This window comes from Pseudomonas sp. IT-P294 (assembly GCF_949767865.1).
GTDB lineage: Bacteria > Pseudomonadota > Gammaproteobacteria > Pseudomonadales > Pseudomonadaceae > Aquipseudomonas.
The window spans coordinates 171,280-276,510 of record NZ_CATKQW010000001.1; the positions used below are offsets into that span (position 1 = coordinate 171,280).

At 58.5% G+C, this 105,231-nt stretch carries 97 protein-coding genes, 4 tRNA genes, 3 pseudogenes and 1 riboswitch (1 of these 105 only partly in view); of the genes and pseudogenes, 63 read left to right on the top strand and 41 right to left on the bottom strand.

Going from position 1 to position 105,231, the window contains the following annotated elements; all coding sequences use genetic code 11:
• The 3 genes and pseudogenes from ACM6I0_RS00745 to ACM6I0_RS00755 form a co-directional block, all read left to right on the top strand.
• Positions 1–596, top strand: the 3' portion of a protein-coding gene (locus ACM6I0_RS00745; protein ID WP_414921260.1) for a LysR family transcriptional regulator. The gene continues 301 nt to the left of window position 1, outside the view; 596 of the gene's 897 nt are visible here — the last part of the coding sequence; the start codon falls outside the window, past its left edge; the stop codon is at positions 594–596.
• A 464-nt stretch (positions 597–1,060) separates the two neighbouring features.
• Positions 1,061–1,732 (top strand): annotated as a pseudogene (locus ACM6I0_RS00750) (PAS domain-containing protein); the annotation flags it as partial.
• A 123-nt stretch (positions 1,733–1,855) separates the two neighbouring features.
• Positions 1,856–2,275, top strand: a pseudogene (locus ACM6I0_RS00755) (methyl-accepting chemotaxis protein); the annotation flags it as partial.
• 60 nt (positions 2,276–2,335) lie between these two features.
• Here the strand turns inward: ACM6I0_RS00755 and ACM6I0_RS00760 are convergent.
• From ACM6I0_RS00760 to ACM6I0_RS00780, 5 genes are all read right to left on the bottom strand, one after another.
• Complete coding sequence (locus ACM6I0_RS00760; protein ID WP_285433748.1) at positions 2,336–2,893, bottom strand: hypothetical protein; 558 nt, start codon at positions 2,891–2,893, stop codon at positions 2,336–2,338.
• 154 nt (positions 2,894–3,047) lie between these two features.
• Positions 3,048–4,472, bottom strand: a complete 1,425-nt coding sequence (locus tag ACM6I0_RS00765; protein ID WP_285433749.1) for an MFS transporter — start codon at positions 4,470–4,472, stop codon at positions 3,048–3,050.
• Between the two features lie 142 nt (positions 4,473–4,614).
• On the bottom strand, positions 4,615–5,247 hold the full coding sequence (locus tag ACM6I0_RS00770; protein ID WP_285433750.1) for a glutathione S-transferase family protein: 633 nt from the start codon (positions 5,245–5,247) through the stop codon (positions 4,615–4,617).
• 161 nt (positions 5,248–5,408) lie between these two features.
• A complete protein-coding gene (locus ACM6I0_RS00775; RefSeq protein WP_285433752.1) occupies positions 5,409–5,894 on the bottom strand; it encodes a hypothetical protein in 486 nt (161 codons plus the stop codon).
• A 113-nt stretch (positions 5,895–6,007) separates the two neighbouring features.
• Positions 6,008–7,039: a LacI family DNA-binding transcriptional regulator gene (locus ACM6I0_RS00780; protein WP_285433754.1), complete on the bottom strand. Its 1,032-nt coding sequence runs from the start codon at positions 7,037–7,039 to the stop codon at positions 6,008–6,010.
• Positions 7,040–7,254: 215 nt separating this feature from the next.
• Here ACM6I0_RS00780 and ACM6I0_RS00785 point away from each other — a divergent pair, with 215 nt between their 5' ends.
• On the top strand, positions 7,255–7,788 hold the full coding sequence (locus ACM6I0_RS00785) for a gluconokinase (protein ID WP_285433756.1): 534 nt from the start codon (positions 7,255–7,257) through the stop codon (positions 7,786–7,788).
• A gap of 82 nt (positions 7,789–7,870) precedes the next feature.
• Positions 7,871–9,223, top strand: coding sequence for a GntP family permease (locus ACM6I0_RS00790; RefSeq protein WP_259153066.1), 1,353 nt, complete (start codon positions 7,871–7,873; stop codon positions 9,221–9,223).
• A 169-nt stretch (positions 9,224–9,392) separates the two neighbouring features.
• On the opposite strand, the gene alaC is transcribed toward ACM6I0_RS00790, so the two are convergent.
• Positions 9,393–10,610 carry an alanine transaminase gene (gene alaC, locus ACM6I0_RS00795; protein ID WP_259153065.1) on the bottom strand — a complete coding sequence of 406 codons (1,218 nt, stop codon included), beginning with the start codon at positions 10,608–10,610 and terminating at the stop codon, positions 9,393–9,395.
• A 139-nt stretch (positions 10,611–10,749) separates the two neighbouring features.
• Between alaC and ACM6I0_RS00800 the strand changes: the two genes are divergently transcribed.
• The 3 genes from ACM6I0_RS00800 (at position 10,750) to ACM6I0_RS00810 (ending at position 12,772) form a co-directional block, all read left to right on the top strand.
• Complete coding sequence (locus ACM6I0_RS00800; RefSeq protein WP_414921261.1) at positions 10,750–11,412, top strand: LysE family translocator; 663 nt, start codon at positions 10,750–10,752, stop codon at positions 11,410–11,412.
• A gap of 68 nt (positions 11,413–11,480) precedes the next feature.
• A complete protein-coding gene (locus tag ACM6I0_RS00805; RefSeq protein WP_285433762.1) occupies positions 11,481–11,969 on the top strand; it encodes a GyrI-like domain-containing protein in 489 nt (162 codons plus the stop codon).
• Between the two features lie 314 nt (positions 11,970–12,283).
• Positions 12,284–12,772 carry a GNAT family N-acetyltransferase gene (locus ACM6I0_RS00810; RefSeq protein WP_285433764.1) on the top strand — a complete coding sequence of 163 codons (489 nt, stop codon included), beginning with the start codon at positions 12,284–12,286 and terminating at the stop codon, positions 12,770–12,772.
• A gap of 184 nt (positions 12,773–12,956) precedes the next feature.
• Here the strand turns inward: ACM6I0_RS00810 and ACM6I0_RS00815 are convergent, their stop codons facing one another.
• Positions 12,957–13,442 (bottom strand): GNAT family N-acetyltransferase, encoded by a 486-nt coding sequence (locus tag ACM6I0_RS00815; RefSeq protein ID WP_414921262.1) that lies wholly within the window; start codon positions 13,440–13,442, stop codon positions 12,957–12,959.
• A gap of 142 nt (positions 13,443–13,584) precedes the next feature.
• Between ACM6I0_RS00815 and ACM6I0_RS00820 the strand changes: the two genes are divergently transcribed.
• From ACM6I0_RS00820 to ACM6I0_RS00835, 4 genes are all read left to right on the top strand, one after another.
• Positions 13,585–14,010: a YybH family protein gene (locus tag ACM6I0_RS00820; RefSeq protein ID WP_285433768.1), complete on the top strand. Its 426-nt coding sequence runs from the start codon at positions 13,585–13,587 to the stop codon at positions 14,008–14,010.
• A gap of 81 nt (positions 14,011–14,091) precedes the next feature.
• The gene (locus tag ACM6I0_RS00825) at positions 14,092–14,436 is read left to right on the top strand and encodes a YciI family protein (protein ID WP_285433769.1); all 345 of its coding nucleotides are present in this window, start codon (positions 14,092–14,094) and stop codon (positions 14,434–14,436) included.
• 28 nt (positions 14,437–14,464) lie between these two features.
• A complete protein-coding gene (locus ACM6I0_RS00830) occupies positions 14,465–14,956 on the top strand; it encodes an SRPBCC family protein (protein WP_414921263.1) in 492 nt (163 codons plus the stop codon).
• Entirely contained in the window at positions 14,956–16,191 is a 1,236-nt protein-coding gene (locus ACM6I0_RS00835) for an RNA polymerase sigma factor (protein WP_414921264.1), read from the top strand. Before ACM6I0_RS00830 ends, ACM6I0_RS00835 begins: the two co-directional genes overlap by 1 nt.
• 125 nt (positions 16,192–16,316) lie before the next feature.
• Here the strand turns inward: ACM6I0_RS00835 and ACM6I0_RS00840 are convergent, their stop codons facing one another.
• Complete coding sequence (locus ACM6I0_RS00840; protein WP_414921265.1) at positions 16,317–17,171, bottom strand: LysR family transcriptional regulator; 855 nt, start codon at positions 17,169–17,171, stop codon at positions 16,317–16,319.
• Positions 17,172–17,261: 90 nt separating this feature from the next.
• Between ACM6I0_RS00840 and ACM6I0_RS00845 the strand changes: the two genes are divergently transcribed.
• Positions 17,262–17,708 carry a multidrug/biocide efflux PACE transporter gene (locus ACM6I0_RS00845; protein WP_414921293.1) on the top strand — a complete coding sequence of 149 codons (447 nt, stop codon included), beginning with the start codon at positions 17,262–17,264 and terminating at the stop codon, positions 17,706–17,708.
• Here the strand turns inward: ACM6I0_RS00845 and ACM6I0_RS00850 are convergent.
• Positions 17,686–18,597, bottom strand: a complete 912-nt coding sequence (locus ACM6I0_RS00850; RefSeq protein WP_414921266.1) for a LysR substrate-binding domain-containing protein — start codon at positions 18,595–18,597, stop codon at positions 17,686–17,688. The two genes, ACM6I0_RS00845 and ACM6I0_RS00850, sit on opposite strands and share 23 nt — an antisense overlap.
• A 113-nt stretch (positions 18,598–18,710) precedes the next feature.
• On the opposite strand from ACM6I0_RS00850, the gene ACM6I0_RS00855 reads away from it, so the two are divergent.
• Together ACM6I0_RS00855 and ACM6I0_RS00860 are read left to right on the top strand one after the other, a co-directional pair.
• Positions 18,711–19,565 carry an NAD(P)H-binding protein gene (locus ACM6I0_RS00855; protein WP_414921267.1) on the top strand — a complete coding sequence of 285 codons (855 nt, stop codon included), beginning with the start codon at positions 18,711–18,713 and terminating at the stop codon, positions 19,563–19,565.
• Positions 19,566–19,577: 12 nt separating this feature from the next.
• Positions 19,578–19,736, top strand: coding sequence for a hypothetical protein (locus tag ACM6I0_RS00860; RefSeq protein WP_414921268.1), 159 nt, complete (start codon positions 19,578–19,580; stop codon positions 19,734–19,736).
• Positions 19,737–19,871: 135 nt separating this feature from the next.
• On the opposite strand, the gene ACM6I0_RS00865 is transcribed toward ACM6I0_RS00860, so the two are convergent.
• From ACM6I0_RS00865 to ACM6I0_RS00880, 4 genes are all read right to left on the bottom strand, one after another.
• Positions 19,872–20,594 (bottom strand): TylF/MycF/NovP-related O-methyltransferase, encoded by a 723-nt coding sequence (locus ACM6I0_RS00865; RefSeq protein WP_007946102.1) that lies wholly within the window; start codon positions 20,592–20,594, stop codon positions 19,872–19,874.
• On the bottom strand, positions 20,591–21,457 hold the full coding sequence (locus ACM6I0_RS00870) for a hypothetical protein (protein WP_414921269.1): 867 nt from the start codon (positions 21,455–21,457) through the stop codon (positions 20,591–20,593). The genes ACM6I0_RS00865 and ACM6I0_RS00870 overlap by 4 nt, the downstream gene beginning before the upstream one ends.
• 185 nt (positions 21,458–21,642) lie before the next feature.
• The gene (locus ACM6I0_RS00875) at positions 21,643–23,259 is read right to left on the bottom strand and encodes an inorganic phosphate transporter (protein ID WP_414921270.1); all 1,617 of its coding nucleotides are present in this window, start codon (positions 23,257–23,259) and stop codon (positions 21,643–21,645) included.
• A 224-nt stretch (positions 23,260–23,483) separates the two neighbouring features.
• Positions 23,484–24,506 (bottom strand): transporter, encoded by a 1,023-nt coding sequence (locus ACM6I0_RS00880; protein WP_285433780.1) that lies wholly within the window; start codon positions 24,504–24,506, stop codon positions 23,484–23,486.
• A gap of 272 nt (positions 24,507–24,778) precedes the next feature.
• Here ACM6I0_RS00880 and ACM6I0_RS00885 point away from each other — a divergent pair, with 272 nt between their 5' ends.
• Together ACM6I0_RS00885 and ACM6I0_RS00890 are read left to right on the top strand one after the other, a co-directional pair.
• Positions 24,779–26,401, top strand: a complete 1,623-nt coding sequence (locus ACM6I0_RS00885) for a methyl-accepting chemotaxis protein (RefSeq protein WP_285433782.1) — start codon at positions 24,779–24,781, stop codon at positions 26,399–26,401.
• 111 nt (positions 26,402–26,512) lie between these two features.
• Positions 26,513–26,950, top strand: coding sequence for a hypothetical protein (locus tag ACM6I0_RS00890; RefSeq protein WP_414921271.1), 438 nt, complete (start codon positions 26,513–26,515; stop codon positions 26,948–26,950).
• Positions 26,951–27,039: 89 nt separating this feature from the next.
• Here ACM6I0_RS00890 and ACM6I0_RS00895 read toward each other — a convergent pair whose 3' ends face one another.
• The gene (locus tag ACM6I0_RS00895) at positions 27,040–27,345 is read right to left on the bottom strand and encodes a PepSY domain-containing protein (RefSeq protein ID WP_285433785.1); all 306 of its coding nucleotides are present in this window, start codon (positions 27,343–27,345) and stop codon (positions 27,040–27,042) included.
• A gap of 164 nt (positions 27,346–27,509) precedes the next feature.
• The gene (locus ACM6I0_RS00900) at positions 27,510–28,637 is read right to left on the bottom strand and encodes a glycerophosphodiester phosphodiesterase (RefSeq protein WP_285433786.1); all 1,128 of its coding nucleotides are present in this window, start codon (positions 28,635–28,637) and stop codon (positions 27,510–27,512) included.
• 236 nt (positions 28,638–28,873) lie between these two features.
• On the opposite strand from ACM6I0_RS00900, the gene ACM6I0_RS00905 reads away from it, so the two are divergent.
• Positions 28,874–29,200, top strand: coding sequence for a DUF2025 family protein (locus tag ACM6I0_RS00905; RefSeq protein ID WP_414921272.1), 327 nt, complete (start codon positions 28,874–28,876; stop codon positions 29,198–29,200).
• A gap of 128 nt (positions 29,201–29,328) precedes the next feature.
• Here the strand turns inward: ACM6I0_RS00905 and ACM6I0_RS00910 are convergent, their stop codons facing one another.
• Together ACM6I0_RS00910 and ACM6I0_RS00915 are read right to left on the bottom strand one after the other, a co-directional pair.
• Positions 29,329–29,652, bottom strand: coding sequence for an antibiotic biosynthesis monooxygenase family protein (locus ACM6I0_RS00910; RefSeq protein WP_414921273.1), 324 nt, complete (start codon positions 29,650–29,652; stop codon positions 29,329–29,331).
• Entirely contained in the window at positions 29,649–30,356 is a 708-nt protein-coding gene (locus tag ACM6I0_RS00915; RefSeq protein WP_414921274.1) for a CTP synthase, read from the bottom strand. The genes ACM6I0_RS00910 and ACM6I0_RS00915 overlap by 4 nt, the downstream gene beginning before the upstream one ends.
• A 16-nt stretch (positions 30,357–30,372) precedes the next feature.
• On the opposite strand from ACM6I0_RS00915, the gene ACM6I0_RS00920 reads away from it, so the two are divergent.
• Positions 30,373–31,314 carry a LysR family transcriptional regulator gene (locus ACM6I0_RS00920; protein ID WP_414921294.1) on the top strand — a complete coding sequence of 314 codons (942 nt, stop codon included), beginning with the start codon at positions 30,373–30,375 and terminating at the stop codon, positions 31,312–31,314.
• Positions 31,315–31,321: 7 nt separating this feature from the next.
• Here ACM6I0_RS00920 and ACM6I0_RS00925 read toward each other — a convergent pair whose 3' ends face one another.
• Positions 31,322–31,861, bottom strand: a complete 540-nt coding sequence (locus tag ACM6I0_RS00925) for a DUF1003 domain-containing protein (protein ID WP_222588096.1) — start codon at positions 31,859–31,861, stop codon at positions 31,322–31,324.
• 141 nt (positions 31,862–32,002) lie between these two features.
• On the bottom strand, positions 32,003–32,611 hold the full coding sequence (locus ACM6I0_RS00930) for a TetR/AcrR family transcriptional regulator (RefSeq protein WP_285433793.1): 609 nt from the start codon (positions 32,609–32,611) through the stop codon (positions 32,003–32,005).
• Between the two features lie 214 nt (positions 32,612–32,825).
• On the opposite strand from ACM6I0_RS00930, the gene ACM6I0_RS00935 reads away from it, so the two are divergent.
• Entirely contained in the window at positions 32,826–33,887 is a 1,062-nt protein-coding gene (locus ACM6I0_RS00935) for an MBL fold metallo-hydrolase (RefSeq protein WP_285433795.1), read from the top strand.
• Here ACM6I0_RS00935 and ACM6I0_RS00940 read toward each other — a convergent pair.
• From ACM6I0_RS00940 to ACM6I0_RS00950, 3 genes are all read right to left on the bottom strand, one after another.
• Entirely contained in the window at positions 33,875–34,147 is a 273-nt protein-coding gene (locus ACM6I0_RS00940; RefSeq protein WP_285433797.1) for an XRE family transcriptional regulator, read from the bottom strand. The genes ACM6I0_RS00935 and ACM6I0_RS00940 overlap by 13 nt on opposite strands.
• Positions 34,148–34,158: 11 nt before the next feature.
• Positions 34,159–34,476 carry an XRE family transcriptional regulator gene (locus ACM6I0_RS00945; protein WP_285433798.1) on the bottom strand — a complete coding sequence of 106 codons (318 nt, stop codon included), beginning with the start codon at positions 34,474–34,476 and terminating at the stop codon, positions 34,159–34,161.
• Between the two features lie 93 nt (positions 34,477–34,569).
• A complete protein-coding gene (locus ACM6I0_RS00950) occupies positions 34,570–35,337 on the bottom strand; it encodes an AraC family transcriptional regulator (protein WP_414921275.1) in 768 nt (255 codons plus the stop codon).
• A gap of 112 nt (positions 35,338–35,449) precedes the next feature.
• On the opposite strand from ACM6I0_RS00950, the gene ACM6I0_RS00955 reads away from it, so the two are divergent.
• Positions 35,450–36,265: a sulfite exporter TauE/SafE family protein gene (locus tag ACM6I0_RS00955; protein ID WP_414921276.1), complete on the top strand. Its 816-nt coding sequence runs from the start codon at positions 35,450–35,452 to the stop codon at positions 36,263–36,265.
• 6 nt (positions 36,266–36,271) lie between these two features.
• Here the strand turns inward: ACM6I0_RS00955 and ACM6I0_RS00960 are convergent, their stop codons facing one another.
• Positions 36,272–37,261 (bottom strand): hypothetical protein, encoded by a 990-nt coding sequence (locus ACM6I0_RS00960; RefSeq protein ID WP_414921277.1) that lies wholly within the window; start codon positions 37,259–37,261, stop codon positions 36,272–36,274.
• Between the two features lie 246 nt (positions 37,262–37,507).
• Between ACM6I0_RS00960 and ACM6I0_RS00965 the strand changes: the two genes are divergently transcribed.
• Both ACM6I0_RS00965 and ACM6I0_RS00970 read left to right on the top strand, forming a co-directional pair.
• Entirely contained in the window at positions 37,508–38,878 is a 1,371-nt protein-coding gene (locus tag ACM6I0_RS00965; protein WP_285433805.1) for an McrB family protein, read from the top strand.
• Positions 38,875–40,176 (top strand): McrC family protein, encoded by a 1,302-nt coding sequence (locus ACM6I0_RS00970; RefSeq protein WP_285433806.1) that lies wholly within the window; start codon positions 38,875–38,877, stop codon positions 40,174–40,176. Before ACM6I0_RS00965 ends, ACM6I0_RS00970 begins: the two co-directional genes overlap by 4 nt.
• 57 nt (positions 40,177–40,233) lie before the next feature.
• Here ACM6I0_RS00970 and ACM6I0_RS00975 read toward each other — a convergent pair whose 3' ends face one another.
• The 4 genes from ACM6I0_RS00975 to ACM6I0_RS00990 all read right to left on the bottom strand — a co-directional run bounded on the left by ACM6I0_RS00975 (position 40,234) and on the right by ACM6I0_RS00990 (position 43,681).
• Complete coding sequence (locus tag ACM6I0_RS00975) at positions 40,234–40,740, bottom strand: Bro-N domain-containing protein (protein WP_285433936.1); 507 nt, start codon at positions 40,738–40,740, stop codon at positions 40,234–40,236.
• A 406-nt stretch (positions 40,741–41,146) separates the two neighbouring features.
• Positions 41,147–42,397, bottom strand: a complete 1,251-nt coding sequence (locus ACM6I0_RS00980; protein ID WP_084322765.1) for a ribonucleotide-diphosphate reductase subunit beta — start codon at positions 42,395–42,397, stop codon at positions 41,147–41,149.
• Between the two features lie 517 nt (positions 42,398–42,914).
• Positions 42,915–43,229 (bottom strand): hypothetical protein, encoded by a 315-nt coding sequence (locus tag ACM6I0_RS00985; RefSeq protein ID WP_285433807.1) that lies wholly within the window; start codon positions 43,227–43,229, stop codon positions 42,915–42,917.
• A 188-nt stretch (positions 43,230–43,417) separates the two neighbouring features.
• A complete protein-coding gene (locus ACM6I0_RS00990; protein WP_090187135.1) occupies positions 43,418–43,681 on the bottom strand; it encodes a DUF2790 domain-containing protein in 264 nt (87 codons plus the stop codon).
• Positions 43,682–44,154: 473 nt separating this feature from the next.
• Here ACM6I0_RS00990 and acs point away from each other — a divergent pair, with 473 nt between their 5' ends.
• The 7 genes from acs to ACM6I0_RS01025 all read left to right on the top strand — a co-directional run bounded on the left by acs (position 44,155) and on the right by ACM6I0_RS01025 (position 52,067).
• Positions 44,155–46,110: an acetate--CoA ligase gene (gene acs, locus ACM6I0_RS00995; protein WP_414921278.1), complete on the top strand. Its 1,956-nt coding sequence runs from the start codon at positions 44,155–44,157 to the stop codon at positions 46,108–46,110.
• A gap of 707 nt (positions 46,111–46,817) precedes the next feature.
• Positions 46,818–47,591, top strand: coding sequence for an ABC transporter substrate-binding protein (locus ACM6I0_RS01000; RefSeq protein ID WP_285433809.1), 774 nt, complete (start codon positions 46,818–46,820; stop codon positions 47,589–47,591).
• Between the two features lie 91 nt (positions 47,592–47,682).
• Positions 47,683–48,372 (top strand): ABC transporter permease, encoded by a 690-nt coding sequence (locus tag ACM6I0_RS01005; RefSeq protein WP_090187128.1) that lies wholly within the window; start codon positions 47,683–47,685, stop codon positions 48,370–48,372.
• Positions 48,369–49,067, top strand: a complete 699-nt coding sequence (locus ACM6I0_RS01010; RefSeq protein WP_285433810.1) for an ABC transporter permease — start codon at positions 48,369–48,371, stop codon at positions 49,065–49,067. Before ACM6I0_RS01005 ends, ACM6I0_RS01010 begins: the two co-directional genes overlap by 4 nt.
• A 1-nt stretch (position 49,068) precedes the next feature.
• Positions 49,069–50,181, top strand: a complete 1,113-nt coding sequence (locus tag ACM6I0_RS01015) for a M14 family metallopeptidase (RefSeq protein ID WP_414921279.1) — start codon at positions 49,069–49,071, stop codon at positions 50,179–50,181.
• A 27-nt stretch (positions 50,182–50,208) separates the two neighbouring features.
• Complete coding sequence (locus ACM6I0_RS01020) at positions 50,209–50,973, top strand: ABC transporter ATP-binding protein (RefSeq protein ID WP_007943885.1); 765 nt, start codon at positions 50,209–50,211, stop codon at positions 50,971–50,973.
• A gap of 113 nt (positions 50,974–51,086) precedes the next feature.
• Entirely contained in the window at positions 51,087–52,067 is a 981-nt protein-coding gene (locus ACM6I0_RS01025) for a GlxA family transcriptional regulator (RefSeq protein WP_414921280.1), read from the top strand.
• A gap of 8 nt (positions 52,068–52,075) precedes the next feature.
• Here ACM6I0_RS01025 and ACM6I0_RS01030 read toward each other — a convergent pair whose 3' ends face one another.
• A complete protein-coding gene (locus tag ACM6I0_RS01030) occupies positions 52,076–56,791 on the bottom strand; it encodes a dermonecrotic toxin domain-containing protein (protein WP_414921281.1) in 4,716 nt (1,571 codons plus the stop codon).
• Positions 56,792–57,077: 286 nt separating this feature from the next.
• Here ACM6I0_RS01030 and ACM6I0_RS01035 point away from each other — a divergent pair, with 286 nt between their 5' ends.
• The 7 genes from ACM6I0_RS01035 to astE all read left to right on the top strand — a co-directional run bounded on the left by ACM6I0_RS01035 (position 57,078) and on the right by astE (position 64,961).
• Complete coding sequence (locus tag ACM6I0_RS01035; protein WP_140667446.1) at positions 57,078–58,298, top strand: aspartate aminotransferase family protein; 1,221 nt, start codon at positions 57,078–57,080, stop codon at positions 58,296–58,298.
• Positions 58,299–58,526: 228 nt separating this feature from the next.
• A complete protein-coding gene (aruF, locus tag ACM6I0_RS01040) occupies positions 58,527–59,546 on the top strand; it encodes an arginine/ornithine succinyltransferase subunit alpha (protein WP_090187112.1) in 1,020 nt (339 codons plus the stop codon).
• Positions 59,547–59,629: 83 nt separating this feature from the next.
• Entirely contained in the window at positions 59,630–60,655 is a 1,026-nt protein-coding gene (gene astA / locus ACM6I0_RS01045; RefSeq protein WP_285433820.1) for an arginine N-succinyltransferase, read from the top strand.
• Positions 60,652–62,121 (top strand): succinylglutamate-semialdehyde dehydrogenase, encoded by a 1,470-nt coding sequence (gene astD, locus ACM6I0_RS01050; RefSeq protein ID WP_285433938.1) that lies wholly within the window; start codon positions 60,652–60,654, stop codon positions 62,119–62,121. Before astA ends, astD begins: the two co-directional genes overlap by 4 nt.
• A gap of 163 nt (positions 62,122–62,284) precedes the next feature.
• Positions 62,285–63,631 carry an N-succinylarginine dihydrolase gene (gene astB / locus ACM6I0_RS01055; RefSeq protein ID WP_090187104.1) on the top strand — a complete coding sequence of 449 codons (1,347 nt, stop codon included), beginning with the start codon at positions 62,285–62,287 and terminating at the stop codon, positions 63,629–63,631.
• 19 nt (positions 63,632–63,650) lie between these two features.
• Positions 63,651–63,938 carry a hypothetical protein gene (locus ACM6I0_RS01060; RefSeq protein WP_033056735.1) on the top strand — a complete coding sequence of 96 codons (288 nt, stop codon included), beginning with the start codon at positions 63,651–63,653 and terminating at the stop codon, positions 63,936–63,938.
• Positions 63,939–63,950: 12 nt separating this feature from the next.
• The gene (gene astE / locus ACM6I0_RS01065) at positions 63,951–64,961 is read left to right on the top strand and encodes a succinylglutamate desuccinylase (protein ID WP_285433825.1); all 1,011 of its coding nucleotides are present in this window, start codon (positions 63,951–63,953) and stop codon (positions 64,959–64,961) included.
• 129 nt (positions 64,962–65,090) lie between these two features.
• Here the strand turns inward: astE and ACM6I0_RS01070 are convergent, their stop codons facing one another.
• Positions 65,091–65,600, bottom strand: coding sequence for a 6,7-dimethyl-8-ribityllumazine synthase (locus tag ACM6I0_RS01070; RefSeq protein WP_285433826.1), 510 nt, complete (start codon positions 65,598–65,600; stop codon positions 65,091–65,093).
• A 102-nt stretch (positions 65,601–65,702) separates the two neighbouring features.
• Positions 65,703–65,873, bottom strand: a riboswitch (FMN riboswitch).
• 198 nt (positions 65,874–66,071) lie between these two features.
• Here ACM6I0_RS01070 and ltaE point away from each other — a divergent pair.
• The 7 genes from ltaE (at position 66,072) to ACM6I0_RS01105 (ending at position 72,043) form a co-directional block, all read left to right on the top strand.
• A complete protein-coding gene (gene ltaE, locus ACM6I0_RS01075) occupies positions 66,072–67,076 on the top strand; it encodes a low-specificity L-threonine aldolase (RefSeq protein ID WP_285433827.1) in 1,005 nt (334 codons plus the stop codon).
• Between the two features lie 146 nt (positions 67,077–67,222).
• On the top strand, positions 67,223–69,847 hold the full coding sequence (gene alaS, locus ACM6I0_RS01080; protein WP_414921282.1) for an alanine--tRNA ligase: 2,625 nt from the start codon (positions 67,223–67,225) through the stop codon (positions 69,845–69,847).
• 91 nt (positions 69,848–69,938) lie between these two features.
• Entirely contained in the window at positions 69,939–71,180 is a 1,242-nt protein-coding gene (locus tag ACM6I0_RS01085) for an aspartate kinase (RefSeq protein ID WP_059404889.1), read from the top strand.
• A gap of 189 nt (positions 71,181–71,369) precedes the next feature.
• Positions 71,370–71,558 carry a carbon storage regulator CsrA gene (gene csrA / locus ACM6I0_RS01090; RefSeq protein ID WP_002554426.1) on the top strand — a complete coding sequence of 63 codons (189 nt, stop codon included), beginning with the start codon at positions 71,370–71,372 and terminating at the stop codon, positions 71,556–71,558.
• A 62-nt stretch (positions 71,559–71,620) separates the two neighbouring features.
• Positions 71,621–71,711: transfer RNA gene (locus tag ACM6I0_RS01095), tRNA-Ser, on the top strand.
• 107 nt (positions 71,712–71,818) lie between these two features.
• A tRNA-Arg gene (locus ACM6I0_RS01100) sits at positions 71,819–71,895 on the top strand.
• A gap of 71 nt (positions 71,896–71,966) precedes the next feature.
• Positions 71,967–72,043: transfer RNA gene (locus tag ACM6I0_RS01105), tRNA-Arg, on the top strand.
• 19 nt (positions 72,044–72,062) lie between these two features.
• On the opposite strand, the gene ACM6I0_RS01110 is transcribed toward ACM6I0_RS01105, so the two are convergent.
• Positions 72,063–72,581, bottom strand: coding sequence for a cell envelope protein SmpA (locus ACM6I0_RS01110; RefSeq protein WP_285433831.1), 519 nt, complete (start codon positions 72,579–72,581; stop codon positions 72,063–72,065).
• Positions 72,582–72,902: 321 nt separating this feature from the next.
• On the opposite strand from ACM6I0_RS01110, the gene mgtE reads away from it, so the two are divergent.
• Positions 72,903–74,345: a magnesium transporter gene (mgtE, locus tag ACM6I0_RS01115; RefSeq protein ID WP_285433832.1), complete on the top strand. Its 1,443-nt coding sequence runs from the start codon at positions 72,903–72,905 to the stop codon at positions 74,343–74,345.
• A gap of 102 nt (positions 74,346–74,447) precedes the next feature.
• Here the strand turns inward: mgtE and ACM6I0_RS01120 are convergent, their stop codons facing one another.
• On the bottom strand, positions 74,448–74,774 hold the full coding sequence (locus ACM6I0_RS01120; RefSeq protein ID WP_028620557.1) for an Arc family DNA-binding protein: 327 nt from the start codon (positions 74,772–74,774) through the stop codon (positions 74,448–74,450).
• 385 nt (positions 74,775–75,159) lie between these two features.
• On the opposite strand from ACM6I0_RS01120, the gene phnN reads away from it, so the two are divergent.
• Positions 75,160–75,732 (top strand): phosphonate metabolism protein/1,5-bisphosphokinase (PRPP-forming) PhnN, encoded by a 573-nt coding sequence (gene phnN, locus ACM6I0_RS01125; RefSeq protein WP_285433834.1) that lies wholly within the window; start codon positions 75,160–75,162, stop codon positions 75,730–75,732.
• Here phnN and ACM6I0_RS01130 read toward each other — a convergent pair.
• Both ACM6I0_RS01130 and ACM6I0_RS01135 read right to left on the bottom strand, forming a co-directional pair.
• Entirely contained in the window at positions 75,707–75,886 is a 180-nt protein-coding gene (locus tag ACM6I0_RS01130) for a PA3371 family protein (RefSeq protein WP_090187083.1), read from the bottom strand. The genes phnN and ACM6I0_RS01130 overlap by 26 nt on opposite strands.
• Before the next feature lie 24 nt (positions 75,887–75,910).
• Positions 75,911–76,144: a hypothetical protein gene (locus ACM6I0_RS01135; protein WP_414921283.1), complete on the bottom strand. Its 234-nt coding sequence runs from the start codon at positions 76,142–76,144 to the stop codon at positions 75,911–75,913.
• Positions 76,145–76,434: 290 nt separating this feature from the next.
• On the opposite strand from ACM6I0_RS01135, the gene ACM6I0_RS01140 reads away from it, so the two are divergent.
• A tRNA-Arg gene (locus ACM6I0_RS01140) sits at positions 76,435–76,511 on the top strand.
• 148 nt (positions 76,512–76,659) lie between these two features.
• Positions 76,660–77,199, top strand: a complete 540-nt coding sequence (locus tag ACM6I0_RS01145; protein ID WP_285433839.1) for a hypothetical protein — start codon at positions 76,660–76,662, stop codon at positions 77,197–77,199.
• A gap of 1 nt (position 77,200) precedes the next feature.
• Here the strand turns inward: ACM6I0_RS01145 and ACM6I0_RS01150 are convergent, their stop codons facing one another.
• Positions 77,201–81,349 carry a CheR family methyltransferase gene (locus ACM6I0_RS01150; protein ID WP_414921284.1) on the bottom strand — a complete coding sequence of 1,383 codons (4,149 nt, stop codon included), beginning with the start codon at positions 81,347–81,349 and terminating at the stop codon, positions 77,201–77,203.
• Between the two features lie 202 nt (positions 81,350–81,551).
• Here ACM6I0_RS01150 and ACM6I0_RS01155 point away from each other — a divergent pair, with 202 nt between their 5' ends.
• From ACM6I0_RS01155 to ACM6I0_RS01170, 4 genes are all read left to right on the top strand, one after another.
• Positions 81,552–83,156, top strand: coding sequence for a response regulator (locus ACM6I0_RS01155; RefSeq protein WP_414921285.1), 1,605 nt, complete (start codon positions 81,552–81,554; stop codon positions 83,154–83,156).
• A complete protein-coding gene (locus tag ACM6I0_RS01160) occupies positions 83,153–83,845 on the top strand; it encodes a sensor histidine kinase (RefSeq protein ID WP_285433843.1) in 693 nt (230 codons plus the stop codon). The genes ACM6I0_RS01155 and ACM6I0_RS01160 overlap by 4 nt, the downstream gene beginning before the upstream one ends.
• Positions 83,846–84,045: 200 nt before the next feature.
• Entirely contained in the window at positions 84,046–85,287 is a 1,242-nt protein-coding gene (locus ACM6I0_RS01165) for a glutamine synthetase family protein (protein ID WP_285433939.1), read from the top strand.
• A 70-nt stretch (positions 85,288–85,357) separates the two neighbouring features.
• Positions 85,358–86,728, top strand: coding sequence for an MFS transporter (locus ACM6I0_RS01170; RefSeq protein WP_414921286.1), 1,371 nt, complete (start codon positions 85,358–85,360; stop codon positions 86,726–86,728).
• A gap of 64 nt (positions 86,729–86,792) precedes the next feature.
• Here ACM6I0_RS01170 and ACM6I0_RS01175 read toward each other — a convergent pair whose 3' ends face one another.
• From ACM6I0_RS01175 to flgA, 4 genes are all read right to left on the bottom strand, one after another.
• Positions 86,793–87,539, bottom strand: coding sequence for a flagellar brake protein (locus ACM6I0_RS01175; protein WP_285433846.1), 747 nt, complete (start codon positions 87,537–87,539; stop codon positions 86,793–86,795).
• Positions 87,540–87,631: 92 nt separating this feature from the next.
• On the bottom strand, positions 87,632–88,099 hold the full coding sequence (locus tag ACM6I0_RS01180) for a flagella synthesis protein FlgN (RefSeq protein ID WP_414921287.1): 468 nt from the start codon (positions 88,097–88,099) through the stop codon (positions 87,632–87,634).
• 48 nt (positions 88,100–88,147) lie between these two features.
• A complete protein-coding gene (gene flgM / locus ACM6I0_RS01185) occupies positions 88,148–88,474 on the bottom strand; it encodes a flagellar biosynthesis anti-sigma factor FlgM (RefSeq protein ID WP_090187018.1) in 327 nt (108 codons plus the stop codon).
• A 172-nt stretch (positions 88,475–88,646) separates the two neighbouring features.
• Positions 88,647–89,408, bottom strand: a complete 762-nt coding sequence (gene flgA / locus ACM6I0_RS01190; protein ID WP_285433940.1) for a flagellar basal body P-ring formation chaperone FlgA — start codon at positions 89,406–89,408, stop codon at positions 88,647–88,649.
• Positions 89,409–89,491: 83 nt separating this feature from the next.
• Here flgA and ACM6I0_RS01195 point away from each other — a divergent pair, with 83 nt between their 5' ends.
• The 6 genes from ACM6I0_RS01195 (at position 89,492) to flgE (ending at position 94,614) form a co-directional block, all read left to right on the top strand.
• On the top strand, positions 89,492–90,424 hold the full coding sequence (locus tag ACM6I0_RS01195) for a chemotaxis protein CheV (RefSeq protein WP_208669481.1): 933 nt from the start codon (positions 89,492–89,494) through the stop codon (positions 90,422–90,424).
• 47 nt (positions 90,425–90,471) lie between these two features.
• Positions 90,472–91,299 carry a protein-glutamate O-methyltransferase CheR gene (cheR, locus tag ACM6I0_RS01200; protein ID WP_074879171.1) on the top strand — a complete coding sequence of 276 codons (828 nt, stop codon included), beginning with the start codon at positions 90,472–90,474 and terminating at the stop codon, positions 91,297–91,299.
• A gap of 371 nt (positions 91,300–91,670) precedes the next feature.
• A complete protein-coding gene (gene flgB / locus ACM6I0_RS01205; RefSeq protein ID WP_285433853.1) occupies positions 91,671–92,078 on the top strand; it encodes a flagellar basal body rod protein FlgB in 408 nt (135 codons plus the stop codon).
• Between the two features lie 3 nt (positions 92,079–92,081).
• On the top strand, positions 92,082–92,525 hold the full coding sequence (flgC, locus tag ACM6I0_RS01210) for a flagellar basal body rod protein FlgC (RefSeq protein ID WP_007937507.1): 444 nt from the start codon (positions 92,082–92,084) through the stop codon (positions 92,523–92,525).
• Between the two features lie 15 nt (positions 92,526–92,540).
• Positions 92,541–93,269, top strand: coding sequence for a flagellar hook assembly protein FlgD (gene flgD, locus ACM6I0_RS01215; RefSeq protein ID WP_259152970.1), 729 nt, complete (start codon positions 92,541–92,543; stop codon positions 93,267–93,269).
• A gap of 31 nt (positions 93,270–93,300) precedes the next feature.
• Positions 93,301–94,614 (top strand): flagellar hook protein FlgE, encoded by a 1,314-nt coding sequence (flgE, locus tag ACM6I0_RS01220; protein ID WP_285433857.1) that lies wholly within the window; start codon positions 93,301–93,303, stop codon positions 94,612–94,614.
• A gap of 296 nt (positions 94,615–94,910) precedes the next feature.
• On the opposite strand, the gene ACM6I0_RS01225 is transcribed toward flgE, so the two are convergent.
• The gene (locus ACM6I0_RS01225; RefSeq protein WP_090186999.1) at positions 94,911–97,805 is read right to left on the bottom strand and encodes a ribonucleoside-diphosphate reductase subunit alpha; all 2,895 of its coding nucleotides are present in this window, start codon (positions 97,803–97,805) and stop codon (positions 94,911–94,913) included.
• 735 nt (positions 97,806–98,540) lie between these two features.
• Here ACM6I0_RS01225 and ACM6I0_RS01230 point away from each other — a divergent pair.
• Both ACM6I0_RS01230 and ACM6I0_RS01235 read left to right on the top strand, forming a co-directional pair.
• Positions 98,541–99,254 carry a response regulator gene (locus tag ACM6I0_RS01230; RefSeq protein WP_222588055.1) on the top strand — a complete coding sequence of 238 codons (714 nt, stop codon included), beginning with the start codon at positions 98,541–98,543 and terminating at the stop codon, positions 99,252–99,254.
• Positions 99,251–100,861, top strand: coding sequence for an ATP-binding protein (locus ACM6I0_RS01235; RefSeq protein WP_414921288.1), 1,611 nt, complete (start codon positions 99,251–99,253; stop codon positions 100,859–100,861). The genes ACM6I0_RS01230 and ACM6I0_RS01235 overlap by 4 nt, the downstream gene beginning before the upstream one ends.
• A gap of 126 nt (positions 100,862–100,987) precedes the next feature.
• Here ACM6I0_RS01235 and ACM6I0_RS01240 read toward each other — a convergent pair whose 3' ends face one another.
• Positions 100,988–101,713 (bottom strand): 4'-phosphopantetheinyl transferase family protein, encoded by a 726-nt coding sequence (locus ACM6I0_RS01240; RefSeq protein ID WP_414921289.1) that lies wholly within the window; start codon positions 101,711–101,713, stop codon positions 100,988–100,990.
• Positions 101,714–101,874: 161 nt separating this feature from the next.
• On the bottom strand, positions 101,875–102,666 hold the full coding sequence (locus ACM6I0_RS01245) for a dienelactone hydrolase family protein (RefSeq protein WP_414921290.1): 792 nt from the start codon (positions 102,664–102,666) through the stop codon (positions 101,875–101,877).
• Positions 102,667–102,796: 130 nt separating this feature from the next.
• On the opposite strand from ACM6I0_RS01245, the pseudogene ACM6I0_RS01250 reads away from it, so the two are divergent.
• The 3 genes and pseudogenes from ACM6I0_RS01250 to ACM6I0_RS01260 form a co-directional block, all read left to right on the top strand.
• A pseudogene (locus ACM6I0_RS01250) lies at positions 102,797–103,029 on the top strand (hypothetical protein); the annotation flags it as partial.
• A gap of 68 nt (positions 103,030–103,097) precedes the next feature.
• Positions 103,098–103,775: a response regulator gene (locus ACM6I0_RS01255; RefSeq protein WP_259152926.1), complete on the top strand. Its 678-nt coding sequence runs from the start codon at positions 103,098–103,100 to the stop codon at positions 103,773–103,775.
• Positions 103,772–105,118: an ATP-binding protein gene (locus tag ACM6I0_RS01260; protein WP_414921291.1), complete on the top strand. Its 1,347-nt coding sequence runs from the start codon at positions 103,772–103,774 to the stop codon at positions 105,116–105,118. The genes ACM6I0_RS01255 and ACM6I0_RS01260 overlap by 4 nt, the downstream gene beginning before the upstream one ends.
• Positions 105,119–105,231: the final 113 nt, after the last annotated feature.

A 105,231-nucleotide genomic window follows, 5' to 3' on the forward strand; every position in this document is an offset into this window, starting at 1 on the left:
TGGTGCTGGCAACGTTTCTGCCGCCACTGTTACGCCGGTTCAAACGGCTCTATCCCGGCATTGAAGTGGTGGCACTTGAAGTCAGCGACGATGAAGTCGAAACACTACTCGACACCGGTCTGGTGGATGTTGGCGTGGTGTTGAACCCTGCTCCAGAGCGTAACGCCAGTCATTTGGGGCGTGATGCCTGGATGGCCGTCCTGCCGGGCGGCCATCCTTTTGCGCGCCGTTCGAATGAGGCCGGCATTACCCTCGCGGAGTTGGCTCAGGAACCTTTTGTATTAGCCACGGGCGGTTGTTCAACCAACGCTCGCAGCCTGGCCGCAGAGGCCGGCTTGCAGTTACGTGACATTCGGGTCGAGGTCCGGGAGTGGAGCAGCGCGTTCACGCTGGTGCGGGAAAACATCGGCGTGACGCTGGTGCCCGAATTGACGTTGCCCGCTCATCGCCAAGGCCTGCGCGTGATGCCAGTCCACCCGCGTATAGAGCGCGAGTTTGCCTTGGTGGTCGCGCCGACCCGTAAACCTTCAGCCGCCGTGCAGGCATTGCTGAACATGCTGGCTGAACCGATTTTGTCCTCAATACTGGCCGACTAGTGGCCTTGCGCCTTCGCAGCGGCTGTCTACGCTGACTTGTAACCGACTATGTCGGTGGCGATAGCCAATAACACTGCAAACGTGCGCAACCCACGGCACCACACTGAACAACAAGGAGCTGTGCACTAAAGGGAATTGCTGATGAAACCGTTAGGGCTGGCCCGGTTCCGGGCTATCAAGAGAAGGATGTCTTGATGAGAGCGCTACTGCATGGACTCTCCGATTGAACATCATTGATCACCTGACATTTCCTCCCGTGGAGGAACGCGTGTGCCTGTACCAAGAAACAATTTGGTAGATCCGTTGAAAGACCGAAGAACTTTCATCAATCAAAAGAACGCGCTGAAGGTGATACGACCATGTTTAACCTACATCACAAGGCTGACCTGCAGGAAATCCAACGATTCAGTTGTGCACTGAGCGAAGCCAACGCCAAGTTGGCGGCGGTCAGCCGCTCGATGGCCATGATTGAGTTCACCCCGGAGGGCATCGTGCTCGATGCCAACGACAACTTTTGCCGCGCAATGGGTTACAGCGCCGAAGAAGTTCGCGGCAAACATCACCGGATCTTTTGTGAAGAAGCGTTCTACCGCAGTGAGGAATACGCGAAGTTGTGGCGGGACCTGGCCCGTGGCGAACCCGTCGGCGGCACGTTTTTACGGCTGAACAAGCAAGGCAAGGAAGTTTGGCTTGAGGCCAGTTACATGCCGGTGTTCGGTCCCGACCGCCAGGTTAAAAGTGTCATCAAAGTCGCTACGGATATTTCCGACAGGGTTTACAAGGAACACGAAGAAGAAAGCATGCTCGCCGCGATTGGCCGTTCCATGGCGGTGATCGAATTCACCCCGGAAGGCAAAGTCATCACCGCCAACGACAACTTCCTGAAGACGATGCATTACTCGCTCAACGAAGTGATCGGCCAGCATCACAGCCTGTTCTGCCACCGCGCCGAATCCGAGTCGCAGGCGTACAAGGCGTTCTGGGCTTCACTCAATCGCGGCGAATATCACTCGCACCGTTTCGAGCGCAAAGACAAGCACGGGCATACGGTGTTCCTCGAGGCCTCTTACAACCCGTTGTTCGATGCCAAGGGCCGTTTGTACAAAGTGGTGAAATTCGCCAGCGACATCACCGAGCAAGTGACGACGCTGCAGACCGCAGCGGAGTCGGCCCACAGCACCTCGGTGCAAAACGACGCTTGCGCGCAGAAGGGGTCTCAGGTGGTGCAGCAAACCGTGCAGATCATCCAGGACATTTCCCGGGACCTGAACGAAGCGGCGCAGAGCATCGATGCGGTCAGCAAGCAGTCGGACATCATCGGCACCATTGTCCAGACCATTCGCGGCATCGCCGACCAGACCAACTTGCTGGCGCTTAATGCGGCCATCGAGGCCGCGCGGGCAGGCGACCATGGACGCGGGTTTGCCGTGGTGGCCGACGAAGTTCGCAGCCTTGCGGCACGCACGAGTCAGGCGACGGTGGAGATTGTCGACGTGGTGCGCAAGAACCACGATTTATCGATGAGCGCCGTGACGAGCATGCAATCGAGCTTGAGCCGAACCGGTCTGGGGGTGGAACTGGCAAACGAGGCGGGCGAGGTGATTCTAGAAATTCAGCAGGGCTCGCGGCACGTGGTGGATGCGATCAGTCAGTTTAATTCGACGTTGCAGATCACCTGAATCGCGGCAATGCCTTTGTAGGAGCCGCACGGCTGGCTCCTACAAAAAGTCCCTGTGTCTTCAAAGTGAAGCAAGGAATTTGTCGACCACCTGAGGCGTGTCTTTTGCAGTGCTGCTGTCGCCAGCTTTTGCGGTCGACGCCAGCTTCATCTTGTCTTCCATACGCTGGGCGATCTCTTTGCTAACGGCCAGTTGTTTTTCTGGCGGCATGGCTTTGAGGTCTTCTTCGGTGATGCCCATCTCTTTCAGGATGCTGTCGTGCATACGCTGTTCCGGCGTCTTGCTCATGTAGTCCTTGAAGTCGGCCATGGCCGTGCTGTCAGTGGCTTTGGCTTGAGCGTTGGCTGGCAGCTTGGCAGAGTCGGCGGCTTGCAGCGCGACTCGGGTTTTGGCGAAGGCTTCATTGACGTTGTCGCTGATTTTGCTGGCCTCGCTGACTTGCTGGGTAGCCTGTCCAGTGGCGGACGACTGAACCTGCGCCTGCCCATTGGTTTGAAAGGCTTGAAACATCGAGTTCTGAACGCCGCTCTGCAGCCCGGCCGCCACTTCGGCTGCCGGGTCTTTGCCGAGCTTCTTGGCCAGGGGAATAATCTGCGCTTGTTTTGCACTGACAAACATGACGGATAAACCTGCAGGTAATGACTGACCTGAGGACCCGAGCAATTAGCGTGCCGTTGTCCCGGACCCGTGTTTGCCGGGCCTGGAGGGACAGGTTGCACGGGGAGGGCGGTCAACGTTTGCCGCTGGGCGGCAGCCATCGACCGCCGGCGTCTCAGCGGTGCGCGATGTTTTCCAGCGCCAGGTTGCGGGTGCGCGGGCCAAACCAGCCGATGGTTAACATCACGATCAGCATGCTGGCGACAATGAACGCCAGCACGCCCGGCGTGCCGAAGTGTTCGAGGAAAATCCCGATCAGCAAACTGCTGAACACCGTCGACAATCGGCTGAACGAATAACAGAACCCCACGGCACGGGCGCGAATGTTGGTGGGGAACAATTCACTTTGATAAGAGTGATAACTGAAGCTCAGCCAGGCGTTGCAGAAGGTGATCATCACTCCGCAAAAGATCAGGCCGAAGGCGCTGGTCTGCATCGCAAACAGCGTACCGAAGGTCATTGCACCCAGTGCCGAACCGACGATCTGCCACTTGTTCTCGAAACGGTTGGCAAACTTCACAAACAGCAGCGGCCCGAGCGGGTAGGCGAGGGTGATGATGAAGGCGTACATCAAGCTGTGCGTGACACTCACGCCCTGACCGGAAAGCAGCGCCGGCAGCCAGTTGCCGAAGCCGAAGAAGCCGATGGCCTGGAACACATGGAAGACAATCAGCATCAGCGCCCGACGACGATAGGGCGGCTGCCAGATGTCGGCGAAACGGCCAGGGCCTTGAATGTCCACGGCGGCCAGTTCCGGCTCGTCCAGCGGCTTGCCCTGATCTTTCACGCAGCGCGCTTCGATGACATCGACAATCGCGCTGGCCTCCTCGAACCGGCCATGCTGGGCCAGCCAGCGCGGCGATTCCGGCAACCGTGAACGCAGCCACCAGATGAACAGCGCAAACACCGCACTCGCCAACACCACCCAGCGCCAGCCGGACACACCGAACGGCGCTTGCGGCACCAGCCACCACGACATCAACGCCACCGCCGGCACCGACAGAAACTGCACGAAAAAGGCGAAGGCAAATGCCGAACTGCGCATGCGTTTAGGCACCAGTTCCGAGAGGTAGGCGTCGATGGTGACCAGCTCGATACCCAGCCCTATGCCCACCAGAAACCGCATGCAGATAATGCCCAGCGCCGAACTCTGAACGCCCATTGCCACCGTCGCGACGGTGTACCAGATCAGCGCAAAGGTGAAGATCGCGCGGCGTCCGAAACGGTCGGCCAGTGGGCTCAGCAAGCTCGCGCCAAGGAACAGTCCGAGAAAGGTTGCCGAGGCGAATGCTGCCTGGTCGGAGAAACCGAACACGCCCTGACTGCCGGTGGCGAAGATGCCGTCGCGGATCAGGCCCGGGCTGATATAGGCCGTCTGGAACAGGTCGTAGAGTTCAAAAAAACCACCGATCGAAAGCAGCGCCACCAGGCGCCAGAGGGTTGCGACGGCGGGAAGCCGGTCGATGCGGGCAGAAATCTGCGCGGCGCGAACGGGGTCGATGCCGTCTGTTTGAGCGACGGCTGGGGTAGGCGCAGTCATGGGCTTGTCCATTTCTTATTGATGGAGAAGCTTAGCCTGCTATCGGAATCAATGGTTGTGAATCTCGGCGGCTTTGCACCGAGATTCGCCTGGTTATTGCAGCGGATGTTTGGTTTTTAGTGATTTGTAGCGCAGGAGCCGCTCAAGGCAGGCCGTTGCAGCCGTATTTCAGGAAGCCGGGACGTTGTGCCAGTCGTTGAAAATACTCGTCGATGGCCGGGTAGTCAGGACGTTCCATCGGCGTCATCAGCCAGCGATTCACGGACAAGCCGATGACGATGTCAGCCAGGGTGAAGCGTGGTCCGGCGACATAGGCTTTGGTGGTTGCGAGCTGATGTTCGAGGATGCCCATCTTCTGGTTCCAGCCGCGTACGCCGGCGGCGATGTGATGCGGGTCCTGGAACTCCGGGTCTTTGCGTACCAGTGCCGTGAACGCATAGCTCCAGGAGCTGTTGAGTTCAGTGGCTTGCCAATCCATCCACTGCTCCACCCGAGCGCGTGCGGCCGGTTCGTGCGGCAGCAAGTCGGTATTGTGGTGTTTGCCGGTCAGGTAGCGGCAGATGGTGTTCGACTCCCACAGCACGCCCGCCTCATCGATGATCACCGGGACCTGGGCATTGGGATTGAGCCTGAGAAACTCCGCCGTATGGGTCGACGCATAACCGCCGCCCCAGTCTTCTCGTTCGTAGGTAACGCCCAGTTCCTCACAGGTCCACAGAACTTTTCTGACGTTGATGGAGGAGGCTTTACCGAGAATTTTCAGTGCATGTTCCATTGAGCTACTCCGTTAGCGATTCGACGCTTCAGGAATCTAACAGACATTTTCAAACAGGACTGTATTGCGCCGATGCGGGTTGAGCACAGATGCACCGGAGCACTATCAAGGTTAGTTGAAATCCTGTGGCGTAGCGGACTGAGCCGAAAGACCGGCATTGCTCACTGTGCCTGCAGTCCGGTCCAGATCGGCGTTGAGCAGGCACTCGGGATGTCGTGAGAGACGACCGGTTGTCTGAGGAGCCAGCCTTGCAGTTGTTGGCCGGCGAACACCGGCGTTGATTCAATGCACTCACCCTTGGGCGCAACCGCGACCTGGTCCACCGACACAAACAGCGGCCCCGGAAGATCAAAGACTGTTCTGGACTGGCTCACGAGGCCCGTATCCTTGCTGGCAAAACAGGCGTTTGTGCGACCGCTGAGGTCGGTCGTCATGACGCTGACCTCGTCGCGGCTGGCATGCCCGACGCTCATCACCATCGCGGGTCCATCGACCTGTGGATGAGCGGCAAGGCAGCTTTTGATAGCCGGCATGAAACGAGGGTCGGTCAGAAAGTGAGTCCAGTCGTCCGGCTCCGGGTCTTGCGCCTGAGATGCCTGGCCGAGCGAGAGCGCCAGCAGTGAACAGATGAAGATCGTTTTGCGCATAAGGGGCAGCCGCGAATGTCATTTCGCGGATTCTGCACTCGACACTGATGACGCGCCGGCAAAAGGTGTTTCGAAATACGGCGGCAATCAGTGTGTGGAAACGATCAACCGCCTCAGGTGCTCTCGCGTACCTTCAACTCAAACCCCATGTCCTGCACCGGTTTTGCCACCGAATTGCCGGCCAGCAGCGTCAACATCAACTCCGCCGAACGGCGGCCAATGGCCTCGCGCGGAGTGCTGATGCTGCTCAGGCGCGGCACCATGTGCGCCGAGGCGGGGAGGTCGTTGAAGCCGAGAATGGCCACTTGCTCGGGGATTTTGATCCCGCAGCGCATGGCTTCCAGCAGCGCGCCCTGCGCCAGGTCGTCGTTGCCGAAGAAGATTGCATCGACATCCGGATGAGCGGCCATCAGCTGCAGGAACAACTCGCCACCCAGACCGACGGAGGAGGCGCGCGGTGTCAGTATTTCCAGATCCGGGTCATACAAGCCGGCCTTTTGCAGCGCCTTGCGGAAACCTTCGCCACGCAACAACGTGCGTTGGTCCAGCTGCGCGCCGATGTAGGCCAGGCGTTTGCGCCCACGGGACAGCAAATGCTCGGCTGCCGTTTCGCCGGCCGCGAGTTGCGAAAAGCCCACGCAGTTCACGCCCGCCGCACTGTCCAGTTCCATCATGTACACGCACGGGATGTTGCTTGCCTCGATCATCCGCCGAGAACTTTCAGTGCGGTCGAAACCCGTCAACAGCAAACCGCGCGGCTGATACGCCATGTAATTGCGCAGCAGGTTTTCTTCTTCATCGCGCGAGTAATGGAAGTTGCCGATCAGCACTTCGAAGCCCTTGGGGCGTAAAACCTGATGAATGGCTTCCAGCGTATCAATGAACAGCAAGTTGGACAGCGACGGCACCAGAACCACTACCGAATGGCTCTGGGCCGAGGCTAACGCGCGGGCCGCAGGGTTGACCACGTAGTTGAGTTCAAGCGCCGCTTTCTGCACTTTTTCCACCAGTTCGGTGGCCACTGTGCTGACACCGCGCAAGGCGCGGGAAGCAGTAATCGGGCTGACACCGGCCAGGCGTGCGACTTCGTTCAAGGTCGGGCGGCCAGTGGTGCGCGTATTTTTATCGTTTTTAGGGGAGTTCATCGGACGGCTTGCCAAACAAAATTCGAGGCACTAAGGTAGCGCTGTCTCGATGCAGCTGCAAATGCGTGAGCGGGGTTTGCCTGATCCCCGCTTTTTGGCATTGGGAACGAACATGCTGCAACCCACAAAAATGACAAGAAGGCGTCGGCAACTTCTGCTTTTGCTCTAGTGTCATAACTGGCAAAGGTAGCGCTGTCTGCGCGCTGAGGTGTTACATGAATCATTCCATCACCGCCCTGGTTATCATGGGCGTTGCCGGTTGCGGCAAGACTTGCGTCAGCGAGGCCTTGTGCCAACTCAGCGGCGCGACCGCCATTGAAGGCGACACTTTCCACCCTGCCGCCAATATCGAAAAGATGAGCGCGGGTATCCCCCTGAACGACGAAGACCGTGCCGGCTGGCTCGACAGCCTGTGCGATGAACTGCGCCGCGTCGACGCCAAGGGCGAGCGCCCGGTGCTGACCTGCTCGGCCCTCAAACACAGTTACCGCGAACGTCTGCGCAGCGCCTTGCCTGGCCTGGGCTTCGTTTTTCTTGAGCTGACTCCGGAAGTTGCCGCTGATCGTGTGTCTCATCGGCCGGGCCACTTCATGCCATCTACCCTGATCGACAGCCAGTTCGCCACGCTTGAATCGCCCGTCGGCGAGCCCCTGACCCTGGCTCTGGACGCGTCGAACCACAGCGTCGAGCAATTGGCGAAGCAGGCGCATGTCTGGTGGCTGGAACACGGCCTGAAACTCGCCGTATGAGTCGGGCCAGAAAAGACAGCGCTGTCCTTATGGCGTGCGAATTACCCGCTTTAATAACAACAACAACCAGGAGACACCCCTAATGTTTGGCATGTCCCACGAGACGTTCCTGCTGCTCGATGCAGTGGTCACGGTGATCGGGCTTATTGTCCTGATCACCAAGTTCAAGCTCCACCCGTTCATTGCCCTGATCATTGCCGCCGCATTCCTCGGGCTGACCTCCGGCATGCCGATCGGCACCATCATCAAGGCGTTCCAGGACGGCTTCGGTGGGGTGCTCGGTTTCGTCGGGATCATCCTCGCGCTGGGCACGATGCTCGGCAAGATGATGGCCGAGTCGGGCGGGGCGGATCAGATCGCCCAGACCCTGATCCGGGCGTTCGGCAAGGACAAGGTGCAGTGGGCCATGATGTTCGCCGCGTTCCTGGTCGGCATTCCGCTGTTCTTCGAAATCGGCTTCGTGCTGCTGATCCCATTGGTGTTCATCGTCGCCCGGCGTACCGGCGTGTCGATCATCAAGATCGGTATCCCGCTGCTGGCCGGTCTGTCTGCCGTTCACGGCCTGGTTCCGCCGCACCCGGGTCCGCTGCTGGCCATCGGCGTGTTCGGTGCCGACATTGGTAAAACCATTCTCTACGGTCTGATCGTTGCGCTGCCGACGGCGATTATCGCTGGCCCGATCTACGGCACGTTCATTTCCAAATACATCCCCGGCCATCCTAACCAGGAACTGGTTGACCAACTGGCTCGCGAGCCGGAAGCGGCCGAGCTGCCAAGCTTCGGCATCACCCTGGTCACCGTGCTGCTGCCGGTGTTCCTGATGTTGCTCAAGACCTTTGCCGACGTGGTGCTGCCGGAAGGTAACTTCGCGCGCTCCTTCATGGACCTGGTCGGTCACCCGATCTCGGCGTTGCTGTTGGCGCTGCTGCTGTCGCTGTACACCTTTGGCCACAAGCAGGGCATGGGTTCGAGCAAGATTCTGAAGTTGCTCGACGCCAGCCTCGCGCCGACTGCCGCGATCATTCTGATCATCGGTGCCGGTGGTGGCTTCAAGCAGATGCTGGTGACCAGCGGCGTGGGTGACGTGATCGGCCACATGGCTGTGAATGCACAGATTTCGCCGATCCTGCTGGCGTGGCTGGTGGCGGCGGTGATTCGCGTGGCGACTGGTTCTGCGACCGTGGCGACCATTACCGGCGCAGGCATCGTGGTACCGGTGGTGGGGATGATTCCGGGTGTGAACCGTGAGCTGCTGGTGCTGGCCACCGGTGCCGGTTCGTTGATCCTGTCTCACGTCAACGACGCGGGTTTCTGGCTGGTGAAGCAATACTTCAACATGACCGTGGCGGAAACCTTCAAGACCTGGACCGCGATGGAGACCATCCTGTCCATCGTTGCGCTGGGCTTTATCCTGCTGCTGTCGATGTTCGTCTAAACACACTGTCGCACTGATCGTACCCACGCTCTGCGTGGGAACGCATCCCGTGACGCTCCGCGTCACAGTGGACGCGGAGCGTCCATGGCGGCATTCCCACGCGGAGCGTGGGAACGATCAGGTACAAAAAAACCGCATCGCTGCGGTTTTTTTGTGTCTGCTTAATCGATCAGGCGTTGGCTTTGCCGACCAACCCATCCGCACGGAACATCGCGCGAATCCCGCGCACGGCCTGACGAATCCGGTCCTGGTTTTCGATCAGCGCGAAGCGCACATGATCATCCCCGTATTCACCGAATCCCACACCCGGCGAGACGCAGACCTTGGCCTCGGCGAGCATCTTCTTGGCGAATTCCAGCGAACCCAGGTGTGCATACGCTTCGGGAATCTTCGCCCAGACGTACATCGAGGCTTTCGGGTTCTCGACCATCCAGCCCAGTTCATGCAGGCCTTTGACCAGCACGTTGCGCCGCTGCCGGTACTGCTCGGCGATGTCTTTGACGCACTGCTGATCGCCTTCCAGCGCAGCAATGGCCGCGACCTGCAGCGGAGTGAACGTGCCGTAGTCGTGATAACTCTTGATCCGCGCCAGGGCGTTGACCAGTTCGGCGTTGCCGACCATGAAACCGATGCGCCAGCCCGCCATGTTGTAGCTCTTGGACAGGGTGAAAAACTCCACCGCGATGTCCTTGGCGCCCGGCACCTGCATGATCGACGGGGCTTTCCAGCCGTCGTAGACGATGTCGGCGTAAGCCAGGTCGTGCACGACCAAAACGTCGTACTGTTTGGCGAGGGCGATCACCCGCTCGAAGAAATCCAGCTCCACGCATTGGGCGGTGGGGTTGGATGGGAAGCCGAGGATCATCATTTTCGGTTTCGGGATCGAACCACGAATGGCGCTTTCCAGTTCGGCGAAGAAGTCCACGCCAGGAATCAGCGGCACCGAACGCACTTGGGCGCCGGCAATCACGGCACCGTAGATGTGAATCGGATAGCTCGGGTTCGGCACCAGGACTGTGTCGCCCTGATCGAGGGTGGCCAGCATCAAATGCGCCAGGCCTTCCTTGGAACCGATGGTCACGATGGCTTCGCTTTCCGGGTCGATATCGACCGCGTAGCGATCCTTGTACCAGTTGGAAATCGCCCGGCGCAGACGCGGAATGCCTTTGGACGTCGAGTAACCGTGGGTGTCTTCGCGCTGGGCGACGGTCACCAGTTTTTCGACGATGTGCGGCGGGGTCGGGCCATCAGGGTTGCCCATGCTGAAATCGATGATGTCCTCGCCACGACGACGGGCGGCCATCTTCAGCTCGGCAGTGATGTTGAATACGTAAGGGGGGAGTCGATCTATGCGCGCAAAGCGGCGCGGCGAACCTGGGTTGGCCATTGTTGCCTCGAATAACGTGAGCGCCCGGAACCGTCCGAGCGACGCTGGCCACTGCGGTGGCCTGTTGCGGAAGATAAGGGCTGATATGGCACACTGTCCAGCGACTCTGTAAACAAATTTGTCCGAAGGAAATCGGTTGATGGAATTTACCAGCGGCTTCTTGCTGAGCCTTTCGCTGTGCCTGGATATCGGCGTGGCCAACATCGCGATGATCACCCTGGCCATGCAGCGCGGCTATTTTCAAGGCTTTGCGCTGGGGTTGGGGACCTGTGTCGGCGACCTGATCTACGCAGTGCTGGCGCTGGCGGGCATGACGGTTTTGCTGCAGTACGAAACCGTGCGCTGGGTGCTGTGGATCGGTGGCTCGGCGTTGCTGGTGTATTTCGCAGCGAAGATGATCTACTCGGCGATTCACCATGAGGCGGTGCTGGCACAGTCTGCAGACGTGGGGCAGAACTCCCATCGCAAGGAGTTTTTTCGTGGCATCTTTCTCGCCATGTCATCCCCCAGCGCCATTCTGTGGTTCGCGGCAGTGGGCGGCACCTTGATCGCGCGCTCCGGCGGCAGTGGCGCCCTCAGTTCTGCGTTGTTTCTCGGCGGGTTTCTCTGTGCTGGCGTGCTCTGGTGCGTCGCGTTGTGTTTCGCCGCGAGTCATGGCGGCAAGTTGCTGGGCGACAAACTGCTGCGCTACTCCTACATGGCATCGGCGGCGATCTTCTGCTATTTCGCGGTCTACGTGATTCTATCGGGCTACAACGAGTTTATTGGCTCGGGCGCCGTCGAGCAGTTGCAGGCCCTGTAAGTGGGCGAATCGGCTTGGGCTTCTATACTCCCAGCCGAACCCACTTTTTTCGTCTCAGGAGTTGAGTCATGGATGAGCAAGAAGTCGTAAAACCGGCCGATCCACGCATCGAACATGGGCACTTTTTGCTCATTGCCGGTTTTGGCGGGCGATTTACCCAGGACACTTCCAGGAAAATCCCCGAACTCTGGGAAAAATTCATCCCCGAGATCGGCAAGATTCCCGGTCAAAAAGGCGAAGTAACTTACGGCATCTGCTGCAATCCGGATGGCAAAGGTGGTTTCGAATACATTGCCGGCGTAGAAATCAGCAAGCTTGATGATCTGCCCGACAAATACCGTTGGGTCGAGGTTCAGCCCCAGCAATATGCGGTGTTCGAACACAAGGGTTCACTCGACACTTTGCCCGGGACTTTTCAATACATCTGGAAAACCTGGTTGCCCCAGTCCGAGTATCAGGCGGTGGACGCGCCGGAATTCGAACGCTACAGCGAAGACTTCAACCCGAAACTCAACACCGGAAAGCTGGAAATCTGGCTGCCGATCAAAGAGCAATGAGCGCATCGAGAGGCGGACCAAACGTCCGCCTCTCGATGTTACTTGCCTCGCTTCATCCGTCGCGCCCGCATCAGGTCAATCGACAACGTGACAAACCCAAACGTACTGATGCCCAACAGCATAAGAAGACCGATCTGAATGCTGCTCATGGTGTGTTCCCCCGATTGATGTCCACAGACAGGCAACAGCAATAATCCGAACCGACCCGCAATAACAGTGCCTATACGCAGGCTTTACGGCGCCGGCGGTGATCGATATGAACACCTTATTAATCTATGATCCCAAGCCTTCTCATTCGCTGATTCCGAGCTGCCATGAACACCGTCATCCGCCACGTCATTCCTGCTGACCTGGACCGCTGCTACGCCATCGAAACCGTCGCCTACGAAGGTGACGAAGCCGCCACCCGGGAAAAAATCGCCACCCGCATCGCCACCTGGCCAGAAGGGTTCATCGTTGCCGAAGTCGACGGCGTGGTCGCCGGTTTCATCAATTCCGGTGCGGCGTTTGAGGTGCAAATGTCAGACGAAGCCTTCAAGGAACTGATCGGCCACGACCCGGCCGGTCCGCAGGTGGTGATCATGTCGGTGGTGGTGCACCCGGATTATCAGGGGCAAGGTTTGGCCAAACGGTTGATGGGCGAATTCATCGAGCGGATGCGTGGGCTGAAAAAGACCCATATCCATTTGATGTGCAAGGAACGGCATGTTCCGCTCTATGCCGGATTTGGATTCGCCTACATCAAGCCTTCGGATTCCGACCACGGCGGCATGGCGTGGCATGAGATGGTGTTGGCGCTGTAATCCATCGATCAAACAGCACAGACCCCTGTGGGAGTGAGCCTGCTCGCGATAGCGTTGGGTCAGTCACGAATGATGTCGTCTGACACACCGCTATCGCGAGCAGGCTCGCTCCCACATTAGTCAGGTGTTGTGTCAGTAAAGTTTGTCACTCAGCCTTGCAGGTTTCGGCTGCTGAGCAAGCGCCTCAGAAAACCAGACTCATGCGCCGTTCATAGCCGATCCGGCCCTTGTAGGCTTCGCCGCTGTCGACCCAGCCGAATTTCACATAGAGCGCGATGGCGGCTTCGTTGTCTGCGTCCACCGATAATTCCAACGCATTTATCTCTGGAAACGCCTGGCGCGCCACGTCGGGCAAGGCTTGCAGGCAGGCCTTTCCATAACCTTTGCCCTGAGCCCGCTGATCGACTTGCAAGGCGTGCAGGGTGGCGCTGTGTTCGTCGGCCCACGCCGGCAGCACCGGCGGACGCTTGAGCAGCAGAAAGGCAACGGGTTTCTCCTCGGCCAGCAAGGCAAATCCCTTGACCCCGGGGCCGGGTTTGGACAGCAGCGAGTGCAGGGCGCCGTGGATGTCGCCCGAGAACCTGATTTGCTCTTTGTGAACTTCGATGGCCTCGATCTGCTGGCGCTGAAGCGCGTTCAGGCTTTCATAAGGCACGAGTCGGGTTGTCACTGGAGTGTCCTTTTTCCATCAAAAAACAGGTTTCGGATTCTAGCGAATTTGCGTTCGTGGATTATTTTTATTTCAACGGTCGATTTGGCGTCAGGTCAGACGACTAAGGGTGTATTCAAGCTGAAAACCACGGAGATCCACCATGAACGCTACTCACGAAATCGAGACCCTGATCGAAAACTATCGTCAGGCCGTCATCGGCAAGGATGTCGACAAGCTCATGCCCCTGTATGCCGAAGACATCGTCTCCTACGACGCGGTCAAGGCCCTGGAATTCCGGGGTAAAGCCGCCTATCGCGCGCACTGGGAGGAGTGCATGGAAATGTGCCAGGGCGCGCATAAGTTTGATTTCAGCCACATGAACATCGTGGCCGACGAGCACATCGCCTTCGCCCATTGGCTGGCCCATTGCGGCGGCACCAATGAACAGGGTGAAACCCAGGCCTGCTGGATGCGCGTCACCGCCTGCTACCGCCGCGACGCCGGGCAATGGCGCATTGTTCATGAACATTGGTCGGCCCCGTTCGACATGACGAGCGGCAGCGCACTGTTCAACCTTGAACCCTGATCGTCGGGTTGTTTATCGGGAAGCCGCGCGAAAACACCCATCTGCGGCCATAGTTGATCAGTTCGATCCGGGAGAGTCCAAATGAAGTATCTATGCCTGGTCTACAGCAACGAACAGGCGTTGCACTCCTTGCCCGACAGCCCTGAGGACGCCGAGTGCCTGGCCTACGCCGAGTCGATCCAGGGCAGTGGACGGATGCTCGCGGCCGAGGCGCTGGAGTCGGTGCAGACCGCGACCACCGTGCGCATGCGCAACGGCAAGCTGTCGATCACCGACGGTCCGTTCGCCGAAACCAAGGAGCAATTGGCCGGCTTTTACCTGATCGATGCCAAGGACCTCAATGAAGCGATCCAGGTCGCCGGCAATATTCCGGCGGCCCGGGTCGGCAGCGTCGAGGTCCGTCCCGTTCGCCAGTTGAATCCCTGAATAACAATCAAAAGAACCAGGAGAGCCCATGAGTCCGCAAGCCGTTGACCGCAAACCTGCCGCCTACGAGTTGTCCATCAGTCGCCTGATTGACGCGCCGCGCCGCAAGATCTTTCGTGCGTGGACTGAACCCGCCTTGCTCGCCCAGTGGTGGGGGCCACACGGAATGACCACACCTGAATGCGAAATGGACCTGTGGGTCGGCGGCCAGTTTCGTACGTTGATGCGTGCCCCGGACGGCACCGAGTACCCGACCATGGGCGTGTTTCTGGAAATCGTCGCGCCTGAGCGGCTGGTGTTCACCGACGCGTTTATTCCTGGCTGGATTCCGTCGGGCAAGCCGTTCATGTCAGCCGAAGTGACGCTTGAAGACCGCAACGGCCAAACCCTCTACACCGCCCGCGCCATGCACTGGTCCGAAGACGATCGCCAGGCTCACGAGGCCATGGGCTTTCATGATGGCTGGGGGCAAAGCCTTGATCGGTTGGTAACGTTGGTGACTGACGGTATGCCGGACTGATGCCTGACAGTTCAGTCACCGCTCGGGTCGAGCAGGTCTACCGCGAAGACTCGCGGCGGATTCTGGCGACCCTGATCCGTTTGCTCGGCGATTTCGACCTCGCCGAAGAGGCGATGCACGAGGCCTTTTTCGTCGCGGTCGAGCGCTGGCAGCGTGACGGCGTGCCGGACAATCCGCGCGCGTGGCTGGTGTCGACCGGGCGTTTCAAGGGCATTGATGTGTTGCGTCGGCGCGCGCGTTTTGCCGCCTCGAAACCGCTGTTGATCGCTCAACTGGAGGCGCTGGAGCAGGCCGACTGGAGTGATGAAGACTTGGAAGATGATCGCTTGCGGCTGATCTTCACCTGTTGTCACCCGGCATTGTCGGCGGACGCCCAAGTGCCGCTGACCCTGCGCGAAGTCTGCGACCTGACCACGGAAGAAATCGCCCGGGCCTTTCTCTCGGCACCGGCGACCATCGCCCAGCGCATCGTGCGGGCGAAAGCGAAAATCCGTGACGCGAAAATCCCTTATCAAGTCCCGACGCTGGCGGAATTGCCCGAGCGCCTGGACAGCGTGCTGCGGGTGATTTACCTGGTGTTCAACGAAGGCTATTCGGCGTCGGTCGGCGCTGAAGTGACCCGTGAAGAGCTGACGCGCGAGGCGATTCGGCTCGGGCGTTTGTTGCTGCAATTGCTCCCGGAATCGGAGGTGATGGGGTTGCTGGCCTTGATGCTGCTGCATGAGTCGCGGCGCCGGGCCCGGACATCGGCAGACGGTGAGTTGGTTGTGCTGGATGAACAGGATCGCTCGTTGTGGGATGCCCAAATGATTGCCGAAGGCTGCACGCTGGTGGAAGCGGCGCTGAGCACCGGACGGTTCGGGCCTTATTGCCTGCAAGCGGCAATTGCAGCGGTGCACGCCGAGGCGCCCACGGCGGCGGAGACTGACTGGCAGCAGATTGTCGGCCTGTATGACGTGCTGTTGGCGGCGGTGCCTTCGCCGGTCATTGAATTGAACCGCGCGGCGGCGATCTCCAGGCGTGACGGTCCGCTGGCGGGGCTGGTGTTGGTCGAGGGGATTCTGGATCGCGGCGAGTTGCAGGACTACCACTTGGCGCATTCGGCACAGGCGGAGTTTTGCCGGCAGTTGGGGCGAGTCGAAGAGGCGCGGGCGGCTTATGAGCGGGCGCTGGAGTTGACGCAGCAGGAGCCGGAGCGGCGGTTTATCGAGGCGCGGATCAAGGCGTTGAAGTGAGGTGATTTCTCGGGCCCCATCGCGGGCAAGCCCGCTCCCACAGTGGAACGTAGCGGCCACAAAATGTGTGTACACCACCCATCCCTGTGGGAGCGGGCTTGCCCGCGATAAGGTCCGCAGGACCTTCACTCCAGCATCTTGCCCAGCAACCAACTCCCCGCCGGCCCCGGCGGACGTAACCGCGACCACAGCGCATCGACGAACACCGGTTTCGGCCAGCCGCGCACGTTCAACTCCTGCAACGTCCCCGGGCCAAACCGCTCCACCAACCAGCGCGGCAAGGGCGCCCAGCCAAATCCACCCTGGGCCATTTCCAGCAGCATCAGGTAACTCGGCGCCGACCAGACACGTCCCTTCGCACGGCTTTCATACGGATTGACGATGGTCGCCAGCCGTAACTCCCGGTGCTGTTGCAGCACGTCCTGATCAATGCCGCTCAGCTTCGCCAGCGGATGCTCTCGGGAGACAAACAACGCGATTTCGGTCTTTTCCTCAACCGTCGAGCTGACCAGGTCCGGCGGGTAACTGTCCTGTTTTTCCGCGAAGGCGACATGCGCCCGACCGCGTTGCACCAGCGCCACCAAGTCATCGCATTCAGCGATCAGGCATTCACGCTCCAGGTCCGGGTAACGCTGGTCGAACGCACTGAGCGCCGCTTCGAACCGGTCGGACTGATAGGTGTCGGAAATCGCCACCGTCAGCTTCGGCTCAACCCCTTGCGAGAGTTGGCTGGCGGTCATTTCCAGGCGGCTGGTGGCGGCGAGGATTTCCTCGGCCCGCTGCAACATCACGTGCCCGGCCGGCGTCAGGCCGGGTTTACGGCTGCTGCGGTCGAAGAGGGTCAGGTTCAGATCGATTTCAAGACTGGCAACCGCCGCGCTGATGGTCGACTGACTGCGCCCCAGCTTGCGCGCCGCCGCGGAGAACGAGCCTTGCGTCGCCGCCTGCACGAAGGCCTGCAACACTTCTTGAGATGCCATGAACTATCGCCTTGATCGATGGTTAATGGTTATGAAGTATCGACGTGAGGACGGATCATGGCAACCACAGTCACTCAGGGAGTCCTGATCATGAACGTCAACAAATCCATCACCGAGCGAATCTTCCAGGCCATCGGTTTCGAAGTGCTGGCCATCCTGATCTGTACGCCACTGCTGGCGTGGATCATGGATAAACCGATGCTCGAGATGGGCGTCGTCACCGTGGTCATCGCGGCATTGGCGCTGGCGTGGAACGTGGTTTTCAACGGCCTGTTCGATCGCGTGCTCAAGCGCTTCGAGATCGCGCACACCGCGTGGGTGCGGGTCGTCCATGCGCTGCTGTTTGAAGGCGGACTGGTCGTGGTCGGGGTGCCGTTGATTGCCTGGTGGCTCAACGTCAGCCTGTGGCAGGCGTTCCTGCTGGACATCGGCGTGCTGCTGTTTTTCCTGCCCTACACCTACGTGTATCACTGGGTGTATGACGTGGTGCGGGAGCGCATGGTGATCGGCCGGGCTACGTTACGCAAAGCTCACTGACAAACTCGAGAAACGCCCGCACCTTGGCCGCCGGCAAGTGCCGTGAAGGGTACAAGGCATACAGCGGGAAACGCTCCTCGGGCCAGTCGGGAAACAACTCGACCAGACGGCCCGCCTTCAACGCTGGCGCCATCCCCAGGTCCAGTACCTGGGCGATGGCCTGGCCACTTTCACAAACGCTGTGCAGCGTGCCGACATCATTGACCAACAAGCGGCAATGCGGCTGTACATGCAACACCGGCCGTCCCGGTCGATGGAATTCCCAGCCGAACGGGCGAGCGGTTTGCGGATCGCGGAACTGCATGCACACGTGCCGCTCGTCTTCCATGTCCAATGGCGTCAATGGCCGCCCATGTTTTTTCAGATAGGCCGGCGAGGCGACGGTCAGCACCCGCACCTCCAGCAATTGGCGCGCGACCAGCGAGGAGGACGCCGGATGTCCAAATCGCACGGCCAGATCAAAACCATCGGCCACCATGTCGCCCAATTGATCGCGGGTTTGCAGTTCCAGGTACAGCTCGGGATAGCGCTGCATGAACTGGCCGAGCGCCGGGCCGAGAATCAGGCGGGAAAAGTACGGGTCCATGTTTACTCGCAGGCGTCCCCGGACCTGAGTGGCGCTGCTGGATGCCGAGTTTGCCGCTTCTTCGAGACTGGCCAGCAGCGGCGCGATCTCGCCGTAGAAACGCCGGCCCTCATCGGTCAGGGTGACGGTGCGGGTGGTGCGGTCGAACAGGCGAATGCCCAAGCGTTTTTCCAGCCGGGCGATGGCGCGGCTCACGCCCGATGGCGTCAGTTCCAAGGCCTCGGCGGCGCGCACGAAGCTGCCACCATCGACTACCGCGCTGAAAACGCCCATGCCGCTGGCAAGACTGGCATCGAAGCTCATTGATGATTCCTGATCATGTGTGCAGTGACATTGATGCTATCGGAGAATCTCGTCATTGCGCGGAAAATTCTTTCCATCGCGACATTCGTCGTTTTCTGGCAGGAGAGCAGTTCATGTACGCAGTGATGGGCATTACCGGGCAGGTGGGTGGCGAAGTTGCCCGAACCTTGTTGGCTGCCGGCCGTGCAGTACGCGCCGTGGTGCGCAACGCCGACAAAGGCGCGCAGTGGGCGCAGCGTGGTTGTGAGCTGGCGTTGGCCGATGTCGATGACTGGCAGGCCATGGCCCAGGCCTTTACCGGCATGGACGGTGTTTTTGTGATGATGCCGTCGAACTTCGACCCGTCCCCCGGTTTTCCAGAAACCCGGCAGTTGGTGGAAAACATCCGTCAGGCACTGGCAGCCGCACGCCCCGGTCACGTGGTGTGCCTGTCGACCATCGGTGCCCAGGCCACTCAGCCGAACTTGCTCAACCAGTTGCAACTGCTGGAGCAGGCGTTAAACACGCTGGAACTGCCCATCACTTTCCTGCGCCCGGCGTGGTTCATGGAAAACGCTCAGTGGGACGTCGAGCATGCGATGGGCTCGGGGATAATTCCGAGTTTCCTGCAACCGCTGGATAAACCGGTGCCGATGATCGCCACCGCCGACGTCGGTCGGGTGGCCGCCGAGCTGTTGCAGGAATCATGGCAGGGCAAACGCGTCGTCGAACTTGAAGGACCGCAACGCATTACTCCGCTGCAATTGGGTGCCGGTTTCAGCGAACTGTTGGGCAAACCGGTGCGGATGCAAAGCGTGCCGCGCGAGACCTGGCAGGCGTTGTTCGAGCATCAGGGCATGCGCAATCCATTGCCGCGGATACAGATGATTGATGGCTTCAACGAAGGCTGGATCGAGTTCGAAGGCGAGCCGCGCAAGGGGAGGGTGGAACTGCTGACAGTGTTGAAGGGACTTGTCTCCCGGCACTAAAAAAACGGGCTGATGATCAGCCCGTTTTTTCATGGCGCGGTGCCCCATCTGGAACTTGAAATCAGCACCATGGATCGCCGTGTCGATGCGCTGCGCGAAGGCTTCTATTGTGTGTTGCGGGTAAGGGCGTTCATGGACTGGCTGGCGAACCTGATCCAGTCCACAACCTAAGGCACCGCAGATAAACGTGTGGGAGCGGGCTTGCTCGCGAAGGCGGCGTATCATTCAACTCAACTGTTGAATGTGAGTCCGTCTTCGCGAGCAAGCCCGCTCCCACAGGTTTTGTTTCAGCTTCCAGTTTGATGGTTAAACGTGGAAGTAGCCTACGCAACTATCAAACGGCAGACGCTTGAGCTCGATCTTGTTCAGGTCCAGCACTTCGCGCAGGGCTTTGGTTTCGCCCGGGAAGTTTCGGTAAGCCACTTCGTCCAGTACCACGATCGCGCCTTTTGGCATGTACGGCAGGAAGGTTTCCAGCGCGACCTTGGTCGATTCGTACAGGTCGGTGTCGAGGATCAGCATGGCCACGACCAGGTCCGGGCGGGTCTTGACCCATTCCGGCACGGTTTTGACGATGTCGCCTTTGACCAGTTCGCAACGCGGGATACGGTTGACCGGGCGCAACAGGTCGTTGGCGTCGATCATGTCCTGGATCAGCGACTGGTCGGTGTCGGAGAACATGGTCTCGTTGACGTCGGCCGGGTCTTCTTTCTTGTCGATGCTCTGGAAGCCTTCGAACGTGTCGAAGCCAATGATCGAGCGGTTGATCGCGTACGGTTCAAGAATCATCGACAAGTGCATGTACAGCATCAGCGAGTTGCCCTTGTACACGCCGCACTCGATGATCGCGCCCGGTACTTCTGCGACTTTCTTGAACAGCTCCATGCGCGACAGCGCAGCGGTCACGCCGATGCGGTTGGCGAAGACGAACGGCGCGTCGGCCACGTACTCGGCATCGACCCGTTTGAGAACGTTGGCACGGGTTTCGTTGTACTGGGCCTCTGCGGGCGTGATGCGACGCTTGGTCATTGCTGGATTCCTTGGAAATTCGAAAAGTCGTGGGCGTGGAAATAATCTTTGAAACCGGCGCCGACATCAGGGCAAGCGCTGTCGACGTTGATCGCGCCGCGCTTGTGCTTGAGGTCGTCGAGGTGCATCAGGCGGAAATCCACGCTGAAGCGGGTTTGATTGGTGTGGTTGGCGACCGTGCCGTGCAGGTGCGAACCAGAGAAAATCAGCATCTCGCCAGTGTTGCCGGCAATGCGCACTTCGGACGCGGTGTTGATGTCTTCCAGCGGCACCGGGTGCACGCGGACTTCCTCCTTGAGGTTGTCCTTGGCCTTGTGCCGCTGGTTGCTGATCCAGTCGTTGAGGCTCCATTGGCTGGAGGTGTTCTTCACCGGCACGTCGAAGTAGCCGGGGTTGATCATCATGGTCTGGTCGGGGCGAATGGTGTGCACCGGCATCCAGGTGTTGATCTGGCAATCGACGCTGCCGTACCACGTGTCGCGATGCGGTTTGTAGGCATAGCTGACACCGGCGTGCAGGTAGTCATAGTTGGGCACCACGCGAATGCGCGGCACGTCGAAGATGTATTCGCGCGGATCGACGCCGATCTCGTCGATAAACGCCAGGATCAGGTCCTTGGCGCGCTGGCTGTTGGTGAACTGGCCTTTGAGGCGCGTCACCAGGACCACGAATTCTTCCACCGGCATCAGCGTGTGCAGCGCCTGGTGATTAGTCTCGCCGTCGAAAGCGGCGGTGATGCTTTCCTGAGCGAACGCACACAACTCTTTGGCCGCGCGCAGCTGGGTGTTCAGGAAGATGTCGCCGGCGTAGATGGCTTCTTTGAAGTCAGCTTTTTGCTGAAGCTGATTGATGTACAGATTCACGATTCCACTCCTGAATGCATCGAGTCTCTTAAGAGTCGGCCACACGTTAGCAAACTGAAGAGCAATCAGGCTGGCGGCGGATCAATAAAAGCGAAAAGCGCTGAATCTTCGACGAAATGCATTGTCGGGACAAAAAAAATCCCTGTGGGAACAGGTTTGCCTGCTCCCACAGGGAGGTGTGTTGACTAGAAAATCTGGGTAAACAACCAATACAAACTGCCCGACAACAGAATCGCTGCCGGCAAGGTCAACACCCAGGCCATCAGCAGGTTGCGGATGGTCTTCATCTGCAAGCCGCCGCCATTGGCGACCATGCTCCCCGCCACGCCCGAAGACAGCACATGGGTGGTCGACACCGGCAACCCGAACATGTCCGCCGCGCCAATGGTCAGCATCGCCACGGTTTCCGCCGAGGCGCCCTGGGCGTAGGTCAGGTGGGTCTTGCCGATCTTCTCGCCGACCGTCACCACGATGCGTTTCCAGCCGACCATGGTGCCCAGTCCCAGCGCAATCGCCACGGCGATCTTCACCCACAGCGGAATGAAGCGCGTCGAGTTGTCGATCTGCTGCTTGAACAGTTGCAGTTTGCCGCTGGTGTCGGCGTCGAAGTTGCCGACCTTGTTCTTGTCCATCAGGCGAATGGTTTCGCTGGTCAGGTACATGTCGTTACGCACGTTGCCCACGGCCTCGGCCGGTACTTTGGACAGCGAGCCATAACCCTTGACCTGTGCGCCGATGCTGCCCGTGAGGGCGGCGAGGGCCGGAATCAGTTGTGGCGTGGCTTCCTTGCTGCGCACGTATTCGGACAGCACCGGACGTGGATCGGTCGGGGCCGGCAGCGGCGCGGCTTTCACCAGTGCTTGCTGGGTTACTTCGGCGACGGCGGCGAACTGCAGCGCCTGGTCGGCCGGCATGGTGCGGTTCAACGCATACGCCATCGGCAACGTGCCGACCAGAATCAACATGATCAGCCCCATGCCTTTCTGGCCGTCGTTGGAGCCGTGGGCGAACGAAACGCCGGTGCAGGTCACAATCAACATGCCGCGAATCCACCTCGGCGGCGGTGTGTTGCCGACCGGTGCCTTGTACAGCGAGCGATTTTTAACAAACGCACGCAGCGCCAGCAGCAACAGGGCGGCAAAGCCGAAACCGACCAGCGGTGACAACAGCAACGCGTAACCGATCTTGGTCGCCTGCGCCCAGTCCACGCCACTGGTGCCGTCATGGCCATGCATCAGGGCGTTGGCGACGCCGACGCCGATGATCGAACCGATCAAGGTGTGCGAAGAGGAGGCCGGCAAACCCAGCCACCAGGTGCCGAGGTTCCACAGGATCGCCGCGATCAACAGGGCGAAGATCATCGCGAAACCGGCGGCCGAACCGACTTGCAGAATCAGCTCCACGGGCAGCAGCGCGATGATGCCGAATGCCACCGCGCCACTCGAAAGCAGTACGCCCAGGAAGTTGAAGAACCCGGACCAGGCCACCGCCAGATTGGGTGGCATCGAGTTGGTGTAAATCACCGTGGCAACGGCGTTGGCGGTGTCGTGGAAACCGTTGACGAACTCAAAGCCCAGGGCGATCAGGAGCGCCACACCCAACAGCAGAAACGGCGTCCAGGTGGTGACCACCGTGCCGAGTTCGCTCATGTCGTGCATCAGGCTGTAAGCAGTGAACAACAGTCCGCTGGCCAACAAACCGAAGAAGATCACGAGGGTCAACAGGCTAGGCTTTTTGTCGAATTGCGGCTTGGCGCTTCTGGCGGCCGCTTTCGTCTGGGCAGTGAGGGAAGGCGTTGCCATGACGGACAGTCCTGGGGAGGGAAGGAGTGTCGCCCATGATCGTTGCTGAATGTTACAGAGGAGTTGCGTTAGGTCAGGTTTTGGTTTTTTAAGGGCGGAATGATCGTTCCCACGCTCCGCGTGGGAATGCCGCCCGGGACGCTCCGCGTCCCTTCCCGGATGTGACGCGGAGCGTCAATGGATGCATTCCCACGCGGAGCGTGGGAACGATCACGTGTGGAGGGTCAATAATCCTGACGCTTGCGAAACGCCCAGCGCCCGGCAATCAGGGTAAACGTCGCCACCAGCGCCACCAGAATCCAGAACCCCTCGGGATCCCCCGAAAGCGGCACTCCGCCCACGTTCATCCCGAAGAAACCGGCAATGATGTTGATCGGCAGCGCCAGCACCGTGACCACCGTCAGGGTGAACAGCGTGCGGTTGCTCTGCTCATTGAGGTTGGCCGCGATCTCTTCCTGCAACAGCTTGATCCGTTCACCCAGCGCCGTGAGGTCGTTGATGATCAGCGCAAACTCCTCGGTGGACTTGCGCAGCTCCTTCACGTCCTCTTTCTGCAACCACTGCGGCGGCCGGTTGAGCAGGCGCAACAACGACCCAGGCTCGAGCGCCAACAACCGCTGCAAACGCACCAGCACCCGGCGATTGGCGCCCAGCTCGGCACGGTTGGTCGACAGCCGCGAGGACAACAACTCATCCTCAATCTGATCGACGCTGAGGCTGGTCTTGCGCACGATCTGCGTCAGCACTTCACCTTGATCGCGCAGCAAATGCACCAGCAACTCCAGCGGCGAGCGAAAGCGTTCGCCGGCTTTCACCGAAGAGCGCAGCTTGTCCACCGAGTGCAGCGGTTGCAGGCGCGCGCTGATGATCAATCGACTGCGGGCACAGACCCAGAGTGTCGAGACATCCGACGACACCATGCTTGAGAGGTTGAACACCACGTCGTTGACCACCGCCAGCAACGCCGAATCGACATGCTCAATGCGCGTCGACCGCGAGCCTTCATGCAGCGCTTCGAAAAACTCTTCTGGCAGTTCCAGATGGCTTTTCATCCAGCGCTCGCAGGCGGCATGCGCGAGGTTGAGGTGCAGCCAGAGGAATTCGTCGCTGTCCTCCGGTTGTTGCAAGCATTGCAGCGCCTTGGCCGAATCGATCTCGCGACCGCGCTCGCCCGGGCGAAAACTGAAACCGTAGAGCAGACCGAACAGGTCCGTGTCGCGATGGGTTTGGTCGATGCTGTGGTTCATGAGGGCTCGCAAGGGGAGGCGCCTGCCGCGGGTTTTACAGGTTCACTTGGGCCGCATCATCGCAAGGCGCGATGACATTTTTGTGACAAAAAAATAGCCGTAAACGAACCCTTACCGGTGGTCGGATTTATCTCAAGACCCGCTCTGGTACGCCGATCACCCTAACGTTAATGTGCGCGGCCCTGGCCACGAGCCAACGTTGCAGACAGGGATGTCCGAATGCCTTTCACGCTTTGTTCGGCGTGTTCCACCCCTGTCGTGAGTATCACTCGATGCTGCAAAAATCCCTGAGAGCACAAATTCTCGCCTTGTTGAGCGGTAGCCTGTTGGCGATGTTGTTGATCGCTCTGGCCTGCTTCCATTTCCTGTCCAGCGGTGTTCAGAGCTACGCCAATCTGATTGACGGGCCGCTGCATACCTCGCAATTGATTGATGAGGCCAACCTGCAATTCAAGGTGCAGGTTCAGGAATGGAAAAACGTTCTGCTGCGCGGCAAGCAACCGGCGGACCTGGACAAATACTGGAAGCAATTCGAAGACCGCCAGCGTGATGTGCAGGGCATCCTTGGCGAACTGGCCGGGCAGAAGGGTATCGACTCGCAACTCAAGACTCGCATCGAACGCCTGCGTGACGAACACCGTCTGTTGGGCGCTTCCTACCAGAAGGGCCGTGATGCCTACGTGGCGGCGGGTGCCGACCCAGTCGCTGGCGATACGGCGGTCAAAGGTGTCGACCGCGCAACCAGCGATCAGATGAGCGAACTGGTCAGTGAATTGCGCAAGCAGGGTGGCGAGCAATCGAAGCTGATCAGTGCCGGCGCCGAGCGCACGGTGTTGCTGGGAATCATCGTGATGCTCGCCTCGGGCTTGCTGATTGGCCTGTTGAGCCTGTGGCTGGTCAACCGCAATCTGGTTGAACCGATTCGCAAGCTGATCGAATACGTCGCGCAACTCAGCCAGGGAAAATTTGCCGATCGCGTGGCCAGCACCCGTCAGGATGAACTGGGCAAGTTGGCGATCGCCGCCAACACCCTGCGCGATTTCCTCGCCGAAACCTTCAGCCGCTTGCAGCGCAGCGCCAAGGACCTGGACAGCGCCAGCGGTGAACTTAACGCCATCGCCAGCCTCATGGCCAGCGGCACCAACGATCAGTTCAACCGCACCGATCAAGTGGCCACGGCGATGAACGAAATGTCCGCCACCGCCCAGGAAGTCGCCCGTCATGCCGCCGATGCGGCACGTGCTGCCGACGATGCCGACCAGTCCGCTCAGCATGGCGAAAAAGTCATGCAGGGCACCATTCACACCATCACCCGGATGCGCGGCGAAATCGCCAATACCGCCACGGTCATTCGCCAACTGGAAACCGACAGCGGGCGGATCGGCAAGGTATTGGAAGTGATTCGCGGCATCGCCGAGCAAACCAACCTGCTGGCGCTCAACGCGGCGATCGAAGCGGCACGAGCCGGTGAAGCCGGGCGTGGTTTCGCGGTGGTCGCCGATGAAGTGCGCAGCCTGGCCCAGCGCACGGCGGCATCGATCATCGAGATCAACCAGATCATTCAAACCGTACAAACTGGCGCAGTCGATGCGGCCCAGGCTATTGAAAGTGGTCAGTCGCGCAGTGAAGAAAGCGTCGAGCAAGTGACCCAGGCCGGCGCCATGCTGGAGCGCATCACCCATGCCGTGGAAGCCATTCGCGACATGAACCGTCAGATCGCCACCGCGGCTGAAGAGCAAACTTCGGTGGCCGAAGACATCTCACGCAACCTCACCGAAATCACCAGCATCGCCAGCACCAACATGAACAACGTGCAGCGCACTGAAGCGGCCAGCCACAATCTGCACGGCTTGTCGGGGCAGTTGAATGAAGTGACATCGCGGCTGAGCGCCTAACGGCAAAGGCTGTGTACCGGTTTGCTTACCGAGTCGGTACACAGTCGATCTCAAGTCCGCTAGATGGATGTCGATGACGGGATAACCCTGAACCCTTATAGGATCAATCCCATGGTCAGCATCAGCTCCGTCTCGATCAATCAAACCCTTTCCACGCCCACCAGCAAAACCACGATCAGTGACAAGACTGACGACACTTCCACCACGGCAACCGGCACTGCGTCTACCGACAGCACCAAGGTGGCTGCCGGTGGCGCGCCGGCGTCAAGTGGCAGCAGCTCCAGCAGCAGCGAAGAATCCGATTCGGTGAAAGCCCTGCGCAAGCAGATTGCCGAGCTGCAAAAGCAATTGCAGGAGGAACAGCAGCGACTGCAAGCCGCTCAGGCCAAGCAGGAAAGTGCTGACGCCAAAGCGGCTGACGTGGCGGCGGCGCAGTCGCAGATTGCAACCACCTCGGGCTCATTGCAGACGGCGACGGCGGCGCTGTTGCAGGCGTTGCAGCAATCCAGTTCCAGCACATCGGGTTCGTTGGTCAGTACCACGGCTTGATGCTCGAAGGCTGAACGTCATGCCCTTCATCAGGGGCTGAATGCAAAAAAGCCGCACGATCCGAAGATCGTGCGGCTTTGTTTTGTGCATCAGGTGTCTTGTTTGTTGCTCAGGACTTTGCCGGTGGCGGCGTCGAAGTCCACATCGAATTCTTTGCCATCAGCGGTTTTCAGTTCCACTTCGTATTCGTAGCCATTGAAGTGGTTGTCCAGGTCGGTGTCGGTAATGGTCGCACCCGGGTGCAGTTTCAGCGCGGCCTGGTTCATGTCTTCCAGTGGCTTGATCTTGCCGCTCTTGACCAGTTCAGGGATCTGGTCGACGCGGACATCTGCATGGGCCAGGCCAGCGGTGAATGTCAGGGCGGCGGCAGTGAACAGGGCGGTCAGGGTTTTCATGAAGTTCTTTCCTTGGGTGATCCGTTTAAGTGGGATCAGGCTAACCAAGGCAACTTAACTCACCCTTAATTTACACCGACATCGTTGGCGAGCTCACGCCCACAGGGCCACATGAACCCTGTGGGAGCGTGGCTTGCCCGCGATGGGCGCACCTCGGTTCTGGATCAATAACCGTTGTTCTGCAACAACTGCGCGACCGTCCCCGCCGCAGGACGCTTGTAGAACTTCAGCAGCTCACTGGCGCGGTTGGTGAAGATGCCATCGACACCTGCGTCCATGACTTTCTGGTAATCAACCGCATCGTCGATGGTGTAGACATGCACCAACAAACCCTGGTCGTGGGTGTACTGGTTCATCCACGGTTGCACCAGGTCGGAGTAGCTCTGATCGCCACCCTTGGTCAGCGCGGCCGAAGGGCCAGTGCCGATTGCGCCCTGGGCCTTGGCGTAGTCGATCCATTGCTGGAATTCGGCTTTGTTCTTCGGTTGTTGCTTGGCGTAGTAGGTCGCCTTGTCCTTGTCGCCGGACTCGGCAAACGTCACCTTGGATTTGGGCTCGATGCTGCCTTCGCCGACCCACAGCAACAGGATCTTGGGTACTTGCGGCATTTCTTTTTGCAGCAGTTCCAGGCTGCTCTTCTCGAAGGTTTGCAGCACGACTTTGCCTTTGCCCTGGCCGACCCCCAACTCGCTTTTGGCCAGTTTCGAACCCGCCGGACTCAACCAGCCACGGTCCTGGAGTTTTTCCTTGAGGTCATGCTCGATGCCAGGGAATTGCTTGGGCTCCTTGGTCTCGATGTACAGACCAGGCTTGTGCAGCGGATTGCCTTGAGCGATGTCGATGATTTCGTCGAGGGTCAGAATCTTCAGGCCGGCGAAGGAAGGACGGGCACGATCCGGGTAGGCGGTGTTGAACCAGCTGCCGGCATCCAGGGTTTTCAGTTCGGCGATGGTGAACGCATTGGCCGGGCTGTCCTTGCGCTCCGGGAATTTGTTCGCGACGTCGGTGGTGCGTTGCAGGTTGTTGTCGTGCAGGGCAAACAGCACGCCGTCCTTGCTGCGTTGCAGGTCCATTTCCAGGTAGTCGGCACCCAGGTCGCGGGCCAGTTTGTAGGATGCGGCGGTGGATTCCGGTGCATCGAACGACGCGCCGCGGTGGGCAATGACGGCCGGGTGAGGGATGCCCAGACGGGTCGCCAGCGCAGTCGGGCCTGGCTCGCTGGCAGCCTGTGCCTGGCCGAGGCCGAGCAGTACGCTCAGCAGCAGGGCGCTTTTAGTGAAGGTAACAGGCATGGTCGAATTCCTTTCGCGATGTATTTTCAAAGACGTACCTTTTAACAACTGAGCGCCGCTTACGCTATCGCCAGACCGACATAAACGTATTTAAGGCAGATTTTTCCAGCGCTTTTGTGCGCTTCTTTGCAGTACCCTTGGCGTCGGCAGTTTCCCCGGCAGAGGGAAATCCGATTGCTTTCCTTGCGTGTAAACCATCAATCACCGGTCGTTAACGACCTTTTTGTGAGGTTTATATGCGCATCACTTCCGAACTCATCTGTCAGGCCGCCGACCAACTCAAAGGCTTCGTCGGCCTCAATCGCAAGACCGGCCACTACATTGTGCGTTTCAGCGAAGACTCCTTCGGGATGGACGTCGCCGATGACGGCATCATTCCTGTCAGCGAGTTTGTCTGGGCACCGGGACCGGAGCAGGCCATGACCCTCAAGCGTGAGCTGATCCAGCTGTTGCTGGACCAGAATATCGATGACCGGATCAACATCTCCGAGCCGTTGCGGGTGTACATGAGTCGGCGGGAAGTGCCGGAGATTGCGGCGATTCGGAGTCTTGTGCGGGGCTGATGTTGGTGTAGTGGTTGTTTGGGCCCCATCGCGAGCAAGCTCGCTCCCACACTGGTTTTTGTGAACGACACATAACCCCTGTGGGAGCGAGCTTGCTCGCGATGGCGGCCAGAAGGGCAGCGCAACTCTTACAGCGTAAAGCGATAATCACGCTCAACCTTGCACACTCGCGTATGACTCGCCGAATACCACGTCGAGCGCCCACGCTCGCGAATCTCACTGTGCTCGGGATGATGCTTCCACGCCAGAATTGCCGCTTCACTGGCCCAGTAGGACACCGTAATCCCCAAGCCATCCTCGCCCCGAGCCGATTCCACACCCAGAAACCCAGGTTGCTGACGGGCCAGTTCCACCATGCGCTCGGCGGCCTCGGCGTAACCTTGGTCACCCTCGGTGCGCAGCGAGGTAAAAATCACCGCGTAATAAGGTGTTGCCGGTGTCGGGGCGATCATGATTTCTGTCTCGCGCAGGCTTCAATCAATGCGCGCACCAGCGGTGGTGGCGTGCCCTTGAGCGCTGCGCGTTCAGGCTGGAACAGCGTGGCGACGAAAAACGGGTGACCCTGGAGTTCCACCGCCCGCAAGTCGCCGGCTGAATCATGGCCAACGGCGTGCAGCTGTTGGGTCAATAACTCACTTTCGAACTGCGGATTAACCCCGTAGCGGCAGCGATATCCTTCGATGATTTCAGCGCTTTCGTACGCTTTGGCGATCAACGAGCCTTCAACCAGATGAATACTGTCCACGGCCTCAACCAGTGAACAGGTCAATGGCGTGAGTAACGCGCGCGCTGCGTCGGGATGGGTTTCGCCATGTTCGGCGTCTTTCCAGCCCAACACGTTTCGGGCGAACTCAAGCACCGCATGTTGAAACCCACCACAGGTGCCAAGGAACGGGCGCCGCTGTTCACGGGCAAAACGGATCGCCCGCAACGCGCTGTCCATGTCGCGATAAGGGCTGCCGGGCACGCACCAGACACCGTCGAACGCTTCCAGCGGCGCGTCAGTGTTCAAGTGGTCGGTGGCCATCCATTCGAATTGAACGTCCAGATTCAGCTGTTCGGCCGCCATGCCGAGGGCCACGGGAATGGCTTGATGGGCGGTGATCTGTGGGTCGTAGTCTCCGATCAGGGCGATGCGGATTGCGCTGGTTTCCATGAGTGATTCCCCGGGGTTGTTGATTCCTGATGCCCACTATAGATTGGCGTTCACGCAATCAATATTGGCGTTATCCCAAGTGATCAATGCACCCACGCACTATCGGCTGGACTATCCCGACCTGGCCCTGATCCTCGCCCTGGTGCGTGGCGGTTCTCTGGCAAGGGCTTCAGCGCTGTTGAAGGTCGATGTGTCGACGGTGTTTCGCGCCGTTCGCCGACTGGAAGCCGCATTGGGCCAGCAACTGTTCGAAAAAAGCCGCGCCGGTTACCTGCCGACCACGTTGGCGCAATCCCTGGCCGAGCAAGCGGAACGCGCCGAACAAGCGCTGGACGCCGCGCGCATTGGCGTGGAGCAGGGCGGTGAAGTCATCAGCGGCACCGTGCGCCTGACCTGCACCGATTCGGTTCTACAAGGTTTGCTGTTGCCGGCGCTGGCGCAGTTCATGCCGTCCTACCCGGCGCTTACCCTCGAATTGAGCACCTCAAACGACTTTGCCAACCTGAGCCGTCGTGATGCTGACATTGCCTTGCGCCTGACTCGCACACCGCCCGAGCATCTGGTCGGTCGACGTCTGGCGGATATTTCCTATCGGGTTTGCGCCAGCGCGGCGTATCTGCAATCGGTCGATGCGCACGACCTGGCTTTGCTGACCTGGATCGCGCCGGATGACTTTCTTCCCGACCATCCCACCGTGGCGTGGCGGCGTCAGCAGTTCCCCGGCGTGACGCCCGGTTATCGCTGCAACAGCATGCTGTCGGTCACCGAACTGGTGCGCGCCGGACTGGGCGTCGCAGCGTTGCCGGATTTTTTGATCGGCGACCAACTGCAACCACTGACCGGCCCTTTGCACGGATACGACACCGCGCTCTGGTTGCTGACCCGTCCGGATTGCCGAGCGTTGCGCTCGGTGGTGACGTTGTTTGATGAATTGGGGCGGGCGCTTCGATTGCCTTGACCGGTTGTTAAGTCTTCGACTGATCGTGGTTCAACACGTGTTGATGCACTTCCGAGGTCAGGCTTTCGATGCGTTCGGTCAGGCTCTTGGTCATTTCCGTCAACCGGGTGTTTTGTTCGAGCAATTCCATCAGTTGCGCGGTGTTCTTCGCCGCTTGTGCCTGACGTTCGCTATTGGCCACCGCGAGGGATTCCCGGTGCAAGGCGTCCGCGTCGGACTGGGCTTTGTCCCGCGCTGCCTGACGGGTCTGGGCCAGCAGAATCAGGGGGGCGGCATACGCTGCTTGCAGGCTGAACGCCAGGTTGAGCAGGATGAACGGATAGACGTCGAAGTGGGTCACGCCAAAAACGTTAAGGCATATCCAGAGCGCCACGATCAACGTCTGGGCGCCCAGAAAGGTCGGCGTACCGAAGAACCGCGCAAACGCCTCGGCGCGCAAGGCAAACTTGTCAGTGCCGAACGTAGGTTCCAGGTGCGCGTGAGGGCGGTGAAAGCGCAGGTGATCGACGGGAGCCGCGGCAGTGGTGTCTTTAGGCTTGGTGGTCATGATGCTCTCTGCGTGATGCTGGGAATTAGCATCACTATAAGCCCTCACGCCAGTTTCATTCTGAAACACATTTTAGTGTTTATTTTCAGAGTGACCTGTACGGGGTTGCTCGGCAGAACGTGTCATTTGTTGCACCCGGATTCAGCACTGGTAGCAGGCCAGGAACATATCCAGCGCCGACTCCACCACGGTGTTCTGCATCTCCTCCGCCAGCGGAGGTAGTCCCATGGAAATCTGCGGCCAGAACGCAAAGGACTTGAGCATTCCCTGGATCTGCTGCGCGGCAAATTGTGGGTCGACCTGTTTCAGGCGACCGTCGGCCTGAGCGGCGCGAATCCACACCGTCAGCCCTTCTTCACGCTCGCCCATTCGCTCGACCATGTTCTGTGCGCGCTCGGGCGAATGAATGGTGGCAGCAATCGCAACTCGCGCCAGGTCGAGAAAATTGTTATCGCCCAGCATCTGCAACTTTGCCTTGAGCATCAGGCGCATTTGCTCGCGCAGTGGCTGATCGTGGCGGTAGGCGGTTTCCTGCTCATCCGTCACCCGCGCCCACAATTGATTGAGGATTTCGGCGAACAACTCTTCCTTGCTCGGAAAGTGGTTGTACACCGTGCGCTTCGACACACCGGCAGTGGCGGCAATCTTGTCCATGCTGGTGATGTCGAAACCATTGGCACGGAATTCGGCAATCGCCGCCTGAATGATGGCTTCGCGTTTACGGTCGGTGAGTCGCTGTGGAGCTGTCATAAGTACGCTTCGGCAGGAGGCAATGGAGAATTACACTTGGTAGTTTACTTGTGAACGGGTTTGATGCAACCTTGAAACTACACTGTGCAGTGTAATGTTTTGTTAATCCTGCACCGTCAAAAATAGCGTCTCCGGCTGATGCGTGCGTGCCTTGGCCATTTATCGTCCCACCGTGGGAAACCGCCATTTGCGGTTTTTCTGGAGTCATTCAGTCATGGCCACTTCAATGTCCTCAACGGAAAATGCTACCCCCACACCTGAAGCGTCCCGTCAGGTAGAAGGACTCTTTCGCAACCATTCACCCGTGCAGCGTGAAGGCTTTCGCAAGATGTTGCGCATCATGTGGAAAATGATCTTCCACAAACCGAGCGACACCCGCCCGACGGCACCCGTTCCGGTGCAAGCCTTGACGCAAGCCGCGTTGATTGCTGCTCCCAACCACAGCGTTTACCGACTCGGTCATTCCACCGTGCTGCTGAAGTTGCGGGACAAGTTCTGGATCACCGACCCGGTCTTCGCCGAGCGTGCCTCGCCGGTGCAGTGGGCTGGCCCGAAGCGTTTCCACCAGCCGCCGATCAGCCTGGAACAATTGCCACCGATTGAAGCGGTGATCCTGTCCCACGATCACTACGACCACCTCGACTATGAAGCGGTGCTCAAACTGGCGGACAAGGCCAACTACTTCCTGACACCGCTGGGCGTGGGCGACACGTTGATCAAGTGGGGCATCGACGCCAGCAAAGTGCGCCAACTGGATTGGTGGCAGGGCACCGAAGTCGATGGCATGCAGTTCATTGCCACGCCGTCGCAACACTTTTCCGGCCGGGGCCTGTTCGATGGCAACAGCACGCTCTGGGCCTCGTGGGTCATGATCGACGGCGATACGCGGATCTTCTTCAGCGGCGACAGTGGTTATTTCGACGGCTTCAAACGCATCGGCGAACAGCACGGCCCGTTCGACCTGACCCTCATGGAAACCGGTGCCTACAACGTCGAGTGGCCGCACGTGCACATGCAGCCCGAGCAAACCCTGCAAGCGCACATCGACCTTAAAGGGCGTTGGTTACTGCCGATTCACAACGGCACGTTCGACCTGTCGATGCATGCCTGGTATGAACCCTTCGACCGGATACTCGCGTTGGCCTGGGAGCGCAATGTGTCGATCACCACCCCGCAAATGGGCGAGGCGTTCAACGTCATGTACCCGCAGCGGGGGAGCGCCTGGTGGTCGGGCGTGGAAGAAGAAATTGAGCAGATCGCCGCTCAGAACGCTTGATCCTCTGCCGTCGGGCCGCGCACTTTGGCGCGGCCCACGATCTTCGCCACCGTCAGATCGCTAACGTGACCGTCGAGAATTTCATCCAGCTCCGACGACAACAGCCCAAGCCTTTTCGCCGCTTCAGCCTTATCCAGCTGACCAGTATCGAGGAGCATCCCGACCTTCATCAGGCATTCGGCCTTGGCCCTCATCTCGCCCCCATCGGCATCCCCCGAAGACGGATGACCGCGTCGGTTGTATTCATCGAATCCATTCATCAGCTGACACCTCACTCGACCATCGCATAGTCCGCCCGACCCACCGGATCAGGCGTCGACCCTCGCACATTCATCCCTCGACCCGGCGCAAAGCCGGGGAAAAACACCAGACCTTCCGATTCAAACCGATACGCCAACGCCAGCCGCGTGACATCCAGCACATCGCGCTCGGCCTCAAATCGTTGAATGGCGTCCACGGAGACAGCGGATTCCTGCGAAAGCTCTTCCACACTCCAACCCAGCATCGCTCGGGCCTGGGCACAGTGGGCCGGGGTGAATTGGAAAAGGGCGATACGTTCCAGGGTGATTTTCATCGCAAGAGAGGCCATGGTGTTCTCCGGGCTCGAGAGTGCTAATCCAAAAAGTACTGTGATTTTGTACAGTTGTTTTGCGCCCGGATCAAACTCAATTTTTGATTTTTGCTATTTCGTGGCCTCCATCCAGACGGACGGTGCCTGTCCCAACACGCGGCGAAACATGGTCGAGAATGCCCCGGGGCTGTCATAACCGAAGTCCAGGGCTATGCGCGTCACGGGGTCGCCCGCCGCTAACCGGGCCAGGGCCAGTATCACGCAGGCCCGCTGCCGCCATTGGCTGAAGCTCAGCTCAGTCTGTTGGCGAAACAGCCGATTGAACGTGCGCAGACTGACGTGCAATTGATCAGCCCATTGCTGCGGCGATTGATGAGCATCAGGGCGCTGCAAGAAGCCTTGGCACAACTCCAGCAACCGCGCATCGACCGGTAGAGGAATATGCAGCGGCAAGTGTGTACTGCGCGCCAGCTCATGCAGCAACAAGTCGATCAGCACGCCATCGCGCCCGGCCTCGTCATACGCCAGCGGGATCTCCACCGCCTCCATCAATAAGTGCCGCATCAACGGCGACACACTGATGACCTGGCAACGAGCCCCCAGATCAACCACACCCGGTTCGATGTACACACTGCGCGTGCTCACCCCCAGCATCATGACCTCATGCGCCACACCCGCCGGAATCCACACCGCCCGTTGCGGCGGCACTACCCAATTGCCGTCGTGCGTGCTGACCTGCATCACGCCCGTTGCTCCGTAGAGGAGTTGTGCCCGTCGATGTGTATGACGAGGCAACAAATGCCAGTGGGAATAGTCGGTGCCGATGGCCACCACGGGCCGGGGTGTTTCATCCAGCAGATCAATTGAAACGTTGCGCATCTAACGGCTTCCGGCAGTTGGCGTAAACGCGAACATTATTGGCTGACTTGCTGAAGCCGGCCAAGACACTTCGCTCTATCGTCTAGCGCTCTCAATCAATGGACGACGCGTGATGTTTTATCTATTGCTGGCATTTTTCGGCTGCATGACCGGCATCACAGCCGTGCTGTTCGGCTTCGGCGGCGGCTTCGTTGTGGTGCCATTGTTGTACCGCTTGTTAACCACCAGCCACGGAAGCGATGACCCGATCGGCCAATCGGCGATGCACATCGCCGTGGCGACTTCGACCTGCGTGATGATCGTCAACGCACTGATCGCCACCCGAAAACACCACCGCGCGGGTAATCTCATTCGCCATTACCTGTGGCCGTTGGGTGGCTTCATCGGTTTGGGCGCGACGGTCGGCGCCGTGGCCGCGACGTGGGTCAGTGGCGAACTGATTCGTTACGCCTTCATCGCCTACCTAGCCGTGACCATCGCGGACTGCGTGTTCAGACGCGGGTTTCTGACAGCGTCCGACACTGCAATTCCACGGCGATTGGGAAGGGCAGAACAGTCTGGCGGCGGCGTAGGAATCGGCATGATTGCCACGTTTCTTGGCGTCGGCGGCAGCGTCATGACCGTGCCACTGTTGCGGCGATGCGGGTTGAGCATGAGTCACGCGACGTCCATGGCCAATCCGCTAAGCCTGCCGGTAGCGCTCGCCGGCACAGCGACTTACATGGCAATGGCGGCGTTCACCGAGTTTGATCTGGGCACGTGGTTTGTGGGTTATGTGGATCTGCTGGCGTTTGCGGTTTTGACGATGGGGTCGTTGGTGGGGATTCGATTGGCTGCGCCGTGGATCGGGCGGATACCGGATCAGGTTCATGCGCGGGTTTATATTGGGTTGCTGGTGCTGGTGATGGTCAGCATGTACCAGCATTGAATGCAGTTACTTCGCCTCCAATCCCGGCGCTTCCCGAATAATGAAGTGATCCAGGTTCTCGATATTCGCACTGAACACCCCGAACGTCTGGTCGGGGTTTTTCTTGCTCGGCACCTGCTTCAACTCCGGCGTCACACCATAAAAGAAGCAATACAACTCGGCCTCGCTGTCGATGGCGTGCTTGATCTCTTCTAGGAAGGCTTTGCGTTTGCGGTAGTTCTCGATCAACTTCTTGCTCAAGTAAACGTTCACCGAATAAGGCTTCTTCTTCGCCTCGTCCGCCTGCTTGAACCAGACCTTCTGCTCGAAATCGATACGAAAGCTTTGGGTGTAATCCTTGATCTCCTTGATCTTGCCCCAGTAAATCAGCCCCTTGTTATCCAGCAAATACTCGATCTTCTTGAAGAACGACCCATAAGGCGCCGTGTGCTCGCCAATCTTCAGCGGCATGCGCTTGAGCAACTCCTTGTCCCCGAAGTTCGACACAAAACACTCCACCGGATGGGCGAAGACACTGGTTTTGTCCGGCGCTGTTTCATGGCTTGGGTGTTCTGTGTTGCTAGCCACAGCGGTTGGCTTCGGATCGTCCCGCACCACATCCGTAGCCTCCGCCGGGTTCGACGGCTTACGCACATACTGACGCCGAGTCAGCAACAACTCCGACGGGAAATGCTCCTCGCGACTGTCATCCGTTTCCGCACCGTCCGCATCCACTCCAGACGCCGACGCCTTGAGACTGACATAAGGACAATCCGCCACATGCCGCGTGCTGGGCGTGTTCTTGAAGTGCGGGGTGCGAACGTAATTCACGTTTTTGGCGTTGAACGTGGTCAGCACATTCAACCCATCGAACGCTGCCCTGCATGCGTCATTGGGGCATTGGAAGTGTTCCTTCGCGGAATCGAACTCCATCGTCTCGTCGAAATTCAAATCGCGCACGTCATAGATCGACAACTTGTCGTCGAGGCTGAGGCAGTAGGCGAGGTCGAATTTCATGAGTGTTCTGGCTCTTCGTGGGATCGTTTTTATAGTCGCTAGGATCTCCTTCTGCACAGCTTTTTCGCTAATCCGACCTACTTCGTTGTACGGCTTTACCCGTGATAGCAATGTGGTTACCGTTGTAGGATTAGTTTCCTGCGGCTGTGAGCCGTTTCCTACGTTGGTTCGGTTCATACAAACCTCATCGACTGTGAGGGAAGCCAGCAATGCCCATTTTGCTCACGTAGCAAGGATAGTGACTCGATGACTTCGCCTGCACTCAACCAGATTTTGTTTGGTCCACCGGGAACCGGCAAGACGTACGCCACCATCGAGGCCGCTCTAGAAATACTTGATCCTGAGTTTCTACAGGTCAACAACGGTCGGGCAGCTTTGAAGAAACGCTTCGATGAGCTATCTGCAGAGGGACGTGTTGAGTTCGTTACTTTTCATCAAAGCTTCAGCTACGAGGACTTTGTTGAGGGGTTGCGTGCAGAAAGCGGAGAGGACGGAAAACTGCGCTATCACGTTGTCGATGGCGTGTTCAAAAAATTGTGCGCCACTGCCATCACCCATATGAAAAAGCCTAGTGTTCCATTTACGGTAGGAGAGTCATTTGCTTCGGGATATGTAGTTACGAGCGCGTCCGTTGAGTTGCTCAATTTGATTAAGCCTAAGGGGAAAGAACTACCGATAGGGATGAGCATCCTCAACACGCTTGCTGATTATGTGCGTTCCGGGCAATTAACCGTCACAGATATTCGCAACAAGCTAGTTTTTGAAAAGGTCTCAGAAACCAAGCTGGAACCATTTCTCGTCAATGGCTACAACAATATTTTGCCGATTTTGGTCGAGCGCATTCTGGATACTCCAACCGATGGTGAAGCGGCCAAGGTGACAGCCGATTCGAGCGATGCTCGCGTACTTATCATCGATGAAATAAATCGCGGCAACATTTCACGAATTTTTGGCGAGCTGATTACGCTCATAGAACCGTCCAAGCGTTCCGGAGCTGATGAGGCATTGAAGGTGACGCTTCCGTATTCGAAGGATCATTTCAGCGTTCCGAGTAATGTCTATCTCATTGGTACTATGAACACTGCGGATCGCTCGCTGGCGGGTCTAGACATCGCGTTGCGTCGTCGTTTCACTTTCCGTGAAATGCCGCCGAAGCCTGAGCTACTGAAAAATATTTTCGTGGGCGAACTAAACGTCGCCCAGCTCCTTACTGTGATGAATCAGCGAATCGAAATGCTGCTAGACCGTGATCATTGTCTGGGGCACGCGTATTTCATGCCTTTAGAGAGTGAACCTACGCTGAAACGGTTGGGGCTAATCTTTCGTGAGCAAGTGCTCCCATTGCTGCAAGAGTACTTTTTTGAGGACTGGCTACGAATTCAGTGGGTGCTTAACGATCATCGCAAGGCCCCTGAAAATTGCTTTATCAAACAGCCACCGTTCAATCCGGGATCGTTGTTCGGTGATCAAGTGGTGCTCAGTAACCAAAGTAACCAATGGCTTATCAACGAAGATGCCTTCGACCGAATTGAGTCTTTTTGTGGAGTCGTTGATCACGAAGCGATCCCCTTGAGCCTGCAAGGCGCTATTGAAACTAAGAAAGGTTTGACGGCGTGAAACCCGTCATCACGGTTCGAGAGTACGCGAGACTGACGACGGATAAGGTGACTAAGCCGACTTTGGATCTTGCGCAAGTTTCAGTGTCTGCCTTTGACTGGCTATGCAAACTCAACGCTTCTTTCAGCAATGCTGGAGCTGCGCTGGTTCAACTTGAGAACCGCCGTTTACTGAAACTCGACAATTATGTCGGTGTACTGGAAACACCCTGCGGCACGCGTCTTGAAATTCTTCCCAAGCATTTTGAGCAAGAGGACTGTATCAAGCAGAGCAGAGCATTGTTGCGGCGCATGATCCAAGCTTCTCTAAATTTACCTACCCGAGAAGTCGGCGCGGCGGATCTACAAAACTTCGATGCGCCGTTGAGCGAATGGGTCATGGGCCGATTCTTGCTGGCTCTGGATCATTTGATTAAGCGAGGTCTACGCTTTGACTACCAACGCGTAGAAGAGGAGCAGCGATTCCTGCGTGGTCAATTGGATTTGGTTAAGCAGATGCGCCAGCCCCTTGGTCGTCAGCACCATTTTCAGATTCGACACGACATCTATCTGCCCGACCGACCAGAAAATCGATTGCTCAAATTAGCGTTAGATCAGGTCTGCAAAACGACTAATGATGCTGGTAATTGGCGACTGGCTCATGAGCTAAGATGTGTTTTGTTAGAGGTGCCAACAAGCCGTGACGTGCAACAGGATTTTAAACAATGGAGCAACGAGCGACTGATGGCGCACTACGTTCCGGTAAAACCCTGGTGCGAGCTGATCATCAAGCAACAGATGCCTTTGGCGGTTGCTGGAGATTGGCATGGCATGAGCTTGCTGTTCCCGATGGAACGGCTGTTTGAGCGCTATGTAGCTGCGAGTCTTGGCAGGGATTTGCAGGGCGATGCCCAACTGCAAACTCAATCTCACAGTGAGTATTTGTGTCAACACAAAGGCAAAAATTTCTTCCAGCTACGGCCGGACCTGATGGTTCACCATCAACAAAAGAGTTGGGTGCTGGACACAAAATGGAAGCGATTGAGTTCATCCTCTGAGGATAAAAGCTACGGTTTGAAGCAGTCCGATTTTTATCAGTTGTTCGCTTATGGCCACAAATACCTTGCGGGCGAGGGGGAGTTGGTGCTGATTTACCCCAGACGATCTGCATTTGACGCGCCGCTGCAGGTATTCGAGTTCGCTCCGCAGCTCGCACTTTGGGTGCTGCCGTTTGATATGGAGCGTGGGGTATTGTTAGGCGCTCCTGAAGGGTTCCCGCTTCACTCTCAGCAACAGCGATCAAGTGAACAGTCGGCGTGATGCTCAACGTTCCCAATCAAATGGGTGCAGAAAGCTGCACCCATCTTTAACGGCTTTCTAAAATAGAAATAGCCGTGAAGCTTTCCTCCACCAGGATATTTGCTGTTGGGTCGGCAGGATGCAAGGCATGTCCCGCATCCGAATCCATGGTTCATTCTGCCAATGCAGCAAACTCAGTTGCATCTGTGGCCAATCCAAAACGCTCAAGGTCGGTCGCTCAACTGCCCGCGATGGTCTTGCGTCACGCAGTGCAGCTACAACCTGATGTGTAAGCCATTCGCGTAGTGAGCGATATTCCGGGCAATAGTGATAAACCAATAACGCATACACGCCCGATTCGCTGAGCATCAGTCGTTCCTCTGCTACTCCGTGAGCGTGCACCAACAACATCCGTCGCTGATCTGTATCGAGTTTTCGGGACATTCGCTCATCCAAATACTTGCCCATTAGCCGTCCTATATCACGCGCGCAAAACCAGGCTTGGTTTTCGAAGAGTAGGGCGTGGAGAAGAATGTCGCGACGAGTGAATAGGGTGGATGCGAGAGGCTCCCTCTCGTCGTTCATTGGTGTGGGTAAACTTCTGGATGCGAGTTGAGTAGACATAATCCGTGACCTCTACGTATTAAGGGGGCAGGGCTAGACCCAACGTAGAGTGGAATTAAGAAATCCCAACGAGCAAAGCCGTCACCTTCGAGCGACAAAACACCATAGGGTGAATTGCGCATCTGTGTGATTGACCAAGCTTTCTACGTTGGGCGTTTCTTAGGCACCTGCAATGGAGCTTAGTGGTGCTTTGAATGGACATCAATGCGGAAGCAGCTGTAAGTGCTGTAGGAGTTTTGACGCAGTAGCGTAGGGGTGAAAGGTAGGAATTCATTCCCCAATAAAAAAGCCCCGATCAGATCGGGGCTTTTAATTTTTCGACTTGTCGATTCAGGCAGCAATCGTCAAATCGTGGCGAGCGAGACTATTAGTCCCAGCTAAGCGCCCCACCAGTCTGATACTCAATAACCCGAGTCTCAAAGAAATTCTTCTCTTTCTTCAAGTCCATAATCTCGCTCATCCAAGGGAACGGGTTAGTCGTCCCTGGATACTCTTCCTTCAAACCAATCTGCGACAAACGACGGTTAGCGATGAACTTCAAATAGTCCTCCATCATCGCCGCGTTCATGCCCAACACGCCGCGAGGCATGGTGTCACGTGCGTATTCGATTTCCAGCTGAGTGCCTTGCAGAATCATCTGCGAAGCTTCTTCCTTCATCTCGGCATCCCACAGGTGCGGGTTTTCGATTTTGATCTGGTTGATCACGTCGATGCCGAAGTTCAGGTGCATGGATTCGTCGCGCAGGATGTACTGGAACTGCTCGGCGACGCCGGTCATTTTGTTGCGGCGGCCCATGGAGAGGATCTGGGTGAAGCCGCAGTAGAAGAAGATGCCTTCCAGAACGCAGTAGTAGGCGATCAGGTTGCGCAGCAGCTCTTTGTCGGTTTCGACGGTGCCGGTTTCGAACTTCGGATCGGAGATCGAACGGGTGTATTTGAGGCCCCAGGTGGCTTTTTTCGCGACCGATGGGATCTCGTGGTACATGTTGAAGATCTCGCCTTCATCCATGGCCAACGATTCGATGCAGTACTGGTAGGCGTGGGTGTGGATCGCTTCCTCGAAAGCCTGGCGCAGGATGTACTGGCGGCATTCCGGGTTGGTGATCAGGCGGTACACGGCCAGGACCAGGTTGTTGGCAACCAGGGAGTCGGCGGTGGAGAAGAAGCCGAGGTTACGCATGACGATGCGGCGCTCGTCGTCGGTCAGGCCTTCCGGGTCTTTCCAGAGGGCGATGTCGGCGGTCATGTTGACTTCTTGCGGCATCCAGTGGTTTGCGCAACCGTCCAGATACTTCTGCCAGGCCCAGTCGTACTTGAAAGGCACGAGTTGGTTGAGGTCGGCGCGGCAGTTGATCATGCGCTTTTCGTCGACGGCAACACGGGCGGAGGCGCCTTCGAGTTCGGCGAGGCCTTCGGCGATGTCGAGGTTGTCCAGGGCAGCTTTTGCACGGGCGATAGCGGCAGAGTCGGTCGCGGTTACGGCGCGAGCTTCTTGAGCGGCGACACCACCAGCGGTGTCGAGTCGGTCCATGTTGGCTTCAGTCGCGTGGCCGGCGTTGGCGCCTTTTACCACGGTCTCGCCGCTGTCTTCTTTGTCGAATTCGTCCCAGCTCAGCATGACGTGTCGTCTCCTGCGTGAGGGCCAGATGCCCGTGTGAAAACTCTATGGTTGGTTTTTCACACGACCTTACTGGCCGCGTTGGATAGCGTTTTTTGCAGCGGTACACGCAGGCAAATAAACATAAATTAGTACGGGGTTCCGAGAGCCTCTGACGGGCGCAGAAATCGGTGAGGACTTCGGCGTGGGCTTCAGACTGGCTGTTATCCCTGTAAGGGAATATTGCAGGCCCGTTTAAGCCGGCATTATAGGGAAATTTTTGCGGCCGTGGTGGGGCGAATCCGCGCATGGAGCGGTCGAGAAGGAAGGTTTTTCGGTCGGAGCGAGGGTTTATAGGGCTTTGGCTGGATATCGCGGGTGAAGATTTTTTTTCATAAATTTTGGCGAACAATTTTTTTGTTCAAAAAATAGCCAAAAAAACCGGTTTTTCACTACATGTTGTGTTTTGAATCGGTTTTCGGTGGGTCCAGACACAACTAAGCCCGACCGAAGTCGGGCTGTAAGTCACGCTCGATGATCAGCTGAAGCGAGCGGCACCGACGCGATCAGCGCCATCGGCAGCAACCTTGGCGGCTCCGGTGTGATCAAAACCGTCGGCAGCGACTTTGGCGGTGCCAGTGTGATCAAAACCGTCAGCGGCGAGTTTGCCTGCACCGATGTGATCGGCGCCATCAGCGGCGAAGGAGGCCGAGCCGGTATGGTCGTAGCCGTCAGCAGCAACAGCCGCTTCAGTGGTGAAAGCCGCCGAGCCGGTGCGGTCGTAGCCGTCAGCAGCAAAGGTGTTGGCAGCCAGGACAGACAGGGTCAGGGCGAGGATCAGTTTGGTTTTCATGGTAGTGGCTCCAGGTTCGTGGGCGTTTTGTGCCTTGGGTGTGGAATTCATACTACGCCGACAAATTTGATTAAAAAGCGCAAATAAATGCTTAAAACAATCGTAAAAATCGATCTATACGGTTCGGCGCTTCATCTGCCTGAAACAGCGGGCGGATGGGTCGAACCGTTTAGGGGAGTGCCGGGTGATTAGCCGTTAGAGCAGCCGTTACCCATGATGCTGTAGCGAAGAATATGGCGTTGACCGTTGGAGTCGTCGTATTCCATTTTCATTGGAACGACGCCGCACACATCCGGGACTTCACTCATGGAGATAACTTTGGCGATGTCCAGGTGAGTGGAGTAAGTGTATTCCTCGATGGCCGGTTTTTGCTGCGCAACATCAGTCGGAGCCTCGTCTGCCATGGCGGTTACGCACAGACTGCTGAGGGCCAGAACTAATAAAGCTTTCATTTCTTTTTTACCTTTTAAAGGTCGAGTGGGGTCACGCAACCTTTTTGGGGTTGCGTGTGGAACTTGATTACTGGTGGGTTGATTAACTGCCTTCGTGGGGGCTGCAACTTGGTTAATCAGGGTTTGCCTTGTTGGCGAGGCAGATTTTAGGCGTGGGGTCTGCATTCATATAGGTGGGCTTTTGATAAACACCTTTGACAGATTTCGTAACAATCACCGATTTACGTTGTAAAAGGCGGTTTATTAGCGAAATAGCGACGTGGTTTTTCGAGTGGACCGCGTTATTACTTTTTGCGCTCAAGCCGCATAACCAATGGGCTGGCGGGGTGTTTGGGACGTGCGTTCCAGGCGTGTCCGGGGCTTATCACGATAATTTGTAGGGGCTTGTTACTACCATCGTCGAATGGTTCTATAGGCCCGGCCCGGCTACAACAGGGTCATACAAAAACAACTATTCCACCGAGGTAAGAAAGATGAGTGCGGCTTCCCTGTATCCCGTTCGTCCCGAGGTTCTGGCCAACACGCTGACTGACGAGGCGACCTACAAGGCGATGTACCAGCAGTCCGTCGTCAATCCGGACGGCTTCTGGCGCGAACAAGCCAAGCGCCTCGACTGGATCAAGCCTTTCACCACGGTGAAGCAGACGTCCTTCGACGATCACCATGTCGACATCAAATGGTTCGCCGACGGCACCCTGAACGTTTCCTACAACTGCCTCGACCGCCATCTGGCCGAGCGCGGCGATCAAATTGCGATCATCTGGGAGGGCGATGACCCTGCCGAGAGCCGCAACATCACCTACCGCGAGCTGCACGAACAAGTCTGCAAGTTCGCCAACGCCCTGCGCGGCCAGGATGTGCACCGCGGCGACGTGGTGACTATCTATATGCCGATGATCCCCGAAGCCGTGGTCGCCATGCTGGCGTGCACCCGGATCGGCGCGATTCACTCGGTGGTCTTCGGTGGCTTCTCGCCGGAAGCCCTGGCGGGCCGCATCATCGACTGCAAATCCAAAGTGGTGATCACGGCCGACGAAGGCATTCGCGCCGGCAAGAAGATCCCGCTCAAGTCCAACGTCGACGACGCACTGACCAACCCGGAAACCAGCAGCATTCAAAAAGTCATCGTGTGCAAGCGCACCGGTGGCGACATCAAGTGGAACCAGCATCGCGACATCTGGTTTGAAGACCTGATGAAAGTGGCGGGCACGGTCTGCGCGCCGAAAGAAATGGGCGCTGAAGAAGCGCTGTTCATCCTTTACACCTCCGGTTCGACCGGCAAGCCAAAAGGTGTCCAGCACACCACTGGCGGTTATCTGCTGTACGCGGCGATGACCCACGAGCGCGTGTTCGACTACCGTCCGGGCGAAATCTACTGGTGCACCGCCGACGTCGGCTGGGTCACCGGCCACACGTATATTGTCTATGGCCCGCTGGCCAACGGCGCGACCACCGTGCTGTTCGAAGGCGTGCCGAACTACCCGGACATCACCCGGGTGGCGAAGATCGTCGACAAGCACAAGGTCAACATCCTCTACACCGCACCGACCGCTATCCGCGCGATGATGGCGTCGGGCAAGGCCGCCGTTGAAGGCGCTGATGGCAGCAGTCTGCGTCTGTTGGGTTCGGTCGGTGAGCCAATCAACCCGGAAGCGTGGGATTGGTACTACAAAAACGTCGGCCAGTCCCGCTGCCCGATCGTCGACACCTGGTGGCAAACCGAGACCGGTGCCACGCTGATGAGCCCGCTGCCGGGTGCTCACGCGCTCAAGCCGGGTTCTGCGGCACGTCCGTTCTTCGGCGTGGTGCCAGCCTTGGTGGATAACCTGGGCAACATCATCGAAGGCGCTGTCGAGGGCAACCTGGTGATTCTCGATTCGTGGCCAGGTCAGGCGCGCACGCTGTATGGCGACCATGATCGGTTCGTTGACACCTACTTCAAGACTTTCCGTGGCATGTACTTCACCGGTGACGGCGCCCGTCGCGATGAAGACGGTTACTACTGGATCACCGGTCGTGTGGATGACGTGCTCAACGTCTCCGGCCACCGCATGGGCACCGCCGAAATCGAAAGTGCGATGGTTGCTCACCCGAAAGTCGCCGAGGCCGCCGTCGTCGGCGTGCCGCACGACATCAAGGGGCAGGGCATCTATGTCTACGTCACCCTGATCAGTGGCGAAGAGCCGAGCGAGCAGTTGCGTCTGGAGTTGAAAAACTGGGTACGTAAGGAGATCGGTCCGATTGCATCCCCGGACGTCATCCAGTGGGCGCCAGGCTTGCCGAAAACCCGCTCGGGCAAAATCATGCGGCGCATTCTGCGCAAGATTGCGACGGCCGAATACGATGGGTTGGGGGATATCTCCACCCTGGCGGATCCGGGTGTAGTGCAGCATTTGATCGAGACGCACAAGACCATGAATGTTGCGTAAGTAACAATCTTGAGTCACCAAGGCCCCGCCCGGCATTGCGCCTGGCGGGGCTTTTTATTGCCTGGGGTTTTTGTGTAGGGATCGTTCCCACGCTCCGCGTGGGAATGCATCCAGTGACGCTCTGCGTCACACGCAGGAAGGGACGCAGAGCGTCCCGGGCGGCATTCCCACGCGGAGCGTGGGAACGATCAGCACGATCAGGACGATCAACGTTGATTTTCAACCAATATTTATCGGCTCACCTGTCAGCCGATTCCTACTGTTACCCGCCGCCCTTCAAGTAACTAAATGTGTAACCGCGCGTTCGGAGGCGGGGCATTGAGAAACGCATCGCCCCATTCCCGGGCCTCTGCAACCACCCTGAAAAATAAGACACAACGCTGCGCTTGCCGGATTAGAAGGGTTTGCCAATAATAGGCCCGCAATTTGCAGCATAGATCGGTTCACTGTCTTTTGCTCTTGCATGAATTTGCAAGGCTGTCAACGCGCTCAAGCGGCTTTCTCGGTGCTTCTGTAATTAGTTGTCGCATTGAAGAAATATCGGCTTCGGGCCTGTCGTTAGAATGCCGATCACTCGCTCGTTGTCGCCCGCGTTGAAAATAACGCGCGATTCCTACAACGCAGCATCGCTTTTCCGGTTCCACTCATTCGCATATTGGGCTGTCGCTCACTCTGCCGTTTTAGCCCTTTACCGATGGAGTCCCAAGATGAAGAAACTCGTGCTGCTTGGCGCCCTGGCACTGTCCGTGCTGTCTCTGCCAACCTTCGCCGATGAAAAGCCTCTGAAAATTGGTATCGAAGCGGCTTACCCTCCGTTCGCGTCCAAAGCGCCGGACGGCAGCATCGTTGGTTTCGACTACGACATCGGCAACGCCCTGTGCGAACAGATGCAGGTCAAGTGCGTGTGGGTCGAGCAAGAGTTCGACGGTCTGATCCCGGCACTCAAAGTGCGCAAGATCGACGCGATCCTGTCGTCCATGTCGATCACTGAAGACCGTAAGAAGTCCGTGGACTTCACCAACAAGTACTACAACACCCCGGCCCGCCTGGTCATGAAGGAAGGCACTCAAGTCAGCGAAGGCTTGACTGAGCTCAAGGGCAAGAACATCGGCGTGCAACGTGGTTCGATCCACGAGCGTTTCGCTCGCGAAGTCCTGGCCCCGCTGGGTGCTGAGGTCAAGCCGTACGGTTCGCAGAACGAAATCTACCTCGACGTGGCTGCTGGCCGCCTCGACGGCACCGTGGCAGACGCTACGCTGCTCAATGACGGTTTCCTGAAAACCGACGCCGGCAAAGGTTTCGCCTTCGTTGGCCCTGCCTTCACCGACGTCAAATACTTCGGCGACGGCGTGGGTATCGCGGTTCGCAAGGGCGACGCGTTGAAAGACAAGATCAACACCGCGATCGCTGCCATTCGCGAGAACGGCAAGTACAAGCAAATCCAGGACAAATACTTCGCCTTCGATATCTACGGCAAGTAACACGTCCAAGCGACAAGTCCGAAATGGCGCAAGCAACAGGATCTCTGAGGTTTGCGCCATTTTTTCATCCCAACATTCGAGGACCTGAATCATGTTGAAAGGCTACGGGGCTGTCATCCTCGATGGCGCATGGCTGACGCTTCAGCTCGCCTTGTCGTCCATGGCCCTGGCCATCGTTCTGGGTCTGATCGGCGTTGCATTGCGTCTGTCACCGGTTCGCTGGCTGGCATGGCTGGGCGATCTGTACTCCACGGTGATCCGCGGTATTCCCGACCTGGTGCTGATCCTGCTGATTTTCTACGGCGGCCAGGATTTGCTTAACCGTGTCGCACCGATGCTTGGCTTTAACGATTACATCGACCTGAACCCGTTGGCCGCCGGTATCGGCACCCTGGGCTTCATCTTCGGTGCGTACCTGTCGGAAACCTTCCGTGGCGCCTTCATGGCGATCCCCAAAGGTCAGGCAGAAGCCGGCATGGCGTACGGCATGAGCAGTTTTCAGGTGTTCTTCCGGGTCTTGGTGCCGCAGATGATTCGTCTGGCAATCCCGGGCTTCACCAACAACTGGCTTGTATTGACCAAGGCGACTGCGCTGATTTCGGTGGTCGGTCTGCAAGACATGATGTTCAAGGCCAAGCAGGCGGCAGATGCCACCCGCGAGCCTTTCACCTTCTTCCTCGCAGTGGCGGCGATGTACCTGGTAATCACCAGCGTCTCGTTGCTGGCATTGCGTCACCTTGAGAAGCGCTACTCGGTAGGCGTAAGGGCGGCTGATCTATGATCTTCGACTACAACGTCATTTGGGAGGCCTTGCCGCTGTACTTCGGCGGCCTGGTGACCACCCTTAAATTGCTCGCGCTGTCGCTGTTTTTCGGCCTGCTGTGCGCCTTGCCACTGGGCTTGATGCGCGTTTCCAAGCAGCCGATCGTCAACATGACGGCCTGGCTCTACACCTACGTGATCCGCGGCACGCCGATGTTGGTGCAGCTGTTCTTGATCTACTACGGGCTGGCGCAATTCGAAGCGGTGCGTGAGAGCTTCCTGTGGCCGTGGCTGTCCAGCGCAACGTTCTGTGCGTGCCTGGCGTTCGCGATCAATACCAGTGCCTACACCGCTGAAATCATCGCCGGCAGCCTGCGCGCCACGCCGAACGGTGAGATCGAAGCGGCCAAGGCGATGGGCATGTCGCGCTACAAATTGTACAAGCGCATCCTGTTGCCGTCGGCCCTGCGCCGGGCGCTACCGCAGTACAGCAACGAAGTGATCATGATGTTGCAGACCACCAGTCTGGCGTCCATCGTGACCCTGATCGACATCACCGGTGCCGCGCGTACGGTCAACGCCCAGTTCTACTTGCCGTTCGAAGCCTACATCACGGCCGGTGTGTTCTACCTGTGCCTGACCTTCATTCTGGTCAAGCTGTTCAAACTGGCCGAGGGCCGCTGGCTGGGCTATCTGGCCCCGCGGAAGCACTGATATGGAGCGCATCGATCATTCATTGCCGTGGAGCCACCTGGGCAGCGAACGCCAGATTTCGGTGTTCCGCTTCGGCACTGGCGAGCGCAAAGCCTACATTCAGGCCAGCCTGCACGCCGATGAGCTGCCGGGGATGCGCACGGCCTGGGAGCTGAAAAAGCGCCTGGCCGAACTCGAAGCCCAAGGCTTGCTCAACGGTGTGATCGAACTGGTGCCAGTGGCCAACCCACTGGGCCTCGGTCAGCTGTTGCAAGGCAACCATCAAGGGCGTTTCGAGGCAGGCAGCGGCAAGAACTTCAACCGCGATTTCGTCGAGCTGAGCGCGCCAGTGGCCGCTGCGCTGGACGGGCGTCTGGGTGATGATCCGCACGCCAACATCCGCATGATTCGCCAGGCCATGAGTGATGCACTCGACGCCTTGCCGCCGGCCGCGAGCCAGTTGCAAGGCATGCAGCGCATCTTGCTCAGCCACGCTTGCACCGCCGATGTGGTGCTGGATCTGCATTGCGATGCCGAAGCGGCGCTGCACATGTATGCCTTGCCGCAGCACTGGCCGCAATGGCGTTCCCTCGCCGCGCACCTGGACGTGAAAGTGGGGCTGCTGGCGGAAGATTCCGGTGGCAGTTCCTTCGATGAGGCCTGCTCGCTGCCATGGTTGCGTCTGTCGCGTCAGTTTCCCGATGCGCAAATTCCGCTGGCCTGCCTGGCGACTACCATTGAATTGGGTGGTCAGGCCGACACCGGTCGCGCTGAAGCCTGTGCTTATGCCGAAGGCATTCTGGCGTTCCTCGCCGAGCAAGGGCTGATCAGCGGCGAATGGCCAAAGCCTGCGCAGGAAGCGTGCGAAGGCCTGCCGTTCGAAGGCACCGAATTGCTGTTTGCACCGCACCCGGGTGTGGTGAGTTTCCTGCGTAAACCCGGTGAATGGATTGAAGCCGGCGATGAGATTTTCGAAGTGATCGATCCGTTAGCGGATCGGGTCAGCACGGTGTGTGCTGGTACGTCCGGGGTGCTGTTTGCCATTGAACGGCTGCGTTATGCCCAACCCGGTTTCTGGCTGGCCAAGGTGGCGGGGCGCGAAGCGCTGCGTCACGGGCGCTTGCTCAACGACTGACTGACTGTTTTTGTGAGAACCGACCGCATGTACAAACTTGAAGTCCAAGACCTGCATAAACGCTATGGCAGTCACGAAGTGCTCAAGGGCGTGTCCCTGAAAGCGGCGGCTGGCGATGTGATCAGCATCATCGGCTCCAGTGGCTCCGGCAAAAGTACCTTCCTGCGTTGCATCAACCTGCTTGAGCAGCCGCACGCGGGCAAGATTCTGCTCAACAACGAAGAGCTGAAACTGGTCGCCAACAAGGATGGCGCCCTGAAGGCCGCCGACCCGAAACAGTTGCAACGCATGCGTTCGCGCCTGTCGATGGTGTTCCAGCATTTCAACCTGTGGTCGCACATGACCGCGTTGGAAAACATCATGGAAGCGCCGGTCCACGTGCTTGGCATGTCCAAGGCTGAAGCCCGTGAAAAAGCCGAGCACTACTTGAACAAAGTAGGCGTGGGCCACCGCAAGGATGCCTATCCGGGCCACATGTCCGGCGGCGAGCAGCAGCGCGTGGCGATTGCCCGTGCGCTGGCGATGGAACCTGAGGTGATGCTGTTCGACGAACCGACGTCCGCCCTCGACCCGGAACTGGTCGGCGACGTGTTGAAGGTGATGCAGGCCCTGGCACAAGAAGGCCGGACCATGGTGGTGGTCACGCACGAAATGGGTTTTGCCCGTGAAGTGTCGAACCAGCTGGTGTTCCTGCACAAAGGTGTCGTTGAGGAAAGCGGTAACCCGCGTGAGGTGCTGGTCAATCCACAGTCCGAACGTCTGCAACAATTCCTCTCGGGTAGCCTCAAGTAATCGCTCCCGTTACGCACCAAATTAGGTCATGCTGCGCACCGCGCGCCAGATGGTCTAATTTGGTTGCAGCCGCTTTCGGCTTCTAACACTGTTTTCGTTTCGGATTGCCCGCCATGACTGCCCATCGAATTGGTTTCCTGATTTGGCCCAGCACTAAAGCACTGACGCTTGCGCTGGCTGAGGAGGCCTTGCGTGTTGCCCAGCGTGTGCACCCGGACGTTGTCTACGAACTCTCGTTTTTGCAGGCCGAACCGCCGACCGAAGGCGCCTGGCAATTGCCGGGTGAACCGTGGGCCGGCAAGCTCGAAAATTTCCAGAAACTGTTTTTGCTCGCCGATGAGCCGCCGACCGCACTCGCGCCGCCGCTCAGCAGTTCGTTGAAGCAGTTGGTGCGAGCCGGTTGTGTGATTGGTGGTTTGTCGGCCGGTGTCTACCCGTTGGCTCAACTGGGTTTGCTCGATGGCTACCGCGCCGCCGTGCATTGGCGCTGGCAAGACGATTTCGCCGAACGTTTCCCGAAAGTCATCGCCACCAGTCATCTGTTCGACTGGGATCGTGATCGCCTGACCGCGTGCGGTGGCTTGTCGGTGCTCGACTTGCTGCTGGCGGTGTTGGCCCGTGATCACGGTGCCGAACTGGCCGGTGCGGTCTCCGAAGAGCTGGTGGTCGAGCGCATCCGCGAGGGCGGCGAGCGCCAGCGTATTCCGCTGCAGAACCGTCTCGGTTCCAGCCATCCGAAGCTCACCCAAGCCGTGTTGCTGATGGAAGCCAACATCGAAGAGCCGCTGACCACCGACGAAATCGCCCAGCACGTGTGCGTATCCCGTCGGCAGTTGGAGCGGATCTTCAAGCAATACCTCAACCGCGTGCCGAGCCAGTACTACCTGGAGCTGCGCCTGAACAAGGCCCGGCAAATGTTGATGCAAACCAGCAAGTCGATCATCCAGATCGGTTTGTCGTGTGGCTTCTCGTCGGGGCCGCATTTCTCCAGCGCTTACCGCAATTTCTTCGGCGCCACGCCGCGGGAAGATCGCAACCAGCGGCGCAGCAGCAGCCCGTTCGAGTTGTCGTCGGTGCCGTCGGAACGAGGCTGACGGCGAATTTATTCGTCTATTTCGGACCCTTCCGTGGACGACATTTGCATCTCGCCTCGATTGATCACCTCTTCCACGCCGAAATCCAGGCCGGTGTTTTCGAAATGGCTGATCAGTCGTAGCAGCGCTTCTTCGGTAAACGGATTGCCCCGTAAATTTATGGTTTCCGCGACTTCCAAGGGCAATTCCATGATGTCGCTCGGGATGTCGGTGATTGCGTTATCGCTTAAATCCGCCCAATCCAGTTGGGTTAGCGAAAACAGGCCGTTGGGTATTGTCGTAATACCGGTTTTCGGGAGTAGAACGGTCGCAAGATCGGTCATTTGGCTCAAGTCCGGTGTGCGCGCCAGTGGGTTCAGGCCCAAGTCGAGATAATCGAGCTGTTCCATTCCGGCCAATGCGTTTACCGAGTAGGCGGACAGGCTGACGCGACAGTCGGGCAATGACAGTGAGCGCAACTGACCCATCTTGAATACCGCTTCGGGAATGTCGGCGATGTCGAATTCACGCAGCCTCAAGCTTTTCAGGTTGGGGAAGGACTCCAGGAAACGCCCGACCTGAGTCACGCCATCGGCGCTTCGCAGTTCCAGTGCGGACACATGACTGAAGTCGGCACTCAGTGATGGCAGTTCTCCATGGATGGGCTGATCGAAGACAAGCTCATACATAGGCTCAAGCGAATCATTGAAATCATCCAGTTCGGACTCTTGCCGCCAGCATCGCTCCAGCACTCTCACGAATTCGTCGCGGTTGGCATGTTCGGCAAACAATTGGTACGCATTGAACGGTTCGCCGGTCAGTGGGTGTAGGGGCGGCAGGTCAGCGGTCCAGGCTGCCAGATCATTGCTTAGCCGAGCGAGCTCCGCTTCCAGACGGGTCAGCTCTATGCGGCCATCTTCCAGTGTGCCCGGAAAATCGTAGACAAACTCGCTGGCTCGTTCGATGTCCCGGCCCGGGTAAAGCGTCCTGACGCGCTGAATGTCGGCGTCTGGGGCATTGACGCCCAGGTCGAAGGTGGTTTCCAGGTAATGAAGTTTGATGAGTTGCCGTGCCCTGTCGGTCAGCGGGTTTGATGACAGATGCACACCGCGTTTGTCGTACAGCGAACTGTCGAAAAAACCGGGCGGCAATTCGGTGATGGCGTTGTTCATTAACAGGAGCGCGTCGAGTTTCGGGTGACGCAGCGCGCTGCCGGGGATGTCGATCAAGCCTGTTTCGCTCAGGTCCAGGTGCACGAGTTCTGGAAACGAGTCGATGTTGGGAACTGTATCGAAAGGGTTTCGGTGCAGGTCCAGCATCATCAGTTTTTTCAGCGGGGACAGTTTTGACCAGGTGAGGCCGTCAAACTTGATGGCGCAATCGTTGAGCACCAATGCGTCGAGGTTGGCCATTTTGGGGATGGCGTCGGGCAGTGTGGTCAGGGTGAAACGGCGCAATTCCAAGCGGCGCAACTGAGTGAAACGCTGCAGGAAACCGTGAATACCTTGTTCCGCTCGACGGCCTTCAAGCGCCAGCAGTGAGACATGGCTGAAGTCCGCCGTCAGCGTCGGCAGATCGCCCAGGATCGGCTCATTGAAACGCAACGCGTAACGGGGGCCGATGTCTGGCGCGTCCAGGTCTGGGTCTGATTGTCGACGCCAGCTGCGCTGGATTTCCTGGGCCAGCAATTGACGATTGTGCTGTTCGACCTGTTGTTCCAGGTCCGTCAGCGCAAGCCTGGTTTCAGGGTGGATGGTGGGCGCCTCTTTAACCCATTGGTGCAGGTCTTGATGCAGTCGTACCAGTTCGCGGCTCAGGCGGGTCAGCTCGACGCGAGCGCCATCAGGATGTTGCTGCAAGCGAGTGACCAGCGTCCGCAGTTCCTGTGGAGCAAGGTCGGGATACACCTCGCGCACCCTGTCATCGAGCGAGGGTGAATTGGGGTCAACGCGACCATAACCATCAGCCCCGCCCGGCAGGCGCATGGTCGTCGGGTCATAGTAAGGTTTTCGGTGCGGATTTTTCGCAAACACGCTACGTAGACCCGGTTGGTTCTGGGCGTGCCCGGCGATGTGCCGTTTGAAAGCCAAGCCGTCTTCAACGGAAAAGCCCAGCGTCGTGCGCCCGGAATCCGGCAGTGCCTGAAGAATGGCGTGATAGAAATCGACGGGCACATCAGAGACTTCATGGACCTGGTAACTGCCGTCATCTGCGTGCACCAGTGTTCTGACGAGTGTGGCGTCCTCCTGGCCGATGCTGTCGCGCAAGGTGCCTTCAGGGGAATATTCCCTGACCTCGATGTGCAGTCCGAGCGGCCAACCGGGTATCGACTCGAGACTATGCAATGCCAGTCGATGGGTGTCCGCCGTGTCCATGCCTTCGAGATAAAATCCCTCAAACGCCCGGGCGCCGCGCACCGCTTCCATGGCTTTCGCCGCCACGTCCTTGAGACGCTGAGGCACACGACCATTCTCCAGTTGCATCAGCTCGGTGCCGGTTGTGTTACTCACCAGTTCTTGTGCGATGTCTGTCGGTAAACCTTGGGCGCTTCCGAGCACGAGTTGAACGTGTGGGTCGTCGGTTTTTTCAAGAAGACGGTAGCGCGATTCGAACAACGATTTGCGCTGGTTGAGGGCTTGGTAAAGATCGGGGTGATCGCTAAGGGGCTGCTCGACGAGGGCCTGAATATCGCGGTCGATTTTGAAGCGTTTGATGGTGTCGGTCAGCAGGGAAGGCGGGCGTTGGTTCTCGACATGCGTCTCGCGCAGGACATTGTCGTGGAAGCCGCTGATCTGCAGGATCTGTTCGCGTTCTGTATTGCTGAGCGACTCGACGCTGTGACCGAGGCGGCGCATCACGGTTTCCCGGTCCCACGTCAGCGGTTGCTCCAGAGTGGTCTGCCAGGCGCCATGCCGGTTGTGCCGCAGGGGCGGCTGATAGGCATCGGGTCGGTGCGGATGCTCAATCTGAAACTGCGCTGTTTCACTGTTCGGATTGACGCAATAGCGTTTGCCTTCAAGGCGCAGCAGCGTTTTGCCCTGATGCTGATACAAGCCCAGGTGATCGGGTGTGGCGGCAGTGGGCAGATCGACAGATTGTTCGTACGGTGTCAGGTCCGGCTTCCAGTATCGGGTTTTGCCTGTCGGGGTATCGACTGCTTTGAGCGGCGACAGCAACGCCACGGTTTCGCGAGACAGCAGACGACTGAATGCCCCCGCCGCCATGGCGCCGCCGACTGCGAATGCGCCCACTTCAACCACAGTTTCGACAAGTGTCATCAGTTGTTCGAAGGCTGCTGTTTTCAGACCTTCGGCCCAATCGATGATGCCTTCAAAGGTTTCGTCGAGGACCTGATAAGCCATGTAGGCCAGCATCACCTCTCCCAGGAAAGGCACAAAAGGCAACGCAACGAACGATGCCGCTTCAAGAATCGATTGGGCGACACGGCTGAAGGCGTCCCACGCTGCCCATCGTGCGTTTCGGTCGGCACTGGCGGTCGAGACCGCGAGGGTGCGTGCGTCATTGAGGATTTTGTTCAGTTGTTGCTGATAGAGGTGAATCCACAGGCAGCTATTGATCGGGCTCAGCGAAAACTGCAGGTTCGGCTTGTCGATGGGTGTATCGCGCCAGCTTGGCCGTGGGTCGCCGCGTGTGTGCTCATGCCAGGTCACGCCGCTGAGTCGACGGTTGAGGTCGGCGAAAAAATCACCCCGTTGCCCATGATCGACAAAACGGCTGAAGAAGGTTTGGTAGTCGGGGGAGCGCAGTTTGCGAGTCAGGTCCGCCATGAACGACAGGGTGTCGGGGTACTGTTTGAGCGGATGTTCCGGGTCGTCGGGAATGTAAACGATGATCCGCGATGCTTGCGATTTGAGATCGAGTCGCGGCGCAAAAATGACGATCCCGGTCAGCGCTGAGGACATCACTTTCAGATCATGGGCGTGCAGTCGCCAGTTGCCGAGCATTACGTTTTTGCGGCCCTCGACGATCGCGAGTATCGAACGATACGCATCGGCTGGCAGGTCTTCGCGAGCGTGAGCCAGTTGCAGTGCGGAGCGAAGGGCCGCCTTGTGCGTGGCGATGACACTCGCCTTCAATACCGCGCCGGCCACCGGGTTGGTAAACCCCAGATTGTCCTTGAGGTGCGCCTCGTACTGGGCGCCGATATCCAGTTCCCTGCACAAGCGGGTGAAGTCCTGAATGGACAGTTGGCGTTTGATCGTCGGCAACGTATCGAATTGCCCGGTGGGCGAAGGTTTGGTGATGAACGTCGAGGCGGATTCATAAGCCTGCGCCGCGGTCTCCGAATCCTCAAAATTGTGCAGCGCCGCATCCAGTAGAGAAACCGTCCAGGTGCGTGCCGCACCGGTTTTGATCGCGAACCACGGCGTGGTTTGCGGGATGTACAGGCGCAGGAAGGTTGTCCTGACGTCCAGCTCCAGGCCGAAGCGACTCTTTAACGCATTACTCAGGAGCGGTTCGGCAAAGTCTCGGGCGCTTTGCAGTTTATCCAGCATCGACTCCAGCTTGTTGCGCTGAGTCCAGTGTTGCGCGCTGGCGGTTTTCAATGACAGCAGCTGTTCGCGGGTGGCAGTGGTGTGCCATTCAGGCGCTGCCAGTGGAGCGCTTTTCAATGCGCCTCGTGTTGCCGGTGATGCTTTCAACACCCAGTCGGGCAGATTATTGAACGCATGTTGGAAATGCGCGTCTGGTTGAGCCATTGGTTCCGGTTCTTGCTGATTCATGCGCTATTCCCTTAGCGGCTGGATGGACGCCAAGCAAAACAAACGATGAAGCACCGTGTGCGGTACATATTTACCGCACCGCTCGACAAGCCTGCCTATAACCTGTGCCGGCGGTTTAAACTGCGCCTTTGCGACCCTATATGTCGCATTGCCGTAAACCCGGGAAAAACCGGGGTTTGCGCTATAAGAAGTTGTCGCTTGGCGGCAAGGCCGGGCTGAAAACTGTCCTTACAATCCTCACCAAGCTCGCCAGTTCCCGGCGAGTGTTCCTCATCAGGAGACTCCGATGTCCGTTGAGCACGCTGCGGTAGAACGCGCCGATTTTGACCAGGTAATGGTTCCCAACTATGCGCCTGCCGCATTCATCCCTGTGCGTGGCGCCGGTTCCCGCGTTTGGGACCAGTCCGGCCGCGAGCTGATCGACTTCGCCGGCGGGATTGCCGTTAACGTATTGGGCCACGCGCATCCTGCGCTGGTCGGTGCCTTGACCGAGCAGGCGAACAAGCTGTGGCACGTGTCCAACGTGTTCACCAATGAGCCGGCCCTGCGCCTGGCCCATAAGCTGATCGACGCTACTTTTGCCGAGCGCGTGTTCTTCTGTAACTCCGGTGCCGAAGCCAACGAGGCCGCTTTCAAGTTGGCCCGTCGCGTCGCCTTCGATCGTTTCGGTACAGAGAAGTACGAAATCATCGCCGCGCTGAACAGCTTCCACGGCCGTACCCTGTTCACCGTGAACGTCGGTGGCCAGTCGAAGTACTCCGACGGCTTCGGTCCGAAAATCACCGGCATCACCCACGTGCCGTACAACGATCTGGCGGCGCTCAAAGCGGCCATTTCCGACAAGACCTGCGCGGTGGTGCTGGAACCGATCCAGGGCGAGGGCGGCGTGTTGCCGGCCGAACTGGCTTACCTGCAAGGCGCCCGTGATCTGTGCACCGAGCACAACGCGCTTTTGGTGTTCGACGAAGTGCAAACCGGCATGGGCCGCAGCGGCAAGCTGTTCGCCTACCAGCATTACGGCGTGACCCCGGACATCCTGACCAGTGCCAAGAGCCTGGGCGGTGGTTTCCCGATCGCAGCCATGTTGACCACCGAAGACCTGGCCAAACACCTGGTCGTCGGCACTCACGGCACCACTTACGGCGGCAACCCGCTGGCGTGCGCTGTCGCTGAAGCGGTGATCGACGTGATCAACACCCCTGAAGTGCTAGCCGGCGTCAATGCCAAGCACGACAAGTTCAAGGCGCGCCTTGAGCAGATCGGCGAGAAGTACGGCCTGTTCACTCAGGTGCGTGGCCTGGGCCTGCTGATCGGCTGTGTGCTGAGCGATGCCTGGAAGGGCAAGGCCAAGGACATTTTCAACGCCGCCGAACGTGAAGGCCTGATGATTCTGCAAGCCGGCCCTGACGTGATTCGCTTCGCGCCAAGCCTGGTGGTTGAAGACGCGGATATCGATGCCGGCCTGGACCGCTTCGAACGCGCTGCCGCCAAATTGACGCAAGCCTGATAGACCCTTCGACGCCTGACAGTTCAGGCGTCGATCCAAATTTTTGTTTCGGGCTGGATCAAAAGTGTGGGAGCTAGCCTGCTAGCGATGAGGGCCTGATAGCCAACATCATTGTTGCCTGACAGGACGATATCGCTAGCAGGCTAGCTCCCACAGTTGACTCTGAGTTGTTTCAGGGATGGCCCGGGATTTTTTCTTCTGTAAGTTCTGAGATTAAGGAGTGACACCATGCTGGTGATGCGCCCCGCGCAAATGGCTGATCTGGGCGAGGTACAGCGTCTGGCTGCGGACAGCCCGATTGGTGTCACTTCCTTGCCGGATGACGTTGAACGCCTGAGCGACAAGATCGCAGCAAGCGAAGCCTCGTTCGCCGCCGAAGTCAGCTTCAATGGCGAAGAGAGCTATTTCTTCGTCCTTGAAGACACGGCCACCGGCAAACTGGTCGGCTGCTCGGCGATCGTTGCCTCGGCCGGTTATTCCGAGCCGTTCTACAGCTTTCGTAATGAAACCTTCGTGCACGCCTCCCGCGAGTTGAAGATTCATAACAAGATTCACGTGCTTTCCCAGTGCCACGACCTGACCGGCAACAGCTTACTGACCAGTTTCTACGTGCAGCGCGAGCTGGTTGGGTCGCCTTGGGCGGAGCTCAACTCCCGTGGACGTCTGCTCTTCGTGGCCAGCCATCCGGAGCGTTTTGCCGATTCCGTGGTGACCGAGATCGTCGGCTACAGCGATGAGAATGGCGACTCGCCGTTCTGGGATGCCATCGGTCGCAACTTCTTCGACCTCAACTACGCTGAAGCCGAGCGCCTGTGCGGCCTGAAGAGCCGGACGTTTTTGGCTGAGCTGATGCCGCATTACCCGATTTATGTGCCGCTGCTGCCGGACTCCGCTCAAGAAGCGATGGGCCAGGTGCACCCTCGTGCGCAAATCACTTTCGACATTCTGATGCGCGAAGGCTTCGAGACCGATCACTACATCGACATTTTCGACGGCGGTCCAACCTTGCATGCCCGTGTTTCGGGGATTCGTTCCATCGCCCAGAGCCGTGTGGTGCCAGTGAAAATCGGCGAGGCGGTCAAAGGTGTCGGTCGTCAGTACCTGGTGGCCAACGCCCAGTTGCAGGATTACCGCGCCGTGTTGCTTGAGCTCGATTACGCGCCAGGCAAACCCGTGACCCTGGATCTGGAAGCGGCCGAAGCCTTGGGCGTCGGTGAAGGTGCCAGCGTGCGCCTGGTGGCGGTTTAACGCCTGCTGCTATGCCTGGAAAGAATGCCTAGTAAGCAACAGTGTTTCGCGGGTGGCGCAAGCGACCCGTTTGAGGAGATAGCATGATCGTTCGTCCCGTACGCAGCAGCGATTTACCCGCTCTGATCGACCTGGCCCGCAGTACCGGCACCGGCCTGACTACGTTGCCGGCCAATGAAGAGCGTCTGGCCCACCGGGTTGGCTGGGCCGAGAAGACCTTTCGCGGCGAAGCCGGGCGGGGCGATGCGGACTACCTGTTCGTACTCGAAGACGATAACGGGCGCGTGGTGGGCATTTCCGCCATCGCCGGCGCTGTCGGCCTGCGTGAGCCTTGGTACAACTTCCGGGTTGGCCTCACGGTCAGTGCCTCGCAAGAGCTGAATATCTACCGCGAGATTCCGACCCTGTTCCTGGCCAACGACCTGACCGGCAATTCGGAATTGTGCTCGCTGTTCCTGCACGCCGATTACCGCACGGGCCTCAATGGCCGCATGCTGGCCAAGGCGCGGATGCTGTTCATCGCCGAGTTCCCGCAGCTGTTCGGTAACAAGATCATCGCCGAGATGCGCGGTGTGTCCGACGAAGCGGGGCGCTCGCCGTTCTGGGAAAGCCTGGGTCGTCACTTCTTCAAAATGGAATTCAGCCAGGCCGATTACCTGACCGGCGTGGGCAACAAGGCGTTCATCGCCGAACTGATGCCTAAATTCCCGCTGTACACCTGCTTCCTGTCGCCGGATGCGCGCAATGTCATCGGCCAGGTTCACCCGGACACCGAGCCGGCCCTGGCGATGCTCAAGAGCGAAGGGTTCAGCTATCAAGGCTACGTCGACATCTTCGACGCCGGCCCTGCGGTCGAGTGCGAAACCGGCAAGATCCGTGCGGTGCGCGACAGCCAGGCACTGGTGCTGGCCATCGGCACGCCGGGTGACGACGCGACGCCTTTCCTGATTCACAACCGCAAGCGCGAAGACTGCCGGATCACCGCCGCGCCAGCACGTCTCGCCGCCGGTACGTTGGTGGTCGATCCGCTGACCGCCAAACGCCTTCAACTCAACGCCGGCGATCAAGTGCGCGCCGTTGCGTTGTCTGCTGCTCGGGAGTCGAAATAATGAATTCGCTATACATCGCAGGTGAGTGGCTGGCCGGTCAGGGCGAAGCCTTCCAATCGCTGAACCCGGTCACCCAGCAAGTGTTGTGGGCCGGCGAGGGCGCAACCGCCGCTCAGGTTGAATCCGCCGTGCAAGCCGCGCGTCAGGCGTTCCCGGGCTGGGCCCGTCGTACCCTGGACGAACGCATTGCCGTGCTTGAGGCCTTTGCCGCGGCACTGAAAAATAACGCTGACGAACTGGCGCGCTGCATCGGCGAAGAAACCGGTAAGCCGCTGTGGGAATCGGCAACTGAAGTGACCAGCATGGTCAACAAGATTGCGATCTCGGTGCAAAGCTACCGCGAGCGTACCGGCGAGAAGAGCGGCCCGTTGGGCGACGCCACTGCCGTATTGCGCCACAAGCCACACGGCGTGGTCGCGGTGTTTGGTCCTTACAATTTCCCTGGCCATTTGCCGAACGGTCATATCGTTCCGGCGCTGCTGGCCGGTAACAGCGTGCTGTTCAAACCGAGCGAGCTGACCCCGAAAGTCGCCGAGCTGACGGTCAAATGCTGGATCGAAGCGGGCCTGCCGGCCGGCGTGCTGAACCTGCTGCAAGGCGCTCGTGAAACCGGTATCGCCCTGGCGGCGAACCCAGGGATCGACGGTTTGTTCTTCACCGGGTCGAGCCGTACCGGCAACCACCTGCACCAGCAATTTGCCGGTCGTCCAGACAAGATCCTCGCGCTGGAAATGGGTGGTAATAACCCGCTGGTGGTCGATCAAGTGGCAGACCTTGATGCCGCTGTTTACACCATCATTCAGTCGGCCTTCATCTCTGCTGGCCAGCGTTGCACCTGTGCGCGCCGCTTGCTGGTGCCGCAAGGTGCCTGGGGCGATTCGTTGCTGGAACGCTTGGTGGAGGTCAGTTCGACCATTGAGGTTGGAGCCTTCGACAAGCAACCGGCGCCATTCATGGGTTCGGTGATTTCCTTGGGCGCTGCCAAAGCCCTGATGGATGCGCAGGAACAGTTGATGGCCAATGGCGCCGTGGCGCTGCTGGAAATGACTCAGCCTCAGGCGCAAGCCGCGTTGCTGACCCCCGGCATCCTGGACGTGACGGCCGTGGTCGATCGCCCAGATGAAGAGCTGTTCGGTCCATTGCTGCAAGTGATCCGCTACGCTGACTTTGAGGCGGCGATCGCAGAAGCCAACGACACCCAATATGGCCTGGCGGCCGGTTTGCTGTCCGATTCCGAAGCGCGTTATCAGCAGTTCTGGCTGGAAAGCCGCGCCGGTATCGTCAACTGGAACAAGCAACTGACTGGTGCAGCAAGCAGCGCGCCATTCGGTGGTGTCGGGGCCTCGGGCAACCACCGCGCCAGCGCCTACTACGCCGCAGACTACTGCGCGTACCCGGTGGCATCGCTGGAAACCCCGAGCCTGGTGTTGCCTGCCGCTCTCACGCCAGGCGTGAAGATGGCGTAACGCCCATCGCCAGCAGGCTGGCTCCCACAGGTTCGTTGGTGTTCACACATTTTGTGTACTACCCCAATCACTGTGGGAGCCAGCCTGCTGGCGAAGGCCGCGACCCGGTCGCACTGAACAGTTACTGAAGCCTATAACAACAGATTCTCGTGGAGCCTCGCTGATGAAATCCTATGAAGTCAATTTTGACGGTCTAGTGGGGCCGACCCATAACTACGGCGGCCTGTCCTACGGCAACGTAGCGTCCCAGAGCAACAGCCAGCAATCTTCGAACCCCAAGGAAGCCGCGCTGCAAGGCCTGGCGAAGATGAAAGCGCTGATGGAAATGGGCTTTCAGCAAGGCGTTCTGGCACCGCAAGAACGTCCAGACGTCGCCGCCCTGCGCCGCTTGGGTTTCAGCGGCACCGACGCACAAGTGATAGAGCAGGCGGCGAAAGACGCGATGCCGTTGCTGGTCGCCAGTTGCTCGGCGTCGAGCATGTGGGTAGCCAACGCTGCCACGGTCAGCCCGAGTGCCGACACGGCCGACGGTCGCGTGCATTTCACCGCTGCCAACCTCAATTGCAAATACCACCGCAGCATCGAGCACCCGACGACCAGCCGAGTGCTGGGCGCCATGTTCGCTGACCAGAAGCACTTCGCTCACCACGCCGCATTGCCGGCCGTGGCGCAGTTTGGTGATGAAGGCGCTGCCAACCACACGCGCTTCTGCCGTGAATACGGTGAAGCCGGCGTCGAATTCTTCGTGTTCGGTCGCAGCGCGTTCGACACTCGTTACCCGGCACCGCAGAAATACCCGGCGCGCCAGACCCTCGAAGCCTCGCAAGCGGTGGCCCGTCTACACGGCCTGAGCGAGGGCGGTGTGGTCTACGCCCAGCAGAACCCTTCGGTGATCGATCAGGGCGTTTTCCACAACGACGTGATCGCGGTGGGTAACGGCGAGGTGCTGTTCTATCACGAGGACGCGTTCCTCGACACCGAACAGATGCTCGCCGAACTGCAAAGCAAACTGGCCAAGGTCGGCGGCAAATTCCAGTCAATCTGCGTGCCGCGTTCCGCCGTAACCGTCGAAGACGCCGTTCGTTCCTACCTGTTCAATAGCCAGTTGCTGACGCGTCCTGATGGATCGATGCTGTTGATCGTGCCGGAAGAGTGCCGTGGCAATGAGCGTGTCTGGCAATACCTGCAAAGCTTGACCAGCTCCGGCGGCCTGATTCGCGAAGTGAAGGTTTTTGACCTGAAGCAAAGCATGCAAAACGGCGGTGGCCCGGCTTGCCTGCGCTTGCGCGTCGCTTTGAATGAAACCGAACTGGCGGCCGTCAATCCAGGGGTTATTATGACGGCACCGTTGTACGGCACCCTGACCGAATGGGTCGACAAGCACTACCGCGACCGCATGACCGAAAACGATCTCGCGGACCCGCAATTGCTGCTTGAGTGCCGGACGGCACTGGATGAACTGACGCAAATCCTTAAACTGGGCGCGGTTTATCCATTCCAGATTAATTGAAAGTCGAGAGCGTAAAGACATGAGCGATACCCTGCAGCTGATCCTTGAAGACACCGACGGCACGCAACTGGAAACTTCCTGCACCCGCGTCGCGGTCATGTGGCAAGGCAAAGAGCTGTGGATCCAGCAAGATGGCCGCGGCCAGCTGCTGATCGGCGTGGACGTTGAAGAGGGTGATGCCGAATACGCTAACCTGCTGCTGCGCCCATTGGCGACTAATCTGGTAAGTCTGCAACTGGAAATGGAACCGGCTGAAGTCGGTGACGAAGACCACGTGCACGGCCCGGATTGCGCACACGACCACTAAGGAAACCGCTCTATGCTCGCCCTCGGCAAACTGCTTGAACTGACCCTCGCCGGCCGCGAACCGGCAGAGAAGACTCAACTGACTGTCGAAGGCGTGCGCATGCGCTGGTTGAGCGAAGGCGCGCTGGAAGTCCGCCCGCCTGAGGCTCGCGACAATGGCCTGGACCTGCTGCTGTCAGCCGGTATCCATGGCAATGAAACAGCGCCGATCGAGTTGCTCGATCGGCTGTTGCACGACATTGCCCGCGGCGATCTCAAGCCGCGCGCCCGTATTCTGTTCCTGTTCGGTAACCCGGAAGCCATTCGCAAAGGCGAGCGTTTCGTCGAGCAGGACGTCAATCGGCTGTTCAATGGCCGTCACGAACAAACCAGCGGTTCCGAAGCCCTGCGCGCCTGCGAGCTTGAGCGGTTGGCTGCCAGTTTCTTCAGCTTGCCGGACCGTAACCGTCTGCATTACGACCTGCATACCGCGATCCGTGGCTCGAAAATCGAGCAGTTCGCGCTGTACCCGTGGAAGGAAGGTCGCCAGCATTCACGCCTGGAGCTGGCTCGCCTGCGCGCCGCTGGCATGGAAGCGGTGTTGCTGCAGAACAAACCGTCCATCGTCTTCAGCTCCTACACCTACGACAAGCTCGGTGCCGAGTCTTTTACCCTTGAGTTGGGCAAGGCGCGTCCGTTCGGGCAGAACGAAGGGGTTAACGTTTCGCTGCTGGAAAAGCGTCTGCAACAGATTATCGAAGGCAACGAACCCACGCTGGCGGATGAAGACCTCAATGGTTTGCAGCTGTTTAGCGTGGCCCGGGAAATCATCAAGCACAGCGATAGCTTTCGCTTGAACCTGCCAGCGGACATTGAAAATTTTTCGGAGTTGGATGTGGGTTACGTGCTGGCCGAAGACATCGCCCAGACCCGTTGGATCATCGAAGAGCAGGGCGCCCGGATCATCTTCCCCAACCCCAAGGTCAAGAACGGCCTGCGTGCCGGCATCCTGATCGTGCCCGCCACCGACGAAAACCTCGCCTGACTTTCGCGCAATGATCGTTCCCACGCTCCGCGTGGGAATGCAGCCCGGGACGCTCCGCGTCCCCTGCCGAAGCGGACGCAGAGCGTCCATAGAGGCATTCCCACGCAGAGCGTGGGAACGATCATACGACTAGACGGCTAAGGCGCGCGGCTCGGTGCGACGCAACGCACGCATCTTGTGCAGCGTATCGGCACACGTCTTCGCCGCTTCCTGGCCTTTATGCACGAAATGCTCGAAGAAGAACTTCTGATGTTCTTCGCCGGCATGGAAGTGATGAGGGGTCAATACCACCGAGAACACCGGCACTTCAGTTTCCAGCTGAACCTGCATCAGGCCGCTGATCACCGACTGGGCGACGAATTCGTGACGGTAGATCCCGCCATCAACCACCAGGCCGGCAGCGACGATGCCGGCGTATCGACCGGACTTGGCCAGCAATTTGGCGTGCAATGGAATTTCAAAGGCGCCGCCGACTTCGAAGAAATCGATGTCCGACTCCTGATAACCCTGCGCAATCATTTCGGTGACGAAGCCTTTACGGCTCTGATCGACGATTTCCTTGTGCCAGCAGGCCTGGATGAACGCAACGCGCTCGCCCTGATGGTTTTTGCTTTTGCTATCGATTGCGGTGGGTTGCATGTTCTGACTCCTGTTTATGTATAAAACAGGGCATATGAATCGAATGGGATTTAAGGGTACGCACGCTCGCACGAATGCCTGCGGGCGGCCCTTTGGCGCCAATCCCGTTCTCTCTTCATCCGGACTATGACCGTCGGCCCCGGGATCACACCGGGTCTGCTGACCTTGTCGCCAGCACAGCCATTGCCGTGCCTGTCGCCAAGCGCTCGCGGGCTATGCGCATTGCGCGCAATTACCGCCGGTGGGGAGTTGCACCCCGCCCTGAGAACGTTTTTGCCGCCAGATTGTTTGGCGGCGAAGCGTTTTTAACACATATTTGTGGGCTGCGCACCGCTGCTTTCTGATGATTGATATCGAGTTTTTAACTGATAAGGCGGGTCTTTTCCGTGCCCAAGGGTTGATTATTCATCTTCATGACCGCAGTACTTCCATCTTGAAAGGGATTTTCCCCTGCTTACCGAGGCCAGATTCATGAGCGTTATCGATCTTCGCAGCGACACCGTCACCCAACCGACCGCAGGGATGCTCGACGCGATGGCCAACGCGGCCACCGGTGACGACGTTTATGGCGAGGATCCGACGGTCAATCGTCTGGAAGCCGAACTGGCGAAACGCCTGGGTTTCGCCGCTGCGCTGTTCGTGCCGACGGGCACCATGAGCAACCTGCTGGGCCTGATGGCTCACTGCGAGCGCGGCGATGAATACATCGTCGGGCAACAAGCTCACACCTATAAGTACGAAGGTGGCGGCGCGGCTGTGCTCGGTTCGATCCAGCCCCAACCGCTGGAGGTGCAGGCCGACGGTTCGCTGGACCTGGCCCACGTGGCGGCCGCGATCAAGCCGGACGATTTCCACTTCGCCCGCACGCGCTTGCTGGCGCTGGAAAACACCATGCAAGGCAAGGTTTTGCCGCTGGAGTATCTGGCGCGGGCCCGCAGCTTCACCCAGGAACATGGCCTGGCCTTGCACCTCGACGGTGCCCGGTTGTACAACGCGGCCGTCAAATTGGGTGTTGATGCGCGCCAGATCACTCAGTATTTTGATTCTGTCTCGGTCTGCCTGTCCAAAGGTCTGGGCGCGCCGATTGGTTCGGTGCTGTGCGGTTCCGCCGAATTGATCGGCAAGGCACGCCGTCTGCGCAAGATGGTCGGTGGTGGCATGCGCCAGGCCGGCATTCTGGCGGCGGCGGGGCTGTATGCCCTGGACAATAATGTCCAGCGCCTGGCCGATGACCATGCCAATGCTCAATTGTTGGCCGAGGGTCTGCGCGCGGCGGGTTACGAAGTCGAGCCGGTGCAGACCAACATGGTCTATGTGCAGATGGGCGACAAGGCTGAGGCGATCAAGGCGTTTGCCGGCGAACGCGGCATCAAGCTGAGCGCGGCAGGTCGCTTGCGAATGGTTACGCACATGGACGTGAGCCGTGCTCAAATCGAGCAGGTCGTCGCGACATTCGTCGACTTTTCTTGCAACTGATCGCGTTAGCGGTCCAATTGACCGTTTCTATCGTATAAACACGCTGTACCCCGCGCGCTGGGCCGATATAATGCGGCCCTTTGCCGTCGCTTCGTCTGTTGACGTTTCGCACAGGCCTTTGGCCGCAGCCTCCGTGGAAGAACCTAATGAAAAGCGCAGAAATCCGTGAAGCCTTCCTTCGCTTCTTCGAAGAGCAAGGCCACACCCGTGTAGCCTCCAGCTCTTTGATTCCGGGCAACGACCCAACCCTGCTGTTCACTAACGCGGGGATGAACCAGTTCAAGGACTGCTTCCTGGGCCAGGAAAAGCGCGCGTACACCCGCGCGGTCTCCAGCCAGAAATGCGTGCGCGCCGGCGGTAAGCACAACGACCTGGAAAACGTCGGTTATACCGCTCGTCACCACACGTTCTTCGAAATGCTGGGTAACTTCAGCTTTGGTGATTACTTCAAGCGCGACGCGATCACCTACGCGTGGAACTTCCTGACCTCCGAAAAGTGGCTGAACCTGCCCAAGGAAAAGCTTTGGGTCACCGTTTACGCCAGCGATGACGAGGCGTACGACATCTGGACCAAGGAAATCGGCGTTCCGGCCGAGCGCATGGTTCGCATCGGCGACAACAAGGGCGCGCCTTACGCTTCCGACAACTTCTGGACCATGGGCGATACCGGCCCGTGCGGTCCTTGCACCGAGATTTTCTACGATCACGGCGCCGACATCTGGGGCGGCCCACCGGGCTCGCCGGAAGAGGACGGCGACCGTTACATCGAGATCTGGAACAACGTCTTCATGCAGTTCAACCGCACCGCCGATGGCGTGTTGCACCCGTTGCCAGCACCGTCGGTTGATACCGGCATGGGCCTGGAGCGGATCAGTGCCGTGCTGCAGCACGTTCACTCGAACTACGAAATCGACCTGTTCCAGAGCCTGCTGAGCGCATCGGCCAAGGCCATCGGTTGCACCAACGACAATCAGGCTTCCCTGAAAGTCGTAGCCGACCACATTCGTTCGTGCGGCTTCCTGATTGCCGACGGCGTGCTGCCATCCAACGAAGGCCGTGGCTACGTGCTGCGCCGGATCATTCGTCGCGCCTGCCGTCACGGCAACAAACTGGGCGCCAAAGGCAGTTTCTTCTATCAGATCGTTGCAGCCCTCGTTGCTGAAATGGGCGAAGCGTTCCCTGAGCTGAAATCCCAGCAGGCGCACATCGAGCGCGTCTTGAAAGCCGAAGAAGAGCAATTCGCCAAGACCCTGGAGCAGGGCCTAAAAATTCTCGAGCAGGATCTGGCCGAACTCAAAGGCAACGTGGTACCGGGCGACGTGGTGTTCAAACTCTACGACACCTACGGTTTCCCGATGGACCTGACAGGTGACATCGCTCGTGAGCGCAGCCTGACCATCGACGAAGAAGGCTTCGAGCGCGAGATGGAAGCCCAGCGCGTCCGTGCTCGTTCGGCCAGCTCCTTCGGCATGGACTACAACAGCCTGGTCAAGGTTGACGTGGCCACCGAATTCACCGGCTATGAAGCGACTAAAGGTTCGGCGAAAGTCGTTGGTCTCTATAAAGATGGCCAGTCGGTCGACGTACTCAGCGAAGGCGAAGAAGGTGTGGTCGTACTGAACCAGACGCCGTTCTACGCTGAATCCGGCGGTCAGATTGGCGACTGCGGTTACCTTCAGGTCGGCAACGCACGCTTCGACGTACGCGATACCACCAAAACCGGTGGCGCTTTCTTGCATCACGGCGTGCTGGCCTCGGGTAGCCTGACCATTGGTGCGCCGGTCGAGACTCATGTTGATGCCGAGGTGCGTCACGCCACGTCGTTGAACCACTCGGCGACTCACTTGCTGCACGCCGCACTGCGCCAGGTGCTGGGCGATCACGTCCAGCAGAAAGGCTCGTTGGTCGATAGTCAGCGCCTGCGCTTCGACTTCAGCCACTTCGAAGCCATCAAGCCTGAGCAATTGAAGGCGCTGGAAGACATCGTCAACGCCGAGATTCGCAAGAACTCCGAAGTTGAAACCGAAGAAACCGACATCGAAACCGCCAAGAAAAAAGGCGCCATGGCGCTGTTTGGCGAGAAGTACGGCGACAACGTGCGCGTACTGAGCATGGGCGGCGATTTCTCCGTCGAACTGTGCGGCGGTATCCACGCCAACCGTACCGGCGACATCGGCCTGCTGAAAATCATCAGCGAAGGCGGTGTAGCCTCTGGCGTACGTCGTATCGAAGCGGTCACCGGTGCTGCGGCATTGGCATACTTGAACGCTGCGGAAGAACAACTCAAGGAAGCGGCTAACCTGGTCAAGGGCAGCCGCGACAACCTGATCGACAAGCTGTCGGCTGTGCTGGAGCGCAACCGTCTGCTGGAGAAGCAACTCGAGCAGTTGCAGGCCAAGGCTGCCAGCGCGGCGGGCGACGATTTGTCAGCCTCCGCTCTGGACGTCAAGGGCGTGAAAGTGCTGGCCGTGCGTCTGGACGGTCAGGACGGCAAGGCGCTGCTGGCGCTGGTCGATCAACTGAAAAACAAACTCGGCCGCGCAGTGATCCTGCTCGGCAGTGTCCATGAGGAAAAGGTCGTTCTGGTTGCAGGCGTAACCAAAGACCTGACTGGCCAACTCAAAGCCGGTGATTTGATGAAACAAGCCGCTGCGGCAGTGGGCGGGAAGGGCGGTGGTCGTCCAGACATGGCGCAGGGCGGTGGTACTGACGCTGGCGCACTGGATGCCGCATTGGCCCTGACCGTTCCATTTGTTGAGCAGGGTTTATAAGGCAGTGTATGCGGCCCGCAGTCTAGTGGCGGGCCACAACGCTGTTTGAGTGATTATTTGGGCGCCCTTCATGGGCTGAGGCGGCTTTGAAATGGCTTTGATCGTACAGAAATTTGGAGGCACCTCAGTCGGTACTGTCGAGAGAATCGAGCAGGTCGCCGACAAGGTTAAGAAATTCCGCGATGCCGGCGATGACCTGGTGGTTGTGCTGTCTGCAATGAGCGGCGAAACCAACCGTCTGATCGATCTGGCCAAGAAAATCAGTGGCGACGGCCAGCCGGTTCCGCGCGAGCTGGACGTGATCGTCTCCACGGGTGAGCAGGTGACGATTGCGCTGTTGGCGATGGCGCTGATCAAGCGCGGCGTGCCAGCGGTGTCGTACACCGGCAATCAGGTGCGGATTCTGACGGACAGTGCGCACAATAAAGCGCGGATCTTGCAGATTGATGACCAGAAGATTCGCGGTGATCTGAAGGCGGGTCGTGTCGTGGTTGTCGCCGGTTTTCAGGGCGTCGACGAGCACGGCAACATCACCACCCTCGGTCGTGGCGGTTCGGACACCACCGGTGTGGCGCTGGCGGCAGCCTTGAAGGCTGACGAATGCCAGATCTACACCGACGTCGATGGCGTCTATACCACCGATCCGCGTGTTGTATCCGTGGCTCAGCGCCTGGACAAGATTACCTTTGAAGAGATGCTGGAAATGGCCAGCCTCGGTTCCAAGGTGTTGCAGATCCGTGCGGTGGAATTCGCCGGCAAGTACAACGTTCCGCTGCGCGTACTGCACAGCTTCAAGGAGGGTCCGGGCACCCTCATTACTATTGATGAAGAGGAAACCATGGAACAGCCGATCATTTCCGGCATCGCTTTCAACCGCGATGAAGCCAAGCTGACCATCCGTGGCGTGCCAGACACCCCGGGCGTGGCGTTCAAGATTCTCGGCCCGATCAGTGCCGCGAACATCGAAGTCGACATGATCGTGCAGAACGTCGCGCACGATAACACCACCGACTTCACCTTCACCGTACACCGCAATGACTTCCAGGCCGCACAGACCGTTCTGGAAAACACGGCTCGCGAGATCGGTGCCCGTGAAGTGGTTGGCGACATCAAGATCGCCAAGGTCTCGATCGTCGGCGTCGGCATGCGTTCCCACGCAGGCGTGGCCAGCCGCATGTTCGAATCCCTGGCCAAGGAAAGCATCAACATCCAGATGATCTCGACCTCTGAAATCAAGGTTTCCGTGGTGATCGAAGAGAAGTACCTGGAACTGGCTGTGCGCGCCCTGCACACAGCTTTCGAACTGGACGCGCCGGCCCGACAGGGCGAGTGATGCGTTTTGCCAAAGGGCGCGGTCTGACCGCGCCCTTTGTCTTTTTTGAATGGCGCGACCCAGGAACTGTTCTTTTGCTCGCGCTGGTCAATACTCAGGCATGTAAGGCTGCGATCGTTCAGGTTGTAGGTCGAGTGCCTTTTTTTTGCAGACTGTTGTCCCTGAAATGAAATGCGTGAGGAGAAAGGTATGCTGATTCTGACTCGTCGGTGCGCAGAAAGCCTGATTATTGGTGATGGCGAAATCACCGTGACCGTGCTCGGCGTTAAAGGAAATCAAGTGCGCATCGGTGTCAACGCCCCGAAAGAGGTTGCGGTCCACCGTGAGGAAATTTACCTGCGTATAAAGAAAGAGAAGGACGAAGAACCAAGCCATTAATTTTTATCGTTTTTTATGTTTGCAAACGGGGAAGAAGCTGGTTAATATACGCCCCGTGTTGCGGAGAGCTGGCCGAGTGGCCGAAGGCGCTCCCCTGCTAAGGGAGTACACCTCAAAAGGGTGTCGGGGGTTCGAATCCCCCGTTCTCCGCCATTATTTGCGTAGTACGTTGTAATCTAGCTTTTTCGGTAAGTGTTTGAAATTACTAGAAAAAGTGCTTTACATAGAGATTAAACGGCCTATAATGCGCGGCAACAAATGCACTCGTAGCTCAGCTGGATAGAGTACTCGGCTACGAACCGAGCGGTCACAGGTTCGAATCCTGTCGAGTGCACCATTTAAGAGTCAGTTGCAGTAATGTGAATGACTTGGCTTCAACCAGTTGTGATCTGGTCTAAAAACACAAATGCACTCGTAGCTCAGCTGGATAGAGTACTCGGCTACGAACCGAGCGGTCACAGGTTCGAATCCTGTCGAGTGCACCAAACACCAAAAAGCCCGCGTTTAACGCGGGCTTTTTGCCGTCTGGGATTTGGCTTTTCCCTTGGCGCATCCTTTCTCATCAAACTCCACGTTTGCGCTACGACCTCGCTTGGTGTCGTAGCGGTAGCTCGTGGCTGAATTGCGAACGCTGACCTTGTCTGGCTTGCCAAGGGCGCTCTCGACGTCCTGCTGGCTCATGCCGGCGATGACCCGTTGGTTGATGATCGCTTCACGCCGCTCCCTGGCACTGATCAGGTTTCCACATTTATCCTCGGTCTTGCCGACAATGGTCGGTTCTCTTCTTTTTACTTTCGTGTCGGATTTTTCGCGATTGTCGGCTCCCGGCATGACAGCCGCTGTGCTGCTTGGAGGGAGTGCGCGGACATCCTGCAGCGAGAGGTTTTCTCCGGCAGTACAACTCAAGGTGGTGAACGTAATGCGCCCGTCATCGGCTTCGCAGCGGTGAATTGTCTGTGCGTGCAGACAGAGTGGCAGGCAGAGCTGGATGGTCAGCAAAAAATAATGTGAATGAGATGGCATTTGGCGTCCTCCATGACGGTCCAAGCCAAAGGGTAGTCGCTGCATTTTTCAACGGTGGTGTGTTTTCTTTTCAGAATGAGTCGTCGCAGTTGGAGAGATCAGGACTGCACTCAGCTTTGTCTTGCAACCGCTTGTTTCAGCCACGATTTTTTAACGTTTAAAACCGCCGGGCGGTGTATCATTGCGCCCGTCAGCCCCGCCGGGGCTTGTGGAATACCTCCATGGACTTACCCAGTAGTTACTCAGTATCCCGTTTTTCCAATCATGAATTGACTGATTGATCCTTCCGGCGTGCCCCGCTGCTGGGAGTGGAGTTCGCCTATGTCCGATGTTGAAGTAAAGAAAACACAAGAAAGCTTGCAGGACCGCCTCGCTCAAGTCATTGAGCTGCTGCAGCGCCAGCGCGTGGTCGAAGACCTGACTCATCGCCAGGAAGGTCCGCATCACGACCGGGTCGAGAACCTGGTTCACCGGCAAAACCTCGTCGAGCTGCAGCGCAAGCTCGATGATCTGCACTCCGCCGACGTTGCCTACATCCTTGAAGCCTTGCCGCTGGGCGACCGTCTGACGCTCTGGCAACTGGTCAAGGCTGATCGCGACGGCGACATCCTCCTCGAAGTATCCGACTCGGTTCGTGAAACCCTGATCGCCGACATGGACGATCACGAGCTCCTGGCTGCGGCCAAGGACATGGACGCCGATGAACTCGCTGACCTGGCCTCCGAGCTGCCGCGAGACGTCGTCCACGAGCTGATGGAAACCCTCGACACTCAACAACGCGAGCGTGTGCGCTCCGCGTTGTCCTATGACGAGGAGCAAGTCGGTGCGCTGATGGACTTCGAGATGGTGACCATCCGTGAGGACGTCAGTCTCGAAGTGGTTTTGCGTTATTTGCGTCGTCTCAAGGAATTGCCGAGCCACACCGACAAATTGTTTGTGGTCGACAACGACGGCGTGCTCAAGGGCGTGCTGCCGATCAAGCGTTTGCTGGTCAACGATCCGGAAAAACAGGTTTCGGAAGTCATGGCCAGCGACCCGGTGAGTTTTCACCCGGACGAGGACGCCTACGACGCGGCTCAGGCATTCGAGCGTTACGACTTGATCTCGGCCCCTGTGGTCGACAAGAACGGCAAGTTGATCGGCCGTCTGACCATCGATGAAATGGTCGACCTGATTCGTGAAGAGAGCGAAAACGAAGTGCTCAACATGGCGGGTCTGCGCGAAGAAGAAGACATCTTCGCCTCGGTCTGGAAATCCCTGCGCAACCGCTGGGCCTGGCTGGCGGTCAACTTGATCACCGCATTTCTCGCCTCCCGGGTGATCGGTCTGTTCGAAGGCTCCATCGAAAAACTGGTGGCGCTGGCGGCATTGATGCCGATCGTTGCGGGTATCGGCGGTAACTCGGGCAATCAGACCATCACCATGATCGTTCGCGCCATGGCGCTGGATCAGGTGAGCACCGGCAACACCTCGCGCCTGATGCGCAAAGAGTTGGCCGTCGGTTTGATCAATGGGCTGGTGTGGGGGGGCGTGATCGGTATCGTCGCCTATCTGCTGTATGGCAGTTGGTCCCTGGGGGTGGTGATGACTGCCGCCATGACGCTTAACCTTTTGCTGGCGGCGTTGGCGGGGGTTTTGATTCCGATGACGCTGGCGCGGCTTGGGCGAGATCCTGCGATGGGGGCCAGTGTGATGATCACCGCCATGACCGACAGCGGCGGCTTCTTCATCTTCCTCGGGCTGGCGACAATATTCCTGCTGTGAGTTGAGTGCCCATCAAGAACCCGCCAATCGGCGGGTTTTTTGTGGTCGAATTTCAGGCAAAAAAAAGCCAGCGATAACGCTGGCTCGAACTTTCGGGTTGAATCAGGAAGCGTCTGCGGCCAATTCGGCATCATGCGCAATCAGCGAAACAAGAGCGTTTTGCTGGCGGTGGGAGAGCTGGCGGAAACGTTGCAGCAGTTCGCGTTCGTGCAATGACAGCTCCGGGCTGTCCAGACGCATGCTTAATTCTTCGCCCAGTGCGCCTTCCTGAATAAGACTCTGCTCAAGGCGCGCAATGATTTCGGAGTTCATGCTGCGATGATGATTGCGAGCCACCTCGGCAATGCGTTCACGCATTCCGTCTGGCAGACGTACGACGAACTTGTCAGCCGTACGGCTGGAATAAATTGCCTGTTTCAATGGGCGCATATATTTAACCGGTTAGTTCAGGGGAGCGGTTCTCGGGATTGGCCGCAGGATGTCGAATAGGACAAGCACTATGGCCAAATGTTCAACCTGAATTGATAGAGGCTCGCATCATGCCTCAAGGAAGCCAGATCATTGGCGTCAATTCTGTGACAAATATTGAACTGGATAAAGGCGTTATGCCAGCACCAATTATCAGAAATGCGGACTGGTTTGAAAAGTTTGCTCCAGTGCCATTTCGCTGATCGCGTCCTTTGCCCGACAGGTGGTGTCCAAAAACGCCTGAAGGTGCATGCTATGTGGATTCGATCCGTGGTCCTTACCTTAACAGGATAGTGGCAAATGGCCGATTTACTAGTGGCGCATGCGCGTAGAAGGATTATTCAGGATGGATGGCAGGCTGATTTATTTGATGGGGCCCTCCGGATCAGGCAAGGACAGTCTCATCGAAGCGGCGCGAATACCCCTTCAGTCGCTTGACTGCGAAGTGGTACGACGGGTCATCACGCGCTCCGCCGAATCCGTGGGCGAGGATGCCATCGGCGTCAGCCATGAAACATTCGAGCGACGTCGGCAGGCGGGTGAGTTCGCGTTGTCATGGAACGCCAATGGGCTGGATTACGGTATTCCGGTCCAGATCGATCATTGGCTCAAGGAGGGTCGGCAGGTATTGGTCAACGGATCTCGCGGCCATCTGACCGAGGCGCTGCAACGATATCCCACGCTGCTGCCTGTGCTGTTGACGGTCAAGGAAGAGGTGTTGCGCGAGCGACTGTTACGGCGTAATCGCGAGAGTCTTGTGCAAATTGAAGAGAGATTGCGCCGTAACGCGCTATTTGCCGCAAGCGATTGCGACGGTGACGTGCAAATTCATCGACTCGACAACTCTGGCGAGCTGTCCGTCACCGTCGAAAAGCTTCTGAAGTTGATCACGGTCAGCGCAGAACCGGATCGAACTTGAATTTGCGACCGGCAATCAGCGCCAGCACGAACAGCCCGCTAAAAACGCCGCAGGCAATCAGGGGCAGCGTAACAACCGCGTCCTGAATCAATGACAGATGAAGAATGCCGCTCAGTAAGGCAAGGATCAGAAATCCTGCGGCTGATTTGGACATGCTGTGCTCCTGATAGGGGGTAAATCAAAATACCAAGCGTTCGGAAGACTGTGTTTCTGGCGGATCGTATTGCTGGCTTACATCTTGACCGACAAGGACGCGCTGATCGCTCATGACCGCCAATTGCGGGGCTTTTTGCAGCTGTAGGTAATGGGGCATGTGTTGGGCAACCTGAACAGCACCGTTCTCGGGGGCAAAATGAAATCCCAACACAATGGCCAGGGCGATCGCATTCGAGAGTAATAGGGCGCTGTTCATGAGGCTGACCTCCGTTGTTCTTGAGAACAGCTAAAGCAGCCCGCGTGCCAACAGTCTAACGGCTATTAAATCCTTTAAAAACAATCAATTAGCTTAATGTTGGGAAGACCGTTCATTGCAAATTGCAATGATGGCATTTTGAGAGGATGCAATTTGCACGGTAAACAAAAGCTACGGTGTCGAGGGGCGTCTGCCTACACTTAAAAAGCCCAAGGACGACATGACAAAAGCAGGCTTGCCCGTTAACATGCACGCCGTCTATCGCGCCGCATTATTCGCGGGCGACTTGTGTCTCAGTAGCTCAATTGGATAGAGCATCCCCCTCCTAAGGGGAAGGTTGGCAGTTCGAACCTGCCCTGGGACACCACATTGATTTCAGCCCCGCGCTGCAAAAAGAAAGCCCTGCCGGAAACCTTCCTCCGCCAGGGCTTTTTTGTGTCCTCAAAACCGACGATCTACGTGGAAAGTCTTTGATTGCTGTGCCTTACTCCAGATACAAAACAAGGAGCGAAGCAATGCGACGCAGAGGCGCACAGTTCTGGCTATGGACCAACACCCGGTTACCGCTCCACATCCACGAAGAAGTGCTCAGCGACGGCGTCCAGGTCGAAGTTCAGGCGCGGGTGAGTCATACGGGCATCACTCAGGTGTTTATCGGGGTTTATGCCGACAGTGGCTGGGCGATTTGCGAAGAGTTTCATGACCGCTGTGTCGGCGAGTTTTACTGCACAGCGTTGAAGTGGGGGGCGCGGCGAGCCAGAGAGCTGGTGGCCGATACTCGGGCGTTTGTGGCGCCGCATCGGGTGCAGTTGACGTTGGACCCAGTGATCACCGATGAAACAACGCTGGCTCTGCGGCGGATGGAAATGACCGAGCGTGAACGTCTGAAGATCCGCACCGATGACGCCTGGTCGGAGTACCTGGCGGCCAAGGAGGCGATGCTTGATCTGATGCGCGCGCCCAAAGTCGATCCTGGGGTCTGGGCGGACCATAAAGAGCGACTCAGGCAAGCGATTGATCGGCGCGTCAGCGTACAGCGCGCCTATTTGTGTTGAGTCATTTACCCATCGATACGCTCTTGGAGCGTAGTGCCTCGATGGTTTCGATCAACTCCTCGTAGGACACCGGTTTTCCAACGTGCTGGTCAAAGCCCGATTGCCGGGATTTTGTAATGTCGCTGTGGGCGCCGTAGCCCGTCAGCGCAATGGCCGGCACATCCTTCGCGAGCGGTAGCTGGCGTAACGCGCTCATCAGTTCGTGACCGTTCATGACCGGCATGCCAAGGTCCGAAATGATGAGGTCGAAATGCATGCTTTTCGCTGCATCCAGAGCCTCCACCGGGCGGTCGAACGCGATGACTTCGGCATCCTCCATTTCCAGCAGCACCTTCAAGGTTTCCAGCACATCGGCGGAGTCATCGACCAGCAGAATGGTTAAACCGCTCAGCCTGCCGGTAGCCTCGTCGTGCTGCGCGGCGGGGTGAGCCTCGCCATCTGTGCCGGCCATCGGCAGGCAAACACTGAACGTACAGCCGGCGCCCAGCCCAGGCGAGCTGACTTCGACCGTACCATGCTGTGCTTCTGTCAATTGGCGCACCAGCGACAGGCCAATGCCCAGTCCCTCACGGTGGTGTGAAGCGTGCTGCTTTTCGGCCTGCCCGAACAGATCGAACACATGCTCGAGGTTTTCAACGGCGATGCCAGTGCCGTTGTCTTTGACGTCCAGTCGCACCTTGTCGCCGTCCTGGCTGGCGATCAGTTGCACGCGACCTGTTGGCGGGGTGAATTTCAGTGCGTTATTCACCAGGTTCCAGATGATCTGCTCCAGGCGCGTCGGGTCGGCGTGAACCATTAAAGGCTGCGCAGGCACATGAAGCTCGACCGTGGTTTCGTGCTGTTCGTTGAGGACGACCGTATGAATGTCGCGCAGCACGCTGACCAGATCCACGGTGACCGGTTGCAGCTTGAGTTTGCCGGTACGCACCCGTGCGACATCCAACAGATCATCGATAATCCGCGCCTGGCTGTTGACGGCATCACAGATCGTGTTGACGGCCTTGGCGGCCGGGGCCACCGACTTGGTCACCGGCAACCGGCGCAGAAGCTCGGCGTTGAGCTGGATCAGGTTCAAGGGATGCTTGAGTTCATGGGACATGACCGCGAAGAACTCATCCTTGAGGTAGCTGGTGTTGCGAGTCTCGGCCAGTGCCTGGCTTTGCTCTTCGTGCTGGCGCTTGTGGCCGGTCAGGTCACGGGCGATTTTCACATAGCCGCGCAGATTGTCGCCGGTGAGTAGCGTCACCTCACCGCTGCAATAGAAGCGGCTGCCGTCCTTGCGCACGTACCAGCGTTCATCTTCGCTGCGGCCTTGGGTGCGGACCTTCTGCAGCTCGGCGTTGGGGGTGCCGGAGTCGCGGTCTTCTTCGGAGAAAATAAAGTCGTAATGGGCGCCTTCGGCTTCCGCCTTGCTGTAGCCAAAAATCAACTCGGCGCCTTTGTTCCAGCTGGTGATCACACCTTGTTCATCGAGGGTGATGATCGCGTAATCGCGGGTGCTTTCAGCCACCAGGCGCATGCGTTCTTCGCCCAGGCGCAACTCTTCTTCGGCGGCGCGGCGCTTGGTGATGTCGATGAAAGTCAGCACCGTGCCGTCGATGTGGTCTTCGCTGGAGCGGTAAGGCAGAAGACGGGCGATGTACCAGCGATTGTCGGTGCTGCTGATTTCACGTTCGATCATGTTCAACGATTCGAAGACCAGTGCGGCATCTTTGGCCAGGTCGTCGTATTGCAGGCGATGGGTGATATCGAGCAAGGACCGCCCGGTATCCACCGGCAACATGCTGAAAATGTCCGTGGCGCGCGGCGTGAACCATTTGATCCGCATGCTGCGGTCGACAAACACCGTGGCGATGTCGGTCGAGGCGATCAGGTTGGTCAGGTAGTCATTGATCTTGTCGGTTTCTTCAACTTTGGTTTTCAGCTCGTAGTTGACCGTCAACAACTCTTCGTTGATCGACTGCAGTTCTTCCTTGCTGGTTTCCAGCTCTTCGGTGGCCGAGCGCAGTTCTTCGTTGATCGCCTGCATTTCTTCGTTGGAAGCCTTGAGCTCTTCGCTGGAGACTTCCGATTGCTCAATGGTGTCCTGCAAATGCAATTTGGTGCGTTGCAGTTCGCGTTCAAGGTTGGACAGGACCTGGCTTTCGGTTTGCAGCAGGGTCGTTGCTTCCTGCTCTGAAGGGTCGATTTCGGCCTCTTCGAAAATCACCAGGACAAATTCGCCTTCCGACTCGTCGTCCTTATAAGGCTGCGCCAGCAGGTCGATCCTGTAGCGTCGATTGTCGCGCGTGATGGGCACCGCGCGGGACTTGACCGCCAGGCCGCTCTGTTGGACCTGGAACAGCGTGGTGCGGATTTCCAGGCGCAACTCGGGAAGGATCAGCGTCAGCAGATTGCGTGACAATTCACCGCCCACATGGCGCAGGAAGCGTCCGGCGCTTTCGCTCATGTGCAGGATGTCGGCGTTGGCATCGACAATCATGCTCGGTGGCGCGGTTCGTTCCAGGGCGCGCTGGTGAATGTCACTGAAGGACAGCTTGCGCTGCACCGCGTTTTGCGGGGTCTCGCGGGAAACATTGGTGCGCATGTAACCACCACGCGGCATGGTCGGGGTACGACGGCTGCTGGCGGTACCGGTTTTGGCGCGGAAGATCCGGTTGCGCTTGTCCACCGGGGCGAACAGCTCGTGGCACGCGTCCGCACTTTCTGAAGAACCCAAAAACAGAAAACCGCCCGGACGCAGCGCAAAGTGGAACATCTGCAGAATTTCGCGTTGCACTTCGCGATCCAGATAGATCAACAGGTTTCGGCAAACGATCAGGTCGATTTGCGAGAAGGGCGGATCGGACAACAGGCTGTGTTTGGCAAACAGGACTTTTTCGCGCAGTTCCTTGCGAATCCGGTAGTGGTCGTCTTCCTTGACGAAATAATGCCGCAGTCGCGTTGGCGGCACGTCGGTCACGATCGCTTGCGGATACAGGCCCGCGCGGCCAATGCTGATGGCACGTTCATCGATGTCGGTGGCAAACAATTGCAACCTGGCTTTGCTGGAGTCGAGTTGCAACTGGTCGCTGAGCAGCATCGCCAGGCTGTAGGCTTCCTCGCCCGTGGAGCAGCCCGCCGACCAGACGCGGATTTCTTCTTTCTCGGGGTGCGCCGACACGGCCGCGCTAACCAGTTGCGGCAGCACATCGCGTTCCAGGGCCTCGAATGCTTCGCGATCGCGGAAGAAATTGGTCACGCCGATCAGCATGTCGCCCAGCAGGGCCTTGGTTTCTTCGGGGTTGTTTTGCAGGTAGCGGTAATAGGCCGCGAGGTCAGGTTGGGCCGTAACCTGCATCCGGCGCTCAATACGCCGTAGCACGGTTGCGCGCTTGTAATGCTTGAAGTCGTGACCGGTGCCGGTGCGCAACTGGATCAGGATGTCATGCAGCAATTGTTCGGCGATCGCCGCGTCTCGCTCGGACACGGACGCGAAGGATTGCAGTTCCGGGTCGTTGGCGGTGGGCAAGCTGATTTCCTGCGAGTTGTGCCACAACTCCAGCAGCTTCTGCGGCATTTCCACCACCGGCAATACCAGGTCAACCATGCCCGTCTCGATGGCGGCGCGGGGCATGCTGTCGAACTGGGCATCTTCCGGCACCTGCGCCATGGTGATCCCGCCGTGTTCCTTGATGCGCGACAAACCGACCGCACCATCGGAGCCGCTGCCCGACAGCACCAGACAGAACGCGTGCTCGCGGTGCACTTCGGCCAGGTCGCGGAAGAACAGGTCTATGGAGGCGTGTCGGCCCTCCTTCGGATCGTTGTTGCTGACCTCCAGCACACCGTCGCTCATCGTCAGCCGTTGAGCCGGGGAAATGACGTAGATGTGGTTTTTCTCGATCGGCACCGTTTCAGTGACTTGCAGCACCGGCATCCGGGTCGATTCCTGGATGATCCTGTCCGCGATGCTCTGGTGGTCGGGCGACAGGTGAAGAATGATCACGAACGCCATGCCGTTGTCGTGTGGCATGTTCTCGAAAAACAATTTGATGGCTTGCAGTCCTCCCGCCGATGCGCCAATGCCGACCACCGGAAAGTCCAGGGTGCTGGGACTCAAGGCTTTTCGCTTGGGAGCGTTGGCCGAGTCTGGGGGAGTGCTGGTCATTTCTGCTGCCTTAGCCGGCGATAGGGGCGTTGAAATCAAATAGGGCTGAACGGGCTTTAATAAAGCAGGATAATCCCGTTTTTCAATAGCGCCTTCAAATATTTAGAGGCGCTTGGCTGGCACGAGTTCTCAAGTGAATGGCACTGCTGGCCGATAACCCGATCGGTCATGGTCTTCTCCTTAAACTGCCTGGAAATCTTCGATGCTGTCGTATCACCAAAAGCGTTTTCTGATCGTCGATGATTTCTCGGACTTTCGCAGTTCCGTCAGGTCCATGTTGCGTGAATTAGGGGTCAAGGACGTCGACACCGCGGACACCGGTGAACAGGCACTGCGCATGTGCTCGCAGAAGGCCTACGATTTTATCCTGCAGGATTTCCACCTCGGCGATGGAAAGAAAAACGGTCAGCAGGTGCTCGAAGACTTGATGGTCGAGAAGCTGATCAGCCATGAAAGTGTGTTTGTCATGGTCACCGCCGAAACCAGCCAGGCGATGGTGCTCAGTGCGCTGGAGCATGAACCCGACGCTTACCTGACCAAGCCGTTCAACCGGTCGGGTCTTGCGCAGCGCCTGGAGCGTCTGGAGCAACGCAAGAACCTGCTCAAGCCGATTCTGCAAGCACTTGATCGCGGCAAGCCGATGGAAGTGCTTAACGCCTGTATCGAGCTGTGCAAGAAGGACATCCGTTATTCGCCGCTGTGTCTGCGTTATCGCGCGGACGCGTTGCGTGACTTGAATCAGAACGAAGCGCTGGAACGCCTTTACGACGGCATCATCGCTGATCGGCCTTTGCCTTGGGCGTTTGCCGGGCTGGGCAAATTGCTGTTCAAGCGTGGTCAGGTCAGCCAGGCCAAAGGCGTCTACGAAAAAGCCTTGAAGGTGTTTCCGATGATGCCGGCGCTGTATGACGGCATGGCCGACGTGCTAGTGGCCGAAGGGGACAACAAGGGTGCACAGCGAGTGCTGGAAGAGGCCATTCGCCTGTCGCCGCTGGCGGTGCGCCGGCAAGCGCAGTTGGGCAAGCTGGCGATGGCCAACGAAGATTTTGAAACGGCGTCGAAGGCTTATCGCCAGGCCGTGTCCCAAGGCGCTCAGTCACGTTTCAAGGATGCCGAAAGCAACCTGGGCCTGGCCCACGCCTTGATCAGCAAAGGCAGCGAGAAAGGCCTGGATACCCGCACCCGGCTGGAGATCAACACGACGCTCAGCCAGGTGGCCAAGGAGAACCCGTCTGACCCGGGCCTGCAAATCCGTGCGCGGCTGATGAAAGCCACCAGCCTGCTGCTCAACGACGCGGAAACCGCGGAAAAGCTCACTGAGCAAGCAATGTTGCGCCTGGACGGCATGGAGCAGTTCATGAGCGCCGAAGCGGCGCTGCTGGTGGCCAAGCAGCTGCAAATGCTCGGGCAGGCCAGTGCCGGTGCATCAATGTTGAAGAACTGTGCGGAAATCTACGGTGATGATCCCGTGGTGATGCAAGGGATCGCCAAATTGACCGATGACCCGACGATTCTGAATTCGGGCAACGTGGCTTCCGATCTCAACCGGCAAGGCGTGCAGGTGTACAAGACCGGCAACCTGGTCGAAGCCCGGGCTGTGTTTCGCAAAGCACTGGCCCTGCAACCGAAAAATATCAGTATCGCGCTGAACATGGCGCAGTCGTTGTTACACGGCACGGACACCAGCGTGCCTTCGCCCGAGCTTGAAGAGTGCCGGGCCTGCCTGAAACAGGTCGGGATGATGCCCGACACCGACGCGCGTTATCCGCGCTACCAGAAACTGAAAATCAAGGCGTTCAGCGGATGAGCCAAGAGTACCCTGCACTGGATTTCTCCACGGTGATTGCCTCCACCGTGCACGACATGAAGAATTCGCTGGCCATGCTGATGCAGGCCCACAGCCAATGGATGGGGCGCTTGCCCGATTCAGAGCGGCAGAGCCCGGAGCAGGGCGTCATCGAGTTCGAGTTCGCTCACCTCAACGGCATGCTCGTGCAGTTGCTGGGGCTGTACAAGCTGGGCGTCAATCAGATGCCGTTGCAGCCGGCCTACCATGAGCTGGATGATTTTATCGAAGCGCAGCTGGCCGCCCATCAAGAAGTGTTCGCCAGTCGCGGCATTATCGCGACCTATGAGGTCGACCCGCTGTGTCCCTTGGGGTTCTTCGACCGGGAGCTGGTTGCCTCGGTGCTGGCCAACACCATCAACAACGCCATTCGTTACGCGCGCCAGTCGCTGCTGATCAGTGTCAGCGACGAGGCCGGTCAGTTGATGCTGACCATCAATGACGATGGCGACGGCTATCCCGTCGAGATGATCGAGCGTCAGGCCGACTATGTGCAGGGCATCAATCACAGCAGCGGCAGCACGGGCCTGGGCTTGTATTTCGCCGGCCGGATCGCCGCCTTGCATCAGCGCAATGGCGTAGAAGGGCGCACCCGGATCAGCAACGGCGGCCCGTTGGGCGGCGGTGTGTTCAGCCTCTATCTGCCCTGACGTTTCTTTTTGTGTGCGCTGCTTGAAATTCCGAACGGGCGGAGCCTATTTTGTACGGGTCGCCGTTCGCGGCTTGCACCACTACAAGGGATTGCGTCATGACTACCGATGGCCAGCGTTCACTCGCGCAGCGATTGACCGGCATTGACGAGATTGAATGTGTCACGCCGGACTTGAACGGCGTACCGCGCGGCAAAGTAATGACCGCCGAGGGGTTCCTTGAAGGGCGGCGTTTGCAGATGGCGCGGGGTGTGCTGCTGCAATGCATCATGGGCGGCTATCCGCCGGCACGTTTTTACGGCAGCGATGACGGTGACCTGGCGCTGGTGCCCGATCCGGCGCAGATCCATCGCCTGCCCTGGAGCAATCCACCGCGGGCATTGGCCATTTGCGACGCCGACGAACTGACCGGCGAGCATTCGAATCTGTCTACCCGTGGCCAACTCAAGGCGGTCATCGCACGTTACGCGGCCCTGGGCCTGGCACCGGTGGTGGCGACCGAGGTGGAGTTTTTCGTCTTTGCACCCAATCCCGATGCGACCCAGCCATTCCAGCCGCCGCTGGGCCTGGACGGTCGACGCGAAGACGGTCATTCGGCGTTCAGCGTCAGTTCCAACAACGGTTTGCGGCCATTCTTCAGTGACGTCTACGATTGCATGGCGGCGTTGGGCTTGCCGCGCGACACCTTCATGCACGAAATGGGCGTCAGCCAGTTCGAGATCAACTTGCTGCACGGTGATCCGTTGCTGCTGGCCGACCAGACCTTGCTGTTCAAGCATCTGCTCAAAGAAGTCGCGCTCAAGCACGGCCTGACCGTAGTCTGCATGGCCAAACCCTTGGCGCACACGCCGGGCAGTTCGATGCACATTCACCAGAGCATCGTCGAGATTGGCAGCGGACGTAATGTGTTCAGCGACGAGGCCGGGCAGCCGACCGCTACCTTCCGTCATTTCATCGGCGGTCAGCAGGCCTGCATGGCGGACTTCACCGCGCTGTTTGCGCCGAACGTGAACTCCTATCAGCGCTTGTGCCATCCCTACGCATCGCCGAATAATGCCTGCTGGTCCCACGACAACCGGGCCGCCGGGTTGCGCATTCCCGCCAGTTCGCCGGCCGCTCGTCGGGTCGAGAACCGCCTGCCAGGCGCCGATGCCAATCCGTACCTGGCGATCGCTGCCAGCCTTGCCGCCGGTTTGCATGGTATTGAAAACGAACTGGAGCCGAGCGAGGCGATCCAGGGCGAATTCCAAGTGCCGGATAATCTTTCGTTGCCGTGTACCTTGCATGCCGCTCTTGAACGTCTGAAACGTAGCCAATTGGCGAAGGAACTGTTTGGCAATGAGTTCATCGAAGGCTACGTCGCTTCGAAGACCATGGAGTTGACCAGCTTCTTCGATGAAATTACGCCCTGGGAGCGCCGTGTCCTGGCTGCTCAGGCCTGACGATCCATCGTCTACGGTCTATCTTTTCGGATAGCCCGACTCTCACTGCAAGGAGCCGCTCGGAACGCCGATGCGCCAAATCTGGAAACCTTTTCGAGCGCTTTATTTTGCCTCGCTGATGATGTTGATCGGCTCTGGCTTGCTGAGTACGTACCTGGGCTTGCGCCTGGCGGCCGATCACGTCGACAGCCTGTGGGTCGGTGCGTTGATGGCGGCCAACTATTTTGGCCTGGTGCTGGGCGGCAAGATCGGCCACCGGCTGATTGCCCGGGTCGGCCACATTCGAGCCTATTCGGCCTGCGCCGGGATTGTCGGCGCGGCGGTGCTCGGCCACGGCCTGATCGACTGGCTGCCAGCCTGGATATTCCTGCGGATCATCGTTGGCCTGGGCATGATGTGCCAGTACATGGTCATTGAAAGCTGGCTCAATGAGCAGGCCGAAGCTTCGCAGCGTGGCACGGTGTTCAGCGGCTACATGATCGCCTCCTACCTTGGGCTGGTGCTGGGTCAGCTGATTCTGGTCATGCACCCGGCGCTGGGCCTTGAGCTGCTGATGCTGGTCGCCTTGTGCTTCGCGCTGTGCCTGGTGCCGGTGGCGCTGACACGCCGGATTCACCCGGCACCATTGCATCCGGCGCCAATGGAGCCGCGGTTCTTCATCAAGCGCGTGCCGCAGTCGTTGAGTACGGTGCTGGGGGCGGGGCTGATCATTGGCTCGTTCTACGGTCTGGCACCGCTGTATGCCTCGCAGCAAGGGTTGTCCACCGAACAGGTCGGTCTGTTCATGGGTAGCTGTATTTTTGCCGGACTGTTGGTGCAGTGGCCGTTGGGCTGGCTGTCCGACCGTTATGACCGGGCGTTGTTGATCCGCTGTTTTGCGGTGGTGCTGGCCCTGACGGCGTTGCCGCTGGCCATCATGCAGCAGGTGCCGCTGGAGATTTTGTTTGTCGCCGGGTTCTTCTGTTCGCTGGTGATGTTCTGCCTGTATCCGCTGGCGGTGGCGTTCTCCAATGACCATGTCGAAGGTGATCGTCGTGTCTCCCTGACCGCGATGTTGCTGGTGACCTACGGCGTTGGCGCCAGTATCGGGCCGTTGGTGGCCGGTGTACTGATGAAGCTGTTTGGCAGCCACATGCTCTACGCCTTCTTCAGTTTCTTTGCGTTGGTGCTGGTGTGGCGCATCCGCCCCAAAGCGGTCACCAACCTGCATCAGGTCGACGATGCGCCGCTGCATCACGTGGCCATGCCGGACAGCATGTCCAGTTCGCCGCTGGTGGCGTGCCTCGATCCGCGTGTCGATGAGCAGGTGGTGCAAGACCAGATGCAGAGCCCGATCAGCACTGAGCCGGAGCCTGAACCGGAAACGGAACCGCAGGCGGATCCGCCACCTGAAGATCCGGACGCGGGCCGCGAGCAAAGTTTTACCGAGGCCAGGCCATAGGCCAAGGCATAAAAAAACGGGCAGTCACCGCAAGGGACTGCCCGTTTTTTGTTGAAGCGTCGTATTACATGTCGTCTTTGTCGAAACGTCGTGCTTCGCGTTGAAGCTGATAGACGAAACGCTCGACTTGCCGCTGCACCAGTCCACTCATGTTATGAAAGCGAACACCGGCGAAGGTGGTGGAGATCTTCTCTTCGAAGTGCAGGTAACGCAGTTCGACGGGGGCGGTCATGTTGCCGAAGGGCAGGGCGGCGACGAAGCGGTCATAGACCTGGCCCAGTTGCAGGCTGCTGGTGATGTCGCCTTCAAAACGCAGCTTGCAGCCGGTGGCTGAGATGTCCAGCAACTTGCCACCCAGGGATGACTTGAGTTTGTCACCGCCCAGTTCGACGCTGACCAGTTGCGCCAGTTTCAATGCTGCACGGAACGCATTGCGGCGCTGGTGATAGACCACTTCAGCGGGCAGCGGGCCACGATAGCAGCGAGTATCGCCGGACTCATCGATGGACAGCGCGCCATTGCTTTCCCAGGCGATGCGCACACCGTCGTGGAAGCCTTCAACCTTGAACGGTTCTCCGGCCAGCAGAAAACGTTCTCCGTCACGCGGGATCATTTCATCCAGTGCGATCATATTTTTGTCGCGATCAATGTCCACCAGATAGCTCTGGAAGCGCTGGGTGCGCTCATGGAACGTGATGATCAGCGGGTCATGGCTGTCCTGAAGCTGGCGCAGGTTGCTGGAGATTTCCAGAGGTGTAGTGAGCACCTTGGGTGGCTGCGGGGCGTCTTCCGCGCTTTGGGTATTGAACACGGTTAATCAATCTCCAGGCAAAAAATGACTACGGCGAGCCAGCATTTTGCCAGCATGTTTCGTGTCTTGATAGGGCGTGTCGATGCAAAGGCTCAAGCCTGACTGAGCGGGCGCGGCTTCGCAAGCTTGGCGGTGGATCCGCGGGCATCATAAAGCGCGGGTGGTTCGCCACCGGTGAGGATTTTCAGCTGATTGGCCGTGGCGGCCTGCTGGACCAGAATGGACTGGCCGTTACTGGCGTTCGCAGCCTGGCACTGAGCCAGGAGGTCTGTCAGTACATCGCTCTGTGTCAGCAACTGTTCGCCAATGCTGGAATGGCTGGCGAGCTGCTCAAGCCCCGTGCGATCGAGCGGCAGGTTGAGGCTGGCGAGGATTTCACTGCGCTTGCGGCCATGCTGGTCAAGCAAAACGATCAGTGCCTGTTTCTGCGCGAGAATATCTTCGAGCAGTTGCATGTCGCGGCCATGCAAAGCGAGGGACTCGGTTTGCAGTAACTCCAGCAAGTGTTGCGCCGGGGCAAAGTCGTCGATGATCAGTTGCAGTAAATTAGTATCGTGCATGGCTGGCCTTGGGGTTTAAGCGTCCAAAAGCCTGGCGCAGGCAATGGCCTAGCGCTGGGCTTCGAAGTTGAGCAGTTTGCTGGCTACACGGTTGCTGTCGACTTTATAGCTGCCATCGGCGATTGCTGCTTTCAACTCTGCCACGCGGGCGTTGTCGACGGCAGGCTGATCGCGCAGCTTGTCAGTGACCTTCTGCAACTGTTGAGCCTCATTGCTGAGGTGTACCGATTCCCCGCTTGTGACGGTACTGGCCTGTTCGGCCGGGGTATTCAGCGGCGCGGATTTGCCGGCTTCGGCGGTTTCCTTCGCGGCGCTGGTACGCGTACTGCCGGTAAGTGGCGAGGAGCTGTTTAAACGGCTGAAATCGATGACCATGATAAAAAACCTCTGGGTATTTGGACGCTTGCCATGTTTTCGGCTCTCCCTGCAAAAACTTTAGGCTCATTTATCAATGAGCGTGCAAGTGCCAGTGCTTTTCCTGCCTGGTGCACAGTTTAGGGAACCGCCGGGCAACGCGCCATCTCTTCACCCATAGAGCCAGAGATATCTACATAGCCACTTCCACTTGGCCTGGCGCGATCACCTGCGCCTTGATGACCCGGTTGGAATTAAGGTTTTTCACTCGAATCTGTTCACGCAAGCCGCCGTTGGACAGCGCTTCGCCGGGCATGCGCACACTGAGCGTACCACTGCGCGCCGTAATCACCACCTGATCGCCTTTGCTAATGACTTCCGCCTGTTCCAGGTGGACCAGTGTCAGGACCTGATCGGCGACCGTTGGTCGGGTAAGTTTTTGTCCAATGGCTTGATCCAGCGCGGTGAAATAACCCTGGTTGATCAGACTGATGTCGCGTTCACGCAGCATCACGTCGCTGGGTTCGATGATGCCGGCGCGCTTGAGCGGCCGAGTGGTCGTGACAACGTCCCGAAACAGGCGGACTTGAGCGGGTACGAAGACGGTCCAAGGCGATGAGCTATCACAGCGAACCTTGACCGTGACCCGTCCGATCGGGGTCGCCGGGCTCTCCAAAGTGGCTGTCAATTCCTTGTCGCACATGGGCATATGCATACGTGGATCGAGCCGGTTGACTTCGATTTCGTAGCGGCCTTCGGTTTGACTGGTAGCCAAATAGTCTTCTACGGTGAATTCAAGAAAGCCCTGAGTGACGCCGATAAGCATGTCAGGCAAGGTAACCGCGTCAGCAAGGGCAGGGCTGCCAGCGTTGAACAGGCAAACGGCCGACATCGCACAAAGCAATTTGCGGTAGTTTGATGTCAGGCGTCGGAAAAATGTCGGTTCTGTGTTCATAAGAGTTAAAAAGCAAGCGCCGTGCCGTTTAGCAATGAATGGGCGTCGCAACACACTTAAGCGTTGGTGTAGGAGTTCTGTGCATGGCTGGTGTAATGGATTCGGTAAACCAGCGCACGCAACTGGTGGGGCAGAATCGCCTTGAGCTGTTGTTGTTCCGTCTTGACGGCCAGCAGCTATATGGGATCAACGTGTTCAAGGTTCGTGAGGTGCTGCAATGCCCCAAGCTGACCCTGATGCCCAAGTCCAGTCCTGTCGTGTGCGGTGTAGCAAATATCCGAGGGGCGACCATTCCGATTCTTGATCTGGCAATGGCAACCGGCTCCGGCGCGCTTAAGGATCAGAGCAATCCGTTTGTGATCATCACGGAGTACAACACCAAGACCCAGGGTTTCCTGGTGCGCTCGGTGGAGCGCATCGTCAACATGAACTGGGAGGAAATTCATCCGCCTCCCAAGGGTACCGGGCGCGATCATTACCTGACCGCTGTGACTCGGGTCGACAATCAGCTAGTCGAAATCATCGACGTCGAGAAAGTACTGGCGGAAGTGGCGCCAACACCGGAAGCGATTTCGGTCGGCGTGGTGGATGTCGAAACCCAGCACAAAGCGTTGTCGCTGCGGGTCTTGACGGTCGATGACTCTTCGGTGGCGCGCAAGCAAGTGACGCGCTGCCTGCAAACGGTCGGCGTCGAAGTGGTGGCGTTGAACGACGGTCGGCAAGCGCTGGAATACCTGCGCAAGCTGGTCGACGAGGGCAAGAAGCCGGAAGAAGAGTTCCTGATGATGATTTCCGACATCGAGATGCCGGAAATGGACGGGTACACCCTCACCGCCGAGATCCGCGCCGACCCGCGCATGCAAAAGCTTCATATCATCCTGCATACTTCGTTGTCGGGCGTATTCAACCAGGCGATGGTCAAGAAAGTCGGTGCTGATGACTTCCTTGCCAAATTCCGTCCTGATGACCTGGCATCCCGGGTAGTCGACCGGATCAAAGCAGCAGATATCAGCTAGGGGCCTTTTGTCCCTGGCGGTTCAACACGATTTAAGAGGCGGTATCTTTGTCTACGGGTAATTTGGATTTCGAACAGTTCCGGGTATTCCTGGAAAAAGCCTGTGGCATTTTGCTCGGTGAAAACAAGCAGTACCTGGTCTCGAGCCGTCTCAACAAACTGATGGAACAGCAGGGTATCAAGTCGTTGGGTGAACTGGTCCAGCGCATTCAGACCCAGCCGCGCAGTGGTTTGCGCGAGATGGTGGTGGATGCCATGACCACCAACGAAACCCTGTGGTTTCGTGACACCTATCCGTTTGAAGTCTTGAAGAACAAGGTGCTGCCCGCAGCGATCAAGGCGGCCCCCGGCCAACGTCTGCGGATCTGGTCGGCGGCGTGCTCGTCGGGTCAGGAACCGTATTCGCTGTCGATGTCCATCGATGAGTTCGAGCGCGTCAACATGGGCCAGTTGAAAATGGGTGTGCAGATCGTTGCCACTGATTTGTCCGGCACCATGCTGACCAACTGCAAGACCGGCGAGTACGACAGCCTGGCCATCGGCCGTGGCCTGTCGCCCGAACGCCTTCAGCGTTATTTCGACCCCAAGGGGCCGGGACGCTGGGCCATCAAGGCGCCGATCAAGAGCCGCGTGGAGTTTCGCTCCTTCAACCTGCTCGACAGCTACGCGGCCCTGGGCAAGTTCGATATCGTGTTCTGCCGCAACGTGTTGATCTACTTTTCCGCCGAGGTGAAGAAAGACATCCTGTTGCGCATTCACAGCACGCTCAAGCCCGGCGGTTATCTGTTCCTCGGCGCTTCCGAAGCGCTGAACGGTTTGCCAGATCACTACCAGATGGTCCAGTGCAGCCCGGGGATCATTTACCAGGCGAAGTGATGGGGCGGTGGCACACATGAAAACGGGAGTCCTCAGGGGCTCCCGTTTTTTTTTATGCCTGATGATTTCTCTGTAAGCACCACTAGACCTTGTGGGAGCGAGCTTGCTCGCGATAGCGGAGGGTCAGGCAGCGAAGATGTCGACTGATACGACGCCATCGCGAGCAAGCTCGCTCCCACAGGGGGAGGCGGTGTTCTCTCGACAGGGGAAAGCGGCAGAAAAGCGGCAGACGGCGGAAACCGGTTGCCGCTTTTCTGGCATTGCCGCCTTGCCACCACCCCGCAAAGCCCCGGTTTACGGGCTTTTTTGATTTGGCACGCCGCTTGCTACGTCTCTGTTACGAAAATCAGGTCACCCGAAGGTTTCCCGACATGAGCATCAGCTTCGATAAAGCGCTCGGTATCCACGAACAAGCCTTGGGCTTTCGCGCCCAGCGTGCCGAAGTCCTGGCCAACAACATTGCCAACGCCGATACCCCGAACTACAAGGCTCGGGATCTGGAGTTCTCCAAAGTGCTCGCTGCACAGAACGAGAAAACCAACGGTGGCACCTTTGCCTTGAACATGACCAACAGCCGTCATATCGAAGCACAAGGCATGGGTAACGGCGACGAATCGCTGATGTATCGCACCCCGATGCAACCGTCGATCGACCAGAACACCGTGGACGCTCAACTGGAACAATCGAACTACGCGGAAAACGCGGTCGGCTTCCAGGCCAGCTTCACCCTGCTCAACAGCAAATTCAAAGGGCTGATGTCAGCCCTGCGCGGAGAGTAATTCATGTCTCTATCCAGTGTTTTCAACATTGCCGGTAGCGGCATGAGTGCCCAGACCACTCGCTTGAACACCGTGGCTTCGAACATCGCCAACGCCGAAACCGTTTCGTCGAGCATCGACCAGACCTATCGCGCGCGTCACCCGGTGTTCGCCACCATGTTCCAGGGCGGCCAGAGCGGCGGCAGTGATTCGCTGTTCCAGAACCAGGACGCGGCCGGTCAAGGCGTACAAGTGCTGGGTGTGGTTGAGGATCAGAGCAACCTTGAGGCGCGTTACGAGCCGAACCATCCGGCGGCCGACGCCAAGGGTTACGTCTATTACCCGAACGTCAACGTCGTGGAAGAAATGGCCGACATGATTTCCGCCAGTCGTTCGTTCCAGACCAACGCCGAAATGATGAACACCGCCAAAACCATGATGCAGAAGGTCCTGACCCTCGGTCAGTGATAAGGGGCGACTCAGATGAGTGTTACCGATTCCACCAGCAGCCTCAGCGTCAATGACATCCTGGCGAACTCTTCCGTCAAGTCCAGCAGTTCCACGTCGGGCGGCATTGCCTCCGCGACCAACAGCGCGACGGGCGGCAAAGCGTTGGGCAAGGATGCGTTCCTGCAATTGCTGGTAACCCAGCTCAAAAACCAGAACCCGTTGGATCCGCAGGACAACAGCGCGTTCGTCGCCCAGTTGGCGCAGTTCAGCAGCCTGGAAGGCATCACCACGCTCAACAGCACGGTCAGCTCGATTGCCGGCAACTACAGCTCTTCGCAAGCGTTGCAGGCGTCGTCCCTGGTCGGCCGTTCTGTGATCGTGCAAACCAACAATATCCAGGTCGATGATCCGACCAAGGCCGTCAATGGCTCGGTCAACCTGACGTCGTCCATCGCCAGCGGCACCGTGACCGTTGCCGACAGCACTGGCAAAACAATCAGAACCATCGATCTGGGCACCCGTGCAGTCGGCAGTTCCAGCTTCACATGGGATGGCAAGGACTCGAGCGGCAATCCCGTTCCGGTCGGTGCCTACACCATCAAGGCCAGCGCACCGGTCAACGGCACGGCAACGGACCTGGCGGTTTACCTGCCGGCCACCGTCAACAGCGTGACCCTGAGCCAGACCGGCGGCGAGCTGACGCTGAACCTCGCGGGCCTGGGCCCCGTCGCCCTGTCCAAAGTTCAAACCATTGGTATATAGAGCCGACTAACCCGGCACAAAGGAGTGGAATATGTCTTTCAATATCGGCCTTAGCGGTCTCTATGCAGCCAACAAACAACTGGACGTGACCGGTAACAACATCGCCAACGTCGCGACCACCGGTTTCAAATCCTCCCGCACCGAATTTGAAGACGTCTACTCGGCGACCAAACTCGGCAGCGGCGGCAAAGTGGTCGGCAGCGGCGTGCGCCTGGCCAACGTGTCCCAGCAGTTCACCCAGGGTGACATCAACAACACCGGTAACGTGCTGGACATGGGCATCAACGGTTCGGGTTTCTTCGCCTTGAGCAATAACGGTTCGGTGTCCTACACCCGTAACGGTACGTTCAAGGTCGACAAGGACGGTTTCATCACCAACACCGATTATACGTCCCGCCTGCAAGGCTACGGCGTGGATGCCAACGGCAAGATCATCAACGGCGTGTTGACTGACCTGAAACTGGACACCTCGAACCTGGCGCCGAAGTCCACTTCGGCCGTGGCATCGACGATCAACTTGAACTCGACGGCTCCGGTCATCGACGATACCGTTCCGGCGGGCAAGTTCGACCCGACACTGACGGCGACCTACACCAAGTCGTTCAGCACTCCGATCTATGACAGCCAGGGCAACCAGCACACCATGGATCAGTACATGGTGAAAACGGCTGGCAACACCTGGAAGGTTTATACCCTGGTCGACGGTCGTAACCCGGATGCTACCGGCAGCGACCCGAAAGTCACTGCCCCGGTCGCTTCGACACTGACGTTCGACTCTGGCGGCAAGTTGACTCAGGTGAGCACGCCTCCTGGAGTCATCAGCACTGACTTGAAGCTGAACAACTGGGTACCAGGCACCGTGACCAATGGCGTCTGGACAGCCAACGGTGCAGCTGCCAACCCGGCAGGCGTAACCATTTCGTTGGCCAAGACAACTCAGTACAACGCTGACACCGCCCGTTCCATCCCGACTCAGGACGGTTACGCCACTGGCCAGATCACCAACCTGACCATCGACGGCACCGGCACCCTGTTCGCCAACTTCAGCAACAACCAGAGCAAGGCCATCGGCCAGGTTGCGCTGGCCAGCTTCACTAACGAACAAGGCCTGCAAGCGATTGGCGGTACCAGCTGGAAAGAGACGTACGCCTCGGGTATCCCGGGCTATGACGCTCCGGAAACCGGGACCCTGGGCTCCATCCAGTCCAACTCCCTGGAAGAGTCCAACGTCAACCTGACCAACGAACTGGTCAACCTGATCAAGGCGCAGAGCAACTACCAGGCGAACGCCAAGACCATCTCCACCCAGAGCACCATCATGCAGACCATCATTCAGATGACCTGATGCGGGTTAGCTGAAAGCGCTGCACAAATGGCCCCTCGCAAGAGGGGCTTTTTTTGGCCGGGACTTTTTAGGTGGTGCCGAGGTGTTGGTTGTCTGTGCCGGCCTCTTCGCGGGCAAGCCCGCTCCCACAGTTAATCGCATTGCTCAGGGTAACCCCGGCCTCCTTGGGAGCGGGCTTGCCCGCGAAGGCATCAGCCCGGCCGCCACTTTCCTTGAGGCAAAAGAAAACCCCCGACAGTCCAGAGGACTGATCGGGGGTTTTCGAGTCAGCGCCTTGCAGCGCTCACCGGTTCAGCTTACTGGCAAGCTTCGCAATCCGGCTCGTCGATGGCGCAAGCCTTCGGTACTGGAGCTGGACCGGCTGGAGCTGCCAGGACCGAATCTTCACCGTGGTTGCCGCCGCTGGAAACAGCGTTCAGTTTACCGGTGTTGATGGTCGACTTCTCGGTGCTGGTCGCGGCCAGGGCACGGAGGTAGTAAGTGGTTTTCAGACCACGGTACCAAGCCATGCGGTAGGTCACGTCCAGCTTCTTGCCCGAGGCGCCAGCGATGTACAGGTTCAGCGATTGAGCCTGGTCGATCCACTTCTGACGACGGCTGGCCGCGTCAACGATCCACTTGGTGTCCACTTCGAAAGCAGTCGCGTAGAGCTCTTTGAGTTCTTGCGGAATGCGCTCGATCTGCTGCACCGAACCGTCGTAGTACTTCAGGTCGTTGATCATGACTGCGTCCCACAGACCGCGAGCCTTCAGGTCGCGAACCAGGTACGGGTTGATCACGGTGAATTCGCCCGACAGGTTCGATTTCACGTAGAGGTTCTGGTAGGTCGGTTCGATCGACTGCGATACGCCAGTGATGTTGGCGATGGTCGCGGTCGGTGCGATGGCCATGATGTTGGAGTTACGAATGCCTTTCTGTACACGGGCGCGAACCGGTGCCCAGTCCAGGGATTCGTTCAGGTCAACGTCGATGTACTTCTGGCCACGCTGTTCGATCAGGATCTGTTGCGAATCCAGCGGCAGGATGCCTTTGGACCACAGCGAACCCTGGAACGTCTCGTAGGCGCCGCGCTCGTCGGCCAGGTCGCAGGAAGCCTGGATCGCGAAGTAGCTGACCGCTTCCATCGACTTGTCGGCGAACTCGACGGCAGCGTCGGAACCGTAAGGAATGTGCTGCAGGTACAGCGCGTCCTGGAAGCCCATGATGCCCAGGCCGACCGGACGGTGCTTGAAGTTGGAGTTCTTCGCTTGCGGCACCGAGTAGTAGTTGATGTCGATCACGTTATCGAGCATGCGAACGGCGGTGTTCACGGTGCGTTCCAGCTTGGCGGTGTCCAGCTTGCCGTTGACGATGTGGTTCGGCAGGTTGATCGAGCCCAGGTTGCAAACGGCGATCTCGTCCTTGTTGGTGTTCAAGGTGATCTCGGTGCACAGGTTCGAGCTGTGGACCACGCCCACGTGCTGCTGCGGGCTGCGCAGGTTGCACGGGTCTTTGAAGGTCAGCCATGGGTGGCCGGTTTCAAACAGCATGGACAGCATTTTGCGCCACAGGTCTTTGGCCTGGATGGTCTTGAACAGTTTGACCTTGCCTGGGTATTCGGTCAGGGCTTCGTAGTACTCGTAACGCTCTTCGAAAGCCTTGCCGGTCAGGTCGTGCAGGTCTGGCACTTCGGATGGCGAGAACAGGGTCCACTTGCCGTCATCGAAGACGCGCTTCATGAACAGGTCAGGGATCCAGTTGGCGGTGTTCATGTCATGGGTACGACGACGGTCATCACCGGTGTTCTTGCGCAGCTCGATGAACTCTTCAATGTCCATGTGCCAGGTTTCCAGGTAGGCACAGACAGCGCCTTTGCGCTTGCCACCCTGGTTGACGGCGACGGCGGTGTCGTTCACCACTTTCAGGAACGGTACAACGCCCTGGGATTTGCCGTTGGTGCCTTTGATGTACGAACCCAGCGCACGAACTGGCGTCCAGTCGTTGCCCAGGCCACCAGCGAATTTGGACAACATGGCGTTGTCGTGGATCGCGTGGTAGATGCCGGACAGGTCATCCGGAACGGTGGTCAGGTAGCAGCTCGACAGCTGTGGTCGCAGGGTGCCGGCGTTGAACAGGGTCGGGGTCGAGGACATGTAGTCGAAGGACGACAACAGGTTGTAGAACTCGATCGCACGGTCTTCCTTGTTCTTCTCTTCGATCGCCAGGCCCATGGCCACGCGCATGAAGAAAATCTGCGGCAGTTCGAAGCGGATACCGTCCTTGTGGATGAAGTAACGGTCGTACAGGGTTTGCAGGCCCAGGTACGTGAACTGCTGATCGCGCTCGTGGTTGATCGCCTTGCCGAGTTTTTCCAGGTCAAAGGTGGCCAGGACCGGGTTCAGCAATTCGAACTCGATACCCTTGGCGATGTAGGCAGGCAGGGCCTTGGCGTACAGGTCGACCATTTCGTGGTGGGTCGCGCTTTCGGCAACGTTCAGGAAGCTCAGGCCTTCGGCACGCAGGGTGTCCATCAGCAGGCGGGCGGTGACGAACGAGTAGTTCGGCTCGCGCTCGACCAGCGTACGGGCGGTCATCACCAGAGCGGTGTTGACGTCGGTCAGGGCCACGCCGTCGTACAGGTTTTTCAGGGTTTCGCGCTGGATCAGGTCGCCGTCGACCTCTTCCAGGCCTTCGCACGCTTCGGTGACGATGGTGTTCAGGCGGCCCATGTCCAGCGGAGCAAAGGTGCCATCGGCGCGGGTGATGCGGATCGACGGATGAGCGTTGACTGCTTGTTCGGCCGGGGCGTGGGCAGCGCGTTCCTTGGAACGGCCGTCACGGTAGATCACGTAGTCGCGAGCCACTTTCTGCTCGCCGGCACGCATCAGGGCCAGTTCGACCTGGTCCTGGATTTCTTCGATGTGGATGGTGCCGCCCGATGGCATGCGACGCTTGAAAGTCGCGGTGACTTGTTCGGTCAGGCGGGCAACGGTGTCATGGATTCGCGACGAGGCGGCAGCGGTGCCGCCTTCAACTGCGAGAAACGCTTTGGTGATCGCGACGGTGATCTTGTCATCGGTGTAAGGAACGACAGTGCCGTTACGCTTGATCACGCGCAGTTGGCCAGGCGCGGTGGCGGACAGATCCGAAGTCGAATCAGCGGCCTGCGGCAAGGTGCCCTGCGGGTTCTCGCGAGTTGTGTCGGTTTGCATGGGGGGTTGTCTCCACATTCTCTATGTTTGTTTGGGCACCGTCACGGTGCCCACCGTTCTGTCCTGAAGCACTACAACCGACGAGGTGCCGGGTATAACAACTTCGAGACAGTAGGAAAAAGGCTAATGATGCCGCTTCCTTGCCGAAGTCTTTGGTCGCGAGCCTGGGCTCGAAGCCGGATTCCTTTCAGGGGTGCCAGTTATGACTGCAACACCCGTACCGTTCTGACCGTTCAGGCCTGGAAAAACGGTGCCATCCGCGCACGCGGTTTGGGCTTGTAAATTCGTGCTTGGTTCAACCTGCAACACGCAATAAAGCGCTTGAGTTTCAGGTCTGAAATGTGGTTGGGCTTTTAAGCTAAAACCCTACATGTAGGGTTTTTTTCGCGCCGAGGTACAAGATAATGCGTTTTGGAGGGTGTTGCAACGTACTACCTGTGGATAAACCTGTGCGTAAATTGTGTGTGAAACGTGGAACGGGCGTGTAGGCCGCGACCTAGCTGGAGCGAACCGTTTTCCACTGATTTTCAGCGATCGAATACAGTCATTCGGATTTTTAAGGGCGCGAACCCTATCACAAAAAATCCGCTTGTCCGAACGCATTTGTCGGCTTGTGTTCTCGTCGTTCGGCGTTTATACAATCGGCCAGTGTGTACGCATTCTTATCCTCCCCAATCATTACAAAAAGACGGGCGGATCCTTCCTTATAAGTGTTGTTGGCAAGCAGAGGTCACCGTGGAGCAAGAAGCCTGGCAGGTATTGATTGTGGAGGACGACCAGCGTCTGGCCGAACTGACCCGCGAATACCTGGAAGCCAACGGCCTGCGCGTCTCGATCGAAGGCAATGGTGCGCTGGCCGCTGCGCGCATCATCAACGAGAAGCCGGACCTGGTGATCCTCGACCTGATGCTGCCGGGCGAAGATGGCCTGAGCATCTGCCGCAAGGTGCGCGACAAATATGACGGCCCGATCCTGATGCTCACAGCCCGCACCGACGATACCGATCAAATTCTTGGCCTCGACCTGGGCGCCGACGATTACGTGTGCAAACCGGTGCGTCCGCGTCTGTTGCTGGCACGGATCCAGGCACTGTTGCGCCGCAGTGAAGCCCCTGAGGTGGCCCCGGAAAAACAACGGCGCCTGCAGTTCGGTCCGCTGGTGGTGGACAACGCATTGCGCGAGGCCTGGCTAAATGACAGCGGTATCGAACTGACCAGCGCCGAGTTCGACCTGCTGTGGTTGCTGGTGGCCAACGCGGGCCGAATCCTGTCCCGGGAAGAGATCTTCACCGCGCTGCGCGGCATCGGCTATGACGGTCAGGACCGCTCCATCGACGTGCGCATCTCGCGCATCCGTCCCAAAATCGGCGACGACCCGGATCATCCGCGACTGATCAAAACCATCCGCAGCAAGGGGTATCTGTTCGTTCCGGAAGCCTGCACCCCGTGAACTCGATCTTCCTGCGCATCTACGGCGGCATGTGCGCGGCGCTGATCCTGGTGGCTGTGCTGGGCGTGCTGGCGTTGCATTTGCTCAACCAGGTGCGCAGCGAGCAATACCGTGAGCGCCTGGCCCACGGCACTTTTTCGCTGATGGCCGACAACCTGCAACCGATGAACGATACCGAGCGCCACCGGGCCTTGCTGGTGTGGGAGCGTTTGCTCGGCATTCCATTGGCGTTGAACACCTTCGCCCAGACCGACCTCGACCTCACTCAGCGCACCCGCGTGCTGCGCGGCCAGGCGCTGGTGGAGCAGACCGGCCCGCATGCGGCAAAGGTTTATCGTCTGGTCAGCGACAAGGAACAGCTTGTTCTCACGGGTGAGGTCCAGCAGATCAGCGAGCAACTGGCGCGGGCCACCATTTATCTGTTGGCTGACGAACTGGTGCGCGTACCGGTGGCCGAACAGCCCAAGCGTCTGGCGCAATTGAAACAAGACAAGGGCTTTGGTTTCGACCTGCGCCTGGTCACTGTCGACCAGGCGGACATGGACGAGGACCAGAGCCGCCGCATCTCTGAAGGCGACACGGTGATGGCGCTGGGCAAGGGCGGCGATTCGATCCGGGTGTTTGCCGGCATGGTCGGAACGCCGTGGGTGCTGGAGATCGGCCCGCTGTATCAGATGAATCCGTATCCGCCGGAATGGCTGGTGCTGATCGCGGCCCTGGGTTTGAGCCTGATCGGTTTGATCGTCTATCTGTTGGTGCGTCAACTGGAGCGCCGCTTGCGTGGCCTCGAAGCCGCCGCCACGCGCATCGCCAAAGGCAGCCTGGAAACCCGAGTGCCGGCACGTGGCGCCGATTCGGTAGGGCGTCTGGCTTCAGCGTTCAACGGCATGGCCGAGCACTTGCAACAGTTGCTGGCGATCCAGCGTGAACTGGTGCGCGCGGTGTCCCACGAATTGCGCACACCGGTGGCGCGCCTGCGTTTTGGCCTGGAGATGATTGGCTCGGCCACCACGCCGCAGGCGCTGGAGAAATACCTTGAAGGCATGGACCACGACATCGAGGACCTCGACAAACTGGTCGACGAGATGCTGACGTACGCGCGGCTGGAGCAGGGCTCGCCGGCGCTGAATTTTCAGCGCATCGACCTGGATGCGCTGGTGAGTCAGGTGATCGAAGAGCTGGCGCCATTGCGCGCCGATGTCACCGTGCAGCGTGGTTTGTGCCTGTCGGCGGCCGATTGCGATGACGCCTGGGTTGAAGCCGAGCCGCGCTATCTACACCGGGCGATGCAGAACCTGGTGAGCAACGCCATGCGTCATGCTTCGTCGCGGGTAACCGTCAGTTATCAGGTCGGGCAGCAGCGTTGCCGGGTGGACATCGAAGATGATGGACCGGGCGTGCCGGAATCGGCATGGGAGAAAATCTTCACGCCATTCCTGCGCCTCGATGACAGCCGAACTCGCGCCTCGGGTGGGCATGGTCTGGGCTTGTCGATCGTGCGGCGGATCATCCATTGGCATGACGGGCGGGCGTTGATCAGCAAGAGCAAAAGCCTGGGCGGGGCTTGTTTCAGCCTGAGTTGGCCGAGGAATCAGGAGCGGCGCTGAGATCCAGGTTGTCTGATCTGGCCTCATCGCGAGCAGGCTCACTCCCACACTGGATCTATGCCGTACCGAAGAACCCTGTGGGAGCGGGCTTGCCCGCGATGAGGCCAGCACACGCACCGAAAATCCTCAGGCCTTGATACTGACCAGGCTCAACAACTGCCCATCCATCACCCCAAACTGCGCGTCCAGCTCAGTGCCGTTGCGCCATTCACTGGACAAGTCTGTCAGCAAGCGCAGCCGCACCTCGCCAGCCTCGCTCCACTCCAGCACTTCAGCGTGCTCAAAATAAAACCGCTGCTGGACAATCGGATACAGCGCCTTGAACAAACTTTCCTTCACCGAAAACGTCAGCGTCACCAGCAGTGCCAACTGATCGCGAGCACCGGCCGCCATGCGCTGCATCTCCGCCGGTATAAGGATTTCCCCGGCCAGGCGCTCGGCCCGTTCTGGGTTGAGCAAGTTTTCCAGGTCCATCCCCAAACCGCGCCAATCGCTTTTCTTCGCCACAATCGCCGCCGCACGGCCGGTGCTGTGGGTGATGGAGCCGCTGATGTGCGCAGGCCACACCGGGGCGCGGTCATCACCGATGGCCGGGATGAAACTCAGCCCTTCCAACTGTTGCAACGCGGCACGTGCACAAACACGCCCGGCGAGAAACTCGGCCTGACGCTTGGCGACCGAGCGTTGAATGCTTGCCGGCGGCTCGATGGCGCTGCGCTGGAAATCATCGCTGGCCAGTTGCGCGGTATCGAAGTGAGTGCTCAACAGCACGGCATCGGGCAGCACAAACGGCAGTGGCCACTGGGCATCGAGTGGGGTGCAGCAGACGGGTAGGGCGGGGACGGAATTCATGTCGGGCATTTTGCCGGGTTGCTCTCGGGCTGGGTAGTGCAAAGGTTCAAACCGAGGCGCGGCCATCGCGGGCAAGCCCGCTCCCACATGGATTTGTGTTGCAACATAGATCCAGTGTGGGAGCGGGCTTGCCCGCGATTGCCGCGCCTCGGTCTGCCTGATCAGCCAAAAATCTTCTTGAAGAATGCCTGCATGTCCGCCCAGGACTTTTCATCCGCCGCTTTGTTGTAGCCAATGTCCGGCCCGCCGTGATCGCCATGGCTCAAGCGATCCGCATCCGGATTACTGAACCCGTGCTTGGCGCCTTCAAGGCTGACGAACTTGTAGTCAGCCCCGGCCTTGTCCATTTCAGACTTGAACGCCGCCACATTGTCCGACGTCACCATGCTGTCCAGAGCGCCATGCTCCACCAGGATTTTCGCTTTCACGCTTCCCGGTGTCGCTGGCGTCTGGGTCGCCAGCGCGCCGTGGAAACTCACGACGCCGGCCAATGGCACGCCTTGGCGCGCCGCATTCAGCACCACGCCGCCTCCAAAGCAGTAACCGATGGCGGCGATTTTATTCGGGTTGGTCTGCGCCTGTTTCTTCAGCAAATCGAGCCCGGCCTGAAAGCGCGCACTGGAGGCGGCACTGTCTTTGAGCGCCGCCTGCATGAAGGTCATGGCGTCTTTGGGATGTTCGGTGTTCTTGCCATCGCCATACATGTCGATGGCCAAGGCGCTGTAGCCCAGGCCGGCCAGGTCGCGGGCGCGGCGTTTGGTGTAGTCATTGAGTCCCCACCATTCGTGCACCACCACCACGCCAGGTCGTTGGCCTTTGATCGCGTCGTCGTAAGCGTAATAGCCAATCAGTTGGGTGCCATCAGGGCTCTGATAGGGGATTTCCTGAGTCTTGATCGCAGCTTGGCTGAGACCGCTCAAGGCCAGTAATAGAAGGGCGAGGCAAACACGCATGGTCGGATCTCCTGCAATAAAGTCATCAAAACCATCGGGTGGATGTGATTCAGCTTAGGTTCAGAGTGCGTTCAGAGTGCGTTCAGGGTGGTGTGCGTAACCTTGCCCAATGTCCAAAAGCTAATGGTGCATGAGGAAATGCCCCAATGGCTCGCTTAAAAAGCTGCTTGCGGCCTTCACCGTCTTGGGCGTGAGCACCACTGCTGTTGCCTACGGCGACAATTTCGCCAGCCTTACTCTTGGACAGACCAGCGACAAGATTAAAAAGTCCCACACCCGAACGACAACGTGTCGGTCTCGCACAATGGCATTAAACTGCATCAGGAAAACCTGCCGGGCAGCTACGATCTGTCTTGCCCGGTGAGGATTGCGCGGCTTACCTGACTGGCGAAACCATGCTTTGGAGATGTTGATTTGCCTAGGAGCGCGTTATGAAACTGCTGGTCGTTGAAGATGAAGCGCTGTTGCGCCATCACCTGCAAACCCGCCTGACGGACAGTGGCCATGTGGTCGAGTCCGTGGCCAATGCTGAAGAGGCGCTTTACCAGACCGAGCAGTTCAACCATGACCTGGCGGTGATCGACCTCGGCTTGCCGGGCATGGGCGGGCTCGATTTGATTCGTCAGCTGCGCTCACGCGGCCATACCTTCCCGATCCTGATCCTTACCGCACGCGGCAACTGGCAGGACAAGGTCGAAGGCCTCGCCGCCGGTGCTGACGATTACGTGGTCAAGCCGTTCCAGTTCGAGGAACTCGATGCACGCTTGAACGCCCTGCTGCGCCGCTCCAGCGGGTTTACTCAGTCGACCATCGTCGCCGGGCCGCTGCTGCTGGACCTCAATCGCAAACAGGCCACCCTCGATGAACAACCGCTGGCACTGACCGCGTACGAATACCGGATCCTGGAATACCTCATGCGTCATCACCAGCAAGTGGTAGCCAAGGATCGCTTGATGGAACAACTCTACCCGGACGACGATGAGCGCGATCCGAACGTCATCGAAGTGCTAGTCGGCCGTCTGCGCCGTAAACTCGAAGGCCCGACCGGTTTCAAACCGATCGACACCGTGCGTGGTCTCGGCTACCTGTTCAATGAGCGCTGCACTTGATTCGATCCCTTCGTGTCCGTTTGATGCTCGCCGCCACGTTGCTGGCGGTGTTGTTCATGCTGGCGTTGCTGCCTGCGATGCAGGGCGCGTTCAGCCTCGCGCTACAGGATTCCATCGAGCAGCGCCTGGCGTCGGACGTGACCACGCTGATCTCCGCCGCGAGGGTGGAAAACAACACCCTGCAAATGCCCGTGCAGTTGCCCGATGAACGCTTCAACCTGACCGACAGCCGCTTGCTCGGCTACATCTACGACCGTGAAGGGCATCTGGTGTGGCGTTCCAGAGCCACCCGCGAAGAAATGCTCAACTACAAACCGCGCTACGACGGACTCGGCAGCGAATTTGCGCGCATTCGCGAAGCCAATGGTCAGGAGTTCTTCGTCTACGACGTTGAAGTCAAACTGCTTGGCGGTAAAAACGCGGCATTCAGCTTCGTTGCCCTGCAACCGGTGCGCGAATACGAAGCGACCCTCGAAGGCCTGCGCGAAAACCTCTACCTCGGTTTCGGCGCTGCATTGCTGGTGCTGCTCGCCTTGCTATGGATCGGTTTGACCTGGGGGTTGCAGGCCTTGCGCCGGCTCAGTCAGGAACTCGACGAAATCGAAAACGGCGCCCGCGAAAGCCTCAGCGAACAACACCCACGCGAACTGCTGCGCCTGACCGGTTCCCTCAACCGTTTGCTGCACAGCGAACGGGAGCAGCGCAGCCGCTACCGCGACTCCCTCGACGACCTGGCCCACAGCCTGAAAACCCCGCTGACCGTGCTGCAAGGCGTCAGCGAAGACATGGCCAAACGGCCGCAAGACCGCGATCAGGCGCGGGTGCTGCAAAACCAGATCGAACGCATGAGCCAGCAGATCAGCTATCAACTGCAACGCGCCAGCCTGCGCAAAAGCGGTCTGGTGCGCCATCAAGTGCGCCTGCGGCCGGTGCTGCAAAGCCTGTGCGACACGCTGGACAAGGTCTACCGCGACAAACCCGTGCGCGTCGCTTTTGATCTGCCGGACCCGTGTTACGTGCCGATCGAGCAGGGCGCGTTGCTGGAAATGATGGGCAACCTGCTGGAAAACGCCTATCGCCTGTGCCTTGGCGAAGTGCGCATCAGCGTGCGTGAAACGTTAAGCGGGGTTGAGTTGTGCGTTGAAGATGACGGACCGGGCGTACCGCCGGACCAGCGGGCACGGATTCTTGAACGCGGGGAGCGGCTGGATCGCCAGCATCCGGGTCAGGGCATTGGCCTGGCGGTGGTCAAGGACATCATCGAGAGCTACAGCGCCAAGCTGACGCTGGGGGATTCGCCGATGGGCGGGGCGGCGTTCCGGATTCATTTTCCGGTGGTTTGACCCCCGTCACTGATCGTTCCCACGCTCTGCGTGGGAATGCAGCCCGGGACGCTCCGCGTCCCTTCCCAGAGCTTGAACGCGGAGCGTCCCACGCGGACGGTTCGACGCCTCGA

Bases quoted from the DNA above. Each gene is read 5' to 3' on its own strand.
- ACM6I0_RS01085 (WP_059404889.1), top strand. From the start codon at position 69,939: ATGGCTTTGATCGTACAGAAATTTGGAGGCACCTCAGTCGGTACTGTC.
- ACM6I0_RS01165 (WP_285433939.1), top strand. From the start codon at position 84,046: ATGACCGCCGAGGGGTTCCTTGAAGGGCGGCGTTTGCAGATGGCGCGG.
- ACM6I0_RS01240 (WP_414921289.1), bottom strand. From the start codon at position 101,713: ATGAATTCCGTCCCCGCCCTACCCGTCTGCTGCACCCCACTCGATGCC.
- ACM6I0_RS01225 (WP_090186999.1), bottom strand. From the start codon at position 97,805: ATGCAAACCGACACAACTCGCGAGAACCCGCAGGGCACCTTGCCGCAG.
- flgM (WP_090187018.1), bottom strand. From the start codon at position 88,474: ATGGTCATCGATTTCAGCCGTTTAAACAGCTCCTCGCCACTTACCGGC.
- ACM6I0_RS00960 (WP_414921277.1), bottom strand. From the start codon at position 37,261: ATGAAATTCGACCTCGCCTACTGCCTCAGCCTCGACGACAAGTTGTCG.
- ACM6I0_RS00965 (WP_285433805.1), top strand. From the start codon at position 37,508: ATGACTTCGCCTGCACTCAACCAGATTTTGTTTGGTCCACCGGGAACC.
- ACM6I0_RS01030 (WP_414921281.1), bottom strand. From the start codon at position 56,791: ATGAATCAGCAAGAACCGGAACCAATGGCTCAACCAGACGCGCATTTC.
- ACM6I0_RS01170 (WP_414921286.1), top strand. From the start codon at position 85,358: ATGCGCCAAATCTGGAAACCTTTTCGAGCGCTTTATTTTGCCTCGCTG.
- ACM6I0_RS00855 (WP_414921267.1), top strand. From the start codon at position 18,711: ATGTACGCAGTGATGGGCATTACCGGGCAGGTGGGTGGCGAAGTTGCC.
- aruF (WP_090187112.1), top strand. From the start codon at position 58,527: ATGCTGGTGATGCGCCCCGCGCAAATGGCTGATCTGGGCGAGGTACAG.
- alaC (WP_259153065.1), bottom strand. From the start codon at position 10,610: ATGGCCAACCCAGGTTCGCCGCGCCGCTTTGCGCGCATAGATCGACTC.
- ACM6I0_RS00980 (WP_084322765.1), bottom strand. From the start codon at position 42,397: ATGCTGAGCTGGGACGAATTCGACAAAGAAGACAGCGGCGAGACCGTG.
- ACM6I0_RS00945 (WP_285433798.1), bottom strand. From the start codon at position 34,476: ATGGCCTCTCTTGCGATGAAAATCACCCTGGAACGTATCGCCCTTTTC.
- ACM6I0_RS00800 (WP_414921261.1), top strand. From the start codon at position 10,750: ATGGAATTTACCAGCGGCTTCTTGCTGAGCCTTTCGCTGTGCCTGGAT.
- ACM6I0_RS01160 (WP_285433843.1), top strand. From the start codon at position 83,153: ATGAGCCAAGAGTACCCTGCACTGGATTTCTCCACGGTGATTGCCTCC.
- flgE (WP_285433857.1), top strand. From the start codon at position 93,301: ATGTCTTTCAATATCGGCCTTAGCGGTCTCTATGCAGCCAACAAACAA.
- ACM6I0_RS00860 (WP_414921268.1), top strand. From the start codon at position 19,578: ATGATCAGCCCGTTTTTTCATGGCGCGGTGCCCCATCTGGAACTTGAA.
- ACM6I0_RS00785 (WP_285433756.1), top strand. From the start codon at position 7,255: ATGAATCATTCCATCACCGCCCTGGTTATCATGGGCGTTGCCGGTTGC.
- ACM6I0_RS01060 (WP_033056735.1), top strand. From the start codon at position 63,651: ATGAGCGATACCCTGCAGCTGATCCTTGAAGACACCGACGGCACGCAA.
- flgA (WP_285433940.1), bottom strand. From the start codon at position 89,408: ATGAACACAGAACCGACATTTTTCCGACGCCTGACATCAAACTACCGC.
- ACM6I0_RS01110 (WP_285433831.1), bottom strand. From the start codon at position 72,581: ATGCCATCTCATTCACATTATTTTTTGCTGACCATCCAGCTCTGCCTG.
- ACM6I0_RS00975 (WP_285433936.1), bottom strand. From the start codon at position 40,740: ATGAACGACGAGAGGGAGCCTCTCGCATCCACCCTATTCACTCGTCGC.
- ACM6I0_RS00940 (WP_285433797.1), bottom strand. From the start codon at position 34,147: ATGAATGGATTCGATGAATACAACCGACGCGGTCATCCGTCTTCGGGG.
- ACM6I0_RS00905 (WP_414921272.1), top strand. From the start codon at position 28,874: ATGCGCATCACTTCCGAACTCATCTGTCAGGCCGCCGACCAACTCAAA.
- astA (WP_285433820.1), top strand. From the start codon at position 59,630: ATGATCGTTCGTCCCGTACGCAGCAGCGATTTACCCGCTCTGATCGAC.
- ACM6I0_RS01000 (WP_285433809.1), top strand. From the start codon at position 46,818: ATGAAGAAACTCGTGCTGCTTGGCGCCCTGGCACTGTCCGTGCTGTCT.
- ACM6I0_RS00835 (WP_414921264.1), top strand. From the start codon at position 14,956: ATGCCTGACAGTTCAGTCACCGCTCGGGTCGAGCAGGTCTACCGCGAA.
- ACM6I0_RS00765 (WP_285433749.1), bottom strand. From the start codon at position 4,472: ATGACTGCGCCTACCCCAGCCGTCGCTCAAACAGACGGCATCGACCCC.
- ACM6I0_RS00955 (WP_414921276.1), top strand. From the start codon at position 35,450: ATGTTTTATCTATTGCTGGCATTTTTCGGCTGCATGACCGGCATCACA.
- flgB (WP_285433853.1), top strand. From the start codon at position 91,671: ATGAGCATCAGCTTCGATAAAGCGCTCGGTATCCACGAACAAGCCTTG.
- ACM6I0_RS01120 (WP_028620557.1), bottom strand. From the start codon at position 74,774: ATGCGCCCATTGAAACAGGCAATTTATTCCAGCCGTACGGCTGACAAG.
- ACM6I0_RS00880 (WP_285433780.1), bottom strand. From the start codon at position 24,506: ATGAACCACAGCATCGACCAAACCCATCGCGACACGGACCTGTTCGGT.
- acs (WP_414921278.1), top strand. From the start codon at position 44,155: ATGAGTGCGGCTTCCCTGTATCCCGTTCGTCCCGAGGTTCTGGCCAAC.
- ACM6I0_RS00820 (WP_285433768.1), top strand. From the start codon at position 13,585: ATGAACGCTACTCACGAAATCGAGACCCTGATCGAAAACTATCGTCAG.
- ACM6I0_RS01195 (WP_208669481.1), top strand. From the start codon at position 89,492: ATGGCTGGTGTAATGGATTCGGTAAACCAGCGCACGCAACTGGTGGGG.
- ACM6I0_RS01130 (WP_090187083.1), bottom strand. From the start codon at position 75,886: ATGTCCAAATCAGCCGCAGGATTTCTGATCCTTGCCTTACTGAGCGGC.
- ACM6I0_RS00925 (WP_222588096.1), bottom strand. From the start codon at position 31,861: ATGACCACCAAGCCTAAAGACACCACTGCCGCGGCTCCCGTCGATCAC.
- ACM6I0_RS00910 (WP_414921273.1), bottom strand. From the start codon at position 29,652: ATGATCGCCCCGACACCGGCAACACCTTATTACGCGGTGATTTTTACC.
- ACM6I0_RS00895 (WP_285433785.1), bottom strand. From the start codon at position 27,345: ATGAAAACCCTGACCGCCCTGTTCACTGCCGCCGCCCTGACATTCACC.
- ACM6I0_RS00845 (WP_414921293.1), top strand. From the start codon at position 17,262: ATGAACGTCAACAAATCCATCACCGAGCGAATCTTCCAGGCCATCGGT.
- ACM6I0_RS01180 (WP_414921287.1), bottom strand. From the start codon at position 88,099: ATGCACGATACTAATTTACTGCAACTGATCATCGACGACTTTGCCCCG.
- ACM6I0_RS00865 (WP_007946102.1), bottom strand. From the start codon at position 20,594: ATGACCAAGCGTCGCATCACGCCCGCAGAGGCCCAGTACAACGAAACC.
- ACM6I0_RS01015 (WP_414921279.1), top strand. From the start codon at position 49,069: ATGGAGCGCATCGATCATTCATTGCCGTGGAGCCACCTGGGCAGCGAA.
- ACM6I0_RS00935 (WP_285433795.1), top strand. From the start codon at position 32,826: ATGGCCACTTCAATGTCCTCAACGGAAAATGCTACCCCCACACCTGAA.
- ACM6I0_RS01020 (WP_007943885.1), top strand. From the start codon at position 50,209: ATGTACAAACTTGAAGTCCAAGACCTGCATAAACGCTATGGCAGTCAC.
- ACM6I0_RS01150 (WP_414921284.1), bottom strand. From the start codon at position 81,349: ATGACCAGCACTCCCCCAGACTCGGCCAACGCTCCCAAGCGAAAAGCC.
- ACM6I0_RS00985 (WP_285433807.1), bottom strand. From the start codon at position 43,229: ATGAAAACCAAACTGATCCTCGCCCTGACCCTGTCTGTCCTGGCTGCC.
- flgD (WP_259152970.1), top strand. From the start codon at position 92,541: ATGAGTGTTACCGATTCCACCAGCAGCCTCAGCGTCAATGACATCCTG.
- csrA (WP_002554426.1), top strand. From the start codon at position 71,370: ATGCTGATTCTGACTCGTCGGTGCGCAGAAAGCCTGATTATTGGTGAT.
- ACM6I0_RS01145 (WP_285433839.1), top strand. From the start codon at position 76,660: ATGCGACGCAGAGGCGCACAGTTCTGGCTATGGACCAACACCCGGTTA.
- ACM6I0_RS01070 (WP_285433826.1), bottom strand. From the start codon at position 65,600: ATGCAACCCACCGCAATCGATAGCAAAAGCAAAAACCATCAGGGCGAG.
- ACM6I0_RS01010 (WP_285433810.1), top strand. From the start codon at position 48,369: ATGATCTTCGACTACAACGTCATTTGGGAGGCCTTGCCGCTGTACTTC.
- ACM6I0_RS01155 (WP_414921285.1), top strand. From the start codon at position 81,552: ATGCTGTCGTATCACCAAAAGCGTTTTCTGATCGTCGATGATTTCTCG.
- flgC (WP_007937507.1), top strand. From the start codon at position 92,082: ATGTCTCTATCCAGTGTTTTCAACATTGCCGGTAGCGGCATGAGTGCC.
- astE (WP_285433825.1), top strand. From the start codon at position 63,951: ATGCTCGCCCTCGGCAAACTGCTTGAACTGACCCTCGCCGGCCGCGAA.
- ACM6I0_RS00775 (WP_285433752.1), bottom strand. From the start codon at position 5,894: ATGCGCAAAACGATCTTCATCTGTTCACTGCTGGCGCTCTCGCTCGGC.
- ACM6I0_RS00875 (WP_414921270.1), bottom strand. From the start codon at position 23,259: ATGGCAACGCCTTCCCTCACTGCCCAGACGAAAGCGGCCGCCAGAAGC.
- ltaE (WP_285433827.1), top strand. From the start codon at position 66,072: ATGAGCGTTATCGATCTTCGCAGCGACACCGTCACCCAACCGACCGCA.
- ACM6I0_RS00950 (WP_414921275.1), bottom strand. From the start codon at position 35,337: ATGCGCAACGTTTCAATTGATCTGCTGGATGAAACACCCCGGCCCGTG.
- ACM6I0_RS00825 (WP_285433769.1), top strand. From the start codon at position 14,092: ATGAAGTATCTATGCCTGGTCTACAGCAACGAACAGGCGTTGCACTCC.
- ACM6I0_RS01245 (WP_414921290.1), bottom strand. From the start codon at position 102,666: ATGCGTGTTTGCCTCGCCCTTCTATTACTGGCCTTGAGCGGTCTCAGC.
- ACM6I0_RS00760 (WP_285433748.1), bottom strand. From the start codon at position 2,893: ATGTTTGTCAGTGCAAAACAAGCGCAGATTATTCCCCTGGCCAAGAAG.
- ACM6I0_RS01035 (WP_140667446.1), top strand. From the start codon at position 57,078: ATGTCCGTTGAGCACGCTGCGGTAGAACGCGCCGATTTTGACCAGGTA.
- ACM6I0_RS01135 (WP_414921283.1), bottom strand. From the start codon at position 76,144: ATGAACAGCGCCCTATTACTCTCGAATGCGATCGCCCTGGCCATTGTG.
- ACM6I0_RS00790 (WP_259153066.1), top strand. From the start codon at position 7,871: ATGTTTGGCATGTCCCACGAGACGTTCCTGCTGCTCGATGCAGTGGTC.
- alaS (WP_414921282.1), top strand. From the start codon at position 67,223: ATGAAAAGCGCAGAAATCCGTGAAGCCTTCCTTCGCTTCTTCGAAGAG.
- ACM6I0_RS00915 (WP_414921274.1), bottom strand. From the start codon at position 30,356: ATGGAAACCAGCGCAATCCGCATCGCCCTGATCGGAGACTACGACCCA.
- ACM6I0_RS00930 (WP_285433793.1), bottom strand. From the start codon at position 32,611: ATGACAGCTCCACAGCGACTCACCGACCGTAAACGCGAAGCCATCATT.
- astB (WP_090187104.1), top strand. From the start codon at position 62,285: ATGAAATCCTATGAAGTCAATTTTGACGGTCTAGTGGGGCCGACCCAT.
- ACM6I0_RS00900 (WP_285433786.1), bottom strand. From the start codon at position 28,637: ATGCCTGTTACCTTCACTAAAAGCGCCCTGCTGCTGAGCGTACTGCTC.
- ACM6I0_RS00770 (WP_285433750.1), bottom strand. From the start codon at position 5,247: ATGGAACATGCACTGAAAATTCTCGGTAAAGCCTCCTCCATCAACGTC.
- ACM6I0_RS01255 (WP_259152926.1), top strand. From the start codon at position 103,098: ATGAAACTGCTGGTCGTTGAAGATGAAGCGCTGTTGCGCCATCACCTG.
- ACM6I0_RS01005 (WP_090187128.1), top strand. From the start codon at position 47,683: ATGTTGAAAGGCTACGGGGCTGTCATCCTCGATGGCGCATGGCTGACG.
- ACM6I0_RS00885 (WP_285433782.1), top strand. From the start codon at position 24,779: ATGCTGCAAAAATCCCTGAGAGCACAAATTCTCGCCTTGTTGAGCGGT.
- ACM6I0_RS01025 (WP_414921280.1), top strand. From the start codon at position 51,087: ATGACTGCCCATCGAATTGGTTTCCTGATTTGGCCCAGCACTAAAGCA.
- mgtE (WP_285433832.1), top strand. From the start codon at position 72,903: ATGTCCGATGTTGAAGTAAAGAAAACACAAGAAAGCTTGCAGGACCGC.
- phnN (WP_285433834.1), top strand. From the start codon at position 75,160: ATGGATGGCAGGCTGATTTATTTGATGGGGCCCTCCGGATCAGGCAAG.
- ACM6I0_RS00840 (WP_414921265.1), bottom strand. From the start codon at position 17,171: ATGGCATCTCAAGAAGTGTTGCAGGCCTTCGTGCAGGCGGCGACGCAA.
- ACM6I0_RS00805 (WP_285433762.1), top strand. From the start codon at position 11,481: ATGGATGAGCAAGAAGTCGTAAAACCGGCCGATCCACGCATCGAACAT.
- ACM6I0_RS00850 (WP_414921266.1), bottom strand. From the start codon at position 18,597: ATGAGCTTCGATGCCAGTCTTGCCAGCGGCATGGGCGTTTTCAGCGCG.
- ACM6I0_RS00780 (WP_285433754.1), bottom strand. From the start codon at position 7,039: ATGAACTCCCCTAAAAACGATAAAAATACGCGCACCACTGGCCGCCCG.
- ACM6I0_RS00890 (WP_414921271.1), top strand. From the start codon at position 26,513: ATGGTCAGCATCAGCTCCGTCTCGATCAATCAAACCCTTTCCACGCCC.
- ACM6I0_RS00810 (WP_285433764.1), top strand. From the start codon at position 12,284: ATGAACACCGTCATCCGCCACGTCATTCCTGCTGACCTGGACCGCTGC.
- ACM6I0_RS00990 (WP_090187135.1), bottom strand. From the start codon at position 43,681: ATGAAAGCTTTATTAGTTCTGGCCCTCAGCAGTCTGTGCGTAACCGCC.
- ACM6I0_RS00830 (WP_414921263.1), top strand. From the start codon at position 14,465: ATGAGTCCGCAAGCCGTTGACCGCAAACCTGCCGCCTACGAGTTGTCC.